General features: G+C 69.4%; 96 protein-coding genes. 56 read left to right on the forward strand and 40 right to left on the reverse strand.

Annotated elements, in window-relative coordinates; translation table 11 throughout:
- The coding region (locus tag G4D83_RS00005; RefSeq protein WP_163861048.1) for a hypothetical protein at positions 1–180 on the reverse strand (180 nt) is incomplete at its 3' end.
- Between the two features lie 177 nt (positions 181–357).
- Between G4D83_RS00005 and G4D83_RS00010 the strand changes: the two genes are divergently transcribed.
- On the forward strand, positions 358–1,728 hold the full coding sequence (locus G4D83_RS00010) for a leucine-rich repeat domain-containing protein (RefSeq protein ID WP_163861050.1): 1,371 nt from the start codon (positions 358–360) through the stop codon (positions 1,726–1,728).
- Positions 1,729–2,107: 379 nt separating this feature from the next.
- Here the strand turns inward: G4D83_RS00010 and G4D83_RS00015 are convergent, their stop codons facing one another.
- A complete protein-coding gene (locus G4D83_RS00015; protein WP_163861052.1) occupies positions 2,108–2,392 on the reverse strand; it encodes a hypothetical protein in 285 nt (94 codons plus the stop codon).
- On the opposite strand from G4D83_RS00015, the gene G4D83_RS00020 reads away from it, so the two are divergent.
- Positions 2,370–2,873, forward strand: a complete 504-nt coding sequence (locus G4D83_RS00020) for a type III secretion system effector protein (RefSeq protein WP_163861054.1) — start codon at positions 2,370–2,372, stop codon at positions 2,871–2,873. The two genes, G4D83_RS00015 and G4D83_RS00020, sit on opposite strands and share 23 nt — an antisense overlap.
- Before the next feature lie 138 nt (positions 2,874–3,011).
- Entirely contained in the window at positions 3,012–3,758 is a 747-nt protein-coding gene (locus tag G4D83_RS00025) for a class I SAM-dependent methyltransferase (RefSeq protein ID WP_163861056.1), read from the forward strand.
- Between the two features lie 471 nt (positions 3,759–4,229).
- On the opposite strand, the gene G4D83_RS00030 is transcribed toward G4D83_RS00025, so the two are convergent.
- Positions 4,230–6,053 carry a hypothetical protein gene (locus G4D83_RS00030; protein WP_163861058.1) on the reverse strand — a complete coding sequence of 608 codons (1,824 nt, stop codon included), beginning with the start codon at positions 6,051–6,053 and terminating at the stop codon, positions 4,230–4,232.
- 524 nt (positions 6,054–6,577) lie between these two features.
- Here G4D83_RS00030 and G4D83_RS00035 point away from each other — a divergent pair.
- The 3 genes from G4D83_RS00035 (at position 6,578) to G4D83_RS00045 (ending at position 9,923) form a co-directional block, all read left to right on the forward strand.
- The gene (locus tag G4D83_RS00035) at positions 6,578–7,672 is read left to right on the forward strand and encodes an oxidoreductase (RefSeq protein ID WP_163861060.1); all 1,095 of its coding nucleotides are present in this window, start codon (positions 6,578–6,580) and stop codon (positions 7,670–7,672) included.
- Positions 7,673–7,746: 74 nt separating this feature from the next.
- The gene (locus G4D83_RS00040; RefSeq protein WP_163861062.1) at positions 7,747–8,490 is read left to right on the forward strand and encodes a hypothetical protein; all 744 of its coding nucleotides are present in this window, start codon (positions 7,747–7,749) and stop codon (positions 8,488–8,490) included.
- 134 nt (positions 8,491–8,624) lie between these two features.
- The gene (locus G4D83_RS00045; RefSeq protein WP_163861064.1) at positions 8,625–9,923 is read left to right on the forward strand and encodes a YecA family protein; all 1,299 of its coding nucleotides are present in this window, start codon (positions 8,625–8,627) and stop codon (positions 9,921–9,923) included.
- 62 nt (positions 9,924–9,985) lie between these two features.
- On the opposite strand, the gene G4D83_RS00050 is transcribed toward G4D83_RS00045, so the two are convergent.
- Positions 9,986–10,600: a TetR/AcrR family transcriptional regulator gene (locus tag G4D83_RS00050; RefSeq protein WP_163861066.1), complete on the reverse strand. Its 615-nt coding sequence runs from the start codon at positions 10,598–10,600 to the stop codon at positions 9,986–9,988.
- Positions 10,601–10,772: 172 nt separating this feature from the next.
- Between G4D83_RS00050 and G4D83_RS00055 the strand changes: the two genes are divergently transcribed.
- On the forward strand, positions 10,773–12,005 hold the full coding sequence (locus G4D83_RS00055) for an acetyl-CoA C-acyltransferase (protein ID WP_163861068.1): 1,233 nt from the start codon (positions 10,773–10,775) through the stop codon (positions 12,003–12,005).
- 94 nt (positions 12,006–12,099) lie between these two features.
- Here the strand turns inward: G4D83_RS00055 and G4D83_RS00060 are convergent, their stop codons facing one another.
- Positions 12,100–12,687, reverse strand: a complete 588-nt coding sequence (locus G4D83_RS00060; RefSeq protein WP_163861070.1) for an SRPBCC family protein — start codon at positions 12,685–12,687, stop codon at positions 12,100–12,102.
- Positions 12,688–13,066: 379 nt separating this feature from the next.
- On the opposite strand from G4D83_RS00060, the gene G4D83_RS00065 reads away from it, so the two are divergent.
- Both G4D83_RS00065 and G4D83_RS00070 read left to right on the forward strand, forming a co-directional pair.
- On the forward strand, positions 13,067–13,483 hold the full coding sequence (locus G4D83_RS00065; RefSeq protein WP_163861072.1) for a YciI family protein: 417 nt from the start codon (positions 13,067–13,069) through the stop codon (positions 13,481–13,483).
- A 47-nt stretch (positions 13,484–13,530) separates the two neighbouring features.
- Positions 13,531–14,346 carry a hypothetical protein gene (locus G4D83_RS00070; RefSeq protein WP_163861074.1) on the forward strand — a complete coding sequence of 272 codons (816 nt, stop codon included), beginning with the start codon at positions 13,531–13,533 and terminating at the stop codon, positions 14,344–14,346.
- 26 nt (positions 14,347–14,372) lie between these two features.
- Here the strand turns inward: G4D83_RS00070 and G4D83_RS00075 are convergent, their stop codons facing one another.
- From G4D83_RS00075 to G4D83_RS00085, 3 genes are all read right to left on the reverse strand, one after another.
- Positions 14,373–14,531, reverse strand: a complete 159-nt coding sequence (locus tag G4D83_RS00075) for a hypothetical protein (RefSeq protein ID WP_163861076.1) — start codon at positions 14,529–14,531, stop codon at positions 14,373–14,375.
- A gap of 81 nt (positions 14,532–14,612) precedes the next feature.
- Positions 14,613–16,421, reverse strand: a complete 1,809-nt coding sequence (locus tag G4D83_RS00080) for a DUF885 domain-containing protein (protein WP_163861078.1) — start codon at positions 16,419–16,421, stop codon at positions 14,613–14,615.
- A 98-nt stretch (positions 16,422–16,519) separates the two neighbouring features.
- The gene (locus G4D83_RS00085; protein ID WP_163861080.1) at positions 16,520–17,221 is read right to left on the reverse strand and encodes a sulfite exporter TauE/SafE family protein; all 702 of its coding nucleotides are present in this window, start codon (positions 17,219–17,221) and stop codon (positions 16,520–16,522) included.
- Positions 17,222–17,269: 48 nt separating this feature from the next.
- On the opposite strand from G4D83_RS00085, the gene G4D83_RS00090 reads away from it, so the two are divergent.
- From G4D83_RS00090 to G4D83_RS00125, 8 genes are all read left to right on the forward strand, one after another.
- Entirely contained in the window at positions 17,270–19,864 is a 2,595-nt protein-coding gene (locus G4D83_RS00090) for a heavy metal translocating P-type ATPase (RefSeq protein ID WP_163861082.1), read from the forward strand.
- The gene (locus G4D83_RS00095) at positions 19,861–20,055 is read left to right on the forward strand and encodes a cytochrome oxidase (RefSeq protein WP_163861084.1); all 195 of its coding nucleotides are present in this window, start codon (positions 19,861–19,863) and stop codon (positions 20,053–20,055) included. Before G4D83_RS00090 ends, G4D83_RS00095 begins: the two co-directional genes overlap by 4 nt.
- 4 nt (positions 20,056–20,059) lie before the next feature.
- Positions 20,060–22,429 carry a cytochrome-c oxidase, cbb3-type subunit I gene (gene ccoN / locus G4D83_RS00100; protein WP_163861086.1) on the forward strand — a complete coding sequence of 790 codons (2,370 nt, stop codon included), beginning with the start codon at positions 20,060–20,062 and terminating at the stop codon, positions 22,427–22,429.
- Positions 22,429–22,608 carry a cbb3-type cytochrome oxidase subunit 3 gene (locus G4D83_RS00105; protein ID WP_141645468.1) on the forward strand — a complete coding sequence of 60 codons (180 nt, stop codon included), beginning with the start codon at positions 22,429–22,431 and terminating at the stop codon, positions 22,606–22,608. Before ccoN ends, G4D83_RS00105 begins: the two co-directional genes overlap by 1 nt.
- On the forward strand, positions 22,601–23,149 hold the full coding sequence (locus G4D83_RS00110; RefSeq protein ID WP_163861088.1) for a cbb3-type cytochrome c oxidase N-terminal domain-containing protein: 549 nt from the start codon (positions 22,601–22,603) through the stop codon (positions 23,147–23,149). The genes G4D83_RS00105 and G4D83_RS00110 overlap by 8 nt, the downstream gene beginning before the upstream one ends.
- Positions 23,150–23,173: 24 nt before the next feature.
- Positions 23,174–24,592 carry a cytochrome c oxidase accessory protein CcoG gene (gene ccoG, locus G4D83_RS00115; RefSeq protein WP_163861090.1) on the forward strand — a complete coding sequence of 473 codons (1,419 nt, stop codon included), beginning with the start codon at positions 23,174–23,176 and terminating at the stop codon, positions 24,590–24,592.
- A gap of 116 nt (positions 24,593–24,708) precedes the next feature.
- Positions 24,709–26,079, forward strand: a complete 1,371-nt coding sequence (hemN, locus tag G4D83_RS00120) for an oxygen-independent coproporphyrinogen III oxidase (RefSeq protein WP_163861091.1) — start codon at positions 24,709–24,711, stop codon at positions 26,077–26,079.
- Positions 26,080–26,189: 110 nt separating this feature from the next.
- Positions 26,190–26,732 (forward strand): hypothetical protein, encoded by a 543-nt coding sequence (locus tag G4D83_RS00125; RefSeq protein ID WP_163861093.1) that lies wholly within the window; start codon positions 26,190–26,192, stop codon positions 26,730–26,732.
- Between the two features lie 81 nt (positions 26,733–26,813).
- On the opposite strand, the gene G4D83_RS00130 is transcribed toward G4D83_RS00125, so the two are convergent.
- The 3 genes from G4D83_RS00130 to G4D83_RS00140 all read right to left on the reverse strand — a co-directional run bounded on the left by G4D83_RS00130 (position 26,814) and on the right by G4D83_RS00140 (position 29,089).
- Complete coding sequence (locus G4D83_RS00130; protein WP_163861096.1) at positions 26,814–27,521, reverse strand: proline and serine-rich protein 1 family protein; 708 nt, start codon at positions 27,519–27,521, stop codon at positions 26,814–26,816.
- A 95-nt stretch (positions 27,522–27,616) separates the two neighbouring features.
- Positions 27,617–28,225 carry a 2,3-bisphosphoglycerate-dependent phosphoglycerate mutase gene (locus tag G4D83_RS00135; protein ID WP_163861097.1) on the reverse strand — a complete coding sequence of 203 codons (609 nt, stop codon included), beginning with the start codon at positions 28,223–28,225 and terminating at the stop codon, positions 27,617–27,619.
- A 27-nt stretch (positions 28,226–28,252) separates the two neighbouring features.
- Positions 28,253–29,089 carry an AraC family transcriptional regulator gene (locus tag G4D83_RS00140; RefSeq protein WP_217911468.1) on the reverse strand — a complete coding sequence of 279 codons (837 nt, stop codon included), beginning with the start codon at positions 29,087–29,089 and terminating at the stop codon, positions 28,253–28,255.
- An 81-nt stretch (positions 29,090–29,170) separates the two neighbouring features.
- On the opposite strand from G4D83_RS00140, the gene G4D83_RS00145 reads away from it, so the two are divergent.
- Entirely contained in the window at positions 29,171–30,073 is a 903-nt protein-coding gene (locus G4D83_RS00145; protein ID WP_163861099.1) for an MBL fold metallo-hydrolase, read from the forward strand.
- An 11-nt stretch (positions 30,074–30,084) separates the two neighbouring features.
- Here the strand turns inward: G4D83_RS00145 and G4D83_RS00150 are convergent, their stop codons facing one another.
- The 3 genes from G4D83_RS00150 to G4D83_RS00160 are packed head-to-tail and all read right to left on the reverse strand — an operon-like array spanning position 30,085 to position 32,659.
- Positions 30,085–30,798 (reverse strand): iron-containing redox enzyme family protein, encoded by a 714-nt coding sequence (locus G4D83_RS00150; RefSeq protein WP_163861101.1) that lies wholly within the window; start codon positions 30,796–30,798, stop codon positions 30,085–30,087.
- A complete protein-coding gene (locus G4D83_RS00155; RefSeq protein WP_163861104.1) occupies positions 30,768–31,688 on the reverse strand; it encodes a GNAT family N-acetyltransferase in 921 nt (306 codons plus the stop codon). Before G4D83_RS00155 ends, G4D83_RS00150 begins: the two co-directional genes overlap by 31 nt.
- Positions 31,685–32,659: a DUF3419 family protein gene (locus G4D83_RS00160; RefSeq protein WP_163861106.1), complete on the reverse strand. Its 975-nt coding sequence runs from the start codon at positions 32,657–32,659 to the stop codon at positions 31,685–31,687. Before G4D83_RS00160 ends, G4D83_RS00155 begins: the two co-directional genes overlap by 4 nt.
- Positions 32,660–32,735: 76 nt before the next feature.
- On the opposite strand from G4D83_RS00160, the gene G4D83_RS00165 reads away from it, so the two are divergent.
- The 3 genes from G4D83_RS00165 (at position 32,736) to G4D83_RS00175 (ending at position 35,110) form a co-directional block, all read left to right on the forward strand.
- Entirely contained in the window at positions 32,736–33,674 is a 939-nt protein-coding gene (locus G4D83_RS00165; protein WP_163861107.1) for a fatty acid desaturase family protein, read from the forward strand.
- Positions 33,667–34,566, forward strand: a complete 900-nt coding sequence (locus G4D83_RS00170; protein WP_163861109.1) for a phosphatase PAP2 family protein — start codon at positions 33,667–33,669, stop codon at positions 34,564–34,566. The genes G4D83_RS00165 and G4D83_RS00170 overlap by 8 nt, the downstream gene beginning before the upstream one ends.
- A 154-nt stretch (positions 34,567–34,720) precedes the next feature.
- Complete coding sequence (locus G4D83_RS00175) at positions 34,721–35,110, forward strand: hypothetical protein (RefSeq protein ID WP_163861111.1); 390 nt, start codon at positions 34,721–34,723, stop codon at positions 35,108–35,110.
- A 74-nt stretch (positions 35,111–35,184) separates the two neighbouring features.
- Here the strand turns inward: G4D83_RS00175 and G4D83_RS00180 are convergent, their stop codons facing one another.
- Both G4D83_RS00180 and G4D83_RS00185 read right to left on the reverse strand, forming a co-directional pair.
- Entirely contained in the window at positions 35,185–35,925 is a 741-nt protein-coding gene (locus tag G4D83_RS00180) for a hypothetical protein (protein ID WP_163861113.1), read from the reverse strand.
- A 123-nt stretch (positions 35,926–36,048) separates the two neighbouring features.
- Positions 36,049–36,792 (reverse strand): hypothetical protein, encoded by a 744-nt coding sequence (locus tag G4D83_RS00185; RefSeq protein ID WP_163861115.1) that lies wholly within the window; start codon positions 36,790–36,792, stop codon positions 36,049–36,051.
- Positions 36,793–37,020: 228 nt separating this feature from the next.
- Between G4D83_RS00185 and G4D83_RS00190 the strand changes: the two genes are divergently transcribed.
- Positions 37,021–40,653 (forward strand): hypothetical protein, encoded by a 3,633-nt coding sequence (locus tag G4D83_RS00190; protein WP_163861117.1) that lies wholly within the window; start codon positions 37,021–37,023, stop codon positions 40,651–40,653.
- 55 nt (positions 40,654–40,708) lie between these two features.
- On the opposite strand, the gene G4D83_RS00195 is transcribed toward G4D83_RS00190, so the two are convergent.
- Positions 40,709–42,526, reverse strand: a complete 1,818-nt coding sequence (locus G4D83_RS00195; protein ID WP_163861119.1) for a Hint domain-containing protein — start codon at positions 42,524–42,526, stop codon at positions 40,709–40,711.
- Positions 42,527–42,841: 315 nt separating this feature from the next.
- Between G4D83_RS00195 and G4D83_RS00200 the strand changes: the two genes are divergently transcribed.
- Positions 42,842–43,762: an RluA family pseudouridine synthase gene (locus G4D83_RS00200; RefSeq protein ID WP_163861121.1), complete on the forward strand. Its 921-nt coding sequence runs from the start codon at positions 42,842–42,844 to the stop codon at positions 43,760–43,762.
- Positions 43,763–43,817: 55 nt separating this feature from the next.
- Here the strand turns inward: G4D83_RS00200 and G4D83_RS00205 are convergent, their stop codons facing one another.
- Positions 43,818–44,306 carry a hypothetical protein gene (locus tag G4D83_RS00205; RefSeq protein ID WP_163861123.1) on the reverse strand — a complete coding sequence of 163 codons (489 nt, stop codon included), beginning with the start codon at positions 44,304–44,306 and terminating at the stop codon, positions 43,818–43,820.
- 185 nt (positions 44,307–44,491) lie between these two features.
- Between G4D83_RS00205 and G4D83_RS00210 the strand changes: the two genes are divergently transcribed.
- Positions 44,492–45,148, forward strand: coding sequence for a cyclase family protein (locus G4D83_RS00210; RefSeq protein ID WP_163861125.1), 657 nt, complete (start codon positions 44,492–44,494; stop codon positions 45,146–45,148).
- An 18-nt stretch (positions 45,149–45,166) separates the two neighbouring features.
- Here G4D83_RS00210 and G4D83_RS00215 read toward each other — a convergent pair whose 3' ends face one another.
- From G4D83_RS00215 to G4D83_RS00230, 4 genes are all read right to left on the reverse strand, one after another.
- Entirely contained in the window at positions 45,167–47,188 is a 2,022-nt protein-coding gene (locus tag G4D83_RS00215; protein WP_163861127.1) for a hypothetical protein, read from the reverse strand.
- Positions 47,175–48,260 (reverse strand): DUF3142 domain-containing protein, encoded by a 1,086-nt coding sequence (locus tag G4D83_RS00220; protein ID WP_240356073.1) that lies wholly within the window; start codon positions 48,258–48,260, stop codon positions 47,175–47,177. Before G4D83_RS00220 ends, G4D83_RS00215 begins: the two co-directional genes overlap by 14 nt.
- A 227-nt stretch (positions 48,261–48,487) precedes the next feature.
- Positions 48,488–49,132 carry a hypothetical protein gene (locus G4D83_RS00225; RefSeq protein ID WP_163861131.1) on the reverse strand — a complete coding sequence of 215 codons (645 nt, stop codon included), beginning with the start codon at positions 49,130–49,132 and terminating at the stop codon, positions 48,488–48,490.
- Between the two features lie 62 nt (positions 49,133–49,194).
- Positions 49,195–51,201, reverse strand: coding sequence for a YgiQ family radical SAM protein (locus tag G4D83_RS00230; RefSeq protein ID WP_163861133.1), 2,007 nt, complete (start codon positions 51,199–51,201; stop codon positions 49,195–49,197).
- Between the two features lie 98 nt (positions 51,202–51,299).
- Between G4D83_RS00230 and G4D83_RS00235 the strand changes: the two genes are divergently transcribed.
- The 3 genes from G4D83_RS00235 (at position 51,300) to G4D83_RS00245 (ending at position 56,892) form a co-directional block, all read left to right on the forward strand.
- Positions 51,300–52,190, forward strand: a complete 891-nt coding sequence (locus G4D83_RS00235) for a hypothetical protein (protein WP_163861135.1) — start codon at positions 51,300–51,302, stop codon at positions 52,188–52,190.
- A gap of 64 nt (positions 52,191–52,254) precedes the next feature.
- A complete protein-coding gene (locus tag G4D83_RS00240; RefSeq protein ID WP_163861136.1) occupies positions 52,255–53,196 on the forward strand; it encodes a type VI immunity family protein in 942 nt (313 codons plus the stop codon).
- Positions 53,197–53,298: 102 nt separating this feature from the next.
- Positions 53,299–56,892 (forward strand): AAA family ATPase, encoded by a 3,594-nt coding sequence (locus G4D83_RS00245; RefSeq protein ID WP_163861138.1) that lies wholly within the window; start codon positions 53,299–53,301, stop codon positions 56,890–56,892.
- Between the two features lie 66 nt (positions 56,893–56,958).
- Here the strand turns inward: G4D83_RS00245 and G4D83_RS00250 are convergent, their stop codons facing one another.
- The 4 genes from G4D83_RS00250 to G4D83_RS00265 form a co-directional block, all read right to left on the reverse strand.
- On the reverse strand, positions 56,959–57,522 hold the full coding sequence (locus G4D83_RS00250; protein ID WP_163861140.1) for a hypothetical protein: 564 nt from the start codon (positions 57,520–57,522) through the stop codon (positions 56,959–56,961).
- Positions 57,523–57,555: 33 nt separating this feature from the next.
- A complete protein-coding gene (locus tag G4D83_RS00255) occupies positions 57,556–60,501 on the reverse strand; it encodes a CHAT domain-containing protein (protein ID WP_163861143.1) in 2,946 nt (981 codons plus the stop codon).
- Positions 60,498–61,091 carry an RNA polymerase sigma factor gene (locus G4D83_RS00260; RefSeq protein WP_420826611.1) on the reverse strand — a complete coding sequence of 198 codons (594 nt, stop codon included), beginning with the start codon at positions 61,089–61,091 and terminating at the stop codon, positions 60,498–60,500. The genes G4D83_RS00255 and G4D83_RS00260 overlap by 4 nt, the downstream gene beginning before the upstream one ends.
- 106 nt (positions 61,092–61,197) lie before the next feature.
- Complete coding sequence (locus tag G4D83_RS00265) at positions 61,198–62,394, reverse strand: alanyl-tRNA editing protein (protein WP_163861145.1); 1,197 nt, start codon at positions 62,392–62,394, stop codon at positions 61,198–61,200.
- 89 nt (positions 62,395–62,483) lie between these two features.
- Between G4D83_RS00265 and G4D83_RS00270 the strand changes: the two genes are divergently transcribed.
- Entirely contained in the window at positions 62,484–63,131 is a 648-nt protein-coding gene (locus G4D83_RS00270; protein WP_163861147.1) for a DsbA family protein, read from the forward strand.
- A 17-nt stretch (positions 63,132–63,148) separates the two neighbouring features.
- On the opposite strand, the gene G4D83_RS00275 is transcribed toward G4D83_RS00270, so the two are convergent.
- Positions 63,149–64,501, reverse strand: a complete 1,353-nt coding sequence (locus G4D83_RS00275; RefSeq protein ID WP_163861149.1) for a sensor histidine kinase — start codon at positions 64,499–64,501, stop codon at positions 63,149–63,151.
- Positions 64,498–65,190 carry a response regulator gene (locus G4D83_RS00280; protein ID WP_163861151.1) on the reverse strand — a complete coding sequence of 231 codons (693 nt, stop codon included), beginning with the start codon at positions 65,188–65,190 and terminating at the stop codon, positions 64,498–64,500. The genes G4D83_RS00275 and G4D83_RS00280 overlap by 4 nt, the downstream gene beginning before the upstream one ends.
- A gap of 109 nt (positions 65,191–65,299) precedes the next feature.
- Between G4D83_RS00280 and G4D83_RS00285 the strand changes: the two genes are divergently transcribed.
- From G4D83_RS00285 to G4D83_RS00300, 4 genes are all read left to right on the forward strand, one after another.
- Positions 65,300–66,781: an ABC transporter substrate-binding protein/permease gene (locus G4D83_RS00285; RefSeq protein WP_176436677.1), complete on the forward strand. Its 1,482-nt coding sequence runs from the start codon at positions 65,300–65,302 to the stop codon at positions 66,779–66,781.
- Positions 66,778–67,599: an amino acid ABC transporter ATP-binding protein gene (locus tag G4D83_RS00290; RefSeq protein WP_163861153.1), complete on the forward strand. Its 822-nt coding sequence runs from the start codon at positions 66,778–66,780 to the stop codon at positions 67,597–67,599. The genes G4D83_RS00285 and G4D83_RS00290 overlap by 4 nt, the downstream gene beginning before the upstream one ends.
- Before the next feature lies 1 nt (position 67,600).
- Complete coding sequence (locus tag G4D83_RS00295) at positions 67,601–68,356, forward strand: alpha/beta fold hydrolase (RefSeq protein ID WP_163861155.1); 756 nt, start codon at positions 67,601–67,603, stop codon at positions 68,354–68,356.
- An 85-nt stretch (positions 68,357–68,441) separates the two neighbouring features.
- Positions 68,442–69,260, forward strand: a complete 819-nt coding sequence (locus G4D83_RS00300; protein ID WP_163861157.1) for an SGNH/GDSL hydrolase family protein — start codon at positions 68,442–68,444, stop codon at positions 69,258–69,260.
- Positions 69,261–69,524: 264 nt separating this feature from the next.
- Here G4D83_RS00300 and G4D83_RS00305 read toward each other — a convergent pair whose 3' ends face one another.
- The 4 genes from G4D83_RS00305 to G4D83_RS00320 all read right to left on the reverse strand — a co-directional run bounded on the left by G4D83_RS00305 (position 69,525) and on the right by G4D83_RS00320 (position 73,217).
- Entirely contained in the window at positions 69,525–70,697 is a 1,173-nt protein-coding gene (locus G4D83_RS00305) for a tetratricopeptide repeat protein (protein ID WP_163861159.1), read from the reverse strand.
- Positions 70,698–70,760: 63 nt separating this feature from the next.
- Positions 70,761–71,696 (reverse strand): Circumsporozoite protein, encoded by a 936-nt coding sequence (locus G4D83_RS00310; RefSeq protein WP_163861160.1) that lies wholly within the window; start codon positions 71,694–71,696, stop codon positions 70,761–70,763.
- Between the two features lie 200 nt (positions 71,697–71,896).
- A complete protein-coding gene (locus tag G4D83_RS00315) occupies positions 71,897–72,775 on the reverse strand; it encodes a GspE/PulE/PilB domain-containing protein (protein ID WP_163861163.1) in 879 nt (292 codons plus the stop codon).
- A gap of 73 nt (positions 72,776–72,848) precedes the next feature.
- Positions 72,849–73,217 carry a Spx/MgsR family RNA polymerase-binding regulatory protein gene (locus G4D83_RS00320; RefSeq protein WP_163861165.1) on the reverse strand — a complete coding sequence of 123 codons (369 nt, stop codon included), beginning with the start codon at positions 73,215–73,217 and terminating at the stop codon, positions 72,849–72,851.
- 67 nt (positions 73,218–73,284) lie between these two features.
- Here G4D83_RS00320 and G4D83_RS00325 point away from each other — a divergent pair, with 67 nt between their 5' ends.
- A complete protein-coding gene (locus G4D83_RS00325) occupies positions 73,285–74,550 on the forward strand; it encodes a right-handed parallel beta-helix repeat-containing protein (RefSeq protein ID WP_163861166.1) in 1,266 nt (421 codons plus the stop codon).
- 253 nt (positions 74,551–74,803) lie between these two features.
- Here the strand turns inward: G4D83_RS00325 and G4D83_RS00330 are convergent, their stop codons facing one another.
- On the reverse strand, positions 74,804–75,694 hold the full coding sequence (locus G4D83_RS00330; protein ID WP_240356074.1) for a LysR family transcriptional regulator: 891 nt from the start codon (positions 75,692–75,694) through the stop codon (positions 74,804–74,806).
- 129 nt (positions 75,695–75,823) lie between these two features.
- Here G4D83_RS00330 and G4D83_RS00335 point away from each other — a divergent pair, with 129 nt between their 5' ends.
- The 5 genes from G4D83_RS00335 (at position 75,824) to G4D83_RS00355 (ending at position 82,246) form a co-directional block, all read left to right on the forward strand.
- Entirely contained in the window at positions 75,824–76,576 is a 753-nt protein-coding gene (locus G4D83_RS00335) for an outer membrane beta-barrel protein (RefSeq protein WP_163861170.1), read from the forward strand.
- Between the two features lie 166 nt (positions 76,577–76,742).
- Complete coding sequence (locus tag G4D83_RS00340) at positions 76,743–78,029, forward strand: SBBP repeat-containing protein (RefSeq protein WP_163861172.1); 1,287 nt, start codon at positions 76,743–76,745, stop codon at positions 78,027–78,029.
- Between the two features lie 122 nt (positions 78,030–78,151).
- Positions 78,152–78,865 (forward strand): ribose-5-phosphate isomerase RpiA, encoded by a 714-nt coding sequence (gene rpiA, locus G4D83_RS00345; RefSeq protein ID WP_163861174.1) that lies wholly within the window; start codon positions 78,152–78,154, stop codon positions 78,863–78,865.
- Between the two features lie 439 nt (positions 78,866–79,304).
- Positions 79,305–80,804 (forward strand): DUF1592 domain-containing protein, encoded by a 1,500-nt coding sequence (locus G4D83_RS00350; protein ID WP_240356075.1) that lies wholly within the window; start codon positions 79,305–79,307, stop codon positions 80,802–80,804.
- Positions 80,805–80,809: 5 nt separating this feature from the next.
- Complete coding sequence (locus tag G4D83_RS00355; protein ID WP_163861179.1) at positions 80,810–82,246, forward strand: DUF1552 domain-containing protein; 1,437 nt, start codon at positions 80,810–80,812, stop codon at positions 82,244–82,246.
- Between the two features lie 100 nt (positions 82,247–82,346).
- Here G4D83_RS00355 and G4D83_RS00360 read toward each other — a convergent pair whose 3' ends face one another.
- Both G4D83_RS00360 and G4D83_RS00365 read right to left on the reverse strand, forming a co-directional pair.
- A complete protein-coding gene (locus G4D83_RS00360) occupies positions 82,347–83,369 on the reverse strand; it encodes a metal-dependent hydrolase (RefSeq protein ID WP_163861182.1) in 1,023 nt (340 codons plus the stop codon).
- 112 nt (positions 83,370–83,481) lie between these two features.
- On the reverse strand, positions 83,482–84,789 hold the full coding sequence (locus G4D83_RS00365; RefSeq protein WP_163861185.1) for a pectin acetylesterase-family hydrolase: 1,308 nt from the start codon (positions 84,787–84,789) through the stop codon (positions 83,482–83,484).
- 166 nt (positions 84,790–84,955) lie between these two features.
- Here G4D83_RS00365 and G4D83_RS00370 point away from each other — a divergent pair, with 166 nt between their 5' ends.
- The 3 genes from G4D83_RS00370 (at position 84,956) to G4D83_RS00380 (ending at position 88,390) form a co-directional block, all read left to right on the forward strand.
- Positions 84,956–85,654 (forward strand): hypothetical protein, encoded by a 699-nt coding sequence (locus G4D83_RS00370; RefSeq protein WP_163861188.1) that lies wholly within the window; start codon positions 84,956–84,958, stop codon positions 85,652–85,654.
- Between the two features lie 98 nt (positions 85,655–85,752).
- Positions 85,753–86,586 (forward strand): sensor histidine kinase, encoded by an 834-nt coding sequence (locus tag G4D83_RS00375; protein ID WP_163861190.1) that lies wholly within the window; start codon positions 85,753–85,755, stop codon positions 86,584–86,586.
- Between the two features lie 100 nt (positions 86,587–86,686).
- Positions 86,687–88,390, forward strand: a complete 1,704-nt coding sequence (locus G4D83_RS00380; RefSeq protein WP_176437078.1) for a sensor histidine kinase — start codon at positions 86,687–86,689, stop codon at positions 88,388–88,390.
- Here G4D83_RS00380 and G4D83_RS00385 read toward each other — a convergent pair.
- Complete coding sequence (locus G4D83_RS00385; protein ID WP_163862729.1) at positions 88,356–90,482, reverse strand: ATP-binding domain-containing protein; 2,127 nt, start codon at positions 90,480–90,482, stop codon at positions 88,356–88,358. The genes G4D83_RS00380 and G4D83_RS00385 overlap by 35 nt on opposite strands.
- A 92-nt stretch (positions 90,483–90,574) precedes the next feature.
- Here G4D83_RS00385 and G4D83_RS00390 point away from each other — a divergent pair, with 92 nt between their 5' ends.
- From G4D83_RS00390 to G4D83_RS00415, 6 genes are all read left to right on the forward strand, one after another.
- Positions 90,575–91,492, forward strand: coding sequence for a spermidine synthase (locus G4D83_RS00390; RefSeq protein WP_163861193.1), 918 nt, complete (start codon positions 90,575–90,577; stop codon positions 91,490–91,492).
- 102 nt (positions 91,493–91,594) lie between these two features.
- Positions 91,595–92,212, forward strand: a complete 618-nt coding sequence (locus G4D83_RS00395; protein ID WP_163861196.1) for a gluconate 2-dehydrogenase subunit 3 family protein — start codon at positions 91,595–91,597, stop codon at positions 92,210–92,212.
- Positions 92,209–93,759 (forward strand): GMC family oxidoreductase, encoded by a 1,551-nt coding sequence (locus G4D83_RS00400; RefSeq protein WP_163861199.1) that lies wholly within the window; start codon positions 92,209–92,211, stop codon positions 93,757–93,759. Before G4D83_RS00395 ends, G4D83_RS00400 begins: the two co-directional genes overlap by 4 nt.
- Positions 93,760–93,881: 122 nt before the next feature.
- Positions 93,882–96,635, forward strand: coding sequence for a M16 family metallopeptidase (locus G4D83_RS46715; protein ID WP_275902346.1), 2,754 nt, complete (start codon positions 93,882–93,884; stop codon positions 96,633–96,635).
- Positions 96,636–96,757: 122 nt separating this feature from the next.
- Positions 96,758–97,645, forward strand: a complete 888-nt coding sequence (gene ypfJ, locus G4D83_RS00410) for a KPN_02809 family neutral zinc metallopeptidase (protein WP_163861205.1) — start codon at positions 96,758–96,760, stop codon at positions 97,643–97,645.
- A gap of 88 nt (positions 97,646–97,733) precedes the next feature.
- Positions 97,734–98,660, forward strand: coding sequence for a hypothetical protein (locus G4D83_RS00415; RefSeq protein ID WP_163861208.1), 927 nt, complete (start codon positions 97,734–97,736; stop codon positions 98,658–98,660).
- Positions 98,661–98,669: 9 nt separating this feature from the next.
- Here G4D83_RS00415 and G4D83_RS00420 read toward each other — a convergent pair whose 3' ends face one another.
- From G4D83_RS00420 to G4D83_RS00430, 3 genes are read right to left on the reverse strand one after another with little or no spacing between them, the layout of a single operon-like run.
- On the reverse strand, positions 98,670–99,008 hold the full coding sequence (locus G4D83_RS00420) for a hypothetical protein (RefSeq protein WP_163861210.1): 339 nt from the start codon (positions 99,006–99,008) through the stop codon (positions 98,670–98,672).
- 27 nt (positions 99,009–99,035) lie between these two features.
- Positions 99,036–102,608 carry a hypothetical protein gene (locus G4D83_RS00425; protein ID WP_163861213.1) on the reverse strand — a complete coding sequence of 1,191 codons (3,573 nt, stop codon included), beginning with the start codon at positions 102,606–102,608 and terminating at the stop codon, positions 99,036–99,038.
- A 60-nt stretch (positions 102,609–102,668) separates the two neighbouring features.
- Positions 102,669–103,052, reverse strand: coding sequence for a hypothetical protein (locus tag G4D83_RS00430; RefSeq protein WP_240356076.1), 384 nt, complete (start codon positions 103,050–103,052; stop codon positions 102,669–102,671).
- A gap of 371 nt (positions 103,053–103,423) precedes the next feature.
- Here G4D83_RS00430 and G4D83_RS00435 point away from each other — a divergent pair, with 371 nt between their 5' ends.
- The 5 genes from G4D83_RS00435 (at position 103,424) to G4D83_RS45425 (ending at position 109,555) form a co-directional block, all read left to right on the forward strand.
- Positions 103,424–104,848: a hypothetical protein gene (locus G4D83_RS00435; protein WP_163861216.1), complete on the forward strand. Its 1,425-nt coding sequence runs from the start codon at positions 103,424–103,426 to the stop codon at positions 104,846–104,848.
- Positions 104,849–105,009: 161 nt separating this feature from the next.
- Positions 105,010–105,444 carry an ATP-dependent DNA helicase gene (locus tag G4D83_RS00440; RefSeq protein ID WP_163861218.1) on the forward strand — a complete coding sequence of 145 codons (435 nt, stop codon included), beginning with the start codon at positions 105,010–105,012 and terminating at the stop codon, positions 105,442–105,444.
- 82 nt (positions 105,445–105,526) lie between these two features.
- Positions 105,527–106,849, forward strand: a complete 1,323-nt coding sequence (locus tag G4D83_RS00445; RefSeq protein ID WP_163861219.1) for a DUF418 domain-containing protein — start codon at positions 105,527–105,529, stop codon at positions 106,847–106,849.
- Between the two features lie 76 nt (positions 106,850–106,925).
- Entirely contained in the window at positions 106,926–108,491 is a 1,566-nt protein-coding gene (locus G4D83_RS00450) for a hypothetical protein (RefSeq protein ID WP_163861220.1), read from the forward strand.
- 35 nt (positions 108,492–108,526) lie between these two features.
- Positions 108,527–109,555, forward strand: a complete 1,029-nt coding sequence (locus G4D83_RS45425) for a tautomerase family protein (protein WP_205522542.1) — start codon at positions 108,527–108,529, stop codon at positions 109,553–109,555.
- Positions 109,556–109,614: 59 nt separating this feature from the next.
- Here the strand turns inward: G4D83_RS45425 and G4D83_RS00460 are convergent, their stop codons facing one another.
- Entirely contained in the window at positions 109,615–110,241 is a 627-nt protein-coding gene (locus G4D83_RS00460) for a LysE family translocator (RefSeq protein ID WP_163861222.1), read from the reverse strand.
- Positions 110,242–110,492: 251 nt separating this feature from the next.
- Here G4D83_RS00460 and G4D83_RS00465 point away from each other — a divergent pair, with 251 nt between their 5' ends.
- The 4 genes from G4D83_RS00465 to G4D83_RS00480 all read left to right on the forward strand — a co-directional run bounded on the left by G4D83_RS00465 (position 110,493) and on the right by G4D83_RS00480 (position 114,094).
- On the forward strand, positions 110,493–110,921 hold the full coding sequence (locus tag G4D83_RS00465) for a GFA family protein (protein WP_163861225.1): 429 nt from the start codon (positions 110,493–110,495) through the stop codon (positions 110,919–110,921).
- 5 nt (positions 110,922–110,926) lie between these two features.
- Positions 110,927–111,667 (forward strand): class I SAM-dependent methyltransferase, encoded by a 741-nt coding sequence (locus G4D83_RS00470; protein WP_163861226.1) that lies wholly within the window; start codon positions 110,927–110,929, stop codon positions 111,665–111,667.
- Between the two features lie 172 nt (positions 111,668–111,839).
- Positions 111,840–113,432 carry a M28 family metallopeptidase gene (locus tag G4D83_RS00475; protein ID WP_163861228.1) on the forward strand — a complete coding sequence of 531 codons (1,593 nt, stop codon included), beginning with the start codon at positions 111,840–111,842 and terminating at the stop codon, positions 113,430–113,432.
- Positions 113,433–113,533: 101 nt separating this feature from the next.
- On the forward strand, positions 113,534–114,094 hold the full coding sequence (locus tag G4D83_RS00480; RefSeq protein WP_163861230.1) for a gamma-glutamylcyclotransferase: 561 nt from the start codon (positions 113,534–113,536) through the stop codon (positions 114,092–114,094).
- The last annotated feature ends 50 nt before the right edge of the window (positions 114,095–114,144 follow it).

The following is a 114,144-nucleotide window of genomic DNA, read 5'->3' on the forward strand; positions in this document are numbered from 1 at the left end:
GCTCGACACCGACGCCGCCGCTCTGTAGGCCGCTCCCATCACCGAGCGCGCTCGCTGACGCTCGCGCTCGGTGATGCCCATCAACCAGGCGGAGCGCTCGTCCATCAACCAGCCTGCCTCGCAACACTTGCGAAAGCGCACAACGAAGTCGAAGCCCACCTTCCATTCTCGCCAGCACATGCCGTCCCACCCGTCGGTGCTGGCCTGCTCACTCGCCCATTCTTCCGGGAGGCGGAGCGGCGCCGGGACGGGGCACGGCGAACAGTTACGTTCGCTCGCCGACCGTCGCGCGACCACGCCGCGCATCACGCGAACACCACTTGCCGCCGCGCCAGACTCGGCGATACTTCTCCGACCATGCTCCAACGGCCCTGGCCCCTTGAGCTCGTCGCGCGACAGCTGATCCGTGATGACGTCGCCGTCGAGTCGCGTCTGTCCGTGGTGGGGCTCGTTCGACTCGACGAAGTCCTGGCAGGCCGCATGGCTCGCGGTATCAAGAGGGAAGTCGCCGAGTCCTGGATCGACCTCCATCGCGCCTGGATCAACGAGCGTTTCGGGTCCGAGGACCTGGTGCCCGCCTTCACCCGGTGTTCTCGGCTACGGGCCATCTCCGAGCTGCGCATCGACTGCAACTGGCTCGGTGTCACGGGGGTCGCCGAGGTGCTTGCGTCACCGCTCCTGCATCACCTGGACGAACTCGAGCTGGCCGTCGGGCTCCACACGGTCGAGGCATACGAGCCGCTGGCTCGGCGCAAGATGACCCACTTGCGCCGCTTCGGCCTCGCGATGCCCGACGCCCAGGATGGTGACATCCCCGTGGGTGATGATCTGGCCGACCTTCTCGCTGCCGCCGGTCTCGAGCGTCTGGAGAGCCTCGCGCTCCCACGTGTCGGCATCGGCCCGGCGGGGCTGAGTCGTCTGTTCGACCTGCCCGCGTTGGCCTGCTTGGACCTCGCACGTTCCGAGATTGGCGAAGAGGGTTGCCACGCCCTGGCCCGGGCCTCGAGCCTGTCTCGCCTTCGTGGGCTCGATCTCGAGGGCTGTCTCGGATTCGACGATGCCGGCGACTCGGCCTTGCCTGGCCCCGGCTTCTCGGCGCTCATCACGTCGCCGCGCCTGGCCGTCGCTCATCTCGGTCTGGGCGACGTCCCGGGAGCCGTCGCGATCATCGCCGCCTCGGCACGCATGACGACCGTCGAGCACCTCGTTCTCTCGGAGGTCGAGGATGACGAGCTCGCGGCCCTCATCGCGTCTCCCTACCTGACCGCTCTCCGCCACCTGCGCCTACGGCGCTGCAATCTTTCGAGCACGACCCTCACCGGGTTTGGACGGTCTCAGCTCCTTGCCGCACTCGAGTCTCTGACCCTGAGCAACGACCTCACGGCGTCGCAGCAAGGCCTCGTCGCTCGGCGCCTGCCGCGCCTGCGCGAGCTCCGTCTGGAGGTCAACCACACGACCGCGGACAGCCTCGGCCGCGCCGACTTGCCCAACCTCACCGAGCTACACCTCGACTTCGACGCAACGGCCATGAGTCAGGATGAGGAGGTCGAGGAAGCCGATCTGGATGCTGTCATCGCTGCGCTCGTGAGCGCGAAGGGCATGCCGCGTCTGACAGGAGTCGTCACGTCACCTGTTTCGCCCGAACACATGGCCAAACTCGTCGGCCGCTTTGGTACGGGATTCCGGACCCAGGACTACTCGCTGACTGGCTCGGTCCGGGAGCGTTGAATCGCGACCCGGAGCCGATTCGTCAGGCGTCAGGGGCCGCCGGCTCCCTCCGCGGCGAACCGTCGCTCCGCACTCGCTTCCGCGCACCGCGGCGGGCTCGAGTCGTCCGCCACGCAGCGTCGCGCCGTGACTGAGCTTGCCCGGGTTTCGCGGACATCCCGGACTTCGTCCATCACATCTCGGGTGCCCACGGAACTGGGCTGCTCCCATGTCCGGGGGCGGAGGCAGCTCCTCCCAGGTGCCGGTCGCAGGGGACGGGTGCACGAACTCGAGGGGTATCCGCTCGCCGTGCAGACGTCGGAGGTGTTGGACGGCTTGGTGCCGGCTGGTGGGGGCTTTGGTTCAGAGGCGAGCACCGGGCCAACCAACGCGGGCCCGCTCAGGGAGAATCCGACGCGTGGGTGAGGGCCTTGCCGTTCTTGGGCGCGGTGAACCGCGCCTCCTCCCGCGTGAAGCGGGACTTCCTGATGGATGAGAAGTCGCCCTTCGTCCGGGAGAAGTCGGGGTCCATGACCACCCCGCCTCCCTTCACGAAGACGAGCAGGCACTCCATTTCAGGGACGTCCCTGGCGCCGGACCCATCAATGGCGAGCCACTTCCGGACCTCTTCCGCGCCCACGTAGGGCGTGAAGAGGTGGAAGGTGTCCCAGTCGAAGTCCGTCACCTCCGTCAGGAGGAAGTCGCCGGAGGCGGGGACGATTCAGGGCATGGCCCAGGCCATGGGCAGCGCGAAGGCCAACATCGACATCATCACCGGAACGGAGCTCCCGAGGCTCCCGGACTCCGGCAGCGGCTCCATCATCGCCATCGACCCGAGAATCTCGGACGCGTCATTCGTCGCGTTCGACGGCCTGAAGAATCCCCTGGCCACGCCGCTGTTCCTGACCATCGCCCACGAGCTCATCCACGCCCTGCACAACGCCCATGGCACGTCCCGCGGCCAGTTCCCCCTGTGTGACTACAACAACCGGGAGGAGTACGAGACCATCCGCGGGACGGACCTCTCGGAGAACACCCTGCGCGCCGAGCACCGCCTGGGCGTCCGCTTCGGACACTCGGGCGAATTCGCCCAGGACCTGCTGCGCTACCTGCGGCTGCACCCGCAGGAGGTCATCGATGAGCGGCGCGCGCTGAAGTATGGCTGAGGTGAATCGGCGACGACCCGAGGACTCCGTGGCGCGGCCCGCCGCCGCGTTGGCGCGCAGGAGGCGTCCTGGGTCCGTGCTCCTCCCTGGCATCGTGGAGGTAGGGTAGCGTGGTCTCCTTCACCTGGGAGACCGCGCATGGACGACACGAACGAGGTGGACGAGTCGCTCGGCCTCGCCGCGTACTCCACCTTCGCGGAGCGCTACTCAACGTTCGCGCTGACCAAGCCACACAACGCGCTCTACGAACGGCCGGCGACGATGGCGCTGCTGGGTGAGGTCACCGGACTGCGCGTGCTCGACGCCGGCTGTGGACCGGGCTTCTGTAGCGAGAAGCTCGCGCGCGGTGGCGCGACCGTCCACGCCTTCGACGTGACGCCGGAGATGGTCCCGCTCGCCCTCGCGCGTTGCACGGGCCTCCCGGTGGAAGTCCGGACCGGAGACCTGTCGGCGCCGCTCGACTGGCTGCCCTCGGAGTCCTTTGACCGCATCATCTGCTCGCTCGCGCTCGACTACGTGCGCCACCTGGCCCCGGTGTTCGGCGAGTTCCGCCGCGTCGCGCGGCCCGGCGCGCTGCTCGTGTTCTCCATGGGACACCCGATGCGCGACTGGAACGACGTGCGCTGTCGCGGCGACGGCACCTACTTCGACACCACGCGCTTCGGGATGTACTGGTCAGGCTTCGGCGAGCCGAAGCCCTACGTACAGGGCTATCGTCGCCCGCTCGCCGACATCCTCAACGCGCTGTCCGAGACTGGCTGGATGCTCGAGCGGGTCGTCGAACCCAAGCCTCTCGACGACATGAAGGGGGTGGACCCAAGGCTGTTCGAGGAGCTGTCACAGGCCCCCGGGTTCATCTGCATCCGTGCCCGCTGCGGGGCCTGAGCCCCGGACCCGCGACACGCGAGACCGCCACCCTCACCACGGAGCGGGCTCGCGCGAGAGCGCCGACATGGTCCTGGGCCGGGCAGACGTGTGCCTGCTGGAGATAAAGGCAGGGTCTCGCGCCGCCTTTGTTCTGGCATTGGGTGAGGGCTGTTATCCCCCTGTGTCAGGGAAGATGTCGCCTCGGCTGACGTGCCGAGCTGACCACCCGAAGGGGGCGAGTGCTGATGTAGGGGAAGGGGGAGGGAGGGGTGTCGAAGCTCAAACCGTCACAGCCAGCCAAGACAGCCAGGCTCCTGCCGCGCCCCGTCTGGATAGGAGGCAGGGCAGGGGCGCGCCCGCCTTCTACCCCAATGGCGCTCCTGTCCAAGGGGTCGGCGGACAACCCGCTCTGGTGTCTGGACCCATGAGCCCATCGTGAGCCATTGTCACGAGGCATCTGTCTTGATGCTCGCCGGTGGGGCGTCCTCCTCAAGGCAGATAGTCCGCGATGAGGCCGAGGATGGGCTGGAGCATCGGTTGGGGACCCTCGCCGGGTCCCTTCGCGACCTGGCCAATGGCCTCGATGCGCTTCGCCCTGATTGGGCTGTCTTCAGCTGAGGCCGCACCTTGGTTGGCTATGACCCCTCCGTGTTGATTGAACAGTTTGATGTTCGCGGCGCGGATTTCTTCACGCAGCCTGTGGAGAAGTGGCCTCATCGCGTCCGAGTCGTTGGCGTCCTCCAGGGCGAAGAGGGTTCTGAGTTTGCTGTCCAACTCAGTCAGGAGGTTGTCGTTGTGGGCCTTCCTGAGCCAGAGGCGTTGGACGAAGCCCTGGAGATGTCGTGAAATCGAGTGTTCTTCGGCCAGTTCCTCCGTGAACTTCACGTAGTCTTTGATGAACTTCGGGTTGTTGCAGTCCTGGATGATTTTCTTCAGGAGCTCCATCTTTCGTTGGACGGGCGAGGCAACTGCTGGCGCGGCGCCCACGGCCACAGTCGCGGCACTGGATTTGGCGGCGGCGCCTGAGTAGTCCCGGCAGTTTTGCAGGAAAGCGTTGACGGCCGGGTATTTGGTGGCGCAAGCCGACAGGAGCGCATCGAACAGCGGCTGCTTATGCACGATACCATTACCGGGATGCCAGAGTTGGTAGGCCATGGGGATGCCAGCGGAGATGGCTTCGCTGAAGGACTGGTCTCCCTCGGTGATGGTGAAGGACCGGTCTGCTGCCCGCCAGAGTTGAAGCATGTCGTCGTATGGAACCGTGCATCCTTGGTTCATGTTGATGACATGAATCACCCTCTTTCCCAGCAGGAATGTCGCATGTTGGCAGGTCTTGAGTTTGGTGATGTCGTGGTTTTTCCTGAGGTCGGGGATCAACGTGTTGTGGTCGTTGGTCCTGAGGTATTTCTCGAGGTGGTCCTGAAGATGGTTGACTGGGAGTATCACGGCTGAAGTGATTGAGTCGTCGTGGAAGACCCGGTCCAGGAGGAGGTTGAAGTGGGTGTTGTTGTGCTTGCCGGCGCCGTAGCCAAAGAAGAGTCTGGGCGGTTTGTGCGACTTGGAGCACTCTTCCAGGAGTTTCTTCAGGTCAGGCTGTGTCAGGGCCAGGTCGGACAGGGGCAGGGGCGTGCGCAGTCTCGCGTTGATCATGATCCCCATTTCATGAGCAGCCAGCCCCGAGCATCGCAATTTCGGATTGAGTATCGCGGGTTTGGCCATCGAGTACTCGATGATTGTTCCATCATGCTCTGAGTCGTTTTGCATGGCGGTTGCTATATCGACCTTGAGGGCACTGACGTTGAAGGAGGGCTTGAGCTTTGTGAAGCACGCTGACATGACGTCAAAGTCTTTATGCCCACAGTGAGGAGTGGCTCTCCAGCTTTCCTCTTCGTCCACGAGAATGGTGCTCGTCTGGAGGCAGTTGATCAGATCTCCAAGGCCCCCCGCGTCGCGTGTGTGCACGGCAATGTCCAGGTACTTGAGTCTCAGCGTGCTGGCGTAGAATCTGTCGATTTCGAGTTGAGTTCGCGCTGAATCAATCGGGTTGGATAGGACGTGTTGGGGAGGTGCGTTTGCCCCGGCCCCCGCCGCGGCCATGCCCGCCGCGGCAGCCGCGGTCGGTGCCGCTGCCGCGGCGGGAGGGGGTGCCTTGTTTGCTTTGAGTTTTGGGGGACGTTTTTGCAACTCCAGGACCACGAACTTCACGATTGCGCTGGCGGGGTAGCCAGGTTGTATGCGTTTGAGCGCCGCGCCGATTGCCTCGACTGAGGTCGACTTCTTGTCCGTGGGGAGTTGCTTGAGGACCAGCGTCACGCAGTCCTTGCATGGGTCCTGGCTTCCGTTGTTGGGGATGGTCGCCAGGGGCCTCTTGCATATCGTGCAGTTCATGTGATGCCTCCGAGTCGATGGCTCAAGTCGCTACTGCGTCAGGGTGTTCACCGCGTCGTTGTCAGAGGGGGGCGCCGTGCAGGTCGTCGCTGTCCGGCGTGGGGGCAGGGGGGCCCATATCCATGCTCGGTCCGGTGCGCTGCTGAGTCAGGCGGTGCTCTCGTTGGTGCAGGGACCGTGCCGGACGTCCTGTCGACAGGGTGGTGCCCTGAGGCGTCCGAGAGCCCGCCGGTCTCTCTCCTTCAGGATGAGGGGAGTCCTCTTCGGGCGCTGGGGGCGTCCGTCTCAGACGCATGTGCGTCCGGTGCGGACGCGGTTGGGAGTGGTTGACCGGGATGTGGGATGCGTCGAACCTTGGGCCATGCATCAGTCTGGTGACCATTGCTTCAGCTCGTTTGACCTGAGACCCGCGTGATGCCAGTCAAGCCTCTGTTGAGCGAGCCCCTGCCATGAGCGAGCCCGCCCCCCTCCGCGTCGCCCTGTTGGGCTACGGCTTCGCGGGCAAGTCCTTCCACGCTCCGCTGCTGCGCACCGTGGAGGGACTGTCATTGCGCGTGGTGGCGTCCAGCAGGCCCGAGGACGTCCATGCGGACCTGCCGGAGGTGACAGTGATTCCGTCCGCGCGCGATGCGGCCACGCACCCGGACGTGGACCTCGTCGTGGTGGCGACGCCGAACGAGACGCACGTCCCGCTCGCGCGAGCCGCGCTCCGCGCTGGCAAGCACGTCGTCGTCGACAAGCCGTTCACCCTCACCCTGGCCGAAGCACGCGCACTGGCCGCGCTTGCCCAGGAGCAGGGCAGGGTGCTCTCGGTCTTCCACAACCGGCGCTGGGACAGTGACTTCCTCGCGCTGAAAGCCCTGCTCGCGGAGGGCACCCTGGGCCGCGTCACCTACGTCGAGTCGCGGTTCGACCGCTTCCGGCCGGAGGTCCGCCAGCGCTGGCGTGAGCAGCCTGTCCCCGGGGCGGGCATCTGGTTCGACCTGGGTCCCCACCTCGTCGACCAGGTCCTTCAACTGTTCGGTCTGCCTGACAGCGTGGTGGGGATGCTCGCGGCCCATCGGGACGCCGCCGCCGTGGACGACTGGTGCCAGGTGACCCTCGTCTATCCCCAGCGTCATGTCCTCCTCCAGGCCTCGATGCTCATCGCGGGAGGTATGCCGCGCTTCGCGGTGCATGGCACTCGGGGCTCCTGGCTGAAGCACGGCATGGACTCGCAGGCGGACCGGCTCATCGCCGGCGAGCTTCCGGGGGCCGCGGACTGGGGCGAGGACGCCTCGCCTGGGCGCTTCCTCGTCGGAAGCTCTGGAGAGGCCAGGACGACGGCCACGCCCAAGGGCGACTACCGCCGCTATTACGCGGGCGTTCGCGACGCGGTGCGCGGCACGGGCCACAACCCCGTGACGCCCGTGCAGGCTATCGCCGTGGCCGCCGTGCTGGAGGCCGCGCTCCAGTCATCGCGAGAGGGCCGCGCATGCCCGCTCGACCTCACCTCGGAGGAACGAAGCGCCTTCTCCGATGTTTGTGATTTGACGGGCAGTTGATGGGGCCTCGGCACGAACCTGTTAGGTGAGTTGCTCCTGCAATCCCGTGGGACATGCACCGAAGAGGTTCGTGAATGAGGAACGCGCTCGTGGTGGCTTCGACCGTGGTGGTCTCGATGGTCGCCTGTGGTGGAACGCCTGGAGACGAGGCCCGAGAGGTCGCGGCGCAGGGCTCGTGGACGGAAGTGGAGCGAGGCGTCTGGGAGCGGCCGAGGGTGGGTGGTGGCCGTGAGCGCATCGGCTTTGGCGTCGAGGGCCTCGAGTATGTGCTGCGGAAGACGCGCGCCGAGCGGGAGTCGCTGCTCAAGCAGGCACCGCACGCCTCGGCGGCTCGGCTCGAAGTCAACGCGCGGAGCCTCCAGGACCTGGAGGCCCAGCTCCGCGAGGCTTCGGCTCCAGGCGGCTCGCTGCCGCCTCCCGTATCGCAGCCCAAGGTCTCCAGCCCACCGGGCGGCGTCGCGAGCTTCGGCCTCGACTTCTGCGGGGGCGTCTTCGAGCCCGACGTCGTCTTCAACAACGCGCCCCACATGTTGCTGGGTGAGGTCACCGCCAAGGGCCGCTGGACGGAGCCCGCGCCCTATTCGCTCTTCATCAAGACGCTGAACACGCACGTGTACGCGGAGGCCTTGGACATGGGGCCGGGCTACTACTACGAGCGATACGACCAGGAAGGCCCGTTCTCCGGCTCGTGCTGTGCGTACAAGGAGACCTACGGCGGCATCGGTCCAACCCAGATGGCGTACCTGTGGGGACGGGTCACCATCTCCAGTACGAATGGGTGCTCGGACCAGCGGTTCTACGAGGCCTCGAGTTACTGAGCGGACGCACCGGGCGCGCGAGCGTCCACTGGACAGGGGAGGGGTGTTGCCTGTTCGCCCCGACCCGTCCACCTCCTGCTACGGTGCGCGCCGGATTCCAACGCTCGCCCCCGCGAGCCGAGAGGCACATCTCCTTGAGCTCGAAGAAGCCCGGTCGCAATGACCCGTGTCCCTGTGGCAGTGGCAAGAAGTACAAGGTCTGCCACGCCGCCGAAGACCGCTCGCGCGCCGCGCCTCCCTCCGCTGTTTCCAGTCCGCTCGAAGAGGACTTCCGCGCCGCGATGGAGCTGCTCAAGAATCCGGACGTCGGCGACCTGTCCGCCGCGCTGGACCGGGTGGCCCGCCTGCTCGCGGAGTGGGGCCCCGTGCCCGGCCTGCGCTTCGACACCGAGTCCTTCGACAAGCACGTGGGCGAGGCCCTCGCGCGCATCTCCGAGGACGAAGTCCTGGACGCGGCCAGCGCGCGCCGGGAGCTGCTGGTGAGCACGGTGAAGGCCCTCGCGACCAGGTCCTTCCTGGAGAAGCTGACGGCCACGCTGCACGGCCGCGCCGGAGAGCCGGGACGTTCCTCGGAGGACCGGCGGGCCCTTCGCGCGGCCAGCCTGCTCGCCGCCGCGTCGAAGCGGGTGGGCAAGACGCGCATGGAGGACAACCCCGTCCTCGACCTCGTGTTCGACGTCCAGTTCCGCGAGTGGAGCACCCACCACAAGGAGTGGATGGCGAAGTACGAGGCACTGGCCAACGGGATGGATGACGCCTCGCTGTCGGAAGAGGCGCGCAAGGCGCTCCAGCAGGCCCGTGAGGGCGACGTGGATGCGCTGGTGGACTACGTGAAGGAAGACCCGGGGCTCGCCGAGCGCATCGCTCGCGAAGCGAAGGAGCGCGCCACCCGGGTCGAGCTGAAGATGCGCGAGCCGTCCACTCCGCCCGTGTTCGCTCCCGAGGAGGAGTTGTGGCTCACCTGTGTCCTCTGGGAGCCGATGCAGGCCCTGAAGGGACTGCCCCAGGATGCCGAGCCGCCGGTGCGTCGCGAGGCGGTGACGGCGCTCCTGCGCGGCGTGAAGGGCGCGCTCGACGAGGAGTTCCTCACGGGGATGTTGGGGCGCATGCGTGAGAGGGCCCAGGATGCCTCGGTCGATGAGGCCCTGCGTGCCTGGTACGCGGACGCGGCCATCGCCTTCGAGGCCGAGCCCGCGCGCATGTCCCTGGCCGCGCTGCTCACCGCGCGGCAGGAGGCGATGGGGCGCTCGGCGGAGGAGATGGTGGCGCTCGCCGACCTCAAGGCCCTCACCACCTGGACGCCGGAGAGCTTCGAGCCCTATCGAGAGCTCCTGCTCCAGATGGGGCTGCCCTCGGCGGCCGAACGCATCCGCCGGTGTCAGGACTGGCTCCGCACCCATCCCGTGGAGCTGCGCGCCGCTCCAGTGGAGTGACACACGCATCCACCGAGCATGGTGACGGCGAGGAGGCCGTCACCATGCCTCGCCAACCCACCTCACGACGTCGACTTGCTGTCTCCCGGGGCCGGCGACGTATCCGCCGCCAGCACGGCGACACGACGAGACGCCTTGAGCAACTCGTCAGAGAGCGCCGTGCCCGCGGTCGCCTTGGCCAACGTCAGCGCGCCGACACACAGCGCGTACGTCGCCAGGGCCCGCTCCCTCGCACTGGCGCGCTCATCCGAGGGCAGGTGTTTGGTGAACGCCTCCGCCGTCAGGTTCAGCTCGTGCGCCAGCGCTTCCTTCAGGTCGGACTCCCCGCGCACCACGTCGGACAGCACGGCGGGCAGCGGGCAGACGGGAACCTCCGCGTCGCGGTGGGCCCGCGAGAGATAGCGGCGCACCAGGTGGCTCAGCCACTCCTCGCCTCGCAGGTCCTCCAGCCCCTGCGGCCAGTCCACTCGCTGACGGCTCATGATGCGCTGGAGCGCCTCGATGAGCAGCGCCTGCTTCGAACCGAAGTGCGCATAGAAGCCGCCCACCGTGAGGCCCGCGGCGCGCATCACCGTGTCCACGCTCGTCCCCAGGAAGCCCTTCTGGCGGAACAACCCTCCCGCCGCTTCCAGGATTCGCTCGTGCGTGGACTGCTTCTGTTCCGGGGGATGGGGCATCGGAATCTCACCTCGCTGTACACCATTATACACGTCATCGCGTCGTCCGCCGCCCCTTGACGGGGACCGCCCGCCTGCCCGCCGCCTTCGCATTGCGACCATATTATGTGCGTAATATGGTTGCTTCACAGGGGTCGGGCGTGGAGCCACCCCGCGAATGGAGGGCTCGTCGATGGATGCCTACATCTTGGATGCGGTCCGTACTCCCCGTGCCCGGGCCAGGCCCGGCAAGGGCGCGCTCAGCGGCCTGCACCCGCAGGAGCTGCTGGCCCAGACGCTGAAGCAGCTTCCGCTGCGCACGGGCGTGGACGTCTCGGATATCGATGACGTGGTGGTGGGCGTCGTGTCGCAAATCGAGGCGCAGGGCGCGAACATCGCGCGCAACGCGGTGCTCGCCGCGGGGTGGCCCATCAGCATCCCGGGCTTCAGCCTCAATCGCTTCTGCGGCTCGGGCCTCCAGTCCCTGTCGCTGGCGGCCATGGGCGTGGCGTCCGGAGCCCAGCAGCTCGTCGTCGCGGGCGGCGTCGAGCAGATGAGCCGCTATGGCCTCAACGCGGACGGTGGCGGAACGGATGGTGGCAACGTCGACCTGCGTCGGCGCTTCTTCCAGGTGCCGCAGGGCATCTCCGCCGACCTCATCGCGACGCTGGAGGGCTTCACGCGGCAGGAACTGGATGCCTTCGGTCTGCGCTCGCAGCAGCTCGCCGTGCAAGCCCAGGCGGAGGGGCGCTTCCAGCGCGGCCTGTTCCCCGTGAAGCACCCCCAGACGGGCGAGGTGCTGCTCGCGGTGGATGACCACCCCCGAGCGGAGACGACGGCGGAGAAGCTGGCCGCGCTCGCTCCGGCCTTCACCCAGCTCGGCGCTCGGGCTGAAGGGCCTGAAGGCGAGACGCTGGATGAGCTGGCGCTGCGGGCCTATCCCCGCGCGGGCGCCGTGCGCCATCTGCACACGGCGGGCACGGCCAGTGGTATCGCGGACGGCGCGGGCGCCATCCTCGTGGCGTCGAAGGACTACGTGCGCGCGCATGGCTTGACGCCGAGGGCGCGCGTGCGAGCCGTCTCCGCCGTGGGAAGTGACCCTGTCCTCATGCTGACGGGGCCTGCGCTCGCGGCGCGCAAGGCGCTGGACGCCGCGGGGCTCAAGGCTCGCGACATCGACCTCTGGGAGATCAACGAGGCGTTCGCGGCGGTGGTGCTACAGACGGCGCGGGCGCTGGAGATTGATTTGAATCAGGTCAATGTCAACGGCGGCGCCATCGCCCTGGGCCACCCGCTGGGAGCGACGGGGAGCATTCTCGTGGGGACGGCCCTGGATGAGCTCGAGCGACGGGGGAAATCGCTGGCGCTTGTAACGCTTTGCACCAGTGGCGGGCAGGCGGTGGCGGCGATCATCGAGCGCGGCTGAGCCGAACTGCCCGAGCAACATCATCAGCATCATCGTCAGTTTCCCCAGGGGCCCTGGGGCTCCAATAGGTGGCCGTCGAAGGAGTCCCAGGTCTTCAGTGGGCGGGCGAGGCCGTGAGCGGCTCCGCCTGCGCGGACTGCGTGGCCTTGAAGTCGGCGGCGCGCGCGGCGGTCTCCAGGTCCGTCAGGCCCTTCTCGAGCTGCTTGCCGATGAAGGACTCCATGAGGCCGAAGGCCATCATCCCCTTGCCCATGAAGGTGTTCGGACCGGACATGTTCCAGGTGACGCGCGTGCCCTTCCCGGACGCCTCGAGCACGAAGTTCGCCTGATTGACGGCGGCGAAGGGCTCGATGAACTCCAGGCGGATGTCGATGCGCTCACCCGGCTTGCTCTCCAGGATTTCCATCCGTCCCACGCCGATGTTCCGGTTCCCCTTGTACGCGTAGCGAGCGCCGACTCCCGCGGCGGGGCCCGAGTACTCGCGCTCCATGTTCGGGTCGACGTTCTCGTAGGGCGACCACTGGCGCCACAGGGCGAAGTTGTTGATGAGCGCGTAGACGGCGTCGGGTGACGCATCGAGTTGTCGCGTGCGGGTGATGAGGAAGCTGTCAGGGCGGCTGGTGATGAAGGCAAGCACGCCGGCGATGAGCACAACGACAGCGATACCAATGAGCTTGGCCATGTGAATCACTCCTGGCTGGATGTTGGGAAAAAGGGAGGCCCCGGGGTCTCCGGTGAGCCTCCTGGTGGGTTGGAATCCCGGCTTCAATGCGGCGACGAACGGGCTTCGGGAGGATCGACACGACCCCTGTTTTTGCCCTTCATGACGGCGCAACCTGTCGGAGTTGCAGGCGATTTCCTCCCCGGAGAAATGCCCGGATAAATCCACGGCCGCCAGAGGCCCCAGGGTCGGACCAGGTCGCATACCCGGCGTCCGGGTGGGGAACTCGGGAGTGTCGAACCCGTGATGTCTCGTTCGTCGCATGGGTGGAATCCCAGGCTCGATTTCGAGCGGAACGGTGTCGGGGGCTGGGTTCGGGCACCGATGAGGAGACGCGACGATGCGATTCATGCTGCTGCTGAAGGCCAGCCAGGACACCGAGACGGGAGCGCCAGCGAGCGAGGCGCTCATCAACGAGATGGACCGCTATAACGATGCGCTGGTCCGGGCAGGGGTCCTCCTGGACGCGGCGGGTCTGCATCCCAGTTCTCGGGGCGCTCGCATCGCTTTCTCACAAGGCAAGCGGACGGTGACGAGCGGGCCCTTCACGGCGACGAACGAGCTGATTGCCGGATTCTGGATGATTCAAGTGAAGACGCAGGAGGAGGCGATGGAGTGGGCGCGGCGTTGGCCTCACTCGCCAGGGAGCGCGGACGCGCAAATCGAGCTGCGTCAGGTGTTCGAGCCCGCGGACTTTCCCGAGTCGACTCAAGACGTCGTGGAGCAGGAGCCGCACGTGGCGCGCTCGCGGTCCTGAGTCGAACGTGCTCCACTGGGGCGATTCGCGAAGGCCGAGGTGGGCACATGAAGGTGGTCGCACTCGTGGAGGCGCCGTCGGACATGCAGGCGGCGGCGATGGCCCTGGCGTCCGCGACGGGCATGGCGCCCGCGGAGGCTCGGATGCGCCTGGCGCCGGAGCCGCCCGCGTTGCTGGCGCGGCTGGAGCCGGCGGCGGCGGATGCGCTGGTGACGTCGCTGCGGGGCATGGGGCTGTCGGTGCTGGCGGTGGACGAGCGGGGGCTCGGTCAGGGGCGGGTGGTGGCGCGCCGCGTGACGTTTGGCGAGGACACGGTGACCTTCACGCCGAGGGCCGGAGAGCCGCTGGAGCTGGCGTGGAGCGAAGTCGCCGCGGTCCTCCGGGCGGCGAGCTCGGTGCGCACCCAGAGCGAGCACAAGGAACAGGCGAGCAAGCTGGATGTGGCCAAGGCCTACGGGCTGGCCATCGCCACGCATGGGCTGGTGATGCCCAAGACGGGCGCGAAGACGGTGCGGCAGGAGACGGAGGAGACGTCTCAGCTCATCTACGTCTTCGCGAGAGATGGCCGGAGCGCGGTGCTGAACGAGCACGGCATGGACTACTCGTGTCTGGGTGCCGCGATGCAGCCCTCGCGCATCGCGAACATGACGATGCTCATGCGGATGCTGTGTGAACGCGCGCCGGAGGCCTTCCACGACGAGCGACTGCTTCGCCTGGGGCGGCGTGCGCTGCCCTTCGTGGTGGCGGACTCGACGCAGATGGCGACGGGGGACGTGTCGGTGCGGCGGGCGAACACGCTCCAGGGTGTGGAGGTGCTCGCCGAGGTGATGCGGGAGGCCGTCATCCAGGGGCTGCTGGGCTGACGGCGCCGCACCTCGTCGACTCTGGATTAGAGCAGGCTGGCGATGTTCAGCGTGCTGGGCCCGCTGATTTGCTGGAGGCCCTCCGGGGTGTAGCAGGCATCCAGGTCCGTGTTGAGGAACTCGGTGGCGCGGACCACTCTCGCTCCGACGAACTTGCCCGCCGTCACCGTGCCGAAATGGACCAAGGTGGGAAACCATTGTCTGTCCTGACGGGGTTCAAAGCCAGTCAAGGACATTGGACAGAGGTACAGCGCGGCCGCCAGTCCTCATTCCTGCGGGGCCGGCTTTGCGGGCTCCTCGCCGAGCAGCAATCGTCGGACGATGGGCACGGGCGGGTAGCCGTACGACACCACCTCGTCGTGGAAGCGCTGGAGGGAGAAGTCCTTGCCCCACTGCGCCTTCGCGTCCTCGCGCAGCTCCATCAGCAGCTTCTTGCCCAGCGCGTAGACCAGGTACGTGGGGTCCGACGTTCCCCGGCGAGCCTCGCGCTCCGCGTTCGTCTTCGTCATGAACGCCTCCTCCTCGAACAGCTTCACCGCCTGCTCGTACGTCATGCCGCGCGTGTGCAGGGACAGGCCCGCGACGTAGCGCGCCAGGCGCTGGAGGTAGAGCGCGAGCTGGTTGAGGCGCAGCTTGTCGGCCCCCACGCCCGAGCGTCCACCGTAGCCCTCGTCCAGCATCATCTGCTCGGTGTACAGCCCCCAGCCCTCGGAGAACGAGCCCGAGCCCAGGAGGCGCCGCACCTTGGACTCCACCCGGTTCGTCCAGAGGAACTGCACGTAGTGGCCGGGGTAGGCCTCGTGGATGGAGACGAGCGGCAGCGCATGGTGGTTGTAGAAGCTCATGTGCTGTTCGGTCTGCTCGGCGTTCCACGTCGGGTCCGGCGGCGTCACGTAGTAGTACGCCTCCGTGGCCTGCTTCTCGAACGGGCCGGGCGTGCTCATGCTCGCGAAGGACAGCGAGCGATTGAAGGATGGCGTCTCCGCCACCTGCGCGCGCACTTCGCTGGGCACGGTGATGATGCGCTCACGGATGAGGAACGCTCGAATTTCTTCCAGCGTGGCCGTGGTGCTGGACACCAGCTCCGCGGGCGTCGGGTGCTCCTTGCTCAGCTCCCGGTACACGTCCATGGGCGCCTTGCCGGGCCCCAGTCGACCGGCCACCTCCTTGAACTGGGCCTGCGTGCGCTTCATCTCCGCCTGCCCCCACGTGAGCAGCGAGTCGATGCTCTCCGTCACGCCCTCCTCGTAGAGCAGCTTCTTGCGGTAGGTCTCCTCTCCAATCGCGTAGTTCCCATTGGAGCGGGGCAGCAGGTCCTCCTTCAGGAACTGGATGTACGCGTCGATGGCCGTGAGGCAGCGCGCCTGCTCCTTCTTGAACGCCTCGTTCAGCGCGGCGTCCTTCACCGGCGCGAAGGCCTGGGGCAGCGTCTGTGCGTACAGTGAGCGGGTTCCCTGGGCCTGCTGGAGGGCAATCTCCGTCCACAGCTTCGGGGGATTCTTCAGGGACGTCCGCGCGGCGGCGAACAGGTCCGGCACCTTCGTCATGCGGCTCACGGCCGAGCGCATGCGCTGCTCCAGCGGCGCGAAGTCCCGGTTGATGAGCTGGAACACCGCGTTGGAGGCCTGGCTCAGATACGTGTTGGGGTTGCGCTCCCACGAGCGCACCTCTTCGTGGTCCAGGATGCGCGAGCGGAAGTGGTTCTCGAGGATGTCGTAGTCGGCCCGGTCCAGGGGCGGAAGCGCGCTCCGGTCCACCGCCGTCGGCAGCGCGGCGAGCCGGCCCTTGAGGTACGCGAGGTGTGACGCGCGTTCCTCGGCGGTGAAGCCGCGCAGCTCGCCGTCATACGTGTGGACGCCCGCGGAAGTGGCCGACAGCGGGAGGCGACGGAACTGCTCGTCGAAGTGGGCGTCCACGAAAGCGCGCAGCGCCACCTGGGCCGGCGTGAGCGTCGCGGCGGCCTGGATGACGGCCGCGGACGGAGCTTCGCTCTGTGACGGTGGGCGCGACGTGGTGCAGCTCGCGGACAGCAACAGCAACGCGGCGAGGGTGCTCGGGGTGCGCGGCGCGGTCATCGTTCCTCGGCGGGAGAGAGGGGGCGGCGCCGGGAGCCTCGCCGATGCCCTCGCGTGCGACAAGCGCACCCCACGCCTGGCGAAGCTGGAGCCGACCCTCAGTGGCAGTGGGGCGAGGTGTCGACCGCGCGGAAGACGAGCACCGCCGCCGCCACGAGCGGCATTGCCCGACGAAGCAGGAAATCCGAGAGCCGGGGTCGCTTGCTCCACAACCTGGCTTGAAGTTGTGCGCCGAGCAGCGCTGGAAGCCCTCCCAGTGCGAAGGCCCCCATCACCAGTGCGCCACCGCCGAACGAGCCGCTCGCGAGCGCCACGGTGAGCACGCCGTAGAGCAGTCCACACGGCAGCAAGGGCGTCACCGCACCCATTGCGCTCGCGCGACCCGCCCACGAAAACTTTGCGCTCCAGCGCGAGAGGGCGCTCGCCACTCGTGCGAGCCCAGGCAGGGGAGGCAGGCGCTTTCCCAGCTCCAGTGCGGATGCCACCAGCGCCGCCGCCATCAGCCACGGGAGATAGGGACGCGTGGACACGGCGAGCGCGCGAGTCACACCGCCACCCAGTGCGCCCAGCGCGCCGCCCACGAGCGCATACGCCCCGAGGCGAGCGCCCTGATAGGCGAGCAGCGCGCGGCGTCTCTCGGGCCCACGCATCGACGGCAGCCCCGCGCAGGCGAGCGGTCCGCACATGAGGAAGCAGTGCACGCTGCCCGTGAGCCCCACCGTGAGCGCACCGAGCGCGCCTGTGACGAGTGTCGGAGTCGGAGTCAGCGAGGCCAGCATCAGCGGAACGTCGGTGGGCATGAGCAGGTCCTTCGCAACGGGCATGCCGTTCGCAAGGTGACAGCTCGCATGCTCGACTCCGCGCAAATCCGGCCTGACGTGGCCGTCTGCCTCCACTGTGGCAGCCGCGTGCCGGAGGGCACAACCTCGCGCGAGTTCTGCTGCGCGGGGTGCGAGGTGGTGCATGGCCTGCTGGTGTCGCAGGGGCTGACTCGCTACTACCAGCTCACGGGTGGGAAGACGGCGCCCGCGGCGGAGCCCGCGCGAGGACGCGGCCTCGCGTGGCTGGAGCCGTTGGTGGCTCGCGCGGAGGCGGCGCCGGGTACGCTGTGCTCGCTGGAGCTGGACGTCCAGGGCATCCACTGCGCGGCCTGTGTCTGGCTGATGAACGAGCTGTTCCGTCGTCAGCCTGGAGGCGCGGGGCTCACGGTGGACCCCGCGCTGGGCAAGGCGCGCATGCAGTGGAAGCGCGGGGCCTTCGACGTGGGCGGCTTCCTGCGGACGGTGGAGGGCTTCGGCTATCTCTTCGGTCCCAGTCGCAAGCGGCCCGCGCCCGCGAGTCTGGATTTGCCCATCCGCCTGGGCATCTGCGTGGCGCTCTCGATGAACGTGATGTTGTTCTCGGTGAGCTTCTACGTGGGGCTCACGCCGGAGGATGCGGAGGTCTTCCAGCTCTTCACGCGGCTGAGCCTGGCGCTGTCCGCGCTCGTCGTCATGGTGGGTGGGTGGCCGTTCTTCCGTTCGGCGTGGCAGGGACTTCGTCGAGGCGTGCCGCACCTGGACCTGCCCATCGCGCTGGGCATCCTCCTGGTGTTCGGCACCTCGCTGGTGCAGGCCCGGGGTGGACGCGGTGACCTCGCGTACTTCGATACCCTCAACACCTTCGTCACGCTGATGCTGGTGGGACGCTGGCTCCAGCAGCGCGTCCTGGAGCGCAACCGCCGCTTCCTGCTGGAGGACGACGGCGCGGAGGGACTCTTCGTTCGGCGGCAAGAAGGCGAGCGGCTCTCCACCGTGCGAGTCACCCAGGTCGCTGAAGGCGACCTGCTCGTCATCGCTCCTGGGGACCTGGTGCCCGTGGATGCGGAGTTGCTCGATGCGAGCGCGCGAGTCTCCACGGACTGGATGACGGGAGAGCCGGACGAGCGCGAGGTGGCAGTGGGAGAACCGCTGCCCGCGGGCGCATTCAATGCGGGGCGCGAAGCGGTGCGTGCGACGGCACGACAGTCGTTCCAGGACTCGCCCTTGGTGGCGCTGCTGCGCCGCGCGCCGGACGGAACGGGTCGGAGCGCGGGGCACACTCGCTTCTGGGAGGCTGTGTCGCGGCGCTGGGTGGTGACGGTGTTGGCCGTGTCGGCGCTGGGACTCGCGCTGTGGTGGCCGTCGGGGCCCGACAAGGCGCTGGAGGTGGCGGTGGCGCTGCTGGTGGTGACGTGCCCGTGCGCCATCGGTATCGCCACGCCGCTGGCCTATGAACTGGTGCAGGCGCGCTTGCGTCGCGAGGGCTTCTTCATCCGGGCCACGGACCTGCTGGACCGCCTTCCGCGTGTGCGTCAGGTGCTGTTCGACAAGACGGGGACGCTGACGCTCGGGCGGATGGAGCTGGCGGACCGGACCTCGCTGGATGTGCTCTCGGATGAAGAGCGCGATGTGGCCTTCAATCTGGCCGCGCGCAGCAATCATCCCGTGAGTCGCTGTCTCTCGGACGCGCTCTCGCGAACGGGCGCGCGCTTCGTTCCGGAGGCGCGGGTGACGGAGCATCCAGGCCAGGGCCTGGAGTGGATGCGAGACGGCGTGTCGTGGCGTCTGGGCCGCGCCGACTGGCACCAGGTATGCGATAGCGTCGTTCCGAGTGCCGTGTCGCTCGAAGCAGGACTCGGAGAAACGGCCTCGCCGCGAACTGGCGTCACGTCACGGCCCGACGCGGGAAGTGAGCCTGCCCCAGCGCAAGCGGGCATCACGCTTCCTGGCACGGACAGCGGAACTCCCGTCCTTCCACGTGCGCCGATGCGTGCCGATGGGCCTCGGGGCTCCGTGCTCTCTCGCGAGGGAGTCCCTGTCGCCGCGTTCCCGGTGCGTGAGGCCCTCCGGCCGGATGCACGCAGGGAGGTCCTCGCGCTCCAGGAGGAGGGCCATGCCGTGTGGCTCATCTCGGGCGATGCCCCCGCGCGCGTGCGCGAGCTTGCGGGCTCCCTGGGCGTGCCCCCGGAACGCGCCCTGGGCGGCCTTCGTCCCGAGGACAAGGCCTGTACCGTGTCGCGTCTCGGCGCGACGGACTCGCTGTACCTGGGCGACGGCGTCAACGACAGCCTCGCCTTCGAGCGGGCACTCTGCGCCGGTACTCCCGCGATTGACCGGCCGGTGATGCCGGGCAAGAGCGACTTCTTCCTGGTGGGGGAGGGGCTCTCCTCGCTGCGTGAGGCGCTCAAGCTGTCGAAGCACCTGCGGCACGTGGCGCGGCGGTTGTTGATGCTGGCCATCGGATACAACGTCGTGGCCGTCGCCGTGTGCCTCGCGGGCTGGATGACGCCGCTGCGCGCCGCCGTGGCGATGCCCGCCACGAGCCTCGCCACGGTCCTGTTCACGCTGTGGAGCCTGTCCGCGCCCCGTGCTCCACGCAGCGGCCTGGCGCCCCTGGCGCGCCCCACGGAGGTGCACGCATGAACGTCCTGGTCCTCCAGGTCTTCGTGAGCCTGATGCTCGTGGCCAGCTCGGTGCTGCTGTTCATCTACAGCATGCGTCACCGGGACCATGAGCAGGCGGACCGGCTCGCGCTCTTCCCGCTCGAGGAGGACGGCGTGGCTCGCCCCACCGCGTCTTCCGACGGGCCGTCGTCTTCGGCTTCCCAGGAGTGACTCCTTGCAACAACAGCGAATCGTCTACGACGACACCACGGTCCGCCGCTTCATCTTCGCGGCGGTGGTCTTCGGCATCGTGGGCATGGCGGTGGGTGCGCTGGTGGCCAGTCAGCTCGCATGGTGGCAGGCCAATCTGGGCATTCCCTATCTGACGTACTCCCGGCTGCGGCCCCTGCACACCAACGCGGTCATCTTCGCGTTCGTGGGCAACATGATGTTCGCCGGCGTCTACTACTCCACGCAGCGCCTCCTGAAGGCGCGCATGGCGTCCGACCTGCTCTCGAACATCCACTTCTGGGGCTGGCAGTTCATCATCGTCGCCGCGGCCATCAGCCTGCCCCTGGGCATCACCACCTCCAAGGAGTACGCGGAGCTGGAGTGGCCCATCGACCTGGCCATCACCGTCATCTGGGTCGTCTTCGCCATCAACTTCTTCTGGACCCTGGCGAAGCGCAACGAGAAGAACCTCTACGTCGCCATCTGGTTCTACATCGCGACCATCATCACGGTGGCGGTGCTGCACATCGTCAACAGCCTGGCGCTGCCGCTGGATGGGCTGAAGAGCTACTCCGTCTTCTCCGGCGTGCAGGACGCGCTGGTGCAGTGGTGGTACGGCCACAACGCCGTCGCCTTCTTCCTGACCACGCCGATTCTCGGCATCATGTATTACTTCCTGCCCAAGGCGGCGGAGCGGCCGGTGTACTCATACCGGCTCTCCATCATCCACTTCTGGGCCCTGGTCTTCATCTACATCTGGGCCGGTCCCCACCACCTGCTCTACACCGCGCTGCCCGACTGGGCGCAGTCCCTGGGCATGGTGTTCAGCGTCATGCTGTGGGCCCCTTCATGGGGCGGCATGCTCAACGGCCTGCTCACGCTGAAGGGCGCGTGGCACAAGCTGCGCGATGACCCGGTCCTCAAGTTCTTCATCGCCGGTGTGACGTTCTACGGCATGGCGACGTTCGAGGGACCGCTCCTGTCCATCAAGACCGTGAGCGGCCTGGCGCACTACACGGACTGGATTGTCGGCCACGTGCACGGCGGCGCGCTCGGCTGGAACGGCTTCATGGCGGCCGGCATGTTCTACTGGCTGGTGCCCAGGCTGTACGGCACGAAGCTGCACTCCCCCCGGTCGGCGGACGCGCACTTCTGGCTGGGGACGGTGGGCATCCTCCTCTACATCGTGTCCATGTGGATCAGCGGCATCAACCAGGGGTTGATGTGGCGCGCCACGAACGCGGACGGGACGCTGCTGTACCCGAACTTCGTGGAGACGCTGCTCGCCATCCGGCCCATGTACATCGTCCGCTTCGTCGGCGGCTCCATGTACCTGGTGGGCTTCTGCATGATGGCGTGGAACCTCTGGAAGACGGCGCGCGCGGGCAAGGCCGTCGACGGAGAGACCACCGTCATCGTGGAAGAGGCCCAGGCTCCCGTGCCCACCGCGACGACGACGCCCGCGCCGGGCTGGGTGCAGGTCGTCACTGGCCGCCCGCTGGTGTTCGCCATCGCCATCCTCACGGTGACGATGTTCCTGGGCTGGGCGAAGCCGGTGCGCGCGCTGGTGCTGATGGGCGCCATCGTCGCGCTGGGCGAGCTGGCCTGGATTGTCACGCGCAAGGACCGCGAGGCGGGCCGTCCTTCGTGGTTCGCGCTCATCGAGGGCCGCCCGCTGGCCTTCACGGTGCTGACGCTGGTGGCCATCCTGATTGGTGGCGTGGCGGAGCTGCTGCCCACCATCCTCATCCAGCAGGCGGTGCCCGCGCATGGCGAGGCGCAGAAGCCGTACTCCCCGCTGGAGCTCCAGGGGCGAGACCTCTACGTGCGCGAGGGCTGCTACACGTGCCACTCGCAGATGATTCGCCCCTTCGTGGCGGAGACGCAGCGCTATGGCGACGTGTCTCGCGCGGAGGAGTTCATCTACGACCACCCGTTCCAGTGGGGAAGCAAGCGCACCGGACCGGACCTGCACCGCGTGGGCGGCCGGTATCCGAACCTCTGGCACTACACGCACATGATGGACCCGCGAGCCACGAGTCCCGGCTCGAACATGCCGCCCTATCCGTGGCTGGCGGAGAACCGCATCCGCGTGAAGGACGCGCCCAAGAAGCTGTCGCTGATGCGGAAGCTGGGCGTGCCGTACACCCACACGGACGTGGACTCGGCGGAGGCTCGGCAGAAGTCCCAGGGTGAGGCCATCGCCGCGGACCTCGCGACGCAGGGTGTCCAGGTGGCGTGGGACTCGGAGATGGTGGCCCTGGTCGCCTACCTCCAGCGCCTGGGTCGTGGGCCGCAGGACGTGCCCGCGACGCCGTCGGAGGTCGCGCCCACCGCGTCGGCGGCGGGAGCCCAGGAAGGAGGAGGCCGCTGATGTACAAGCAATTCTACCAGGGCATGACGTTGGAGGAGCTTCCGCTCTTCGCGCTCGTCCTGTTCATCGCCATCTTCCTGGGCGTCTGCGCCTGGGTGTTCGGAGCGCGCAGGAGCCAGGACTTCGACGCGCTCTCGCGGCTGCCGTTATCGGAGCGCGGGGAGGGCGGTCATGAGTGAGAAGTCGCTGATTCATCACATCTATGACGGCATCGAGGAGCACGACAACCACCTGCCAAAATGGTGGTTGTTCATCCTGTGGACGACGCTCGTCTTCGGCGCGGGCTACTGGTTCTGGTACCACATCGCGGAGGCGGGGCCCGGGCAACTGGGCGAGTACGCCGCGGAGTCCGCCGAGCATGCGCAGCGCATGGCCGGCAATACGCCCGCGTCGGATGACCTGCTCTTGAATCTGGTGAAGGACCCGACGTCGCTGGACGGCGGCAAGGCCGTGTTCCAGTCCAACTGCGCGGCCTGTCACGGTGCGCAGGGGCAGGGCCTCATCGGTCCCAATCTCACGGACGGCTTCTGGCTGCACGGCGGCGCTCCCATGGCCATCCACAAGGTGGTGGCCGAGGGTGCCGTGGCCAAGGGTATGCCCGCCTGGGAGCGGACGCTGGGCGCCGAGCGCGTCAAGGCCGTCACCGCCTACGTCTTGACGCTCAAGGGGACGAACGCGGCTGGCGGAAAGGCGCCTCAGGGCGAGCCCGAGCAGCCGTAGCGCTCGGGCCACGAGGACTCCGACATGGCGACACCTCCACGGCGGGAAGGCCCCCGCATCGACCAGCTCTCGTCCATCCACGCGGATGGCTCGCGGCGGGCGGTGCACCCGTCGGACGTGCGGGGCCGCTTCATCACCTGGCGCCGCGTGGCGTTCGGAGTGCTCATCGCCATCTACGTGGCCCTGCCACTGGTGAGAGTGGGTGGACACCCCGCTGTGCACCTGGACGTGGCGGCGCGACGCTTCTTCCTCTTCGGCGCCACATACAACGCGCAGGACTTCTGGCGGGTCCTCTTCCTGTGCACCGCGCTGGGCTTCGGCCTGCTGTTCGTCACGGCGTGGCTGGGCCGGGTGTGGTGCGGCTGGGCGTGTCCGCAGACGGTGTTCCTGGAGGGACTCTATCGGCCGCTGGAGCGGCTCATCGACGGGCCTCGCGAGCGGCGGCTGCGCCAGGAGGGGACGGCGTGGACGGCGGGCAGGGTGGCGCGCGCGGTGGTGAAGCATGGTGCCTACGTGGGCGTGTCCTTGCTCATCGCCCACGCCGCGCTCAGCCTCTTCGTGTCCGCCGGAGGACTGGTCTCCATGGTGGCCCAGGGCCCGGCCGCGGCTCCGGTGGCGTTCACCTGGGCCATGGCCGTCACGGGCGCGCTGTACTTCAACTTCGCGTGGTTCCGGGAGCAGCTCTGCGTGGTGGTGTGCCCCTATGGCCGGCTCCAGTCGGCGATGCAGGATGCGGACTCGCTCATCGTCGGGTACGACGCGCGACGGGGTGAGCCTCGGGGACGACTGCTGAAGGTCCTCCCCACGCGGCCCGCGCCGCCCAAGGGCGACTGCGTGGACTGCTTCAAGTGTGTCACCGCGTGCCCCACGGGCATCGACATCCGCAACGGCTCGCAGATGGAGTGTCTGGCCTGCGCGCAGTGTATCGACGCCTGTGACGAGGTGATGGACATGGTGGGGCGCCCGCGCGGGCTCATCCGCTACGACTCGCTCAACGGACTCGCGGGCGAGGCGCGCCGCACGTGGCGGTCCCGATTGGTGCTGTATGGGGCGCTGCTGCTCGCCTCCGCCGGGGGACTCGTGTGGAGCGTGGCGAGGCGCATCCCCTTCGAGGCGAACCTGCTGCGCTTCCAGGGCACGCCGTACCTGGTGGAGACAGGGACGGTGCGCAACCAGTTCGAGCTGCACCTGGTGAACAAGAACCCGGAGGCATCCACGTTCTCCATCTCAGCGCGGGCCCCGGACTCCGCGCAGGTGGTGATACCGCAGGCCCAGGTGCGACTCGCTTCGCTGGAGAGCTTCCGGGTGCCGCTGTTCATCCTCGTCCCACAGGGGAGCGTGGAGCTTCCGTTCACCTTCCTCGTCGAGGTGACGGACTCCGCTTCCGGTGAAGTGAAGCGGATGGATGCGCGCTTCCTCGGGCCGCCGTCGCCGCGTCGCTGAGGGAGCAGGCTCGCGAAAGTCCTGCGCGTGCCTCGGCGGCCCCCGCGAATTCTGCGGGGAGGTCCGAGGGACTCGGGCGACGGGGGTGGCACGCGCCTTGGAATGAGACGTGGGGCATGGAAGCGCTGCCAGGTGTCCCCCGGCCCACGCCGGAGTTGCTGAGTCGGTACGACGTCTCAGGACCTCGCTACACGAGCTATCCCACCGCGCCGGAGTGGCGTCGGGACTTCGGGCCGGAGGCCCTGGAGGAGCGGCTGTGCAGCGCGGGGGCTCGTGACTCCGCCGAGCCGCTGTCGCTCTACGTCCACCTTCCGTTCTGTCACAGCCTCTGCTGGTACTGCGGCTGCAACGTGGTCATCAGCAAGGACTCGCGCGCGGCGGACCGGTACCTCGACCACATGGTCATGGAGTTGGACCTGGTGTCGGCGCGACTCGGCGCGCGTCGCTCGCTCTCGCAAATCCACTGGGGTGGCGGCACGCCGACGTTCCTCACGGAGGCGCAGCTCGAGCGGCTGTGGACCGAGCTCACGCGGCGCTTCGTCCCGTTGCCTGACGCGGAGGTCGCCATCGAGGTGCACCCCTCCGTGACGACGGAGGGACAGCTCACGCTGCAGCGGCGACTGGGCTTCAACCGACTGTCCATGGGGTTGCAGGACTTTGATTCGCGCGTGCAGGAGGTGACGAACCGGCTCCAATCGCCTGAGCGGACGCGGGCCCTGCTGGAGCACGCGCGCGCGCTCGGCTTCACGGGCGTGAACTTCGACCTCATCTACGGTCTGCCCCACCAGAGTCCGGAGACCTGGGCGCGAACGTTGGAGACGGTGCTGGAGATGCGGCCGGACCGGCTGGCCGTCTATTCCTTCGCCTTCATGCCGGAGGTGCTCAAGCACCAGCGACGGATGCCCGCCGAGGCGCTTCCCACCGCGACGGTGAAGCTGGAGTTGTTCCGCTCGGCCTGTGCCGCGTTCGTGGGCGCGGGCTACCGGGCCATCGGCATGGACCACTTCGCGGTGCCGGAGGACGAACTGACGCACGCGTTGTCCGAGCGCCGGCTGGGCCGCAACTTCCAGGGCTATACGGTGAAGGCGGCCTCGGACGTGGTGGCGTTGGGCAGCACGGGCATCAGCGACGTCGCCGGGGCCTATGCGCAGAACGTCCGGGCGCTGCCCGCCTACTACGAGCGCGTCTCCCAAGGACGACTGGCCACCGAGCGCGGCCTGCTGCTCACCGAGGATGACAGGAGGCGCCGCGCGGTCATCACCCAGCTCATGTGCAACGCCTGGGTGGACCTGGGAGAAGACGGCGTCCGCGACTTCGCGCCCGAACTGGAGCGGCTGCGGCGCTTCGAGGAGGACGGACTCGTGGTCCGCTCGGACACGCAGTTGGAGCTGACGGCCCTGGGCCGACTCTTCGTGCGCAACGTGGCCATGGTGTTCGACGCCCACCTGGCGCGAGCCGAGAAGCCACGCTTCTCCCGCACGGTGTAGCCGTCCAAGCCACCGGGCAGGCAGGCCCTTCATGAGGCCGCTTCCCTGGCCCCCGCGCGAGGCAATGCCCACTTCATCCGCATGCCCTCGGGCGACGGAGGTGGTCATTCATGGAGACGCGACAGTCGCGGGGTGGTGTTCGACGAGGGCTGCGTGCTTCCTGCCTGCTCGCCTCCCTCCTGGTGGCCTCGCTGGCGGGCGCCGCGCCCAAGCCGGGTGAGGCGTTGCCGGAGTTGTCCTCTCAAGACCTGGAGGGCAAGCCGCACCGCAGTGAGGAGTGGCGAGGAAAGCGCACGTTGCTGGTGGTGCTCACCGACAAGGACGGCGGCGATGAGATGCGCCGCTGGTTCGACACGGCCGCCACCCAGGTGCCCGGCTCCGTGCACCGGGCCTCCGTGCTCACCTTCAAAATCCCGTTCATCGTCAGCGCGGACTCCGCGAGGGAGCGGGCGAAGAAGAAGGTGCCCGAGGAGTTCTGGTCCGACACCTGGCTCGACAAGACCGGCGGCCTGGGCAAGTCACTGGGGCTGGCCTCCAGTCGAGAGCCCTATGCCATCGCGCTCGATGAGCGGGGTCAGGTGCTGGCCGTCGTGCACGGCGACGCGGACTCGCCGGAGGCCAAGGCCCTGATGAAGAAGCTCTCGGGGCCGTGAGGCTTCACGCGTTGGAGACACGAAGGGCGCCGCGGGTGGACTCCCGCGACGCCCCGGTTCAGCGTTCCTGCTCGTTCGTGCTCAGCGGCTGGACAGGATGTCCTGGGCGCGCTTCTTGTCGGCGGAGAACGTGAAGGCGTTGTAGAGCTGGTAGTTGTTCTCCGTGTCCAGGATTCGCGACTTCACGGCGCGCAGCACGTTGATCTTGTCGTCGTTGAAGGAGAACCGCTCCATCAGCCGCATCACCTGGGAGACGAGCAGGTAGTTGCCCTGCAGGCCCGTGTTGAGGACGCGGAGCTTGTCGTCGGTGAAGTTCTCGCGGGCGATGGCGTCATGCCAGCGCTGGAAGGAGCCATCCGCCATCGGGCGAATCATCGGCTCCGGCGGCGGGGGCGGCGGACGCGGCATCACCGTGGCGAGCAGCGGGGCATCGGCGACCTGGCGTCGCACGGACTCCAGGACCTCCTGCGCCTTGCGCGCCTTGCTGCGCGTGTCCCGGTCCGCGCGGTCCTCGATCTCCTCCAGCAACCGCTCCAGGCGCTCCAGGCGCTGGGCCAGGTCCTCACGGCTGACCACCACCAGGGTGCCGGTGCTGTTCGGCGGAACGAAGGGGCCCGAGTTGTGCCGCGGCTGCTGCGACGGCTGCTGCGGCATCGGCTGGCCCGGCGGGGGCGGGCGGTACTTCTCCATCGTCGCATCGGGCGCCGGCTGCTTTTCGACCTGCGGGGAAGTCTGAGCGAAGGAGGTGGCGGAGGTCAGCAGTGCGACGGCGATTGCGAGGGCCTTCATCGGGGCGTCCTTGTTTGTGTACTCGACAGTTCTGACGGGCCGAGTCTCATGGCATTCAAAGGCACCGGACGACAAGGGGCCCCCTGTCTCATGTCTCAGGGGGAGGGGGTTCGTTTGGACAGCACAGACCCTTCGGCCGACAGCTCGTAGACGAGCGGAACGCCGGTCGCCAGCTCCAGCCCCACCACCTGCTCGCCGGTGAGTCCGTCCAGCTTCATGACGAGGGAGCGGTTCGAGTTGCCGTGGGCGACGACGAGGACGTTCTTCCCCAGGCGGAGGTCGCCGGAGATGGCGCGCTCGTAGAAGGGGAGCACGCGCCGGGCGGTCATCTCCAGCGACTCGCCGTTGGGGGGCGGCACGTCATACGAGCGACGCCACAACTTCACCTGGGCCTCGCCGAAGCTCCGGGTGGCGTCCGCCTTGTTGAGGCCCTGGAGGTCGCCGTAGTGGCGCTCGTTGAGGGCGGCGTCGCGGATGATGGGCGGACGCTGACCCAGGGCCTCCAGGATGATGGCGAGCGTCTCCTGGGCGCGGGTGAGCGCGGAGGTGTAGGCGACGTCGAAGGTGATGCCCTGGAGCGCGCGCGCGGCGAGGCGGGCCTCCTCGCGGCCCTTCTCGGTGAGGGGCACGTCCACGAAGCCGGTGAAGCGGTTCTCGTGGTTCCAGAGCGACTGACCGTGACGGACGAGGGCGAGCAGGGGCATGTCCCTCCTGCTAGCGCAAGCCGGGCCTCACGGCCAAGGGGCGGCGCGCAGGAGGGCGACGGGGGTGACACCCGTCAGGCTCCGGAAGTCGGAGATGAGGTGGGCCTGGTCGTAGTAGCCGGTGGCGGCGGCGATGGCGCCCCAGTCCGGCGTGGCCGAGCGGGTGGAGGCCCGCATGGCGCGCTGGAAGCGGACGACCCGCGCGTAGACCTTGGGGCCCAGGCCCACCACGTCATCGAAGGCGCGACGGAGCTGCCGCTCGCTGACGCCAAGGCCCCGAGCCAGCGCGCTGACGCGGGGCAGCTCCGGCGACTGGGAGATGGCGCGGACCGCGCGGCGGACGACGTGCGAGGAGGCGGGCTCGAACACGTCACCGCGACGCAGGCGCTCGGTGAGCGCCGACTCCAGCACCTTCACCTTCTCGGCCGGGGACAGGCTGTCGTGCATGCGCTCCCGGAGCCGGGCGCCCTCCGCGCCCCAGAGGGTGTCGAGGTTGACGACGCGGTCGGTGAGCTGCGCCATGGGCACGCCGAAGAAGGGGTAGGCGCCTCCGGCCTTGAAGCGCACGGCGATGGCCAGGGGCGGTACGTCCGTCCCGCCTTTCTGGAGCACGTGCAGGCGCGTGCCGATGACATACGCATCGCCCCGAGTGTCGGAGAGCCGGACGATGAGCTCGGCCTCTCCATCGGGGAGGCGGACGTAGGCGGGGCCCCGGTTCTCGTCCCGGGTGACGGCGCGAAAGCCCCGCACGAAGCCCGCGAGCGCGCCATGGGATGCGACCTGGAGCGGCCTGGAAGTCACGAAGGAAGCATGCGGCACGCGCAGCGCGGGTTCAATCGAGGGAGCGCGGGCGGGGGGCGCCATGGCCGATTTCTCCAATCGGCTCGGGGGCCCCGTTTCTACCTTGGGACGGCACGACACCCCTGCTTCCCCCGAGGAACCTTCATGCGAGTCCATCACCTCAATTGCGGCACCCTGTGCCCCGCCGGCGGCGCGCGCTTCGTCCTGGGCGAGGGCGGCTTCTTCTCGCGGGCCCGGATGGTCTGCCACTGCCTGCTCATCGAGACGGATGACGGCCTGGTCCTCGTCGACACGGGGCTGGGGCTCAAGGACATCGAGGACACGACGCGGCTGGGCTCGCGCTTCCTCCGTCGCAACGCGCCCCGGTTGGACCCGCGCGAGACGGCGGTCGCCCAGGTGGAGCGGCTGGGCTTCCGGCGTGAGGACGTGCGTCACATCATCCCCACGCACTTCGACCTGGACCACATCGGCGGGCTCGCGGATTTTCCCGGCGCGCAGGTGCATGTCTTCCGCGACGAGCACGCGGCGGCGATGGTGCCGACGCCGAAGAACGCGAAGTTCGGCTACCGGCCCGCCCAGTGGGCACACCAGCCTTCGTGGAGACAGTACGCGGTGGAGGGGGAGCGGTGGTTCGGCTTCGACGCGGTGCGCGTGATTCCGGGGCTGTCCACGGAGGTGTTGCTGGTTCCGCTCATGGGTCACACGCCGGGGCATTGTGGCGTCGCCGTGAAGACGGAGGGGCGGTGGCTGCTGCACGCGGGGGACGCCTACTTCGACCACAAGGAGCTGGACCTCCAGGCGCCTCGCAGTCCGCCGGGGCTGGCCCTCTTCCAGCGACTGCGCTCGACGGACAACGCGGCGCGCCTCGCCAACCAGGCGCGACTGCGGACGCTCGTGCGCGAGCACTCGGCCGACGTGAGTGTCTTCTCCGCGCACTGCGCCGTGGAGCTGGAGCGCTACGCGGTGGCGCGGCCCGAGGCGGCGGAGCGAAGTGTCGTCGCGGCCCCGGGCGCGAAGTCCGGAGGCTCGGGGAGTCGCGCCGCCTGAAGGCCCGTGTGTCAGGGGTGTCGGCGCCGACGGGCCCGGTACAAGTCCTCGTAGAGGCCGAGGAGGAGGTGGCCGCCCAGCAGGAGGCCCTGCTCGATGTCTCGCGCGGCCGAGGGGGACGCGTCGTACGGCGCGTCGAGCTGGCGGTAGAAGCCGTCCGCGTGCTCCTCGTCGAGCGTGGCGTGCGTGGGGTAGTGCACCACCTGGTCCGCGGCCAGCCAGCCCCGCGCGACGATGCCGCGTCCCAGCTCCAGCGAGATTCCGCTGAACAGGTCCTCGATGATGCCGAACACGGCGAGGCCGGTGTGCGGCGGCTCGAAGGCGGCGATGCCCGTCAGCGCGACGTTGAACTTGCGCACCTCCGGTCCGAAGGCTCCGTCATGGAGCTGCTCGCCGGAGGCACCGAGCCGCTCCAGCAGCAACTGGAACGTGTGCTCGTGGCCGTGGGAGCGCGCGCCGCGCCCGTGCTCATCGAAGACGTTCTCCACCAGCGGCAGGCGAAGCTCGGGGCGGGGAAGGCGGCTGGCGAGCAGGGCCATGGGCCGTGAGAAGTGCGCCACCGCCGCGAAGAACTGCCGCTGCGTCTCCAGGAAGTCGCCCCGCTCGAACGAGCCGTCCTTCAGCGCGCGCAGGTAGGGAGACGTCTCCAGGACGTTCCACTCGGCCTTCAGTCCGGCGATGTGCTGACGCAGGTTCAGATTTCGGAGGAGGGAAGGTGCACCCATGCAGGCGTTCCCTTGAGGCGGGTCAGGTCGAGAGAATAGACGGTGCACACCGTGTCGGGGGAAATGCCCGTGCCCCGCAGCCAGTCGAGCTGCGCGTTCAATCGCTCGTCGAGGGTGAAGCAGGTCAGTGTGTCAGGGCTCCGCGCGGCGAGCTCCTGCCCGCAGTCCCGCAGGTAGCGTCCCCAGCCCCGCGTCCATGCGGTGGGAGGCGCCGCCAGGTGGATGAGCGGCCAGGGGCGTTGATTCGAGCGGAGCTGGAGGTCCTTGCTCCCCGCCGTGGAGCACCAGCCCGCCCCTTCGAGCTTCCGTGCGGGCGAGGGCCCGAGCAGCAGTCCGTCACTCGGGAGCTGCGTGGGAGCCCCCGCGAGGTCCAGCGCCGCGAGCCGGGCCGGGGGAACGAAGTAGAGCGCGAGCCGGCTCTCCGGCCGGGCCACGCGCAGCGGATTCCAGCCCCGGACCGTGTGCATGACGTCGCCGCGCGAGCCGCGCATGGCGGCGCCGTACAAGAACCGGGTGCCGCGCAGCGCGGGGATGCGGAACAGGTGCGTGAGCCCCTGGAAGATGAGCCTGCGCGCCAGTCCCGTGCCGCGTGCGTGTGAGGCCACCTTGAGGTCGCAGATGTAGAACCCCTGGGCGGCGGTGTCGCCTCGCAGGACTCGCCGGGTGATTCCCGTCACGGAGCCGAGCAGCTCCTCCCCGCGCAGGGCCAGCAGGAAGTACGCGTCCCCCAGGGAGGAGAAGAAGGGGTGGTACTCGGGGCCGTGGTCGATGAAGAAGTGGTCGGCGCCGTCGGCGATGGGGTACTGGATGCCCTGCTCCAACTGGCGCAGCCGCTCCACGTAAGGCCTGAGCGTGTCCGGCCGACACACCACATAGCGCACGCCGCTCATGGGGAGGTGTTCCGCCGGAAGCCGACCTCGATGCGCTCGTAGAACAGGCTGCGGTCCCGGGCCTGGAGCTCCTTGCCGAGCGCGTCGTCGAACACGAAGGCCGGGCTGAAGAAGCGGCGGAGGTCTCGCTGGTTGTTGAGCTGTCGCAGCAACACGGCGCAGCCGGGGCGAGCCTCGCGTGACAGCAGCGTGGCCCACTCGGAGACGAGCGTGTCGTCCGACCAGTCGAAGATGTTGGACAGCGAGACGACGTCGAAGCGTCCCAGGTCGGGCACGGCGGGGAGCGAGCCCTGCACCAGCGTGACGGGGAGCGGCGCCTCCGCGCGCAGGTACGCGGGACGGTCCTCCGGACGGTAGGCGCCGAGCAGCACGTGCTGCAGGTAGGGATTGTGGTGGGCGTCCTCGCGCCGCAGCCCCCGCTCGAAGGTCGCCTGGAAGTAGCCGGGGTAGGAGCCGGGCGTCGCGTGTTGCGTCGCCGCCGGGCCGAACATGGCGTGGAGGAACGGGTCCGCGAACGCGAGCTGGAACGCCACCGGCCAGTAGGACGAGGCGAACCAGCCATCGCGCAGCGCGGCCCGCTCGGCGGCGGACGTGGTGGGCTCGAAGAAGGCGGACAGCTCGCGCGGCGGGGCCGCGAACTCTTCCAGGAAGTGGCGCAGGGTGCGGAACAGGCCCTCGAACTCGCCGCGCTGGTTCAGCCCCGTGGCGTCGGTGGCCCGCACGTTGAAGTCCTCCATGCGCGCGGTGCCGAGGCTCGCGGCCTTCTCCCGCACGTGGGCGAGCTGTCGCGGGTTGAAGTCGAAGCCGACCAGCTCGAGAGAGGGGTTGTGCCGAGCCAGCGTCAGCAGCGTGCAGCCGCCGGACGCGACGGTGAGCAGCGCACGTGCGCGGGTGCGCACGATGAGTTCCTGCTCCAACTCCGGGTCTTCACGGACGACGGCGAATTTCAGACGGTGGGGCGTGGTGCTCAAGTCGTCGTCGGGGGGCGAGGGTTGCTTCGGCGAGAGGGCGGATTGTAGGGCATGATGTCACCCACAGGAACAACCCATGCCGACGCTCTCCTCGTCTCTCACTCCCCAGCGGTTGCGTGAGCTGGAGCAGGTCGACGCCCGCCATCTGCCTCGACTCGGTGTGTTCCTCGCGCTCTACGGCGTGGCGGCGTGGGGGGCCACGGTGCTCGCGGTGGAGGCCCTGGCTTCTGCCCAGGTCTGGCTTACGCGCGGGCTGCTCTACGTCGTCGCGGCGGCCTCGCTCCACGGCATCAGCCTCTTCACCCACGAGGCGGTGCACGGTGGACTCTCCTCGCGGCCGTGGTTGAACCGGCTGGGAGGAATGGCGTGCGCGTGGCCCGTGCTCCAGGACTTCGCGGCGTACAAGGTGCTGCACCTGCGCCATCATCGAGACCTGGGCGGTGGCCTGGACCCCGACCACTACGCCAACTACACGGGACGACGCTGGCTGGAGCTGGCGATGCACGTGGGTCGGTTGCTGCTCGGATATCCCGCGTACATCACGATGATTCCCATCCTGGGCTGGAAGCACGGGACGGAGTCCGAGAAGCGGTGGATTGCTTTCGAGGTGGCCATGGTCGCCGCGGTGGCGGTGCTCGCGGGCGTCCTCGTGCCGTGGCCGGTGCTGCTGCATGCCTGGGTCATCCCCATGGTCATCATCAACACCCTGGTCAACATCCGGGGGATGAGTCAGCACACGTTCCTCACGCAGAGCAATCACCCCGTGCTCGGCTCGCGGACCATCCTCTCCAATCCGGTGACGCGGTTCTTCATGTGCAATGAGAACTACCACCTGGAGCACCACCTGTACCCGCGAGTGCCCTGGTACAACCTGCCGACGCTGCACCAGTCCCTGCGCTCCGAGCTGCTCGCGCAGGGCGCGCCCTTCATCCCGTCCTATTTCTTCTTCGTCCGGGGCGTCTTCAGTGGCGCGTTGATGCGAGAGGCCCGGCGGGTTCCGTCCGCGGATGTCTGAGCGTCCCTCCCTCCACGAAGCGCTGCTGGCGACCTTCGGGGTGACGCTGTCGTGCGCGCTCCTGTTCGTGGCGGGAGCACGGTCCGTGGGCTTCCTCCAGGTGTCTGGCGCCACGGCCCTGTTCATCCTCGGGGTGGCGGTGCTCGCGCGACTGGACGGACGGGCTCATGTCTTCCGGGTGAGGCTGTTGCTGGCCTATGTCGCGACGTTCTTCTTCTACGCGTCGGTGAAGACGACCATTCCCGCGCTGGGGCTGGAGACGCGGGATGCGTGGCTGTTGAGCCTGGACGCACGGGTGTTCGGCGGCGGCACGCCGTCCGTCTGGTTCCAGCGGTGGAGCGCGCCCTGGGTGCACGACGTGTTCAGCGCGAGCTACCTCGCGTTCCACGTGTACCTGCACCTCGCGATGGCGTGGGCGCTGGTGGGGCCTCGGGAGCGGGCGGAGCGCTTCTTCAGCCACGTCTTCTCGGCCTACGTGCCGGGTATCGCGGGCTACTACCTGGTGCCCGCAGTCGGCCCCTTGGCGGCGTATCCCGAGCTGTTCACGGTGCCCGTCGAAGGAGGTGGGCTGACGCGGCTGAACGCGGCCGTCGTCGCGAGTGGCTCGTCCACCTACGACCTCTTCCCGAGCCTGCACGTGTTCATCACCCTGGTGTTGCTGGGGCATGACGTGCGCGCGCATCCCTGGCGCTTCCGGGCGCTGCTCCCCGTGGCCGCGGCGCTCATCCTCTCCACCCTGGTGCTGCGCTACCACTACGCGGTCGACCTGCTCGCCGGTGTCGTGTGGTTCGTCGCCTTCTGTGTGGTGTTTCCCCGCCTCCAGGCACGGTGGGAGTCCTGGCGGCGGGGACTTCCCTCGGACTCCAGTCCCGCGCTCCAGCCTCGTCCCTGAGTCGCCGCTTGCGTCGCGCTGTCACGCGGCTGGCGAGGCGTTGACGAATTGTCGCGCGGACGGCGTCGGATGGCCCCGCAACCCCCCGGAATGTCGAATGGGGTGGCTTGGAACGGCACGTGAAAAGGCAGGAGGGCAACAGGAGGAAGCCCCCATGGCCCGGTGCCGTCAGTCTCGTTCCCGCTCGTCTCCCGCCACCTTCACGTTCCTGGAGCGCAGCGCCCTTGGGGTGCTTCGCCAAGAAGTCCTCGAGCTCATCCTCGACTTCGGAATCCGGACCCGCGCCGCGGGCGTGACGCACGTCACCGTATTGGAGCGCGACCTGCCCATGCAGCTTCAGGGCTCGTCGCTGGCGCGGCAGGCACGGGGCTGGATTGTCCTGGTCAGTGACGAGGAGCGGCTCCTCACCTGTTACCGGCGTGGAGACGCGAGCAGCTTCATCCGACGCAAGCCCAAGCATCGCCTCCATGGCGGGCGGCCGCACCCCAACACGAGGACCCGTCGCGCGCGTGACAGACGGTCCACGGGCGCGAGGGCTGGTTAGGGCACGCTGCCGCACCGTCGCCGGCAGCGCGGTTTTTCGCGCTGCGGGCGGGGAGGGTTTTCGCGAAGGTCAGACTACTGAGCGCAGTAGACGGCGCGCTCGAACTTGCCCGTCACCTCGACGATGGACGCGGCGCGAACCACGTATTCGCTGGCCCCGACGCTCGTGTCGGCATTGCACCAGTCATACGTGTAGCCCAGCCCCGTCCAGGGGTAGTGCGTGGTCTGCCAGAACCCGTAGCTGGAGGCGTAGTAGGCGTTGATCCAGTTCTTGTGCTCGGTGGTCGCCGTGGTGGGGAACTGAAGGGAGCACGAGCCGTCGTCGATCTCCGAGTCCGGGCAGGGCCGGAACATGTCTCCGGGCTTCACCCACAGCTCGACGATGTAGCGCGCGTCGTCGTTCGCCGACGCCGGAGGCAATCCCAGATACTGATTGACGCGGGAGACCAGCTTCTCCGAGGACACCGTCTTGCAGAATGTCTGGAGTTGCGGAGCGGGGGTGACCCAGACCTCACGCGAGAGGGTGTTCTCGCCCAGCGTGTAGCCTTGAAAGGTGGTCCAGATGGCCATGCGCACGGCCGTCTTGGCCTCATTCCAGACGAGGTTCGAGTTGGACGGGCTGATGGCCCACAGCTGCGTGGAGATGTCCGCGCTCGTGGGCTCCGCCGCATGGCGGACGGCCTCCGCATAGGTCTGTGCGTCGCACGAGAGCGGTCCGGGAACAGGGTCTTCCGTATCGTCACCACAGGCGGCGAGGGACAGAAGCGCGGCGGTCGCGGCGAAGCACCGCAGGGGGCGCGAGAAAGCGCTGAACATCAGGTCATCTCCATGAGAAGGGGAAACAACCTAAGTGTAGATGAATCGGAAAGGCGGGACATTCGCCAAAACGATGGCGCGCGACATGGGCTCAGGGCGGGTCTCCATGAGCGAACCCTTGCCTCAGGTGCCGCCTCCGAACAGGCCGAGCTGCTCGACGTTGCCCATGGGCGCGACGGGGCTGTCGTCGGCGGGCAGCTCCCGGCGCACGGGTGCGGCGGGGACAGGTGTCGCGACCACGGGCGGCTCGGGCTCTCGTGGCACCGGAGGAGGAGGTGCCGGTGGGGCCGGCGTCGCGTACACCTCGGGACGCCAGATGCCGTCGCGGGCCAGCCGCACGCGCTCGCGCAGCTCCGGCAACAGCTCCGGGTCCATGGGGGCGAGCCGATGGGACGGTGCCGCGATGAGTGGCTCGAAGACCTGCACCTCCTCCAGCCACCAGGCCACGGTGCCGCGACAGGAGCCGCCGGGAGGCCACCACCAGGCGTCACGGCCAAAGGCCCGCGAGTCGTTGCCCACGGTGGACACCTCCGCGAGCCGCGCCATGGCGACATACGCGCCAGCGGGCAGCACGTCGCGGGTGGGGGATTCCAGGCCGTGCGCCCGACGCAGCCACTCCACGGCCTCCTCGTCGTACTCACGGGTGGCGTAGAGGGCGAGCCAGCAGCCGAGCACGGCCTCCGGTGGGTGGAGCGGGTGGCGTCGCTCGGGGAGCCCGGGACGTGCGGGCTCCACGTCGTGGACGAAGACGCTCCACATGCCGTGGTGCGTGAGCGCCCACGTCCACGGCCGGCTCAGGGAGAGATGGAACACTCCCATCCCCTTGCGCGTGTAGCGATAGGGGCCGGCGAGTGGGATGGAACTCATGGAGTCCCACCCTACACGACAGACCCGACAATCCGCGCGGGCCGGACATGCGCGGCGCGTTCCCCGAGCACGCATGCGGCGTCCCGTGCGTCCTGCTTCGACGCAGCCGGGGTGAGGGTGCGTGCGCCCGTGCCGTGGCACGGATGCTGCTGTCCAGAGCACTGAACTCTCAGTGGAATCACCAGACGAGGCCCTCCCCGCGGGCCTCGCGACGAAGGCCCCTGACACATGCCGCTTCGATTCGAAGACGACCCCGAGCTGGCGGACAATCCGCTGACTCCGCCCGGGCAGTTCGACCCGTACCTCTGGGACACGCTGCGCAACCGCCTCCTGTTCAGGCTGCTGGCCCGGCACGGGACGATTGTCGCGAGCACGCTCGAGTTCACCGCCAGGGACGCCGTCACGCTGACCGTCGAGGGGGCCCCGCCCCAGAAGGTCCAGGTCCATGGCGGGTTCCGCCTCAAGGTCAACGCGCCCACGAAGCGCGAGTTCTTCGAGGCGCCCTACCTGCGCAACCCCTACCAGCGCGTTCAGGACGACGTGCACTTCTCCGGGCTCGGCTGGAACAGCGCACAGCCCCTGCTCATGGTGGGCAGCGCCGAGCAGGCCCGCGCCATGCTGCGCCTGGACCGGGAGCGAATGAGCCGAGGCCCCTTCGTCCAGGACTCGTTCGAGAAGGACTACGAACCGCTCAACTCGCCCGCCTTCCGCTACTTCATCAAGAACCCGCTCGTGCTCGCGGAGATGCTCACGAAGGTTCCTCCGAGCGAGGCGAGCGCCGGCGTGCTGAGCACGGCCACGGAGGAGCTCCTGGCGGACACCTACGTGGATGAAATGGCCATCCAGGACCTCAGCGCCGTGGATTTCACGTTCAACCTGGTGAAGCGCACCCAGCTCGGCCATCTCGTGGATTTCAACAACGCTCCGGATGCATATCCCGCCTGGCGGGACTACGGCACGTCCGAGGCGCGCAGGAACCATCACCTGCATAAGTCCCACGTCCACCTGGACAATCATTACGCCTCGCTCGACACCCGCGTCGGTGAGAGCACGAAGCACAACACCCGACCGCTCACCGAAGCGCGAGGCGAGTACCTGGCCGCGAAGGTGATGGCCATGGTGTTCGCGGGCGAGCGCTTCGAGCTGAAGATGGGGTTCGGGGACAAGAAGAAGGCGCAGGGAATCGATCAAATCTGGGCCCGCCGCCACCCCACCACCCAGGAGGTCGACGCGTACTTCATCGTCGAGGCGAAGGGCTCCAAGAGCGCCAAGCATGGCCAGAATAAAGAGGAGACCCAGATGTCGCCGGGCTGGGTCTTCAAGAAGCTGGTGGAACAGGCGTCCTCACCCAACGAGGACGAGCGGCTCCTCCTGCTCGCGCAGAAGGTCCTCCGGGCCATGTTCGACGAAGGCAGCACGGTGCCTGTCTTCGGAATGACCTTCAAGGCCATCTTCGACAAGCACCACTCGGGCGAAACGGCCTCCCTCTTCAACCTGCAGATCTCCAAGCCGCTCTGCTTCCCCGCGGAGCTGAAGGTCGCGAACGTCAGGTCGCTGGAGGTCGACTCGGAAGGCGAGCTCTTCGGCACGGATGCCTTCACCTCCGTCCCGGCGAAGAGCGTGGGCCTCCTCTCGAGCGTCCCGGACTCGAGCGTGGACCTCTCGAAGGTGTCGCCGGACCTTCGCTTCGGGAATGTGAACACCGAGACCCTCCACAAGCCGAAGAACAGCTTCGCCATCGTGAACGGGTACCACCCGGAGCACCCGCGCAACACCCAGCTCATCTCTCTCCTGGCCGCCCATTCCGCGTCCATCCTGAGCGTGCAGGACTACTTCGGGGTGGACCCCCAGAAGGTGAAGGTGGGCACGGATGGCAAGCTCCGGTTCTTCTCCGGCTTCGCCACCACCGGCTACGGCAAGGGGGGACACGAGCACCTGAAGATCGACACCCTGGTGGACCCTTCGGACCAGAACCCGCTCTATCCAGGGCCGCTCCTCATCGAGTCGGATGACCCGGAGGATGCGCAGCAAATCCTCGACTGGAAGCGCAAGAACCTGAAGGCCCCCCACTCCATCCCCGAGCCTGACTGGGTGGACAAGCTTCGGAAGGTCTCCCCCTCCTCCTCCGTGGCGGCGGTCCTCATCTTCTTCGGCATGCGCCCCCTCGCCCGGGAGGAACTCAAGCGCATCATGACGACCCTCCCTCAGCCCGGCCAGAGGGCCCATGCCCTCAAGCTGGCCTTCGCGAGCCTGGGTTCTGGCGTGTCGCTCATCGAGAAGTCGACCAACGTGGGTGGGAAGTCGAGCCCCCTGTGGAAGTTCATCCTGCGGCTCACCGCCGAGGGCGGTCAGTTCCTCCATCACGAGGCGAAGTCGCTCGGGCGGTTGGACAAGCACTATCAGTCGCTCGAAAAACTCATCGACACGAGCAACGCCTCCACCGCCTTGACCGAGGCGAGCGGGGAGTTCCTCGGCGCGCGCGCCATGTCGGTCATCTTCGGGCAGGACAAGCTTCAACTGAAGATGGGGCATGGGGAGAAGAAGGGGACTCACGGCCTCGACCAGATCTGGGCCAAACGCGACGAGTCGAGCGGGGTGGTGGAGGCGTACTTCCTCGTCGAGTGCAAGGGCAGCAAGCACGCGGAGCTGGGACAGAACGTCCGGGAGACCCAGATGTCCCCCGCCTGGGTCTTCAAGAAGCTGCTGGAGCTGGCTCAGGACGACAGCACGCGCTTGAAGTCGCTGGCGAGGAAGGTGCTGAACGCCATGTTCGACGCCCAGAGCACCGTGAAGGTCCATGGCGTCATCATCCAGAGCCTCTTCGACCCGGGCCACTTCGATGAGAAGAAGCCCCGAGGACGATTCAACATCCGCATCACCTCGCAGCTGTATTTCCCGGACCTGCTGGAGTTCGCGAACGGAGCGCGGAAGGCCAAGCAAGGTGGCCAGACATGGAAGCAGCACTCGACCATTCTTCATGACCGGATGCCGCTGGCCCTCTACCTCCCGGAGTTCGGAGGCGTCCAGGCCATCCAGAAGGGCACGTCACCCATGCAAGGGACGCGGCCCAAGTCGCAGCAGACGAACGGCGTCTATCACGAGACGGTGGAGGGGTACCTCCTGTCCCGGGAGCACCAGGGCCGGCTCAAGCAGTTGAACCTCAAGCTCAAGCGGGTCACCGCGGATGGGGAATGCGCCTACAACACCGCGCGGGTCTGGCTGCAGGCCCACTCCGCCTTGTGGAAGCGCCTGGGGCTGACAGGGGTGCCTTCCGTGGCCGAGCTGAAGGACGAGGTCGTGAAGGAGATCACCCAGTCACCGGTGTTCGCGACGCAGTTCCTGGAGCCGGGGCAGTCCCTGGACGACCTCAAGAAGAAGGTGGCCGCGCGACACCTGTTCTTCGGCTCACACGGAGACATCGTCCTGCCAGCCCTCGCGAAGCGGCTGCGGCTGAGGATCCGCATCATCTACCCCAACGGCGCCGTCGAGGACCTCAACCAGTCGTTCCATCTCGGGTTGTCTGAAGACGCCCAGAACGGAGATCCCATCGTGTACGCGGTGCTGACCTCCTACATGGGCATTCCGGAGAACGTGGCGCACTACTACGGGGCGATCCGGCTCGCACCCCCACAACAACAACCCGTCGGCACGACGGCGCCGCAGCTCAAGCGCAAGGCCAACTCGGTGGACCCCACCGCCACGGGCAAGGGCGACCCGAAGAAGTCCCGGAAGGGACCCGTTCAGATGGACGAAGAGGAAGAGGAAGCCTCGCCGCCTCCCTCGTCCTCCAGCGGAACTCACAAGAAGCCGCCGCCCAAAGGAGGCTCGGGGGGCGGTTTCTCGAAGAAGACGGGGTTCTGAGCCTCGCGTGAAGGCCTCCGCTGGCCACTTCTCCAGCGGAGGTCCCTGCGTCAACTCACGGCGTGACGGCGGCGCGACGAGGCGAGTCCAGCTCGCGCTGCATGGTGTCGTCGCCCACGAGCAGGCCGTCGGCGAACATGGTCCGCTCGTTGGGGCTCAGCGACTCCAGCTCCGCGGGCGTGCCCAGCTTGAGGTTGTAGACCTTGCCGTCGTACGGCACGCGCTCGGTGGCGGTGATGGTCGCCGTGCCCGTCTGCGTGCGCACCGTGTCCTTCACCTGGACCTTCTCCGCGGCAATCACCAGGCCCGAGGACAGCAGCACCGGGTGCTTCTCCGTCAGCCGCACGTCATGGCCCTGGTCATCGCGCAGCCGGACCAGCGGCTTGGGCTCACGGCCGAAGATGAAGTCCTGCACCGTCAGCACCCGGCCGGCCGCATTCGCGCGGACCTTGTCGCCCACGCGCAGCGTCTCGATGGGCTTCTGCGCCCCGTCCGCCATGGTGATTCGCGTGCCTTCCGCCATGCAGCTGTTGAGCACGTTGAGGTTGAAGGGGTTGGTGGGCAGCGCCGTGCTGGTGAAGGTCACGGTCCTCGGAATCGCCGCGCCGGTGCCGCAAATCGCCTGCGCGTAGAGCGTCATGGACAGCACCACGGCCTCGTTGACGATCTTCTCCATCGTGCAGCCCGTGCCGCCGGACGCGGTGGTGTTCTGCGAGACGTTGACCAGCCGCTGAATCGTCGTGGTGCGCGCGCCCACGGGGAAGGCGTCGGAGACGTCCGCCAGGGTGGTGCACGTGCCGCCCGTGTCCGTCTTGATGAGGCGCAGCCGCGTCGTCATCGGGGCCTTCTGCATCGCCTGGATGACGCAATCCGCGGTCGCCGTCGCCCCGGCGTCGAACGTGCCCTGCGTGGGGATGTAGATGTTGGTGTTGTCGAAGGTGGTGCCCGCCTGGAAGGGGAAGTAGGCGGCCGGGTCGCCCGTCCAGGGCGAGCCCGTCTTGCGAAGGGCCAGGCCCGTGGACTGCGTCGGGAAGGGCGCCAGGGTGCCGCTGGCGTTGGCCACCATCGCGTAGTCGCAATCCGCCCCGCCGCGAAGCTGGCAGGTGGTCAGGTTGATGTTGGACCGGGGCTCATTGCTCGCGAAGCGGGGGTGGTCCAGGGTGAAGCTCGCGGGCGCGGCCACCAACGAGGTCTCCAGGCTGGAGAAGGAGACGTGCTCCTCACCCGTCTTGTCGTTGTGCGCCACCATCATCGACTCGACGACGACCTTGCGGTTGGGCTCCATCGACGGAGTCACCTTCACGGTGGTGTCGTCGAACGTCTTGCCGTCGTTGTGCTCCTCGTTCGCGCTCTTCGCCAGCACCCTCAGCTTCTTGCCGGCCAGGTCGCTCTCATACACGGTGACATCCGTGAAGACGTGGGTCGACCCGCCCGCGCACGTGGCGTAGGGGCTGATGATCAACGCGGGCGGCGCTTCCTGGGGCGGCTGCTGCTGCACGCCCTTGTTGGCCTGCGCGCCCCTGCCACCGTCGACCGTGCGCGAGTCGTTCACGTGGATGAAGTGGTCGCAGTTCCAGTCGGTGGGCTTGGGCTGCGGGTCTCCGCTCACCGCCTCCGCATGGGCGACTTCCAACGTCTGCAGCGCGCGCGCGAAGTCCTTGTTGGGCGTCTGCCCATCTCCCTGGGCCCCGGCGACGGCCTCCTGGAGGCGGTGCTTGGCGTATTCGTAGTGGTCCTGGTTCGCCAGGTTGAGGTGGACGAAGTCCTCATGCGGCGTGCGCTGATTGAAGTGCTCGACGACGGCGTCGTGCTGCTCGTCGACGGTCTTGGGCTTGGGCTGCGGTTTGATAACCCAGGGGCACCCAGGGAGCAAAGACAGGCATGTAGCGAGAATGGCGAGACGTCGCGTACGACGACCGTGAGTAAAGTTCATGACTCCCCCTCTGAGCAGGCCCTCAGTGAGCCCGGACAAGCACTGTCATACGCCCCGTGTTGAAAAGTCAACGATTGACATATGGCGTTGAGCGCCGGTCTTGCTCGACCCGGCCTGTGACATCGTGCTGTCTGTGTCCCATGTGAAGGATTGTGTCTCCGAGCGGTGCGGCCCGGGCGTCCGGTGTCTCGCGGCCCGGCGACACGTGTCATGCGCACATTGACTCCGTGCGCCGCATGAGGGACGGGTGCGGACATGGCGCAGCGGAAAGTCCCAGTTCCCCACGAGGTCGCCGGAGAGCGGCTGGACAGGTTCGTCTCCAAGCACGTCCCCGGCTTCTCGCTGGAGCGCGCCCGGGCACTCATCGAGGCGGGCGGGGTGCGCATCCGGGGAAAGAAGTGTCAGCCCACGCGGAAGTTGTGGGGCGGCGAGGAGCTCGAAATCGAGCGGCCGGAGCCGCGCGCCTCGCCGCGTCCCGCCGCCGTGGAGGGGCCCGCGCTGACGGTGCTTCATGACGACGCGGCGCTGGTCATCGTGGACAAGCCGCCGGGTCTCGTCGTGGAGCCGGAGGGCCGCGCGGCCTCCGTCGTCGACCTGCTCGCGGCGCAGTGCCCTCCGTTCGACGTGGAGGGGCAGGCGCTGCCGGGCGTGGTGCACCGGTTGGACCGGGAGACGAGCGGCTGTCTGGCCTTCGCGCGCACCGACACCGCCGCCGCGGCGCTCCTGCGCGCCTTCCAGGAGAAGCAGGTGGACAAGCGCTACTGGACGCTCGTCCTGGGCCATCCTCCCGAGCAGGGCCGGCTGGAGGGTCCCTACGCGCGCAATCCGAATGACTCGCGTCGCTTCACCACGAAGGTGCCCTCCGCGCGCCGGGCGGCGCTGTCGTTCGAGGTGCGCGAGCGGCTGGACGGGGCGGCGCTGCTGGAGGTGGACCTGGACACGGGGCGCACGCACCAGATTCGCGTGCAGCTCTCCGAGGCGGGCTTCCCGGTGCTGGGGGATTCGCTCTACGGGACGGAGGCGGCGCGCGAGCACCCCGCGGCGAAGGCCCTGGGACGTCAGGCGCTCCATGCCTTCCGCCTGGAGCTGCCGAGTCTCCTGACGGGGCAGCCCGTGCGAGTCCAGGCGGAGCTGCCCGAGGACTTCCAGCGCGCGCTGGCCCTGCTGCGCCGCTGAGCGCTGGCGCGGGGCCGGACTCCACTTCGAGGCGGTGGAGTCCGGCGGGGACGGACTACTTCGGGTCGACGACGAGGACCATCCAGCGGTCCGTGGAGTGGTCGATGCGCACGTTGGCGGCACCGGCCTCCTGGAGCTGCTGCACGATGCTCTCCAGGAAGGACAGGTGCTCCTTGGGCGCGTCCACGAAGACGTTCTTCGAGCCGGTGCCCTTGGCCTTGGGCTTCTTCGCGGGCTGGGCGCCGTTGAGCGCCTCCGTCGTCGCGGTGGCCGCGGCCTTGAGCTGCGTGGCGGCGTCCTCCACCGTGGTCTCCGGCGCGCTCTCGACCTCAACCTCCGGCTCCTCGGCGGCGGGAGCGGCGGCGGCCACTTCCTCCTCGGCCTCCGCGCGGAGCTGGTTGAAGGTCTTCAGGTTGATGGTCGACCCGAACTTCGCCTTGAAGGACTCCAGCGCATCCTTGCTGCTGATGTCCGGTTGCTGGCGGAAGAGGGTGAGCAGGAACGAGTGGCGCTCCTGGGTCTGCTCCTGGGAAGTCCTCGGCATCGTCAAAACTCCTTCAGCCCTGGGAATGAAAGGCGGCGCAACCTAACCGACGCGGTTCCGGGAGGAAAGGTGGGGGGTGGGCAAGAGGGGCGGTGACTCTCCTGGTCCCTCGGCGAGCGAGACGGCCCGTGTGCCTGCCCGCTCCTGGGCGCCAGCGGGACGCATCGTGCCCATCCTGGAGCGTCATGGAGACCGCTGCCGAGACGAACGGGGCGCCGGCGTGGGTGGACATCTCCGTGCCGCTGCGCGACGGGATGGTGCACTGGCCGGACAACCCCGAGGTGCGCATCACCCGGGTGCAGGACCTGGAGCGCGGTGATGACGCCACCGTCTCCAGCCTGTCCCTGGGCGCGCACACGGGGACCCACGTCGACGCGCCCGTGCACTTCGTGAAGGGCGCCACGGGCGTGGACGCGCTGGCCTTCGACAGCCTCCTCGGCGTGGCGCGCGTGCTGGAGATTCGCGACGCGCGCGCCATCCGCGTCGAGGAGCTGAAGGGACACGCGATTCAGCCCGGAGAGCGCATCCTTTTCAAGACGGCCAACTCCTCGCGAGGCTGGGCCTCGAAGGCGTTCCTGCCGGACTTCGTGTACCTGTCCGTGGAGGGCGCGCGCTACCTGGCGGAGCTGCGGGTGCGCACGGTGGGCATCGACTACCTCTCCATCGGAAGCCCGGAGGAGGGCGTGCCCATCCACCAGGCCCTGCTGGGGGTGGACGTCTGCATCATCGAGGGGCTCGACTTGTCCTCGGTGGAGGCGGGCACCTACGACCTCGTCTGCCTGCCGCTGCGAATCGCGGGCGGAGACGGAGCCCCGGCGCGCGCCATCCTCCGGCGGCGTTGAGGCTCGGCGCTTCGCCTCTCAGGACTCCGCCACCTTGCGCCTGTGTCGCACGTAGAAGGCCGCGCCCAGCATCAGGGGAATGAACAGCGCGCCTCCCAGCAGCATCAGGCGTCGGCGCTTGCCCAGGTTGCTCTGCTCCTGCTGGGCGCGGACCTTCTCGAAGTCCGGCTCCAGACAAGACTGTCCGAAGGACCACCAGGGCGCGTCGATGCGCGCGCCCGTCTTCACGTACGTCTGCCACAGCCGCTGCACGCGCTCCGGCTCCGTGCGGGAGACGAACCGCGCCGCGTGGCAGAGCATCATCGCGTGGGCCTGACTGCGCGGGGGCAGGAGCGCCGCGCCGCGCTGGGCGAGGTCCGCCGCCGTGGAGCGGTAGTGGAAGCGCCACGGGTGTGGTGGTGCATGGGACTCCGCGCGCTTTTGTTCCAATGCGCCGAGGAGGGACAGGCGGCTCATGAACTCCCTGAACGGCTCCGTCCGGGGCGAGAAGTCCTCGTGGCTGTCGTAGTCGCTCAGGTCGTAGTTGCCGTCCACCCAGCCCCAGTCCGGAGCCACCTCCGTCCCCATCAACTCCAGGCCGAGTCCGCGCGCGAGCAGCGCCGCCGCGTACAGCGCCTCCGCTTGGGTCACCGCGTCCTGGGCCTGGGCGCCCTGCTGGAGCGCCTCCGTGTATTTGCGCGCGTGCCCCTCCCAGGGTGTGCCCCGGAAGTGTTCCAGCGCTTCGGTGTCGCGTCCGGTGCGCAGCAGGCGCCGCGCGAGCAGCAGGCGCAACCTCTGCGACAGGTCCGCCCCCTCGCCGACATCATCGTCGTACCAGAGCTGCCCTATCTCCGGCCTGCAGCGCTCGTCTCCCGAAGGCGGGTGGGCCGCGACGAAGCCCTGGAGTTCGTCCACGGACAGGACCCGCTCCGCGACGTAGGCGAGGTCCGGCCAGGAGCAGCTCGCCAGCATCCGCTCGGCGGCCTGGGAAAAGTCATTGCGCGCGAGCGCGAGCACTCCGCGCTCACCTTCCACGCGGCAGAGGGGACGGCGCGGCACCATTCCCTCGCCCACCCAGTCCTCCGAGTCAGGAAGCCCCCGCGCGGCCTCGGCGAGGTAGAGCTCCGCTGAGCCGGGGTCTCCCCGACGCAGCGCCAGCTTGCCCTGCACCCACGCCGCCAGCGGTGTCTGCTCCCGCTCCGCGAAGCGCTCGGCCAGGTCGAAGCGGCCCGCGCGCCATGCACCCGCCGCCAGCCGGTCCGCGCCCGCCACGTCCTGCACCGACGCGAGCGCCTCCAGCACGGCGGTGACTCCGCCCGCCGACACGTCCTCGGACCAGTACGCCTCCTGGCCGCGCGTCCACACGAAGGCGGCCATCAGCCGCTGCGCCACCGGGTCCTTCAGCGCGGCCTCGAGTCGGACGGCATCGCGAGAGACGGCCCGGGCCACCAGCAGCAGCGACGTCACCGCGTCGCCACTGCCATGCGCCGCCTGCTCCGCGTACAGGCGGATGGCACCCGCGTCGTCTCCCGCGCGGAGCAGCCCTCTCGCCTGTTCTCCGAAGCTGGCGACGGCGAGCCCCAGCGGGTCGTCGAAGCCCTCGCGCGCGAGCTGCCGCGTGAGCTCGAAGCCCTGCTTCGCATCCTGCTCGAAGCCCGCGCCCGCGTTTCGTCCCAACATGAAGGCGGCGAAGGTGGAGTAGTGGCGACGCTCGGAGGCCGGCAGCGCGAGCACCTCGAGGAACCGGGCGCGGGCGGCCACCGCGTCTCCGCTGGTGAAGGCGCGGGCCCCTGCCTCGTACAGGTTCGTCTCCCGCGCCCCTCCGCCCGTTCGCGCGTCGACGGGCTCGTCCTGGTCCTCCAGCACCCGGAAGGACTCCACGGGCTTGGGGACCAGCCTCGTGGCCTCGAGCGAGAAGGCGCCATCCGGCAGCTCGCCCAGCGTGCCAGCGCGGTCGACGAGGAGTCGGTGGGGGAAGTCCGGACCGCACGCGTCGGCGTCGCGCACCGGCGAAAGCAGCATGAGCACGAGCAGGGAGGCCAGCAGACTACGGAGCCACAAGTGACACCTCGGTTCCCCGCACGAAGCCGATGACACGTCTCTCGCCAGCGCGCAGGCGGGGGGGCGTGCGCGCCACGAGGGAAGTCCCATGCGGGGCGTAGCCACCCACGCCGTCGAGGACCTCCAGATTTCCAGAAAGGGTGAGGCGCGCGGGCGCCTGGGTGTCCACGTGGCCCGTGTTCTCGAGGACGATGTCGAGCGTGCCGCGCCCCGCGTCCACCAGTCGGTGCTCCAGTCGCGGCGTCAGCGGCTCGCCGCGCACCACCGTGGACAGCGTGGACAGGCTCCACGACTCCGCGTCGCCCGCGTGCCCGAGCCGGAACCAGACGAAGCCTTTCACGCCCTTCACCGGCTGCTCCCGCAGGGACGCGAGGAGGCGGGAGACCTCATGGGGCTCGGAGGTGAGGAGCGTGCCGTCCTTCAGCCGCGCGCGGTACGTGGGCAGCGCGACTCGGAAGGGATGGGGCGTGGCCTTCGCCCACGCGTCGATGAAGCCGCGAGCCTCCTCGGGGGTGAAGAGGGTGGGGGCGCGCACCGCGTGCACCTGGACCACGACGTCGTCGGGGATGGACGTCAGCCGCTCCAGCACGGGCGAGGTGGCCCACGTGGGCAGCGCGGTGATGGACAGCTCCAGGTCTCCGAGCCCGCTCCGCTCGCGCGCGAGCCAGTCCGCGTAGGCGGGCAGGGATGCCGTGGCGCAATCATGGTCCACCTCCACGCCCCGGACCGTCACGCCGCGCGACCTCCAGTCACGGGCGAGGGTGGCGACCTCCTGGAGCGACACGCCGTCCAGCGGCGCTGTTCCGTCCACGCGAAGCACGGCCACCACCTCGCGCCCCGTCTTCGCGAGGGCCGGCACGTCCACCGCGATAGTGACGGGCGCCCGAGTGGTGCCGGAGCGCTCCCTCGCCAGGACGCGCAAGGCGCTCAGCTCCGAGGGCAGTCGGGTGAGCGCGTGGCCAAGCTCCGGGCTCCAGTCGCGCTGCCACACGTAGACCTCGTGCCCCAGGGGCGGCGTGGGGGCGCGGGTGCAGCCGAAAAGCAGACATAGCCCCACGCTCGCGAGGCTCACGAGGACTCTTGTCCAGGACGGAGGCGGGGTGCTCATGCGGAGACGCTGGCGGGGCTCGCGCGGGTTGACAGTTGCGTGAGCCCGCGCGGCGACATGGTGCCACAACGGCGCGACATGGGCTGCTCAGCCGCGTGACACGTGGATGCTAGGCTTCCCAACTTTCGAGCTTCGGGAGGAGCCCCGCCTGAAGAGGCGTCTGGGTCTGCTGGTCGTGGAGTGAGCGGCCTTCAGCGCGCGCGGGCCCGAGCGGGCTCGGGAGGCCCGCCGTGGACGCAGTGCAACAGCGAGGGCGGGTCGAAGCAGGTGAATTGCTGGTCGACCAGCTTGCACACGCCCCGAGGCGTGCTGGCGCAGCGCGCCTCCGTGCGGGTGGACTTGCAGTCGAAGCCGCAGGCGACGTCTTCCGACGCATTGACACACCAGGGCCTGGGAGTCGCCTCGGCGTACTCGTGGATGACGCTCTCCGGCGGGTCCCAGCAGACGAGCTTCCCGAAGTGGGTGGTGCAGACACCGTAGGGGGTGTTGTTGCAGGCCACCTCTCCGTTGGACAGGCGGCAGTTGAAGCCGCAGGCCACCTTGCCTCGGACGGACTTGCACTCGGGACTCACCGGGGTGCGGGGCGGGTGGAAGATGACAACCCGTGGCGGGTCCCAACAGTAGACGCCTCCGTTGGTGACCTCGCACGTCCCGTAGGGCGTCTGGGCACAGTCGAGGTCCGACGCGCTCGTCTTGCACTGGAAACCGCACACCGTGCGCCCCCGGGAGGAGATGCACTCAGGGGAGGGCGGAGGGGGTGGGGTGGGGAGCTCCTCGACGACGCGAGGCTTGGTAGGCGCGGAGGCCAGCAGCAGCAGGGCGAGCATGGGGAGCATGTCGCCCCCGACGAAGCGCCGCGCGGTTTATTCAAGGCACCGCGCGGTGCTGGTGATGAAGCTCAGCGCGGGCGCGAGCCCTGTCGCCCCGCACCTCGGGGTCCACTGGCGCGGGGCTGGGCGGAGGGGCGCGGCTCACGCGGTGCGTCGTCCGCGTCGCGTTCCTCGGTGCGCTGACGTCGAGCGGCCTCGGCGGGAGTCTCCGGCGGCACGAGCGCCTGCGGTCCCCGGCCGATGAGGTCCGCGCGGCCGGCCTGCTTCAGCGCCTCGCGCGCCAGGGGCCAGTGCTCGGGGTTCCAGTAGAGCAGGAGCGCCTTCTGGAGCCGCTTCTCGCGCAGGCCCTGGGCCGTGTAGACGGGCTCCATCTTCAGCGGGTCGATTCCGGTGAAGTACATGGCGGTGGCCATGGCCATCGGGGTGGGGATGAAGTCCTGCACCTGACGAGGCCGCTTCCCGTTCTTCTTCAGCCACAGCGCCAGTTCCACCATGTCTTCCAGCGTGGAGCCGGGGTGGCCGCTGATGAAGTAGGGGATGTCGTACTGCTCCTTGCCGGCCTCCTCGCTGGCACAGGCGAACATCGCCTGGAAGCGCTCGAAGCTCTCGATGCCGGGCTTCTTCATCTTCTCCAGCACGCGCGGGGACACGTGCTCGGGCGCCACGGAGAGCTGCCCGCCGACGTGGTGCGCCGCCAGCTCCTTCACGTACTCGGGCGAGCGCTCGGCCAAATCGTAGCGGACGCCGCTGGCGATGAAGACGTGCTTGACGCCTTCCTCCTGGCGCACGTCCTTCATCAGGCTGATGAGCGGGCCGTGGTCCGTCTGGAGGTTTTCACAGACGCCCGGGTGCACGCAGGACAGCTTGCGGCAGCGCTTCTCGATGTCCTCGCTCTTGCACTTGAGCTTGTACATGTTGGCGGTGGGGCCGCCGAGGTCGGTGACGGTTCCGCGGAAGTCGCCCATGCGCCGCAGCGCGCGGACCTCGCGCAGCACGCTCTCCGCCGAGCGACTCTGGATGACGCGGCCTTCGTGCTCGGTGATGGAGCAGAAGGTGCAGCCGCCGAAGCAGCCGCGCATGAGGACGATGGAGTGCTTCACCGTCTCGTAGGCGGGGATGCCCTCGTCCTTGTAGATGGGGTGGGGGACGCGGTTGAAGGGCAAGTCGTACAGCTCGTCCATGGCCACGGTCTTCTCACCGGTGGCGGGGTTGCCCACGCCGTCCTCCAGCGGGAGCGCGGGCGCGTTCATGAAGATGGCGCGGTTGCCGTGGCGCTGCGCGAGGGGACGCGCGTTGCCCGGGTTGGTCTCCATCTGGAAGTCGCGGCTCATGACCGCGAAGGCCCGCTTGTCGGCGACGACGGACTCGTAGGGCGGCAGGACGACCGTCTTGCGGTCCGCGGCGCGTCTGGCCGGGTCGGCCTCGTGGACGCGCATCTGTTCGTCGTTGATGAGGTACGCGGTGCCGCGCACGTCGCGGATGTCCTCGATGCGCTCGCCGTTCCGCATGCGGTCGGCGACTTCCATGATGGGGCGCTCGCCCATGCCGAAGACGAGCAGGTCCGCCTTGGCGTCGAAGAGGATGGAGCGGCGGACCTTCTCGCTCCAGTAGTCGAAGTGGGCGATGCGGCGGAGGCTGGCTTCGATGCCGCCGAGGATGATGGGGACGTCGGGGTAGGCCTCGCGGCAGCGCTGGGCGTAGACGATGGTGGCGCGGTCCGGGCGGCAGTTGGTGCGCCCACCGGGGCTGTACTGGTCCTCGGAGCGGTTCTTCTTCTGCGCCGTGAGCCGGTTGAGCATGGAGTCGAGGTTGCCGGCGGCGACCCCGAAGAACATGCGCGGAGGCCCCAGGGCCTTGAAGGGCTCGGCCGAGTGCCAGTCAGGCTGGGGGATGATGCCCACCTTGAAGCCTCGGCCCTCCAGGAAGCGGGCGATGAGCACCGGGCCGAAGGCCGCGTGGTCCACGTACGCGTCTCCCGTCACGATGATGATGTCGCACTGCTCCCAGCCACGCGCCTGCATGTCGGCGCGGGTGATGGGCAGGAAGGGATGGGCGTAGCGGGTCGGAAGGGCCATGGCGGTGGGGCGGCTGCTTCGGGGGCATCTCTCCTAAACACCCCCCGCGCCACGAAGCAAACAGGGCGGGAGCGGGGGTGTACACCCAAGAGGGCCTCGTGCCCACCTCGCCTTCCTGGCCCGTGGGCGACTGGCCGGCCGGAGTGGGGGCTGGAGGCGGTATCCTGAAATTCATGGATATGCTGTTAAAGCGGAAGGGCTCCTGGGTGGTGAAGTGGTGGTTCCTGGGGTTTCTGCTGCCGGTGGCGTGTGCGACGACGCCGGGGCCCTGGCCCGGCCCGGGTGAGTCGAGTCCGGGGACTCCCGCTCGTTACGAGCAGGGCCTGGATACGGTCTCGAACTCTTGTGGGAAGAACCCCGCCTGCTACACGCAACGCGGGAGTGAGGCCATCATGCTCGCGCTCCCGCGTGCGGTGGGGGTGGCTCGGGGCGTCAGCGCCGTGTTTCGAGTGCTGGAGTCCGCCGAGCTGGCGCGCGTGGAACAGCTCCTGGTCCAGTGTGCGAAGGAGGCGGACCGGGAGGTCAATGAACGCGAGTACGGGCTTGGGAAGAGGCCCGATGATGCGGAGTGTGAACGCGTGGTCGGATACGATGGAAAGGGCAATAAGGTCAGGCGCCGCATGGAGTTGGGAATACTGAAGCACGAGGTGGCTTTTGCGTGCGTGAAGCGAGAGCTGGTGCGGCTCTTCCCCGATAACGTCTCTATAGAGCCGCGCTACGGGCCCGACCCGAGGACGGGACGGTATGTCCTCACCCGGGTTTGGGAGGATTCGCTCAAGCCAGACATCGTGGTCCACTTCTCGCGAGACCCCAACCGGGTCCAGTGCGTCTACGACTTCAAGTTCCCGTGCTCGGTTGCCGGCAAGAGCAACCCCCTTGCGAACGACGGCACACTGGAGCAATTGAGCCGGTACAAGAAGCTAGGTCGGCCTTGCACTCCGTCCATCGTCACACCTCAACTTGGGGTCAGCCATGTCAGCCCAGAGTGAGCGCTTCCCTCGCATCCGCCGTTTCTCCCAACGTCCCGATGGCGAGCGACTGGTGGTTCGGGACGTGCTGCGCATCGCGTATTACATGCCACATGACCATCAGGAGCTCGCTGCTGGTATCGAACATGCTCTCGGAGTCTATCGGCGAGCCGTGGGGGAGGGCGCCGAAGGACTGACCCAGTCATGGGAGGATGGTGAATCCATTCGCCTCAATTCCGAGGAATGGGAAATCGTTCGGGCCTCGCTACGTCCGAGCCCTTCGAGGTGGTTTTTCGAAGACGTCCCCGAGAGCGATCCGTTCTTCCGACAGATGAGCAAGACACTGACGGACCGTTCCGTGCTCCTGACTGGCGGAGGCCAGTCTGACGACAACGGGTATCTGTTCTGGTATCAGGCGCGCCTCCCCTCTCGCGCGCCTTCCAGGACAGGCGTCAGTCTCCTGCAGGCCACGTTTCCCACCGAATACGTCGAGGCCCATGGCCCCGGGCACGTGAGAGAACTGGCGATGGAGATGGCCTCTGGCCTGCCGCTCTCCTCCGGTCATGCGGGGCTTGCGCTGGCTCTCCATACGGCCCGCTGGCATGCCCTTCCCCGACTGAAGGAGGAACTCGCCCGCTACCCCGGAGTGGATGTGCCCGGAGTTGCCAAGCACCATTCCTTGGGAGAGAGGGTCGATGGCGTCCACTGGCTGAACTTCCTGGGCCCCTCGCTGCTCGAGTCCCTGGGGGGCCAGGCGAGCTTGCGAGCCCGACTCCATTCACCGGGGACCACCGTTCAAGACGTGGGCACTTCGGGTAATGCCGTGGTGACGCTCGGTGCGTGGCCCGAAGCCGGAGACCTCTCTGTCGGCGACAACCTCCCCGCCTATCGTGAGCTGGCGCGAGTCCTGGAGCCCTGGCTGGAGGAGTTCCTTCCGGGGCATGCAACGGTCTGGATCGGGTATGACTCCGAACCGGCGTATTCCGAGGAGGAAGTCCGTCGCTGGTGGCGGCGCTTCCTCGACTGACGCCAGGGATGTGGGGGCGTGGGCGCGTTGACGCGGATCCATGCCTCCCCTACCTTCGCGCGCCCGTACCCGGCTCGGCCCGAGGGGCCCGGGCCCGCCGCCATGACGCACCGGACGCACAACGAAGTCTCCGAAGGGCGCCCCGCGCCGCAAGAGGGAGACTCCGTCCGAGAGCTTCACGTCGAGTACGACGATGCTCCCGTCCCGCCTCAGTCTTCGCGCTCCAACGCCTCCACGCGCCCGCCCGCCCACGCGGACTCGGCGGACGACGCACCCGCGACTCCCTCCGCTCCGGACCCGACGGAGGACATCCCCCGGTCGCCCAATCCGCTGCTGGCCCTCTCCCGCTCGAAAGGCCGGAGCCCTAAGCCCTCCTCGCCCCGCGCCGAGTCCGCTGCGCCCGATGAGCCGACCGCCCGCGATGTGGCCGCGCCCTCCGACGTCACCACGTCCGAGCGCGAGGTCATGCAGGCCGCCGTGGCGACCGGCAAACGCCGCGAAGCCTGGCGCCCACCCGCCTATCTCCCCGATGACCTGAGCGACGCGCTCCTGTCCGAGCGCAGCCAGTACCGGGCGAAGCTGCTCCAGGACGTCCGTCAGGTCAGCCTCCAGGGCCCCGGTGTCATCTCCCTGGTTCCCATTCCCGCAGCGGACCCGGACTGGTCCGGTGGCGCGCTGCTCGGCTTCCTCGGTGAGGAGTGCGTCTTCGGCGGCGACGTCGTCCACCTCGACTTCGAATCCGGCCGCGTCTTCGCCGCCCCCGAGCACGGTGACGACGTGGACCGCCGCGCCCTCTCCGCCGAGCGCTGGTGCTACCGGCCCTATGACTTCGCGGAGGCGCTCTGCACGGCCGCCTCGGCCTATGAGGAGCGGCAGCCCGCGCTCGCCCAGGCCCTGCTTCGCGCCAGCGGCGAGGAGTCCGCGGCCGAGGCTCGCCCCCAGCACGCGGAGCTCATGCCCGCGGACCGCCTGTGGGCCCAGCCCTGGGGCTGCATCTGGGGCCCTCCCGGTACCGGCAAGACGACGGCCATCGCGGACCTCATCGCCCGCGCCCTGCGCTCCTTCCCCGGTGAGCGCATCCTCGCCGTCGCACCCACCAACCGCGCCGCGGACGAACTGGTGTTGCGTGTCAGCGCGCTCCTGGAACGCGAGCCCATCCCCCTGCGCCCCCTGGCTCGTAGCATCTTCCGGGGCGGTACCGGCGCCAGTGACGCTCTCGCGAAGCTGCCCACCGTCACACTCGAGGACACCAAGGGCGGCAAGCTGCGCGCGAGCATCGAGGAGCGCGAGCGCGAGCTGTACCTCCAGCGCGTGCGAGGCGGCCCCGCGCAAGAACTGGCCAAGCTCCAGGCGGAGCTTCGCGGCCTGCGCGGGAAGATGAAGGACCCCACGCTCAAGGAAGCAGAGAAGGGCGACTGCCCCCTCATGGTCCTCACCGTGCACCGCGCCCTGCGCCTGGTGTCGGAGCTGGAGGGGAAGAGCACCTTCGCGCGACTCGTCGTCGACGAGGCCGGCATGGTGACTCGCGCCGCCACGGCGTTGATGGCGCCGCTGGCCGAGCGGGTGACGCTCGCCGGAGACCCGAAGCAGATTGGCCCCGTGTCGCGAGCGGCCGAGGGCGCTGGACGTGGCACCCAGAAGTGGCTGCGTGCCAGTGGCCTGTCCCATCTGGAAGACGCGGTGAAGGACGCCGCGCGCCCGGACGTCCTGCTGCTGCGCACCCAGCACCGCATGCACCCGGACATCGCCCGCGTGGTGAGCCACTTCTGCTACGGCGGCGCGCTGGAGGACGGCGACATCGTCAAGGCCCGCGCACAGAAGGCCCCGCCCGTGCCCGCCTTCGCGGAGACGCGCGCCGGCTGGGTGGTTCTCGATGGCCTCAGTCGCGACGCGAAGCGCCTCACCCACGGAAGAGGTGAGACGGGCTCCGGCTACCAGCGAGAGCTGTCCGCCGAGCTGGCCGTGTCGCTCGCCCGCGAGGCCGTGCGCGCGGGCCTCAGCGTCCTGTGCGTCACGCCCTACCGCGCCCAGGCCGCCCTCATTCGCAGGCTGGGCACGTCCGCAGGGTTTCGCGGTGATGCCTTCAGCGCGTCCACCATCCACCGCCAGCAGGGCACCCAGTACGACGTCGTGCTCGTGGACACCGTGGCCGGAGGCCGGCCCTTTCCACCGCACACGCTGGTGCCCATGCTCAACGTGGCCGCCAGTCGCGCGCGCGACTACCTGCTGGTGCTCGCCTCCCGAGACGAGGCCCGGGGCGCGACGATTCCACAGCGCTTCCTGTCGCTGCTGCCGCGCCTGAAGGTCCTCCCCGGCACGCCGCTTCGTCTGGAGCCGCTGCCCATGCCGCAGCAACCCGCGCAGCCTCCGCCCCCACCGCCTCCGAGCGCCCCTGCCACCCTGGGCGGCGAAATCGAGGGCGCGCGTCCCACGCGGCCCCTCTTCACTCAAGAGCAGGTGTCCCTCTTCGAGCGCCGCTTCGACGACGGCCATCACCTGGTGCGAGGCGTGGCCGGCAGCGGCAAGACGTTTGTCCTGGCCCACTGGGTGGCGCGCTACCTGCTGGAGCACGAGGACACGCGGGTGCTCGTGTCCTTCTTCAACCGCGCGCTCGCGCCGCTGGTGGACAAGCTGCTGGTGGAGGCGATTGTCCAGCGCGCCGGCCGTCAGCGTGCGCGCGAGCTGCGAGCCCGGGTGACGGTGAAGCACGTGGGCGCGCTGCGCCGCGTGGAGCCCGAGTCCTTCGACGGCGTCTTCGTGGACGAGGCACAGGACATGGACGCTCGCGCGCTGGCGATGCTCCACGCGCTGGTGCGTCCGCACGTGCTCACCGACGGACGCGAGGTGCGCTGCCTCCAGTTGTTCATGGACGACTCGCAGAACGTCTACGGCCAGGTGCCCATCGACTCCCTCAAGGAGCAGCTCCCGGAGGGGCTGTCCTTCCGGGGCCGCACCCGCGTCCTCAAGGAGACCTTCCGCGCCACCCGCGACATCCTCGACGTGGCCTTCAACGTGGTGCTGGACCCGCTGCGCCAGCACGCCACCAGCGACCCCGGCATGCGCGAGTACATGAAGGCGGGAGAGCTGGCCCGTGAGGGGCTCCTGTGGCTGCCCGAGGAGACGCTGGAGGGTCTGTACCGCGTGCAGTCCACCGAGCGCGGCGGCGTGCTGCCCCAGGTGCGCGGCTTCGCCTCCGGCGCCAGCGAGGCCCGGCAGGTGGCGAAGGAAGTGGCCCGCCTCATTCGCGACGAGAGCGTCCATCCCGGCGACATCCTCATCGTCGCGCCCGTGATGCCGTCGCAGTACACGGACGCGCTCAACCGCGCGGGGGTGCCCGCGCATGCCTACGGTGGCAAGGGAGGCCGCGACGTGACGGACTTCCGGGTGAGCGGCGTGGACCATGTGCGCGCCACCACCGTGTTCTCCTGCAAGGGCCACGAGTGCCCCATCGTCTTCTTCGCGGGCCTGGACGCACTGGACACCGTGGAGCACTGGATGGCCGGCGCCAAGGAGCGCAACGCCCGGGAGAACGAGCGCATCCGCCGCGCCATGTTCTACGTGGGTGCCACGCGCGCGATGAAGCGCCAGTACCTCACCGGCGTCCGAGGCGCGCGCTTCCTGCGCGTGGCCACCTCCTACGTGGAGACGCTCGCCGGGCTGTCGCCCACCGGGGACACGGGCGGCAAGCCGGCCTGAAACGACGAAGGCCCCGACACCGCCTCTTCGCGGTGCCAGGGCCTCCTGGAGCTCAAGGGCTCGGGGCTAGCGCTGGACGGGCCCGTCGACGGGCGGCGCCTGCAGCGTCTTGTTGTAGGTGGGGATGCCCACCTCGAGCGAGGACCAGTAGATCAACGCCGCCAGCCGCAGGATGCGACCTTGGAGGCTCTGGTGGCCGGTGGGGTCTCCGCCGCCGCCCGACGAACCGCGCGGGTCTCCATCATTGAGGTCCGCCACGTTGCGGCAGCCCTCCTTTTCATCCTTCGGTTTGCAGTCGGTGAGGAACTCGGCGGTGGCCGAAATCCTGGGCGTGGGCGCCGGGTTCTGCTGCTGCATCGCCGACGTCGTCCCTTCCTCGGAAGACGAGGTCTCCTGCGCACCGCGCGTCGCGGAGGGCGCCCGGTCCTGGGTGTCGACGATTTCGTTGCGACTCACGTCCACCGTATAGGTGGTGACGCGCTGGGGATTGACGCGGTCCCTCAGGACGACGCGGACGAGCGCGCCCTTGGGCGCCTTGCTCTGAATCTGCTGCGTCGTCGGAATCGTGTCGACACGGCGACAGGCCACGACACCCAGCAGCAGGGAAACCAGCAGGAGACTTTTCTTCATGGTGGTGGGGAACTCGGGTCTGGGTGAGACGGACTACTCGAAGAGGAGCACCTGGCGGACCCAGGCGCTCCCGCGACTGCGAAGCCAATCCTGACGCGCGTCGCGCAGCACGAGCGCGGCGGGAATGCCCTCGCGAATGCGCGCCAGCACGGGCTCGAAGAAGGCCGACGCCTCGCTGTCGGGAATCTCCTGCGTGGCGGCGAGCACGGCCCGCGCGCCGGCTTCGATGAACGCCACGGGCAGGCCAAACGTTTCATGGAAGTACGCCGTGCTGTGCGCGGCGTGGCAGGCGGCGAGCAACACGACGGGCCTTCCCAGGAGCTTCTCGCCCTGGATGTCCGTGGCCGTCAGCGCGTAGCGGCCGCTCTTCTCCTCCGGTGACAGCACCAGCAGGGAGCCATCCGCCACGCTCGGGTCGACGATGCCGTGCGCGTGAATCTGCACCTCGGTGGCCTCCTGCATCGCCTGCAGCACATGCGCCGGGGTGGCCGAAGCGCCGCGCAAGGTGGAGAGGCTCTCGTCCTCCACCGCCGGCGGGCTCCACGCGCGAAGCGAGGGCAGGTGCAGCTCGCTCGGGGCATTCACGTCCGCCACCACCAGTCGCGATGGAGGCCGGGAGGGCTGCTCCGGGGGCGGCGGTGCCACCCGGTAGGCCCACGCCAGTTCGGGCGGCAGCAGGCCCGGCTTGCCGAGCAAGGGAGGCCGCGCCAGCACGTCCACGCTGACGCAGGGCCGCAGGGACTCCACGAACTTCTCCGGCACCAGGCCCTCCACGCCCTCCAGCCGCTGGCGGCGGTCCGCGTCGTAGTGGCTCAAGAGGCGACCCGTCGAGTCGCGCGCCACCAGGGCCGTGCGCTCGTCGTCCACGGTGACGCCCAGCGTGCAGCGCTCCGGAAGCGTCAGCGCGCGCTCTTCCGCGAACAGCGCGAGCGCCTTCTCCTGCTCGCCGTAGCGCACGGCATCCAGGATGAGCGACGTGAAGCTGTAGGTGCGCGCCTTGCGGGCGTTGACGTCAGTGCCCAGCTTCGGTGTCGCCTCGTCGATGGCCTGACGCAGGAGCGCCTGCCCCCGACGCCGGTCCTGCTCGATGACGAAGCGTCCTTCGATGTGGCGCAGCAGCGAGCCATCCCCGGTCGCCTCGCGCGAGGGAGACGCGCGCAGGGCCTCCAGGCCTCGCATCAACAGGGCGCCATCGTCGTCGCGGCGCGCGTGCGTGTGGGCCAGGTCGGCGATGACGAAGGCGCGCACCAGCGACGGCGGCTGGCCGCACTTCGCCGCGCGGTCCAACTGCTCGCGGGCTCCGGCGAAGTCGAGCGTGCGGTAGTACGCGAGCGCGAGGTTCGTATAGGAGAGCTCGTGGTCCTGGCAGCGCTCGGGGATGCGCAGGATGGCCTCCTCCATGTACGCGCGGGCCAGCGACAAATCTCCATGGAAGCGGGCCACCTGGCCCAGCTCCTGGATGAGCCGCAGCTCCTTGGTCCACTCCCGGCCGGAGCGGGCGTTTTCAATCGCCGCCAGGGCCTGCGTGCGCGCCTCCACGGGACGATGCTGGTCCGTCTCCACCAGGGCGAGGGTGCGCTGCAGCTCCAGGCAGCGATAGTTGATTCTCCGCGTCGAACCGCCACAGGACGCGCCCAGCGCCTGCGTCAGCCGGATGCGGGCACGAGCCGCCTGGCCTTGTTGAAGATCCCCCCGAGCCTGCCGCTCCTCGGCAAGCAGTGCGAACCAGGGGTCCTTCGTGGCCAGCGCGAGCGCGCGGTACTCGGCTTCGTGTCGACGCGAGTCCTTCAAGAAGAGCATCGCGCCCAGCAGGAGGTCCTCCTGCCGCGCCTCGCGAAGCTTCTCAATCAGGGTGTCCAGCGCGGGAGGCGCCAGCTCGCCGCGCGTCAGGAGGACGTACTGCTTCGCCAGCGGCCCGCGCACGCCGAAGTCCCCCCGGGCGGCGCGGCGCAGGGAGTCCTCCAGATGCGTGCCCCCGTCCAGCCGGTCCAACTGGAGCGCGAGCGGGCGCAGCGCCTCCACGCGCTCGGCGGAGGAGGCGCTGCGCACGGCGTCGTAGAAGCACAGCCGGGACAGGCCCGGGTAGCGCTCCACCTCGGAGGGGGAGAGCACGTCGCCTCCGGCCACCATGTCATCGCAGTGCTGCTTCGCGCCCTTCCAGCCCTTGCGCTGCTCGCCTTCCAGGTTCCGCAGCTCCGCGGCGCGCTGTGAGGCCTCCTCGCTCCAGCCCGGCTCCTTCAGCGCGGCCACCTGGTCGAAGGCCTCCGCGGCCTGCAGCGACAGGCCCAGGGCCTTGAGCGCCAGCCCCCGGTTCCACAGGGCCTGCGCGTGCTGGGGCCGCTGCTTCAGCGCGCGGTCCGCCAGCGTCAGGGCCTCTTCCGGGGCGCCCCGCTGGAGCGCGAGGGCGGCGCGGTCCGAGTCCAGGTCCGGCGACGTCTCCAGCTTGTCCAGGAAGGCACCGGCCTGGGCCGGGTCTCCACGCAAGAGATACGCGGACGCGATGCCCCGCTCGTCTCCGGCCTCCTCCAGCTTCGCCAGCTCCCTCAGCGACAGCGCGCGGGGCTTGTCGCCACCGCTGCGCATCACCTCGTAGGGACGGTGCCTGTCCGCGCTCGGATGGGTCAACCGGGCCTCCAGCGTGCGCCCGGGCGTCTGACCCAACCACAGCTCGGAAGAGTCCGCCGACGAAGCCGACCGCGTCACGAGCACCCACGCCGCCAGGCCCGCGGCCAGCGCCAGCGGCAACACCATCATCCAGGTCCTTCGCCGCTTGAGCAGGGGCGGAGGCGGAACGAAGGCGAGGGTGTCACCGGACGCGTCGTGCAGCGCGTCGTCCGCGAGCAGCTCCAGGGCGAGCAGTTCCTTCATCCGTGCCTCGCACGGGTGGCAGCGGGTCAGGTGGTGGCGGAAGTTCTCCGCGTCCACCGGCGCCAGCTCGCCGTCGATGAAGGTCTCCAATCTGTCGCACAACTCATTCATGGTCTGGCCCTGCCCTCACTCGAGGCGGCGCCGGGAGCCAGCAGCCCCCGCAGAGCCTGCCGCGCCTCGCTGAGCCACCGCCCCACCGTTCCCTCGGGTGCATCCAACTGCTTCGCGATGGCCCGATATCGAAGTCCGGCCACATGCAGCCGGTACGCCTCCCGCAGATGCGGCGGCCGGAGCTGCTCGATGGCGCGTTGGAAGTCGGCCCGCGTGACTTGCTCCCATTGCTCCAGCGGCACCGGCTCCCCGGACACCTCCTGGTCCTGCACCACGCGCAACGACGGCGCCCCCAACACCTCCGTGCGTCTGCGCCGACAATGGTCCAGGAAGCGATTGCTCAGCGTCGTGCTCAGCCACACGCTCACCGCGCCCGGGTTCTCCGCCACCAACCGGTCGAAGTTCCGGTAGGCGCGCTCGAGCGTCTCCTGCACCAGGTCTTCAGGGTCGATTCCACCCCCGGAGCACAGGCGCCGGGCAAGACGCAGCAGTCCCGGCCGTCGCGAGCGAGCGAACGCATCGAACTGTCGGTGCTGCCCGTCGTCCATCGTGGCGCGAACCCCTACACCCATCTTCTCATGTCGTTCCACCGGTGGAGCGCCCCCTCCGCTCGATTGAACGTGGGCGGGGATTTCCCTTCGGTGGTGCGCTGGAGACGCTACGCGTTGCGGGTGGGTATGGGTAGTCCCACCTGGGTCAGTTTCGACAGGATGCGACGATTGCGGGCCAGTCGGTGGTGGCGGGGAGGCGGCCCTCGGCGTGCTCGGGACGTCCTCCGCCCCGGCCCCCGGCGGCCTCGGCGGCACGCTTCAGGAAGGCACCGCAGCCGAACGAGGAGGAGGCACCCCGGGAGATGAGGACCGCGAGGCCGTCTGCGGTGCGGCCAGCGAGGAACACCACCGCGTCGGGGCGGGAGGTGAGGCGGGTGGCCACGGCGCGCAGTTGCTCGGGGCCGGCGCCGTCCAGCACGGCGACGAGGTGTTTGTCAGTCGACGCATCGAGCTGGGCGGCGAGCTCCACGGCGGTGTGCTCGGCCAGGCGCGCGCGGGCGGCGCCCAGGGCCTCGCGGGCCTCGGTCAGCTCGCGGCGCAGCTTCTCCACCACGGTGGGCACCTCCGCGGGGCCGCACGTGAAGGCCCGTCCCATGGCGCGCAGCGTGCCCGCTTCTTCCCACAGCTCGCGCCTCGCGCGCGGGCCCGCGGAGAAGAGGACGCGGCCCTTGCCCTTGTAGCGCTCCACGCCCAGCACCCGCACCATGCCCACCTGTCCGGTGCGCGTGCAGTGGGTGCCACCGCAGGGGGACACGTCGAAGTCACCCATCTGGATGACGCGGATGTTGTCCGTCACCTTGGGCGCGCGGCGCAGGGGCAGCGCGGCCAGCTCCTCGGGCGTGGGGAAGAAGGCGCGGATGGGGAGGTCGGCGTCGATGATGGCGTTGACGTGCGCCTCGGCCTGGGCCACGCGCTCTTCGTCCAGCGTGTCCTGGTCCGTGTCGATGGTGCACGTGGCGCCCAGTCGCGAGGACACGGTGGCCGCGCCCGCGATGTCCAAGAGCGCGCGCGACAGCATGTGCTGGCCGGTGTGCAGCGACATGTGAGCGCGGCGTCGCTCCGCGTCCACCAGGCCCTCGAGCGCCTCGCCGGGAGCGGGCAGGGGCTTCGTGTCCGCGACGTCCAGCAGGTGGTGCACGGTGCCCGCGTCGTCCACCTGCACGTCGCGCACGGCCCGGCCTCCGAGCACGCCGTAATCGGCCATCTGCCCGCCGGCCTCCGGATAGAAGGCGGTGCGGTCCAGCACCACGGAGGGCGCTCCGTTCCACGTGCCGTGGGCCACGACACGCGCGGTGAAGCGGTGGAGGAACGGGTCATCGAAATAGAGGCGCTCGGTGGACATGGTGCGCGGCAAATAACACGCCGCTGAAACTCGCGCGGCCCGGCCGTCACTATCCGTCGTAACCCATCCACATCCAACGAGGTCCTCCCATGAAGTCCCGGGTCTCCGCGTTCATCGCGGCCGCTGTCGTGTTGTCTTCGTTCCAGCCCGCCCTCGCCGGTGACGAGCCCAAGCCCGACTGCGACAAGCAGCTCCAGGCCTCCCGAGGCACCCAGAAGCTCATCGCCGCCACGCCGCGCGCGGAGGCTCCGGCGCTGGGGCCCCAGAAGGCGGCGGTGACGGTGGAGGTGTGGTCCGACTTCGAGTGCCCCTTCTGTGAGCGGGGCGCGTCGGTCGTCGAGGGCCTGCGCGAGCGGTATGGCGACAAGATTCGCATCGTCTTCCGGCACATGCCGCTGCCCTCCCACGCGGACGCGAAGAAGGCGGCCATCGCGGCGATGGCGGCGCACGAGCAGGGCAAGTTCTGGGAGATGCACGACGTGCTCTTCGACAACCAGCGCGCGTTGGACCGGGCCTCGCTGGAGAAGTACGCGAAGGGGCTGGGGCTCGACCTGGAGCGCTTCCGCAAGTCGCTCGACACCAAGGCCTGGGACAACTACGTGGAGGCCGACCTCGTGGAGGCGCAGCGCCGAGGCATCGCCGGCACGCCCACGTTCTTCATCAACGGCACCGGGGTGACGGGGGCCCAGTCGCTGGACGTCTTCACCGGGCACATCGACGCCGCGCTGAAGCGCTGAAGTCCGGCCCCGGCGCTTCAGGCCGCGTCCGAGCGGGACTTCGTCGTCGAGGTGGAGGGCAACGGCCCCCCGGGGAGTTCCAGGTCCAGCGGGGGGATTCGCGGCAGGCGGACGGTGAAGCAGGTGCCGCCCTCGGGGGAGCTCTCCACGTCGATGCGGCCCTGGTGCGAGGTGATGATGCCGTGCACCACGGCCAGCCCCATGCCCGTGCCTTCGCCCGCGGGTTTGGTGGTGAAGAAGGGCTGGAAGAGCCGGGCCTGCACGTCGGGCGTCATTCCGGCGCCCGAGTCGCGCACGCACAGCACCGCGTCGTCGGCCTCCATGCGCGTGGACAGGTGGATGCGGCCTCCACCGGGCATGGCCTGCGCCGCGTTCATGAGCAGGTTCACCACCACCTGCGCGAGCTGACCGGGGCGCCCCAGGAGGCGCGGCAGGTCCGCCAGCGTCACCTCCACCTCGCAGTGGGCCTGCACCTGGGTGCGGGTGATGCGCAGCGCGACGGCGATCTCCTCGTTGAGGTCGTACTCCTCCAGCGCCCCCGGGTCCCCACGCGCGAAGCGCCGCAGGTCCGCGACGATGGCGACGACGCGGCGGATGCCATCCGCGGTGGCGGGCAGCACGTCGTCCACGTATTCGGTCAGCTCCGGCGGCAGTTGCTTCAGGGCGCGCAGGTCCATGAGCAACGCGTTCACATTGCTCTTCACGTAGCTCATGGGGTTGTTGATTTCGTGCGCCACGCCCGCCGCCAGCATGCCCAGGCTGGACAGCCGCTCCTGCTCACGCGCGCGGCGGTGGGCCAGCTCCAGCTGCGCGTGCGCCTGCGCCAGTTCCTCGTGCTGGCGCGCCAGTCCCCGCAGGGCATGGTGCGTGAGGAACACCCGTCCCTCGGAGATGAAGTACGTGAGCAGCGACAGCAGCACGAAGCAGGCGGGGAGGAACGGCGGACACCCGTCCACCAGCGCCGCGCCCGAAACGAGCACCAGCAGCAGCATCAGCCGCGGTCGCGCGCTCGAGTCCGCGAAGTAGTCCACCCACAGCGCGTTGAGCGGCAGGTACAGCCAGACGGGCAGGGCCCAGTCGCTCGCCATGCCGTAGAAGACGGTGGCCAGCATGTTCATCGTGAAGCGCACGGCCTCCACGAGGCGGGTGTGGCGCGAGAAGAAATCCCGCGCGAACACCAGGTTGGCCGACGTCACCACCACGAAGCCCACCGTCACCAGGACGATGTGGGTCCACTGTCCCCAGAGGCTGGCGACGAGCAGGCCGTGGATGAGGAGGCACGCCAGCAGGGTGAACCGCTTGAGGCGGCTGTTCACCCAGTCCGCGTCGATGTCCGTCTCCGGGGCTTCCGTGGACGGAGGCGGAGTCATGCCTCGCCCACCCCCTGTCGGATGGCGGGATTCGGCTCCGCGCGCACCGGCAGCTCCAACCGCAGCCGCTGCGGCCCGCCCACCTCCGCGACGAAGGACAGCCGCCCGCCGAAGCGCTCCAGCAGGCCCCCGACGACCTTCAGGCTGTCATCCGCCAGCAGGCCCGCGAAGCGCTCGATGATTTTGACGGCCTGGTCCGCGGGGAACGCGGGGTCGGCCACCTGCACCTTCAGCACGAGCGCCGCGTCCGTGGGGCTCACCTCCGCGCTGACACCCTGGTGCGCGGCGCGGAACGGCGCGTAGAGCTGGGCGAGCGTCTCGCGGTGGCGCAACAGGCCGGACAGGTACGTCACCAGCTCCGCGTCGTCCCACGGCTTGCTGATGAAGCGACAGATTTCGCCTTCGTTCACCGAGGCGACCACCGACTTGAAGTCGGCGTAGCCGGAGATGATGAGCCGCAGCGCGAGCGGGTGGCTGCGTTTGATTCGCTGCAACAGCTCGCTGCCCGTCATCCCCGGCATCCGGAAGTCCGTCAGGACGATGTCCGGGCTGAAGGTCTTGAGCCGCTCGAGCGCTTCTTCTCCGTTGAACGCGAGCTGGACGTCGAAACCCTCGCGCCGCAGCAGCCGCCTCAAGGCGTGCGCCACCTGCGGCTCGTCGTCCACCACCAGCACCTTGTATGCTTCCATGACGCCTTGGCTCCTCTGCCGCAGCACTCTAGTACGCAGTCCCGGAGAAAGTGTCAGGACCTGAATACTGGGTCAGGCCTGCACCTGCTACAGAGTGGGAGTCCTCGCAATGAATGTGAGTGGGGTGTGGCGCGGTGCCGGTGCCTTGCTGGCGCTCTCGGTGCTGATGACCTCCTGTGTCCAGCGGCGGGAGGTGGGACTGGAGCGGGTGCGGAAGGCAGGCGAGCTGCGGTGGGGCGCGGATGCGCAAGGGGGCGAGCCGTACGCCATGGAGGACCCGGACGTACCGGGACGCATGCGTGGGTTCGAGGTGGAGCTGGCGGACGCGCTGGCGCGGGAGCTGGGGGTGCGCGCCCGCTTCGTGCAGAACGACTGGTCCAGCCTGATTCCCTCATTGGAGCGCGGCTCGTTCGATGTGGCGCTCAACGGCATCGAAATCACGCCCGCGCGCAGCGGTCGCATCCTCTTCACGCGGCCGTACTTCATCTTCCAGCTCCGGCTGATGGCCCGGCGCGACGACGACACCGTCACGGGCCTGGCGTCGCTGCGGGGCCGGCGCGTGGGGACGCTCGCCAACTCCCAGGCGTGGGATTTGCTCCAGCGCGAGGGCATCCACGCGGTGCCGTACGAGGGCGTGGAGGAGCCCTACATCGACCTGGAGCAGGGGCGGGTGGACGCGGTGCTGATGGATGACCTCATCGCCCAGCGCTACGGCCAGCCGCGCGCGGTGCTGCGCGTGGTGGGTGACGTGGGCGAGGGCTACTACGCGATTGCCGTGCGGCCCGGGGACGAGGACCTGCGCGCGGCGCTGGACGTGGCGCTGGGGCACATCGCCCGCTCGGGTGAGCTGCGGCAGATCTTCGCGCGGTGGAACATCGACAGCGCGGCCCAGCAGCGGATGGTGGAGTGGTCCGACGCGCAGACGCGCGAGGTGCTCGCGCAGACGCAGACGCCGCATCTGGGCTGGGCGCAGTGGGTGATGTTCCTCCAGGCGGCGCTGGTGACGCTGGTGGTCTCCGTGCTGGCCATGGCGCTCGCGGTGCCGCTGGGCGTGGGCCTGGCGCTCGCGCGACTGTTCGGCCCGCGCTGGCTGGGCCGGCTGGCCTCGGTGTACGTGGAGCTGTTTCGCGGCACGCCGGTGTTGCTCCAGCTCTATGTCCTCTACTACGGCCTCGCGGGCGTGCTGCGGTTGGACGCGCTCAGCGCCGCGGTGCTGGGGCTGGGGTTGAACTACGCGGCCTACGAGGCGGAGGTGTACCGGGCGGGAGTGCTGGCGGTGCCGCGCGGGCAGATGGAGGCGGCGCTCGCGCTGGGCATGTCCACGCCGCTGGCGCTGCGGCGGGTCGTCTTTCCCCAGGCCTTCCGCGTGGCCCTGCCCAGCGCCACCAACGACTTCATCGCGCTCTTGAAGGACAGCTCCCTGGTGTCGGTCATCTCCGTTGTCGAACTCACCAAACGGATGACGATTACCGCGGTGGATGTTCGCGGTTGGTTGTTGCCCGGTGCGCTGTGCGCGGCGCTCTACCTGGCGATGAGCTACCCTCTGGCGCTCCTGGCGAGGCGGTTGGAAGCGAGGTTGGAACGCGGATGATTGAAGTGAAGGACCTGTGCAAGCGCTACGACGGGCGCGCGGTGTTGGACGGCATCAACGCGTCCTTCGCCCCCGGTGAGGTGGTGGCGCTGGTGGGGCCCTCGGGAGGGGGCAAGAGCACGCTGCTGCGCTGCCTGAATGGACTGGAGCCCTTCGATTCAGGCTCCATCCGGGTGGGGGACGATGTCCTGGAGCCCGGGGCGCTGCGCGCGCGGGGGACGCAGGTGTCCAACATCCGTCGTCGCGTGGGCTTCGTCTTCCAGCAGTGGCACCTGTTCGCGCACCGCACCGCGCTGGGCAACATCACCGAGGCCCCCCGGTACGTGAGGGGCCTGGACGCGAAGGCGGCCATGGCGCTGGGGCGTGCTCTTCTGGAGAAGGTGGGTCTGTCCCACCGCGAGGGGGCCTACCCGTCGGAGCTGTCCGGTGGCGAGCAACAGCGGGTGGCGATTGCCCGGGCGCTGGCGATGGAGCCCGAGGCCTTGCTGCTGGACGAGCCCACCAGCGCGCTGGACCCCGAGCGGGTGGGCGAGCTGGTGGAGCTGCTGTCACGACTGCGAGACGACGGACTCGCCCTGGTGACGGTGACGCACGAGATGCGCTTCGCGCGGGAGCTGTGCTCGCGAATGCTGGTGCTGCATGGGGGGCGCATCCTGGAGGAGGGCACTCCCGCGCAGGTGTTGGAGCGGCCCCGACATGAGCGCACCCGCGCCTTCCTCGGGCTGGAGCGTGTCGTCCGGCAGGAGGCCCCGGGAGGACTGGAGCCGGGCACAACCGCCGTCGCCACGGTGTTCCCCGCGGCGACGGCGAGGGAGTGACATGCGCGCGGAGGTACAACTCACGGAGATGGGGCAGGGCAAGGGGCCAAGGGTGCTCCTGCTGCCTGGCCTGGGAGCCCGGGGCTCGGGCTTCCGTGCGCTCGCGGAGGCGCTGTCCCCGGTGGCCCGCCCGGTGCTCGTCGAGTACCCGGAAGGGGCGCATGCGGCCCTGGGCGCGGGCGCCCTGGCGCGGCAGGTGTCGCGGGCCGCGGGAGAGATGGACGCGGTGGTGGCCAGCTCGTTCGGCGGCATGGTGGCCGCGCACCTCGCGGCGGCGGGGGTGGTGCGGGGCGTGGCCTTTCTGGGGGCCTTCACGCGCACGGCGCACCTGGGCGCGAGGGGACTGCTCATCGGGATGATGGGGCCCATTGCCTTGTGGGGCCGGCCCGGCGTCGTCGCGGCGGGGCTCGCGGCATGGCGGCCCGTGCCCTTCGCGCGGGTTCAGGAGGTGGTGCCCACCACCGCGCTGGAGCGCAGCACCACGTGGCATCGCGCGCTGGCCATTCGCGGCGAAGCGCCTCCGCCGGAGCTGCGTCGGCTGGAGGTCTCCTGTGTCTGCATCCAGGGGGACAGGGACGTGCTGGTGCCGCCGTCCACGTTGGAGAAGCTGGTGGAGTCGCTTCCGCCGGGGACGCCTCGACACCTCTTGAAGGGCGCGGGACACGTGCCGTACTTCACCCACCCGGAGGCGTGCGCGGAGTTGTTGGGGCCGTGGCTCGCGGGGCTGTCATTCGCCCGGAGTGCGTCAGCGGCCTGACGCGGCGCGAGGCTCCTGTCCAGGGGTGGACGGAGTCAAAGGGGGATGTACCTGACGGCGGCCTGCCGCTACCGTGCGCCCCCGAATGCAGAACCGTTTCACGCGTTGGCTCGTCGTCCTCGTCGTCTTCTCCACCGGGTTCGCGTGGGCTCATCCGTCCGGACAGGACGCGGGCTCCGTGGCCGACGCCGTGCGCGCGGCGCCCGTGCTCCCGACGCCTCCCGGGGCCGTGACTCCGGAGCCGCCCGCCGCGGAGCGTCCGCGCTCCGTGTTGCTGCTGGGGGACAGCCTCATCGCCACGGGGTTTGGTGACTACCTGCTGGCCCGGCTGGAGGCGCACCCGGAGATACGCGCGTCGCGTCGCGCGCGGTCCTCTACGGGGCTGGCTCGCCCGGACTTCTTCGACTGGATGGAGGTGGGCGAAGAGGAGGTGAAGCGCCACCAGCCCGACGTGGTGGTGGTGATTCTGGGGGGCAATGATGGACAGTCCCTGCAGGAGCGCAGCGGCGGCAAGCCCGTCCACTGGGGCAAGCCGGAGTGGGAGGACGCGTACCGCCGACGCGTCGACTCCTTCGCGAGTGTCATCGCCGCGCCGGGCCGGAAGATTGTCTGGTTGGAGCTGCCCGCGACGGGGCGCAAGCGCTTCGAGCAGAAGCTGGGCCTCATCCGGGGACTTCAGCGCGAGGTCATCAGCTCCCGCGCGGACGCGCGCTATGTCGACACACGCGAGTACTTCACCGATGCCCAGGGCAAGGCGCTGCTCCAGGCGCGAGTCGAGGGCTTCCGCAAGCCGATGAAGCTGCGCATGAGCGACGGCGTGCACTTCACCATCGCGGGTGGACGCTACTTCGCCAGCAAGGTGTACCCCGAGGTGCTCGGCGCCCTGGGCCTGCTCCAGGGATAGGTCGAGGTGCTCGGTGCGCTGGGGCTGCTCCAGGGCAGGCTCGAGGTACCCGGTGCGCGGGGGTTGCACCAGGGACAGGTGCTCGGCGCGCTGGGCCTCACCAGGGCCAGGTGACGCAAGCAACGAGGCTCGCGCCGGTTGTATGGGGCGGAGTGCTTCCTGGCGCCACGAAGCGACCGCGCGACGTGTCGCGCATCGGTTGCTCCCGCGCCCTGGAGCGACCCCAGGCGCCGCGATGTCCCGCGGCGCGCAGGGCGCGTCGTTTCAGTGAGGCGCGAGCGCCGTGACGAGCCGATCCGCCTGCTCGCGGATGTTCTTGTCCTGGCTGGCCTGCGCGCGCCGGGCGTGGGTGAGCGCCGTCGCCGCGTCGCTGTCCGCCAGCGCGAGCGCCAGGTTGAGGTGCAGGCCCGGGTCGTCCGGGTGGGCCTTCAATGCCTCGGAGAGCACCTTCCGGGCGGCGTGGCCGCCACCGGGCTTGGACAGGTGCAGCACGGAGAGGTCCGTGGCGGCGCCCACGTCGCCCGGGGCGAACGTCAGCGTCTCCTCCAGCAGCTTCTTCGCCTCCGCGTCATCGCCGAGCCTGCGCCGGACCTTCGCCAGCGCCACGCGCACCTGGGCGTTGCCCGGGGCCTTCTCCAGCGCCTCGCGAAGGATGCGGTCCGCGTCCTCGTCCTTGCCCGCGACGAAGGCGGACAGGCCGTGCAGGTAGATGGCGTCCGCGCTCTCCGGCAGCTTCAGCCGCAGCTCGATGGCCGCGCGCATCGCCGCGTCGGGCGCGCCCGCGAAGAGGCACAGCGACGCGAACTCGCGGAACAGCGACGGCTCCGTGGGCTTGCGGAGGATGGCCTGTCGCAGCGTCACCAGCGCCGGGCCAATCTGGCCCTGGAGCACCTGGACACGCGAGGCCAGCAGGAAGGGCAGGTGCTCGGTGCGAGTCGCCTCGGCGGCTTCCTGGTAGGCCTTCAGCGCCGCGTCCAGGTTGCCCGTCCCCTGCTGCGCCTTGCCCAGGTACGTGAGCGTCTGCGCGTTGCCCGGCTGCATCGCCAGCGCATGCTCCAGCGGGCTGATGGCCTGCGCGTACTTCTCGTGCGCTAGCAGGCCTCGTGCGTAGTTGAGGACCTCGAAGAAGCCCGCGGTCGGCTGCGCGGCGAGCGTCGCGAGCAACTCCAGCGCGCTCGCATCGCCCTTCTCGGCGTTCAGCCGCGCCAGGTGGCTGAGCGCCTCGGGGTGCGTGGGATGTAGAGCGAGCAGTGAGTCCAGGAAGCCACGCGCGCCCTCATCGTCGTGCTGCGCGAGGCGCAGGCGCGCGAGGCCGAGCAGCGCGCTCGCGTCCTGGGGGTCCTGTTCGAGAGCGCGCTGGAACTCGCGGGCCGCCTCCTTGAGGAGGCCCTGCTTCATCAAACGCGCGGCGGAGGTAGCCAGCTTGGAGACGGCCATGGGGTCGCCGACTCTAGCCCAGCCCCGGGGGGCCAGGCATCGCCGGAATGCTCCGATTCCGCATTACAGGCCGAAGAAGTCGCCGACGCCTTCGATGATGTCCTTGCCCTTGTTCACCGCGCCGGAGAAGACGTCGCCGGCCGCGTCCACCACCGCGCCACCCGCGTTGATGGCGCCCTCGGCCACGTTCTCCAGGACCTCGCCACCCGCGGCGACCGCCGTCTCACCCACGGCCTTCAGCACGTTGCCCGCGTTGACCGAACCCTCGATGTCCACACCCAGGCCCAGGCCCGCGGTGGCCTCGACGCCCACGTCGAACTCCAGGTTGCCGTTGTTCAGGCCGATGTCGGCGTGCGCGTCGCCGCTCACACCCGCGCTGGCGCTGGCGGTGACGCTGGCGGAGGCCAGGGTGTCACCCTCGTGCTTCAGCTCGATGGAGCCGGTGAGGCTCGCCTGGGCGCCCGCGAAACCCGACGCGGAGGCGTTGATGGACAGGTTGCCGTCCGTGCCCACGTGCAGGTCCAGGTTGATGTGGCCGTCGGCGCCAATCTTGCCCATGGCCTCCAAGTCCAACTCCACCGAGTACTTCTCGCCGGCGATCTCGAAGTCCACCGTCTTGGAGGCCCCGGCGCCCGCTTCCACCGCCGTGGCGTCGATGTCCACCGCGAGGTTCACGTCGATGCCGGACAGGCCCACGTCCGCGTCCACCTTGGCATCCGCAGTGAAGGACGGGCCCTGCGCGTAGGCGCGGGTGTCGATGCCACCAGGACCCTTGCCGTTCACCTCGGCCCGAGCGCCACCCGCCTCGAAGCTGGACTGGCCACTCACCAGGTTGCCGCGCGGCTGCTCCACGTTGCCCTGCGCCTGCGTGTCCACGCGCGGGTTGCGCGACTGCGCCCCGTTGCGCGGGGCCTGCTCGTCGCGCACGGGCGGGGGCGGCTCACGACGCGGAGGGGGCGGCGGCGGAGGCGGGCGGTAGGCAATGCGCGGGGGGGACATGAAGGGCTCCGGCTGGATTTCCGCGACGCCCGAAGTGGCGCCATGTGCCTTCATTCTCCGAACCCGCAGTCACGAGTTTCCTCGCGGCCATCATTTTTTGAGAATCATGGGGAGGCGCGGCCTGGAGGTATGGCCTCCTGGCACGGACAGTAGGGTTCCAGGCCCGGAGCTGGGGCGCGAAATACCCAGGTGGGCTCGCGTCAGTGGGAGTGGTGGGGGGAGCCGGGGTCGCCGGCCAGGGGCGAGGGGCCGCCGGGACGCAGGCGGCGCACGGCGCGCAAGAGGAGTTGTTCGTCGCGGGGGTTGGCGAGGAAGCCCCGGGCGCCGAGCTGACGCGCCCGCTCGAAGCCCTCGTCGTCCGAGGTGCCGTGGACGATGAGGGAGCCTTCGATGTGGACCTCGCCGGCCAGGAGACCCTCCATGGCCTGGATGGGGGCGAGCACCACGTCTCCGGGGCCGGTGTGGAGGACGTCCAGGGGCGTGGCGACGCGGGCCTGGTGGCCGTGGCGCGCGAGCTGCCGGGAGATGAGGACGGCCGTCACCGGGGGCCAGCCATAGAGCAGCAGGGGGCCACCGGGGGAGGGCGCGGGGGTGGCGGCGGGCTCGGCGGGCTCCTCGATGCCGTACAGCTCCGAGAGGGCGCGGGTGATGGCGCTGTCGGAGGCGACGTGGGCCTCCACGCGCGGCTTGCCGGTGATGGCGCGCACGGCGTCCACTGCCTCCAAGGAGACGGGGGCGGGCAGGGCGATGTGGAGGACTTCGCGCTCGCCCTGTTCCAGGGGCACCATCTCCACGCGCAGGGGCACGGCGCGGTGCTGTCGAGCGATTCGGGAGGGGAGCAGGTCCGCCATGCCTCGCTCGGGAGGCGTCCGGTCCAGGTCCACGGCCTCCACGCCGAGCTGCGCCGCGAGGCCTCGCAACACGTCTGCTTCCGAGCACACGCCTTCACGCACCAGGGCGCGCCCCAAGGGGACGTGCGTCTCATGGTGGTGGACCAGACCGACCCGGAGCTGGGCGCGGTTGAGCACCCCCATCTCCAGGAGAATCTCCCCGAGCGGACGCCTGGCACTGGATTCCATACAAAGGAATCTTCACGTGACCGCGCGCTTCGCGAGGCTCGGGCGTGTGTGCGCTCCCCCGCCCGCCCGGCCTTCAACCTCCCGAGGGGAACACGCGCGCCCAGCTCTCCGGCTGGAAGCCCACGAGGACGGCGGTGGGCGTGACGAGCACGGGCCGTTTGACGAGCTTGCCGTCGGCGGCGAGCCACGTGTGCAGCTCCGCGTCACTGGCCGCGTCGACCTTGGGTTTGCCGAGCGCGCGGTAGCTCTGCCCGCTGGTGTTGAGCCACTTGCGCACGGACACCCCGCTCCGGGGTATCCACTGCGCCAGCTCCGCGACAGTGGGTGGGCTGTCGACGATGGGGCGCACGCGGTGGGGCACCCCCTGGGCCTCCAGCCACTTCAGCGCCTTCTTGCAGGTGGAACAGCCCGAGTAGGAGAGGACGAGGACCTCGTTCGACATGGCGCGCGCTTCTACCAGCCCGGACGCGGTTTGCGAGCGGCCACGACAGCGTGCTAGCGCGACGGGTATGGACACGTCCGCCTCCGAGTGCGCGAAGCGCTTCTTCATGACGGCGTTGACGCTGGGGGTGCTCGTCACCGCCTGCTCGTCGACGCCGGACAAGCCCGGAGTCGTCCCCGAGGGTGACGGAGGCATTCCGGACACGGGAGACGCGGGGCCCATCATCGAGGTGCCCGAGGACGGAGGCACCGTCATCACCGGCACGCTGTCCGGGACGCTGACGGAGGCGGGCTCACCGTACCGGGTGCTCGGCGACGCGCAGGGCGTCGTCACCATCCCCAAGGGGCAGGTGCTCACGGTGCAGCCCGGCGTCATCCTCGACTTCAAGGGGCGCCCGGAGGTGACGGAGGCCGACGTGGAGGCGGGCGCGGCCGACAGCGTGATGAACCACCATGACGGGCGCGTGGAGGTGCGCGTCTACGGCGGCATCCAGGTGCGCGGCACCGCGGAGAAGCCCGTGCTGCTCACGTCCACCAATCGCTACGGCTGGTGGGGGATGAACTTCTTCGGGGAGAACTCCGTGGGCGATGGAGACCCTGTCTTCGAGCACATGGTCTTCGAGAAGGTCCGCAAGAATGACTACAACGGCAACCGCGACAAGACGCGCGGCGCGCTGTGGGCCTACTACCCGGGGCCGGTGACGATTCGCCACGCGGTGTTCCGCGACAACCAGGCCTCGGCCAAGTGTGGCGCGCTGGACTTGATGTTCACCGTGGGCTCGCGCGTGGAGGACTCGCTGTTCGAGGGCAACCGCACGTCGGACATCGACCGCTTCGCGCAGGCGGGCACGTCGTCCATGGCGGGAGGCGGGGCCATGTGCGTGACGCACGGGCGAGACTCCGTGGTGCGGGGCAACACCTTCCGGAACAACGGCCTGGAGGCGTTCCGGGGAGCTGTCACCAGCGCGCTCGAGCCGCGCCCGCTCCTCGCGTGGCCCAACGCGCAGAATATCTATGATTTGGGCGGCGGTGGCGTGTTGCACTACTTCCAGCCGAACAACGACCTGGTCGAGAACAACACCTTCGAGGACAACTTCGTGACGCAGGGCCCGGCCGCGGCCATCTACCTGGAGGACATGGGCACGCGCGCCCTCACGCTGCGCGGCAACCGCTTCCTGCGCAACCGCGCGGGCGCGGGCGGCGTGGTGGTGTGCAACCGGGGCGGCGGCGCGGTGGAGCTGGTGGTGGCCACCGACAACGTCTTCACCGACAACACGGTGAACGGGCGAGCGGCGCCGAATGTGTCAGGAGATTGCACCACCGCCGCGCAGTAGCCATGAGGGGCGGTCTGGCCTCAAACCCGCGCGGACGTCACTGAAGAGACTGCGCCGCGGTGAGCGTCTTCACCACGCGGCGTGGCCCGGCCTCAAACTCGCGCGGACATCACTGCGGAGCCTCCATCTCCGCGAGCAACTTCACCATGCGGTGCGGCCCGGCCTCACGTCTGCGCGGACATCACTGCGGAGGATTTGTCTCAGTGAGCACCTCCACCACGCGGCGTGGCGACCCCCCACATCCGCGCCGACGTCACTGAGGAGGCTCGGTCCCGGTGAGCGTCTTCACCACGCGGCGCGCGGCGCGGCCCAGCCTCACGCCCGCGCGGTGGTGGAGCTTGGGGAGGAAGGCATGGGTGGAGCCGCTCGCCGGCTTCAGGAGCTTCAGCTCGCCCCGGCGCAGCTCGCGTGAGGCCAGATGCTCCGGCAGCCACCCGTAGCCCAGGCCCTCCAGGATGGCCGCCTTCTTCGCCGCGAAGTCGTTGAGGTGCACCGTGGAGCGCATCTCCAGCGAGACGGTGCTGAGCTGGAGTCGGGGGTCCGAGCCCCGCACCGTGAGCAGCAGGTGCTCCGCCAGCTCCTCTTCCTTGAGCGTCCCTCTCCGCCGCCGCGCCAGCGGATGGGAGCGATGCGCGACGAGCAGCGCCTTCAGCTCCGGCAGCGCATAACCCCTGAGGCCCGGCAGCGAGGGCGGCAGCACGGACACCATCAGGTCCGCCTCGTCCCGCACGAAGGCCGCTTCCACGCCCGCCAGGAACTCCGACGACACATGGAAACGCGTGCCCGCACCCTCCGCCCTGAGTGCCTTCACCACGCGTAACAGTGGCTCGGCGGGGAAGACGCCGTCGAAGACGATGCGCAGCGTGGGCTCCCAGCCGGCGCGAATCTCCGCGCACGTCGCCTCCAGCTCCCGCTCCGCCGCCAACAGCTTGCGACAGTGCTCCAGCACCCGCTCTCCAGCGGGCGTCAGCCGCGTGCGGTAGCCGCGCCTGTCGAGCAGCTCCAGCTCCGTCTGTCCCTCCAGCGTGCGCAGGGTGTAGAGCACCGCCGTGTGCCCTTTTCCCAGCGCCTGGGCCGCGGCGGCGAAGGTGCCGTGGCGGGCGAGCGCATCCAGGGCGCGGGCCTGCTCCAAGGTGACGTTCATCGCCCGCATTGTGCACGGTGCTGACAGTCAGTGCTGACCCACCGTCACAATCGCAATCGTGACGCGGCGCGGCTTACTTGTATGAAGGCTGCTGTTCTAGAGTCAACGCTCCACTCTATGGAGGGGTTTATGACGGGAAGGCTGAGTTGGGCCCTGGCAGCGGCGGTCGCATTGGGTTCCGCGGGCGCGAGCGCTCAGGAAGTCGCGACGTACAGCGCGCCGACGGGACTGGAAGTCACGGTCGGCCTCGGGTTTCAGGCGGGAGCGGGATACGTCTACAAGAACGGTCAGCGGCTGGACCGCACCGTGGGTGATGTGAAGCTCAGTGACGCGGCCAACGGCGCGGTGCCTTTCCTGGTGGAGCTGGGCTACCGCGTGACGCCGAACTGGTTCGTCGGCGCCTACGGCAGCTACTCGTACATCCTCTCCAAGGAGAACCCGTACTCCTGCTTCGAGGGTTGGGAGTGCTCGGCCTCGCAGATTCGTTTCGGCCCGCAGGTGCAGTACCACTTCTCTCCCACTGCCTCGTTCGACCCCTTCGTCGGTGTCGGCTTCGGCATGGTGATTCTCGACAACAAGAACTCGGGTCCCACGCAGGTCCAAGGGCCCAACGGTCCCCTCACCGCGAACCTGGAGCTGAAGAGCCAGACGCGTGGCCCGGAGTTCGTGAACGTCACCGTCGGTGGCAAGTGGCGTCTGGGCCACTCGCTGTCCTTCGGCCCGTACCTCACCGGCACCTACGCGCGTTACACCACGCGCTCGGGTGACACCACGCTGGCGCTGCCCGCGCCGCTGCCCACCACGACGACGCCGCTGGGCTTCGCCGAGGACGGCCCGTATGGCCTCATCATGCTGGGCATCCGAGGTAGCTGGAACATCTGAGCTGTTGAACCGGGGGCCTGCTTCGGGCTGGCCCCTGGTGTGACGCGGAGTGCCCAACGCTCCGCGTCGCCCCTTTCCGAGCAGAGGGGCGGTCCTTCCGAGATGCTTCACGCCTGGCACACGCGTCAGAGTGTTGCCGGAGACTTTCATCTCGATAGGAGTGCCCATGATTCGGAAGTGGTGGAGTGGAGCGTGTGGTGTCGCGAGCGCGGTGGCCATCCTGGGAACACTGCCCGCGAGTGCCCAAGCCCTGACACCGCCTGACTGGCAACGACAACTCGGAAGCACCGCGGACGAACTGGCGCTGTCCGTCTCCTCCGTGGGCGACGCTGTCTATGTGGCTGGCCATACCGGTGGACAGCTCGGCTCCGCGCCGTCGTCGGGGGGGCAGGACGTCTTCGTCGCGAAGTACGGCGTGGACGGCGCGCTGGCCTGGGTCCGGCAGGTGGGCACGGCGATGAATGACCGGGCGCTGTCGGTGACGGCGGACCTGGCGGGCAACGTCTACGTCACGGGCTACACGTGGGGCAGCTTCCTGCCGTTCGTCAACGCGGGTGGCACCGACTTCTTCGTGCTGAAGCTCGACGCGACGGGCGCGCTGGACTGGGTGCAGCAGTTCGGCACGGAGACGGACGACTTCGCCACGGGCATCGCCGTCACGCGCCGCGCGGGCCAGGATGGCCTCTTCGTCTCCGGCTACTCGCTGGGCCGCATCGACGGGACGCCCACGCCGGGCAACTACGACGTGGTGGTGGCCAAGTTCGACACCGGTGGCAACCCGTACTGGATGAGGCAGTTCGGCTCCGGCCGGAGCGATGTGGCCCTGGGCGTGGCGGTGGGCCCGAGCGAGGATGTCTACGTCGCCGGCTACACGATGGGCAGCCTGGACGGAGTCACGCTTCCGGGGACCACGGTGGACCTCTTCCTGGCGAAGTACGACGTGCTCGGCGCGGCGCAGTGGGTCCGCCAGTTGGGCTCCGCGAGTGACGAGTACGGCACGGGCGTGGCGGTGGACGAGGACGGCGCGGCCTATGTGTCCGGCTACACCTTCGGCGCGCTCGACGGGAATGTCCGCGTGGGCACGTACGACGCGGTGCTGGTGAAGTACGACGCGGCGGGCGGCCGGAAGTGGACGCGGCAGCTGGGCACGACGACGACGGACTACGCGCAGGGCGTGGCGGTGGATGCGAATGGCGTCGTCCACCTGGTGGGCCACACCTCGGGCGCGCTGGACGGCAACGTGTCGCTGGGCGGCGGCGACGTGTTCCTGTCCACGTACGACACCGCGGGCAATCGGCTCGGCACGCGGCAGGTGGGCTCCAGCGCGGCGGACCGGGGGCAGGCCGTGGCCGTGGGCGCGGACGGCGCCGCGTACGCGGTGGGCTACAGCTGGGGCAGCCTGCCTGGGAGCACCAGCGCGGGTGGCTACGACGCCATCCTCTTCCGCTTCTGAAGCGGAGCCGGGCCTTCGAGCTCTCGCTGGGGACGCGTGTCGGGCGGCGAGCGGCGGCCCCCGTTCCCCGCGAGGCGATGTACCTTTCCCTCACGCGACAGGATGGACGAAGGAGCGGGGTGATGGAGTTCGACTCGAGCGCGCGGACGGGCCGCTACAAGCGGGCGGCGGCCGAGGCTGCGGTGGACCGGTTCTTCCTGCCGGGGATGCGCGTGGGCCTGGGCACCGGCAGCACCGCGGCCTTCGCCGTGAGGCGGCTGGCGGCGCTGCGCGCGCAGGGACACCTGCTCGACGTCGTGGGCGTTCCCACGTCGCATGCCACCGAGGCGCTGGCGCTGGAGTTGAGCATTCCCCTCACCACGCTGGAGGAGCACCCGGAGCTGGACGTCACCATCGACGGCGCCGACGAGGTGGCACCGGACCTGTCCGTCATCAAGGGCGGCGGTGGCGCGCTCCTGCGCGAGAAGATTGTCGCCCAGGCCAGCCGCCGCGTCGTCATCGTCGCGGACGTGGCGAAGCTGTCACCGAAGCTCGGCACCCACTGGCCCGTGCCGGTGGAGGTGCTGACGTTCGGCTGGCGCTCGCAGCAGCTCTTCCTCGAGTCGCTCGGCGCGCGCGTGACGCCGCGCCGGGGCGACGGCGGCGCGCCCTTCCTCACGGACCAGGGCAACCTCGTGCTCGACTGCGCCTTCGGCCCCATCGACGCGCCGTCGGAGCTGGCCGCGCGGCTGGGCGCGCGCGCGGGAATCGTGGGCCACGGCCTGTTCCTCGGCGTGGCCACGGACCTGATGGTCGCGGGCCCCGGTGGTGTCGAGCACCGCGTGCGCCCCACGTGAGTGCTGGCGGGTCGCTGTGCGCGCGTGAGTGCTCGTCTGCTCGGATGAAGGGCTGGCGGTCGCGGGTGGGCGAGTGTCGCGTGGGTCACTGACACTCCACTGCCATGGGCGTGCGCACGTGGGGCGCGCGACGTGGACGTAGGCGACTGTCGGGCGCGTGCGCTGACGTTTCTCGCGGGCTTGGAAGAGCGTGGAGCGCGGCCCTCACATGGTGCGTCAAAAAGTGCGGAGGCCGCGACGGGGCGCGCGGTTACACTCGGCTGCGTTCCGGCGCTTCAGAGGGGGTTTCTGGGGGCGGCTGGGTCAGTCAGAGGGTGCCTTTCGCATGAGAATCGTTCGTTACTGCCTTCCCGCGGCACTGCTGTTGGTGACCGCATCCTGTTCAGGCGACACATCCGGCGGAGACCCTCCGGAGGTCACGGAGGCAGCCCCCGCACGCGTGCGTCGCATCACCCGGGCCGAATACGACAACAGCGTCTACAGCATCGTGAAGAACCCCACGCTGGTGCCCATGGCGCAGCTCTTCGCGCCCGAGGACGCCATCCTCGGCTTCACCACGCATGACCGGCTCCAGGTGACGCCGTTGCTCGCCGACCAGCTCGACTCCGCGGCGGAGCGCAACTGGGGCCCTGTCGCCGTCAACAACCTGGCCAGCGAGTACGCCTGCGCCGCGGGGAAGAACGAGGACGACTGCGCGAAGTCCTTCATCCAAGCGCTGGGCGCTCGCGCCTTCCGCCGGCCGGTGACGGCCGAGGACGAGGCGGACCTGCTCGCGCTCTGGCAGGCGGTGCGCAAGGACGCGGACCCGAAGAAGGCGGCTGAGTCCGTCATCCAGGCCGTGCTGACGTCGGCGTCGTTCCTGTACCGCACGGAGTTGGGTGAGTCCGGCGGCGGGGCGAACAAGGTGGTGTGGCTGACGCAGCAGGAGATCGCTACGGCGCTGTCGTTCGCCGTAACGGGCGCGCCGCCCGACGCGGAGTTGTCCGCCGCCGCTGCGGCGGGGCAGCTCAAGACTGCCGACGCGCGCGAGGCCCAGGCGCGACGTCTGCTGAAGACGGAGGCCTCCCAGCGATACCTCCAGCGCTTCGTCGTGGAGTGGCTCGGTTTGTCGGGCATGGACAGCCTCAACAAGAACAACCAAGTGTTTCCCGACTTCAGCCAGGTCTTCAAGCTCTCCGCGCGCACGGAGACACTGACCTTCATCAACCACGTCCTCGTCAACGAGGCAGGTTCGGTGAAGGAACTCCTGAGCGCGAACTACACGTTCGCGGATGGTTTGATGTCGCTGTTCTACGGCACGTCGTTGACGCCGGATGGCACCATCGGTCGGGTTCCCCTGCCGGCCAACCGGGTGGGCATCCTCACGCACGCGAGCGTGCTGACGACGTACGCGCTGTTCGACTCCAGCTCGCCCATCCGGCGCGGCAAGTTCGTCCTCACGCGCCTCTTGTGCCGTGAAGTGCCGCCGCCCCCGCCGTCCGTCATCATCATCCCCCCCGCCGTCAATCCGGACAGCACCACCCGCGCGCGCTTCGCCGCCCACACCGACAACCCCACCTGCGCGGGCTGCCACCGGCAGTTGGACCCCATCGGTTTCGGCATGGAGGACTACGACGGCGTGGGCAAGTACCGCACGAAGGAGAACGGCCTGGACGTGGACGCCAGCGGCTCCGTCGAGCACGCCGAGGGCAAGTTCACCTTCACGGGCGGCGCCGAGCTGGCGCGCTGGCTCGCCAGCAGCGAGGACGTGGCCGACTGCGTGCCGCTGCAGCTCTTCCGCTACGTCATGGGGCGGGATGAGGACACCGTCGATGGGCCGATGCTCACCGACATGCGCTCGCGCTTCCGCGCGGACCCGAAGCTGAAGCTGGGCGATGCCCTCGTTGGCCTCGTCCGCTCACCGTATTTCGTCCACCGGCGCACCCCTTCCCCCGAGTAGCCACCATGCTCCGCGAACTCTCACGACGCTCCCTGATAAAGACCCTGGCGGGCTCGGCGGCGGCGCTGCCCCTGGCCAACCTGCTCGGCACCACGGACGCGTATGCCCAGGGCACCACGCCCCCCATGCGCTTCATCGCCATCTTCACCTCCCACGGGTGCCTGCCGGAGTACTGGAACCCGCAGGGCGGCGAGACGGACTTCAACCTCGACTTCCCCAACTCCATGCTGTCGCCGCTCCAGGCCCACCGCTCCAAGCTGCTGGTGCTGGATGGCCTGGACTACCAGGTGCTCTACGAGCATGGCCTGACGGGACACGAGGGCGGCCCCCTCACGTTCCTCACCGGCAGCAAGGTCAACACCGCCAGCGGTGACGACCTGCCGGAGAACGCCTCGCTGGACCAGGTCCTCGCGGCGCAGATTGGCGGCGCCACGCGCTTCCGCTCCCTGCAGCTCAACGCGTGGGAGCAGTTCGGCGGCCAGCACGTCTACAACAGCATCAGCTTCACGCCGAACGGCGGGCGCGTGCCCTTCGAGAGAGATCCGGCGGGCGTCTACCAGCGGCTGTTCGGCAACGCGCCGTCGCCCACGTCGGACCCGGGGGAGAACGCGCTCGCGCTCGCGCGTCGCAGGAGCCTGCTGGACTACCTGGTGAAGGACGCCACCCGGCTGCGCAACCGCCTGGCGGGCCCGGAGCGACAGAAGCTGGAGACGCACCTGGAGTCGCTGCGTGACATCGAGCGCCGGCTGGGCTCGCTGGGCACGTCCCCCACGCCCTCGCAGGAGCCGGTGCCGGCGGAGGCCGCGTGCAGCGGCGGCACGGCGCCTCCGGGGTATGACCTGGGCCAGCTCGGCAACCTGGACAACATGCCGACGCTGACCAAGCTCCACATGGACCTCATCGTCCGGGCCTTCGCGTGTGACTTGACGCGCGTGGTGACGATGACGATTCCGGGCCCGTCGATGCCGTGGCTCGGCATCCACGAGGACACGCACAACGACCTGGCGCACCGCCTGGACGTGACGGCGGAGCCCTTGCGCTCGGAGATTCGCGGGAAGATGGTGAAGGTGCAGCGCTGGTATGCCGAGCAAGTGGCGTACCTCATGAACGGCCTGGCCTCCGTTCAGGAGGGCAGCGGCACCGCGCTGGACAACACCCTCATCCTCTGGGGCAACGAGCTGGGAGATGCGTCCGGCCACATGAACGTGCGCGTGCCCACGGTGCTCGCGGGCGGCGCGGCCGGGAAGTTCCGCATGGGCCGCTTCCTGCGGCTGCGTCCCGCCGGCTCCAACCCGCTGAACAACTGGGGAGGCCCTGGTACGCCGCTGACGGGCGCGGTGGCCCACAACAAGCTGCTGGTGTCCATCGCCCAGGCCTTCGGGGTGAACGTGAACACCTTCGGTCACCCGGACTTCAAGGGCCCGCTGTCGGGCCTCACCTGAGCTGAGTCTGGCGTCTCGCGGCGGGGCGCTCTCGTCCCGCCGCGAGGTCCCCTTTGGGCCCGGGCACGTGACTCGAAGGGCCGCCCCCGCGCCGCCCGCGTCAGGGCGCAGCGGGCTTCGGCTCGGCGTCTCCACCGCGCCATCGGCGCAGCAGCTCGGAGGCGCTGCCGCCGCGCTCCAACCGCGCGTCCGTCACCGTCCCTGCCGCGTCCACTCGCACCACGAAAGTGAGCGTGGGCTCGCCATTCAGGTGGTAGCGCAGGTCGGCGACGCGCACCTCGCGTCCCCCCTCCACTGGTGTCACCGTCACCACCGGGAAGCGCGCCCAGGCCAGGGCCTCGCGCACGGTGGGCACCTCGCGCAGCTCCACGGGCAGCGCGTCCAGGGGCGCCTCCACCCTGCGGGCCTCCCGGGGCGCGCCGAGCAGCGTCACGTCCCCCGCGGCCAGGACCTCGCCGGGAAGGCGCGCCACGTATCGCCACGTGTTGAAGGAGAGGGGCGCGGGGAAGACGCGCACGGCCTGGGCGCCGGGGTAGGCACCGTCCACCCGCCGCGTCAGCACGCTCCAGGACACGACGCGCGCGCCCACATAGGCCATGGCACAGGCGAGCCCCACCAGCAGCGCTCGCCGCCACACCGCGCGCCGTCGCCACGCCACCACCGTCCCCACCACCAAGGGCAGCGTCACCCACGGGTCCACCACCACCGTCCAGTCCAGGCTCAGCCGCGCATCGGAGAAGGGCAGCAGCACCCGCGTGCCCCAGCCGGTCCACAAGTCGGGCAGCAGGTGCGCGAAGAGCACGGACCCAACGCTTGAAAGGAACACGGGGAGCGGCCGGGTGCCCTGGCGGAATACGGCCCAGGCCACGAGCGTGGCGACCATGGCCACGACGGGCGCGAAGACGAGCGAGTGCGACAGGCCCCGGTGCGCATGCAGCGCCACCGTCACCGCGTCACCGCGCGCCAGCAGGGTGTCCAGGTCCGGCAGTTCGGCGGCCAGCACGCTCGCGAGGAGCACCGCGCGGTCCGTGGACGATGCTCGCTCCGGCGAACCGGGGCGTACGTCGGGCCGGCGCAGCGCGCCGACAGCCAGTCCCAAGAGCCCGTGCGTGAGGTTGTCCATGGCGCGGTGTGGCTCTAGCGCCTTCTTCGCACGGGGGCCAGCGGCGGGACGCAAGACAACCGCTTGCGCCCCGTCGCCAGTCAGACGACTGCTTCAGCCGATGAGACGGTGACTACCCGCCCAGCGCGCCGTTGATGAGCGGCGCGACAATCATCATGCCCGGGTCCTCGGCGTTGTAGCCGTTGGCGGGCTCGTAGATGCGCACGCGCTGGTTGTTGTTCACGAAGCGCGTGAGGAACGTGTCCATGCCCACGAACTCGCTGCGGCACTTCCACGACTGCCACGGCTCGCTGACGTACTCGTACCACTTCTTCTTCTCCATCTGCTGGCAGGCGTGCGAGCCGATGAAGGTGATGATGGTGCTGCAGTGGCTGGAGTTGATGGCGCGCTCGTGCGGGATGAAGTAGCTGAAGTTGTTGTACTTGTTCAGTTCCGTCACCATCGCGGCCTCGTCCGCCTTCCAGTACGCGTGCACGGACTCCTTGTCGTTCGGCGTGTGGAAGCGCTCGTAGGAGAAGCGCGAGTAGTTGTAGTCACGCGTGTAGCCCGTGTACGCGAGCTGGTCGTTCGGGAACTCCGTGGCCACCATGCGGTTGATGGTGCCGAAGTCGCCCTGGCTGAAAGACGCGGGCAGCAGGCCGAACACGGAGTTCAGGTTCCACGACTCGCGAATCTTGTCGTGCAGGGCGCGCGACTTGAAGTTGGCGTTGGGCGCCAGGAAGATGGGGCCGGAGTCGTTGAGCAGGTAGCCCCGCGCCGGGTTGATGATGCGACGCGCGAAGTAGTAGCCCGCCGACGTCGCCGTGCCGCCCGCGCTGTAGCCCGTCATCAGGAACTTCTGCACGTTGGGGAACTGCGTCTTCGCGTAGTTCGCCACCGCCAGCGTGTTGGTGTAGCCGCTGTGGTGCCACGTGAGCGGCGGGTTCACGCCCGTCTGGTCCACGTACGTCTTCGAGTTGTTGCCGATGTGCACGTCACCGGTGCAGTACGGCACGTAGACGATGTTCCAGCCGGCCGTCACCAGGTTCGTCTTGCTGCGGCCCGGCAGGCCCGGGTCGGCGCCGTTGACGAGCGGAGAGACGTACTTCGCGGTGAACTGGGTGATGTAGTCGTCGGCGATGCCGTTGGGGTTCGCCGCGCCCAGGAGGCCCGCTCGACCGCTACAGGTGTCGTAGTCCCAGCACGCGCCGCCGCCCTCGAGCAGCATCAGCAGGTTGGGCGAGTTCGTCTTGTGGACGAAGAACTTGAACTGGGAGCCATTGCCACACTTCGTCCCAGGCAGCTCCACCTTCTGCCAGTTGTAGTTGTTGCCGCCATCCACCAGCACGCTGACGATGGATGAGACGATGACTTCCGAGCGGGCGGCGCTGGGGACCATCAGCGCAGCGACAGCGAGGCACGCCACGAGTACGCGCTTCATGCAGGCTCCTCCGGGTTTGGGGGGAAACCGGTTCTAGCTCACGTTGACCCGGGAGTCAGTCCTGAATGTGTTGTTTCATGTTTCGAGCATCAAGGTGGATTGTGATGCATTGCGGCATGACAAGGGTTGGTTGCCAGGTGCGCGAGGCACGCGGTATTCGGACGTCATGTCCGACAATGCTGGGTCGAAGCGTCTGGGCTGGCTGGCGGGGCTCGCGGGTGTGGCGCTGGTGGCCGCGCTCGTATTCGCCCTGAGCGGAGGAGAGGCGCCGCCCCCGGTGCCCGAGCCAGAGACGGCCGCCGCGCCCACCCCGCCGCCCCCCGCCGCGCCCGTGCCCTCGCGGCCCGCCGCGCCCACCCCTCCGCCACGAATGACAAGCAGCGTCATTCCGGAGGCCTACCGGGCGCCGGAGCCCGAGCCTGGCGTGGATGGCGAGGCCGCGGCCTATCCCGTGGATTTGGAGGCGCTGCGCGCGAAGCTGCCGGACAACATGTACTGGGAGCTGGGCGCGCCGACGAAGGACCCGGAGCTGCTGCGCAAGCGCGAGGAGGAGACGCGCAAGTGGAATGAAGTCTTTGGCCGGGTGCAGGCGGGTGACGCCACCGAGGCGGAGATTCACGGGTACTACGACCGACGACGCAGGGTGTCAGAAGACATGTTGCAGTTCGCGACCACGGTGCTCGCGGAGCAGGGCGACAAGCTGCCCGAGCGTGACAAGGGTTTGTACGAGCTGAGCATCAACATGCACCGCACGCGGCTGTCGGAGTACCCCCGCCAGGAGGAGGAGTCGCTGGCGCGCCGCCGCGCCGCGGAGCAGAGCCGTGAGCAGTGGCGCCAGGGGCAGCAGGGCCAGCAGCAGCCGTGAGCGCGGTGTCCGCCCGTGTTGGATAGTGGAAGCTTGCGGGAGGCCGCGGCCGGGCGCCGGATGGGTGTGGGCCGCCTGCTCCGCTAGAGACGCGGGGCATGGCGGTGGAGACGAGTCGGAAGGGTTCGCCCGTCGAGGGCGAGCACGCGGCGGGCTCTCCGGATGAGTCGCGCCGGCCCGCGGGGGAGCTGGAGCAACGGGTGCTGGAGCGGACGGCCGCCCTGGAGGCCGCGCTGCGGGTGCGCGACGAGTTCCTGTCCGTGGCCTCCCACGAGCTGCGCACGCCCTTGACGTCGCTGCGGCTCTACGTGGACGGTCTGGTGCACTCCGCTCAACTTGGCGCGCTGGAGGCCTCGGACGTCCCAAGGCGGCTGGCCCGGGTCCAGGACCAATGCCGACGGTTGGACCGGCTCATCGCCACGCTCCTGGACGTGTCGCTCCTGTCCACCCAGCGCCCGGTGCTGGACTTGGAGGAGGTGGACCTGGGGCAGCTCGTCCGCCACACCGTGGAGCGGATGGAGGAGGACGTGCGGCGCGCGGGGTGTGATTTGTGCCTGCGCGCCCCGCTCGGAATCGTGGGCGCGTGGGACCGCACGCGCGTGGAGCAGGTCTTCACCAACCTGCTCACCAATGCCCTGCGCCACGCTGCGGGGACGGCGATTGAAGTGGCGCTCCGCGAGGAGGACCAGGCCGTGCTGTTGTGGGTGAAGGACGGGGGCGCGGGCATCTCCCCGGAGGACCAGGAGCGGCTGTTCCAGCGCTTCTCGCGCCTGGACCCGACGCGCCCCGGCTTCGGGCTGGGGCTTTGGATTTCCCGGCAGCTCGTCGAGCTCCACGGGGGCAGCCTGTCCGTGGCGAGCACCCCGGGCCAGGGAGCCTGTTTCACCGTGCGCTTGCCGCTGCCTGCTCCCGCTCCGCCCCCGGGCACCTGAAGACTTGCCCCACGAGGCCGTCGAGTGTTGTCTGACGAGCAGACGTGTGGGAGGTAGCGGTGGGCTGGATGAGGGAAGTGGTAAGCCGGGGGCGGGGGCCTTGACCCGTATCCGCACCGTGCGCGTGGACCATCACTTGACCGGACAGGGGCTTGCCAGTGCCGACGCGTCCCCCGCGGCCGTGGAGGGACTGGACACCGTTCTGTGGGACCAGTTCCCGGAGAGCGTCTCCATCTGCGCGACGGATGGGGCGTGTCTCTACGCGAACCCGGCGATGGAGCGCGCCTTCGGAAGTCTTCGGGAGGAGATGCTCGGCCGCCTCCTGTGGGAGCTGTACCCGGAGGCCTTGAGGGCGCAGCTCCAGCAGCGCTTCGTGCGCGTGGCGGCGGCGGGCGCGCCAGAGGACTTCGAGTGGCACTTCGCCTCCCAGGAGCGCTGGTTCATGCTGCGCCTGTTCCGGGGCCACGGGCGCGTCTACGTCTTCTCGCGGGAGAACACGTCGGAGAAGAAGCAGGAGGCCATCCTCCGGGGCCTCTACGACGAGACGCGCCGCGCGCAGCGCCACGCGGCCTTCCTGGCGCAGGCCAGCGAGGTGATGACGTCGTCGCTGGAGCATGACGAAATCCTCACGCGCCTCACCGTCCTCGCGGTGCCACCCCTGGCGGATGGGTGCAGCGTGGACGTGCCGCTGCCGGACGGACGCGTGCGGCGGGTGGCCATGGCGCACGTGCGGCCGGAGCTGGTGGAGCGCGCGCGGGCGTTCCACGAGCGCTACCCCATCCTGATGGACCAGACCTACGGCGTGGGCAAGGTGCTGCGCACCGGCGCCACGGAGTTCGTGCCGGAGATTCGCCCGGAGCTGCTCGCGCGGACCATTCCAGACGAGGCGCGGCGCCAGGCGACGCAGGAGCTGGGCATGACGGCGTACATCGTCGTGCCCCTGATGAGCCGGGGCCGTGTGCTCGGGGCGCTGTCGCTCATCAACACCGAGGGCGGTCGGCGCTACACGCAGGCGGATGTGCGGCTCGCCGAGGACCTGGCGCGGCGCGCGGCCACGTCATTGGATAACGGGCGGCTGTACACGGAGGCGCAGGAGGCGGTGCGCGCGAGGGACTCGTTCCTCTCCGTCGCCTCGCACGAGCTGAACACGCCGCTCACCTCGCTGACGCTCAACGTCCAGGCGCTGCGCAGGCAGCTGGAGGCTCCCGCCGGAAGCCCCGGGGACATCGCGTCCGAGTCCGTCTCCAACAAGGTGATGGCCGTGCAGCGGCAGCTCTCCCGGCTGTCCGGCCTGGTGCGCGAGCTCCTGGACGTGTCGCGCATCACCGCGGGCAAGCTGCGGCTGGAGCGCGAGCCGTTGGACCTGGCCGCGCTCACGCGGGAGCTGGTGCCGCGCTACGCGGAGGAGCTGTCTCGGGCGGGGTGTGCGCTGCGACTGGAGGCACCAGGGCCCGCGACGGGGGTGTGGGACCGGCTGCGGATTGAGCAGGTGCTCCAGAACCTCCTGTCCAACGCCATCAAGTACGGGCGGGGGCACCCCATCGAGGTGCACGTGGGCGCGGACGCGCAGCGGGTCTGGCTGTCCGTGCGCGACGAGGGCGTGGGCATCGCCGAGGAGGCGCAGCCGCGCCTGTTCCATCGCTTCGAGCGGCTCGCCAGCGAGCGGCACTACGGTGGACTGGGACTGGGACTGTGGATTGTCCGGCAGATTGTCGATGCCATGGACGGGCGCATCCTCGTGCGCAGCGCGCCCGGCCAGGGCTCCACGTTCACCGTGGAGCTGCCGCGACAGCCTCCGGAATGAGGCGCGAGCGCGCGCCCGAGGACACCACCCAGAGCTGATGGGAGGTGCGGGTGATTGCCACGTGCAGGCGGCGGCGGGACTCGTCATCCACGGGCCAGGCTCGCGCGGTGACGTCCGGGAGGATGACGTAGTCGAACTCCAGGCCCTTCACGCTGCCCACGTCCGTCACGTCCACGCCGGGCTCGAAGGAGAACTCTCCGTCCTTCACCCGGCGCGCCCAGGCCTGGTCCGCCACGACGCGATAGACGGCGTCGGCCGACTCGGGGCTGCTGGCGATGACCCCCACGGAGGCATGGGGCTCGCGCGCGACGAGGTCTCTCAAGGCCTCGCCGACGAAGAGCTGGGCCTGCGCGTCCACCGGGAAGTGGTGGAAGCCCACCGGCGCGCCCGCGCGGGGCGGCTGCGCTGACGACTCCGCGGGAGCCTGGGTGCCCAGCACCTGCCGGGCCAGCTCCACCACTGGCGCGGGGCAGCGATAGGAGACCTGAAGCCGGCAGGTGGACGCGTCGCGGATGCCCAGCTCGTCGAGCGCCTGGGGCCAGCCGGCGAAGCCCGACTCGGTCTGCTGCATCTCGTCGCCCGCGAGCGTGCAGCTGCGGCCCTTGCCCAACAGCTTGCGCACGACGAACAGCTCGAAGAGGGAGAAGTCCTCCGCTTCGTCCAGGACGATGTGGGCCAGTCGCTCCAGCCCGAGCGGGCCGTGCTGGGCCTTGAGGAACATGAGGATGGGCAGGTCCTCCAGGTCCACCGTGCCGGCGAGCGCGTAGGGCGTGTCCTCCTCGATGGCCTTGCCGTCCACGGTGACGAGCCGCTCCGGCTCGGTGATGTCCTTGAGCTCCTTGTCCAGCGGGGTGGAGCGTTGCAGCCGCGTGTGCTCCAGCACCTCGTCGATGGCGGTGCGCGGCAGCTCTCCCTTCGCCTGGCTCACCACGTCGTCGAGGAAGTGGCGGTCCAGGTACGCGTCCGCGAGCCGCCGGTGGAGCCGCTCCAGCGCGGGGCCCGCTTGAGTCTTCGGCGCCTTGATTCGGCCGAGGAGCAGGCGCCGCAGCGCGGGGTGCCGCTTGAAGCGCGACACGAGCGGCGGCGTCTCCGGGCTCAGCTTGATGCCCGGCAGGTCGAACGCGGAGCGCGCCGTCGCGAGCAGCCAGTGGTCCAGCGTATCCACCGAGACGCGGCCCAGGCCCAGGGGCGCCAGCAGCCGGCGCGACAGCCGGGCCAGGCCCTCCTCGGGGACGATGAGCTTCATGCGCGACTGCGGGTACGTGTTCGGGTCGTCGAAGGCGATTTTCGCCAGCCGGTGCAGGGCCACCGTCGTCTTCCCGCTGCCCGCGCTGCCCAGCACCAGCAGGGGATGGGAGGCCTCCACGCTGACGGCGTCGTACTGCTCGGCGTCCAGCATGGCCGTGACGCCGAAGGCATCCTCGACGCGCCGGGTGCCCTTGCCGGTGCCCATGGCCCCGGGCCGCGCCGCCGAGCCCGCGCCTCCCTCTCGCAGGGCGCTGACATCGCGGCCCACGCCGTGCCACGTGCCATCCTGTGCGCGCTCCAGGACGAGGGCGCCGGAGATGATGCGGGTCAGCACGCCGCGCTCGATGACCACCAGGCGACGCACCTCCACGGTGCCCTCGGCCAGCCGCTCGCCGAACTGCTCCTCGTACGCGTCGCCCTCCTCGTACGAGTAGAAGACGCGGGCGATGGGGGCGAAGCGCCAGTCGATGACGCGCACCCCGGCGCTCACGTCCGCGAAAGTCGTGCGGCCCAGCAGGTAGTCGCGCTGTCCCGCGTCGCCATCCAGGCGCAGGTGCGCGAAGTAGGGCGCTTGCGAGTCCGGGAGCTGGGCGCTCTCCTGTCGGTCCAACAGGGCCCGCGTCTGGTCCATCTGGAAGAAGAGGTGGGGCAGGTCGGCCTCGGCCGCGCTCGTCGCCTCGTCGCGAAGGGCCTGGAGCTGGTCGACGAGCGCCTGGTTCTCCAGCGCCCGTCCTGCCTTGCGGCGCGCGAGCTCCAGTGTCGCCTGGACGCGCGAGAGCAGCGCTTCCTCCTCGGCGATGATGGCCCGGGCGTCTTCGGAGAGGTGTCCCTGCGCTTGCGTCATGCGCGCCAAGTTGAACTTCGGGACGGTGCTCGTCAACCCGTTGGTTTTCCTGGCGGAAGTGCTACTTTGAATGGCGGTCGGAAGGAGCGGGCATGCGGCGCTTCACCCCTCGGTTGGCGCTGCTGGTGCTGGCCTTCCTCTCGTGTGCCGCCTCGGGGCAGCGCACCGTCCTCCACCAGAAGCAGTCGCCCTACACGCTCATCGCGGTGACGGAGGACGCGGAGGGCCGGCGCTACCTCCAGTTCGACGAGTCCGGCGCGCTCCAGAGCGTGGTGTGGCCGGGGCAGCCGTTGAAGCTGGAGCTGGCCTACACGCGCGTGGCGATGGTGGGGCTGGCCTTCGTCCCCAAGCCCCAGCGCATCCTCGTCGTGGGCCTGGGCGGCGGGGCCATGCCCATGTTCCTGCGCGCGGTGGTGCCCCAGGCGCGCATCGACGTGGTGGACATCGACCCGGATGTGGTGGACGTGGCGCGCGAGTACTTCGGCTTCCGCGAGGATGAACGCCTGAAGGCGCACGTGGCGGACGGAAGGGCCTTCATCGAGGCGAAGCGGCCCGCGTATGACCTCATCTTCCTGGACGCGTACGGCCCGGAGAGCATCCCCGAGCACCTGGGCACGGTGGAGTTCCTCGCGGTGGTGCGCGCGAGGCTGACGGCGAAGGGCGCGGTGGTGGGCAACGTCTGGGAGGACCCGCCCAACCCGCTCTTCTCCTCCATGGTGCGCACGTGGCAGGCGGGCTTCCGCCAGCTCTACACCTTCGAGGTGGAGGCCAACGCCAACCGCATCTTCGTGGGCGTGCCCTTCCCAGACAAACAGTCGCGCGAAGCCCTCGCCGCCCGAGCCCAGTCGCTGGAGAAGCAGCGGGGCGTACCGTTCGATTTGAGCGAGATGGTGATGCGAGGATTTGCCGACGTCACTGGACGCGAGGAGTCGTCGGGCCAGGTGTTGAAGGACAAGCCCGTCACGCCCGTGGCCCCCGTGGAATCCAGGCCCACGGCTCCGGCGCCCTGACGCTCCAGGCGAGGGGCGTCGATTGTCATTCGATGGCGGGCAGGGGCTAGACTCCGGCGGCCTCAGGCAGCGTTGTGGACCCGTTTCGTTTCGGAGGCCGCGATGTCCCCGTCTCACGTCGGGCCACCCTCGCTGTCGCGTCGAGGACTGCTCAAGCGCGGAGTCTTCGGTGGCGCGCTGCTCGCGCTGGGAGGCGGTGGCGCGCTGTTCCTGCGCGAAGGGCTGTCATTGCCCCTGCCAGTCGAAGGACTCCAGGTCTTCGGGCCTCGCGAGTACGCCACGTTCCAGGCCATCGCCCGCCGGGCCTTCCCGCCTCGCGAGGGCTGGCCGGACGCGGACACCGCGCGCGTGGCCTTCCTGGCGGACCAGGTGCTCGCGCGCGGAGACCCCCTGGTCGCGAAGGAGGTCCGGGACGTGCTGGGAATCTTCGACAACGCGCTGGCGGGCCTGTTGTTCTCGGGCCGCGTCACGCCCTTCTCGCGGCTGTCCCCCGAGGCGCAGGACGCCGTGCTGGAGGACTGGCGGACGTCGCGGCTGGTGTTCCGTCGCGGCGCCTTTCACGCGCTGCGCTCGCTGACCCATGCCGCGTACTACTCGCACCCGGCGGCCATCGCGGCCACGGGCTACGTGGCGCCGCGGGGCTTCCACGTCGCGGACGCGCCCGTCTGGAAAGGGCCGTCGGATGGTTCCTTCGCGGGCACCGGAGGGTCCACGCCATGAGCGGCCGCATCCGGACGGGAGATGAGCTGACCGAGGACCAGACGCTCACGTGCGACGTCTGCGTGGTGGGCAGCGGCGCGGGCGGCGGAGTGCTCGGGCTGGAGTTGGCGAAGCGAGGGCTGGACGTGGTGATGCTGGAAGAGGGCGGCTACCACACCCGTCGCGACTTCGACCTGAACGAGTCGAAGGCCTACTCCACTTTCTATCAGGAGGCCGGCAACCGGGCGACGGATGACCTGTCCATCGGCATCTTCCAGGGCCGCACGGTGGGCGGTGGCACCGCCATCAACTGGTGTGCCTGCTTCCGCACGCCGCCGGAAATCCTGGAGCGCTGGCGCGACACGCATGGCGTGAAGGGGCTGGACGCCACCACGCTCGCGCCGCACTGGGATTGGCTGGAGGAGCGGCTGAACATCCGCGAGTGGCCGCTCGAGCAGTCCAATCGCAACAACCGGATTCTGTGGGAGGGATTGGGCGCGCTGGGCTACAGCCGGGGCACGGTGAAGCGCAACGTGCGCTCATGCGCGGCGCTGGGCACATGCGGTCTGGGCTGCCCCACCAACGCCAAGCAGTCCCTGCTGGTGACGCTGATTCCCGAAGCGGTGGAGAAGGGGATGCGGCTGTTCGCCAACGTCAGCGCGCGGAAGCTGGAGACCCAGGGCGGGCGCGTGGTGGCGGTCCACGCGGACGTGTTGAACCCGAGCACGAACCGGCCCACCGGAAAGCGGCTCACGGTGAAGGCGAAGGTGACGGCGGTGTGCGGCGGAGCCATCAACTCGCCGGGGCTGCTCTTGCGCAGCGGGCTCACCGGACGGGGCCGGGTGGGAAAGCGCCTCTTCCTCCACCCCGTGGTCGTCTCCAACGCCGACTTCCGGGAGCCGGTGGAGGCCTATCGCGGCGCGCCCATCAGCGTGTACTCGCGGCAGTTCATCAACCGGGGAGAAGGCAAGCTGGGGTGGCTCCTGGAGGTGCCTCCGCTGCTGCCCATCCTCAACTCCTTGGCGCTGACGGGCCTGGGCGCGGCGCACCAGGACCGGATGGCGCGGCTGCCGTATGCCAATGCCCTCATCTCCATCTGCCTGGATGGCGTGCACCCCGGGGACGAAGGGGGCACGGTGGCCCTGCGCGGCGAGGGCGAATACTCGCGCTTCAAGGTCGACTACCCGCTCAACGACTTTCACTGGGAGGCTTTCCGCGAGGCCCTCAAGGTGTCCGCGCGCATCCAGTTCGCCGCCGGCGCGGAGCAGGTGTCGAGCCCGCACTCGCGTCCCGTGGTCATGCGAAGCGAGAAGGACATCGCCCTCCTGGACGATGCGCCCTATGGCCCGCTCCAACTCTCCGTCCTCAGCGCGCACCAGATGGGCGGGTGCGCCATGGGTGGCGGTCCGGAGACGAGCGTGGTGGACAGCACGCTGCGCTACTGGGACGCGGACAACCTCTTCGTCGTGGACGGCTCCGTTTTTCCCACCGCCCTGGGCGTCAATCCCATGGAGTCCATCCTCGGCATCGCCCACTGGGGGAGCCAGCACGTCGCAGCCGCTGTGTGACATTCCATGACGGAACGATGATGGTGTTTTCGCCATCAGATGTTCTATGCAGTCCACCCCGTCTCCACGGGCGCGCATGGCAGTCCTTGCCGTGCACGAAGTCCCCCATGAGTCCATTCCGTATGAGCTCCCTGTTCCTGTCTCGGCCTTCTCCGCGTGCGCGGAGGATGACGGCGGCCGTCGTCGTCCTCTCCGCCGTGTTGGGTGCGTGTTCGACCTTGCCCCAGCGCGGCCAGGTGGTGATGCGCGACGTGTCCTTCCCCTTGCGAGACTTCCGCATGCCCTCGGGGCTGCGGGTGGTGGTGGAGCAGGACGCGCGCGCACCGGTGGTGGCGGTGGTGGCCCTGGTGGGAACGGGCGGCTCCAGCGACCCCGCGGGCAAGGAAGGCCTGGCGCACGTCGTGGAGCACCTGGCGTTCCGCTCGCGTCACGCGGGCAGCCCCTCGGTGTGGACGCGGCTGGAGGACCTGGGGGCGGGCCGCTTCAATGCCTTCACCAGCCTGGACCACACGCTGTACCAGACGATGGCGCCCAAGGAGTCGCTGGCCGCGCTGTTGAAGATGGAGGGACAGCGGATGTCCGCTCCGCTCGCCGGTGTCACGCCGGAGGTCTTCGCGGTGGAGCGCGAGGTGGTGCGCAACGAGCTGCGCCAGCGCAACGAAACGGGCTACGTGGGCCAGGTCTTCAGCTGGATGCACGCGGCGGCCTATCCGCCGGAGCACCCGTACTCGCGGCCCATCATCGGCACGCACGATTCCCTCACGGCGCTCGCCCTGGCGGATGCCCAGCGCTTCGCGCGCAACCACTACCGTCCGGACAACGTCACCCTGGTCATCGCCGGGGACGTGGACCTGGCCGCCGTGGAGGCGGTGTTGATGCAGAGCCTGCCCCCCGCGTGGGTGGGCACTGGCGCGCCGCTCGCCGTGGACACGCGCCTGCCGCAGGTGACGGAGCCGCCCTTGAAGGCCGCCGCGCCGTCCATTCCGGAGTACAAGGCGTCCGTCGGCTCGCCGGAGCTGTACATCTCCTGGGTGCTGCCGCGCTCCTTCGACGAGGCCAGCGCCATCCATGACTTCGTCCGGGTGAACCTGAGCCGGAGCCTGTCGGGGGCGCAGCTCACCGACGGAGACATCGCGGGAGTCGGCACGCAGGTGATTCCCGGCACGCGCGCCTCGCTGCTGGTGGTCCGCGTGCCGCTCACCACGGGCGCCAACCCGCGCAGGTCCGCGGACAAGGTGTTGGACCGGGTCTACGAGACGTGGACGCAGAGCATCAGCGCGGGGGCGGTGCTCGGCCGTGAGTTCGACTTCCAGTCCATGCGCCGCAACGTCATCACCGGCATGGTGCTGGAGTCCGAAGATTTGATGTCGCGCACCGTGCGCCGCGCGGAGCTGACGCACTTCATGCTCGACGTGCGTGGCTACACGCGCGCGCAGATGGCGCTGATGACCATCGACGGCGGCAAGGTGACGGACTTCGCCTACAAGTGGCTCCAGCGGGAGCGGGCCCGCATCATCCTGGTGCGGCCGGGAGAGAGCGGTGGCGCCAGCGTCGCCGCGCCCGCGACCCTGCCGGAGGAGACCTCCCCGGTGACGGCGGAGCAGCGCATCACCCCGTCCATGCTGACGGCCCTGTCCGCACCCGTGCAGACGCTGAAGCTCGACAACGGCATGGAGGTGCTGCTCGCGCCCCGGCCCGGGCTGCCCGTGGTGCGGGTGGGCGCGGTGCTGGGCGGCGGCTCCACGTACGGCGCGAAGCCGGGCGCGGCGGCCATGGCCAGCTACGGCGCCTTCCGCGAGTCGTGGTTCGAGGGCCATGCCAGCCACTGGGGGCTGCATGTGTACGGAGACATGCACAAGGACCACGAGCGCATCGAGGTCGCCGGCACCGCCGGCAACATCGGCAACATGCTGGCGCTGCTGTCCGAACAGCTGGCCACCACGCGGACCTCGCTGGAGGCGGTGAAGTACCTCCAGGAGCAGGTGGTGCCGTGGCGGCGCGCGGTGGACGCGCACCCGGAGGTCCGGGCGGAACGCGAGCTGATGAAGGCCCTCTACGGGACGCATGCGTACTCGCGAGACGCCACCGGCGAGGAGATGGCGCAGGTGTCCTGGGAGGACGTCCAGACCTGGATTGGGGATGTGTACCGTCCTGCCAACACCGTGGTGGTCATCGCCGGCGAGTTCGACGTGAAGACGGTGGAGCCCCTGGTGCGCGAGTACCTGGGCGGCTGGAAGCACGGACCCGCCACGGCGGTGAGCGTGCCCGGCGCGCCGGCGTTGCCCGAGCCCTCCGCGAAGGCCCGTACGCTCGTCACTCCCCGCCCGGGTGCGACCCAGGGTCATCTGCAACTGGCCTGCCGGCTTCCCACGGCCACTCCCGAGGCCGCGGCGCGCTACTCGATGATGGCGGAGCTGGTGTCCGGGCGTGCGTTCCACGAGGTGCGCTCGCAGCGCGGGGCCTCCTACGGCTTCAGCGCGAGCACCTGGGTGGCGCGCGGCGGTGCCTCCCACCTGGTGGTGGAGGGCGTGGTGGATGCGCAGCGAATGACGGAGGGCGCGAAGTACGTGCAGGATTTGCTCTCCACCTTCGCCACGAACCTGGACGAGGGCGAGGTGGCGCGCTCCCGTTCGCGGCTGCTCGCGACGCAGGCGGTGTCGTTCATCTCCTCGGAGTCGTGGGTGCAGGCGCTCCTGGATGCCCGGGTGCGGGGCTTCTCGCCGGAGTCTCTGGCCCAGCGTCCCGCCCACCTCCAGGCCGTGACGGCCGCCGCGCTGAAGCAGGAGTTCGACGGCTGCCTCAAGCGGCTCGTGGTGGGGGTGGTCGCCGACGAGGCCCAGGCCCGCACCGCCCTCCAGGCGCTGTCCGTGCCGTAGCCGCTCGTGTGCTCCCTCGCCTGGCGCGCTGTCGACCAGGCGAGGGGCGCGTGGCGGGCGTCCCTTCGCTCCGACGCTGACTACCTTGCCCCGACGGAGAATCCGTCCAGGAGGGGGCAGGCATGCGGTGGCAGGGTGGTCGTCGCAGCTCCAATGTGGAAGACCGGCGAGGCAGTGGCATCGGGCGTCCCCTGGCGGTGGGCGGGGGGGTCGGCTCCATCGTCGTGGCGCTGCTGGTGATGCTGCTGGGCGGAGACCCGTCCGTCATCACCACCAACTCTGGAGGCGGACTGGGCCAACAGGGCGGCTCCGGCACGGGCGGCTCGGGTGTGCCCGATGATCCGCGCCATGCGGAGCTGAAGGACTTCGTGTCCGTCATCCTCGCGGACACGGAGGACACGTGGCCGGGCCTGCTGGAGCCGCATGGGGTGAACTACGTGGACCCCCGGCTGGTGCTCTTCACGGGAGCGGTGCAATCCGCGTGCGGGCTCCAGGAGAGCGCGGTGGGGCCCTTCTACTGCCCGCCGGACCAGCGCGTGTATCTGGACCTGGACTTCTTCGACGAGCTGGACCGCCGCTTCGGCGCGCCGGGTGACTTCGCCCAGGCGTACGTGGTGGCGCACGAGGTGGGGCACCACGTGCAGAATCTGATGGGCATCTCCGAGCAGGTGCAGGCCGCGCGGAGCCGCGCCTCGCCGGAGCAGGCCAACGTGCTGTCGGTGCTCCAGGAGCTGCAGGCGGACTGCTTCGCCGGCATCTGGGCCCACCATGCGCAGCGGGAGCGCCAGGTGCTGGAGGAGGGCGACGTGGAGGAGGGCCTGGGTGCCGCGTCCGCCATTGGTGACGACACGCTCCAGCGTCGCACCCGGGGCTACGTCGTCCCCGAGTCCTTCACCCATGGCTCCTCGGAGCAACGCGTCGCGTGGTTCAAGAAGGGCCTGTCACAGGGCACCCTGGAGGCGTGCGACACGTTCTCCGACGCGTCCACGCCGTCGCGCCGTCGCCGCTGACCCACGGGACGATTGGCGTCCAGACCCCCTCCCGCGTTTGAATGGCCTCACGTGGAACGAATCCACGGCCATCGACGTCGGAGGGGGCGTGCCTTCATTTCAAGCCAGATGGTGCGCGGGGCTGCTCGTCGGCCTGTTGCTGGCCGCGCCCGCGGAGGCCCGCTTCGGCAAGCGCTCCAAGCCGAGCGAGTCGAAGTCGGACGCCCACGAGGCCACCGCCATCGGTCAGGACGACGATGATGATGATGACGACGACAAGGACTCCGACTCCGACAAGGGCTCCTCCGACTCGGGGAGCGACGACTGCTGCTCGGACTCGCTGGATGACCTGGGCAACGAGCTGGTCGGGAGCCTGTTCGGGTGGATGCTCGAGGGCATGGTCCATGCGATTGCCAATACGGGCACCCACCTGCCCCGGAGGGCCAACGCAAGCCTCCAGCCGGGCATGGCCCCGGAGGTCACCGCGGAGGTGAGCACGGAGCGTCGGCACGCGGTGCCGGTGTCCTTCCGCATGGGCGCGCAGAACCTGCTCCTTCGAGACGACGCGAAGGGCGCCGACATGTTCGTGGGGTTGGAGTTCCGCCGCTTCGGCGTGGAGGGCCACGTGCTGCGGCTGTCCCTGCCCACCGATGACGGCACGGACGGACGAGACAGGCTCACGCTGTCGGAGGTGCACCTGACGCATGCGTTCCTCGTGCGCGAGCAGCTGCGGCTGCGCGCGGAGGCGGGCGTGAGCACGGCGTATGCGCCGGACGTCATGCTCGTGGGGCCCAGCGTGGGCGTGTCCTTCGAGGCCTGCATCCTGGGCCCCCTGGACCTGGAGGCTCGCACGCAAGTCACCCCGTGGCCGTACCTCCAGCTCGACGGCACGGTGGGGCTGGCCCTGCACCTGGGCAGCCTCATGATTCGAGGCGGCTGGCGGGGCCTGGTCCTGGACGACCAGGGCACGGTGGACGGCGTGGCCCACCAGGACCGGCTCCATGGCCCGTACCTGGGCGGGGGCTTCACCTTCTAGCGTCGCGGGCTAGCGACGCCCCTTCACCTTCCACCAGAGCATGCCGAGGAAGCCCTCCGGCGGAGGCTCGGGAGGAAGCATCGACTCGTCGTCATCCGAGCGTCTCGCGGGCGGAGGTGGCATGGCCCTTCGCGGTGAGGGCGAGGACAGGGGCTCCGTGCTGTGAAGCCCTCGCGAGGCCCGGTCCAGGGCCTCGGAGAAGGAGCGCCTCGTGACGTCGCGGCCCTCGATGCGCTCGGGGCGGGAGACGCGCTCCAGCGCGCTGACCCGGACGACACCGTCGGCGCCTTCGACACGGCGCAGGCCACCGACGCGTCCGATGGGACCCCTGGGTTTTCGTCCGTGCATGACGTGTCTCTCGCGGAGGCGAATCGTTCAGGGCCTGGTTTCGGCGGACAGGGCCGTCTTGAGCGGGATGAACTCCTCGCGCCGCAGCAGCAGCCTCGCGTCGTTCTTGGGGAGGATGCGGAGCTGGAAGCGACGCTCATAGGAGTCCGCGGACGCGAAGACGCCCTTGTCGCTCACCAGCAGCAGCGCCGTGGGGACGGAGAGCTTGGGCGAGCGGTGCCCGTAGAAGTGCACCACGACGTGGTAGGGGCCGGGGGCGACCTTGCGCGCGTGATACAGCTCCGGGCCCAGGCCATCGGTGATGTCCCAGTAGAGCTGTCCACCCAGCCGCGTCTGCTTGTGCTGGTAGTAGCAGCGCTCACCGTTGGGCTCGATGACCCACAGGTCGATGTCCGTCGAGTCCGAGTTCCAGTGGGTGGTGAGCTGGTAGTCGATGGGCGTGGAGGACACGCCGCCGTACCAGGCCGTGCTGGCCTCCTGGATTTCGCCGAGGCGCGCCTTCAGCACGGACGCGAAGGACTCCGCGCGGGGATGGCGTGCCAGCGCGGAGAGCAGGCGCCCGTAGTGGTACGCCGCGACCAGGCGCAGCTCCGTGACGTGTCGCCACTGCGCGCCCGCGAGGACGATTTCGTAGTTGCGCGCGGCCTCGGCATGGCGCCCGGAGGCATCCAGCGCGAGGGCTTCCTCCAGATACGCCTGACCCTCGAAGGGGCGGTTGAGTCGGACGTGCTCGAACAGCTCCGAGGCGGCGGGGAACTGCCCCATGGCGAGCAGGCCGTAGCCGACCAGGCGCAGGGCCTCCGCGTCCTTGGGCCGCAGCTCCACGGGGGAGGACAGGGCCCGCAGCGCGCCCCCGGTGTCTCCGGCGAAGGCGCGCTGACGGGCGATGCCCTCGTACAGCGTCACGTCGTCGCGATTCTCCCGACGCGCCTTGCGGTAGGTCAGCTCCGCGGTGAGTCGAGGCTCGCCGCCCGCATAGGGCTCGTCGCGCAGCGGCTGACGCTTCATCAGGGGCGCCAGGGCCGAGCGGTTCTCCGTCAGGGTCCGCACCACGGCGAGCCCGGACTTGGGCACCTGGTCCAGGTCGAGCCCCTGGAGCTTGTCCTTGCGCTGGTCCTGCTCTCGCTTGCGCAGCGTCTCCAGGTCATCCAGCTCCACGCGCTCGTCGCGGATGGCGAAGCGCTGGTAGTCCGACTCGGACTCGAGCACGAGCATGGACGCGCGCGCGTTGGCCAGCCGGTAGTGCTGACTGAGCGCCACCACCATCCGGTCCAGGCGCACGTCATCCAGGGCCACCATCCGCGTGACGAAGAGGTCCGCCCAGGCGCGCGGCGCGAAGGTGCTGTCGTCCTCCGAGGACAGCGGCACGCTGAGCGTCTGCTCCACGTCGCCGGCGCGCGTCGACACCACCAGCTCCGCGGTGCCCTTCTCCGGCAACCGTCCCGCCACCAGCAGCTCCTGGCCCGGGAAGACGAGGTGCGGTCGGCCCGCGATGACGAGGTCCTTCACGGCGGCGCCCTTCACCTCCACGCGGGAGAGCACCACGGACATGGCCCGGTGGGCCCTCGCCGCGGCCTCTACCTGGCCACCGGAGAGCACCGTCACGCTCCGGCCTCCGCTGGCCCGTGAGAGCGCGTCGAACAGGTCCGTGTTCACCGCTGCCTCGCCAAAGCGATACGTCACCCAGCGCAGGGCTTCGGCGCTGCCGTGGCGGGAGATGAGCGACTCGACGGTGCTCTGGCCCCAGGTGACGTTGCCGTCGGAGAGAAGGAAGGCCGTCACGCGCTCGCCGGGCTTGACGGGCTTGAGCCATTCACCCGCGGCCCGGTCCAGCTCCGCCAGCATGCCATCCACGTGGGAGGCGCCCTCCAGGTACACGCGCTCCAGCTCGGAGAACGTCTCCTGGCGCCGCGCGGCGTCGTTCACGCGCCAGCCCGAGCCATGCAGCCAGCGGGGCCGCACGTCGAAGAGCAGCACCGCGTACTCCTTCAGCGTGGAGTCCTTCTCCAAGAGCGCGCGCAGGGTCGCGGCCTGGAGCGCCCAGGCGTTGCCGTCCTCCGTGGCCAGCGACGTGTCCACCACGAGCACGGCGCGACCGGTGGGCGGACCCTCCGCCTCCGACGTCAGCCGCGCGGGCAGGCGCACGCGCGCATGAAACGCCTGGCCCGGAAGGCCCGCGTCATCGCGTCCCACCAGGACGTCCGCTTCCTTGTTCTTCGGCGTGAGGGCCACCGACAGCGCGCCGTCTCCCGTGAGGGAGGGCAAGTCATAGGTCCGCCACGTGCCCAGCTCGCGGGGCTTCCCCTTCACCTCGGGAGCCACCAGCACCGCTTGCGTGTGGCGCGGGTCCACGTGCACACGCGCGGACACCTGGAGGTCCTTGCCCGCGCCGACGGGCAGGGGCCACGTGTAGCGCAGGCGCTCGCCGTCATGGAGCAGCGTCTGCTCGTAGGCGATGACCACGCGCTTGAGGGAGCGGGGCGGCAGCGGGAAGACGCGGGCGCTGAAGGTGGAAGCGCCGGCCCACTCCAGCAGCGCCGGGTCGACGTTGTTGCGGACGATGTCCTCATACACCTCGCGCGCGCGCTTCTGCTCGACGACGCGGGCCTCCTGGGGAGCGCCCCAGGAGCGCTTCGCGCCCGGAGGGCTGGGGGGCGCGGCGGCCGTGAGTTGCTCCACGTCCGAGGTGCCATCGCCGAGGGGAGGCAGCAGGTCCGAGGACTGGAAGAGGGACGGGGAATTCACCGACACGGAGCCCGAGTAGAGCGCGAAGCCCGCCACGGACGCGCCACCGGGCAGCGGGTAGTAGAAGGTGCCCTCCAGGTTGTGGGGCGTGTCGTTCTCGAAGAGGTGGTCCACCACCGTGCGCGCGCGGGCGCCCTGGATGTACGTCACCACGCGAATCGCTCGCGTCTTCAGGGGCTGGTAACGACCGGACTCGTCGCGCACCAGCACCTTCGCGGCGCGGGGCGCGGTCTCCACCTTGGGCAGCACGGGGGTGGGCGGCGCGTCGTCATGCGCCTGGCCGTTCTTCATCGCCAGCTTGGCCGGTTCCCGCTCGGCGGCTTCCCCTCCGCCTCCGCCTCCCCGGATGATCTGGATGATTTCGCGACGCTTGGCCTCCAGGACCCGCCCACCCGACGACGCGGCGGGCGCCTCTCGGGCCGCGTCCATCGGCCGCATCGCGGCGGCGGGTGCGGGCGCGGCGGGAGGGGGCGGCGGTGGAGGCGGGACGGCTCCGAGCGCCACATCCCGCGCGACGCGCTCTTCCTCCGGCTCCGGACCTCCTTCCTCGTGAAGCAGCTCCCCGGTGGGAGTGGAGGGCCCCTGACGGGCACTCTGGAGCAATTTCTCGAGGTCCTGCTCACTGAGGATCCTCGGGTCCGCCAGGCCATCGCGCAGGTCCGCGACGTTCACCTCGCCGGGGTCGATGACGCCGGGGGCGGTGACGGGCGCGGCGAGGCCGGCCTTGAGGAAGCTCTCCGGAGGCGCTTGCGGCTTCGGCGCGGGGGCCACGGGCGGTGGCGTCGAGCCCCGCTCACAACCCGCCATGACGAGGCACAGCAGCAGCACGGCGGTGGAAAGGCGCGTGAGGTGCATGTGCGGGGACGTTAGCCCAAGACGGTGTCGTCCGTGCATGCCCCCCGGGACGCGAGGGCCTCAGTCCAGATAACCCCAGCGGTCTTCCTCGAAGACATAGAAGGGGCGTCCGAAGGGAATCCGTTCCGTCCAGCCGAGCACGTGTCGCCCGGGGCCCACGTCATAGGTGAAGCCGAAGTGGGGGCCGGAGTACTTCGCGGGTGGCAGCTCGGGGAGGAACGCGGGGACCAGCTCCGTGAGCGCCTGGGGCAACTGGCCATGTCGCGTCTGGAAGGCCCGGCACGCGGTGATGAGGCGTTCGGCGTTGCGCCGCGCCCGCTCGCTTCCCGCGCGGTAGGGGCGCAGGACGACGAGGGCGGTCATCGCCAGGGCCGCCGTGTTCTGGGCGAGCCGGGTGGCGCCGTCTCGCAACTGGCGAAGGGTGCTCCCGAGCAACGTGGCCATGCAGCCTCCCGAGGTCCTCGCATCATCGCCCAGGCGCCATCCTCCCGGGCCATCACTGCCTATCTTTTTCGAGGACAGGAGGCCGTGATGCCAGACATCGACACGCGACAGCGAGCAGGTGAACCCTTGGAGGATGGGAGGGCCCGCGAGCAGGGTTATGAGGACGAGGTTCCCGGCCATACGCCAGGAGTGGCCGAGGGAGACGACGAAGCGGTACCCCAGCGTGCCCACGCTTTTCCGGACCCGGACAAGACGCCCGGTTGTGCGGAGGGTTGACTGGTCGACGCTTCATCCAGGCATGAGATGCTTGGATTTACCGACCTGGCCTGACAGTCTCCCCGCGTCATCGTTCACAGTGAGGGCGCGTCGCCATGGGGATGGAAGGCCGGTCGGTGCCGGAGGTGGACCAGGCTGCGCTCGCTCCGACGGGACCGCCCGTCCAGGTCGACACGGTCGCCGTCGACAAACCGTCTGTCGGGGGGCGTCTGCTCGCGACGCTGGGGAGCCGGCACGTCCGGCTGTTCCTGGCGCTCATCTGGGGCGTGCTGCTGTTCGTGGCCTTCCAGCCCGGACTGATGTCGGCGGACTCGCTCAGCATGCTGTGGCAGGGCCGGACCGGGGAGTACACGGACTGGCATTCGCCCTTCTACGCCTTCTTGTTGGGCAAGGCCTTCCTGCTGACGGGCTCGACGTGGCCGGTGATGGCCTTCCAGCTCCTGGGGCTGGCGCTGGGGCCGGTGGTGTTGCTCGGAGGTGTCTCGGGGCGTCGCGGGCTGGCCGCGCTCGCGTTGCTGGGCGTGTACTGGGTCCTTCCCAGCACCTGGGCGGTGGGGGTGACGCTCTGGAAGGACGTGTTCAACGCGGTGGCCCTGCTCTGGACGGTGGTGTTGCTCACGCGGGGACGACCGGGATGGGCCTTCGCGTGCCTCGTCGCCGCGACGCTGACGCGGCACAACGCCATCACCGCCAGCATGTTGCTGGTGCCCATGGTGGTGGCGCGCGTGCCCGTGCTGATGAAGGACCGGAGCCGTCCCGTCATCGCGGGTGTGTTGCTCCTCGCGGTGCTGGCGATAGCACCGGGCTTCATCGAGCGCGCCGCCAGCGTGAGCAAGACATGGATTGGCGGCGCGCTGCTGGTGTTCGACGTGGCGGGCGTCTATGCGCGCGAGCCGGCGGCGATGGAGGGCTCGCCGCTCGTGGCGCGGTGGAAGTGGGACGCGGCCAAGCTGGGCTACCTCTATGACCCGCGCGCGGTGTCGCCGATTCTGTGGGGAGACCCGGCGCGGGGCGCCATCTCTACCGAAGAGCTCCTCGCGGCGAAGGAGCCCCTGACGCGGGAGTGGCTCCGCGTCGTGCGCGCCTACCCGGGGGCCTATCTGCGGCATCGGTGGGCGTCGTATGTCGCGAACCTGGGCCTGGAGGGCTTGTCCGACTCCTACTATCAGGACAACGGGAGCTACCACCGGCAGATCGACCCGAACGAGCTGGGCCTGAAGCTGCGAAAGCACACCGCGGTCCACCGGGGCTTCGTGGCCATGCGAGAGGCCTGGTCCAATGCCATCGCCCGTGGAGGGCCGTGGCTGGTGCTCGCGGTCGTGCTGGCCGGCGTGGGCTGGAGACGTCGCGCGCGGGATGGCGGACTGATGTTCTGCGTGGCCGCTTCCGGAGTCACCTACGCGCTGGCGTACCTCCCCGTGAGCGTGAGCGCCGAGTACCGCTTCTATTACTGGACCGCCATCTCCGTGTTCGCCGCCGCGGCGCTGTGGCTGGCTCGGCCCCCGTCGCGCACGGCGTAGCGTTGTGTACGCCGTGTGTGGCGCATCGGGTCAGCCCTCCGAGGAGGCGTGTGACTCGGGGTGTGGCTCCGTGCGGGCAGGGGTGGCCCGGGTGAATAGACGGGAGGGGGCCCCGTCAGACTGTACAGAACGCGGCGCAACCCGCTGCGAAGGAGGTCGTCATGTACAGCAAGCTGAAGCGAGTCTTGGTGGTGTGCTCCCTCACGGTGGCTTCTCCTGTCCTCGCGCAGTCGGTGCATGGTGCCTCCCCCGTCACGACCTCGGGCGTCACCGAGTGGGTTCGCGACCAGCGCATCGAATCGCGCTCCAGCGCGGAGCGGGCGCGGCTGGAGCGTGAGCGGGCCGAGCGCGAGCGGCAGGCCCGGCTGGAGCGCGAGCGGCAGGCGCGGTTGGAACGGGAGCGGCAGGCCCGGCTGGAGCGCGAGCGGCAGGCGCGGGTGGAGCGTGAGCGCATCGAGCGTGAGCGTCTGGCGCGGATGGAGCGTGAGCGGGCGGAGCGCGAGCGGCAGGCTCGGGTGGAGCGGGAGCGTCGTGAGCGGGCGGAGTGCGCGCGCTACGGGCATGCGCGCTGCGACACGTACTCCCGGCATGGTTAGGCGGCACCGCGTCATGAAGACCGGGGGCTGAAGTCGACAGCCCTCGGTTGACGCACGCAGGCCGTGGGCGTCTGCTGGATGGATGTCAGATTCTGCTTCTTCCGCGCCCGCGCACGTCGCCGATGCCCGCCCGGTGGATGCCACCGAGCGGGTGACGCTGCTGGATGCGCTGCGTGGTTTCGCGCTGTGCGGCGTCTTCGTTTCCAACAGCGTGTCCTGGTTCAGCGGCAGGGTGATGATGCCGCGAGAGCAGGCCCAGGCCCTCGCGGCACCCCTCTTCGAGACGGTGGTCTCGGGCCTGTACCAGTTCTTCGTGAACCAGAAGTTCGTGACGTTGTTCTCGTTCCTCTTCGGGCTGGGCTTCAGCATCCAGCTCGCCCGTGCGGAGGCGCGAGGCTCCTCGATTGTCCGGCTCTACGCGCGGCGCCTGCTGGTGCTGCTGGCGATAGGGCTGACCCACCAGTACGCCATCTGGTCCGGAGACATCCTCCACACCTACGCGATGGTGGGCTTCGCGCTGCTGTTGTTCCGGAGCCGCTCGAACACGACGGTGCTCATCTGGGCGGTGGCGATGATGGCGGTGGTTCCGCTGGTGATTCCGGCGCTGGAGCGCTTCATCCCCGTCTGGCTGCACGGCGCGGAGGCCGCGGGGGAGGCGGCGAAGGCGACCCGGGCCCTGGAGACGGCGTCTCGCGCGCGGCTGTTCGAGGCGCTCTCCAGCGACTCGTTCTGGACGGCGCTCACGGGGATGGCTCGCTTCAACACCGAGTCGTTCCTGCGCATCAACCGGCTCGTCTGGATGAGCCTCGTCCTGGGGCGGTTCCTGTTCGGCTTGCTGGCGGGCCGCCTCCTGTTGCTCCAGGACATCGAAGGCAACCGTCGCCTGCACCAGCGGCTGCTGTTCTGGGGGCTGTTCCTGGGGGTGATTGGCAACGGGCTGGGGTTGGTCGTGTGGCGGTTGCGCGCGATGGGGATGGGGGACCTCATCGACCGTGACTGGATGATGGTGCTGACCGTGGTGCAGGAGCTGGGCTGCCTGGCGCTGGGCGGGGCCTACGTCGCCCTGTTCGCGCTGCTGTCCCGGCGAGGCTGGGTGCAGCGCGTCTTCAACGTGCTGATGCCCGTGGGGCGGATGGCGCTCTCGAACTACCTGCTGCAGTCCGTGGTGAGTGTCTGGCTCTACAACGGATGGGGGCTGGGGCTCATCGGGAAGGTGCCTCCGTCGACGAGCATCTTCCTGGCCCTGGGCATCTTCGCCGTGCAGATAGTCCTCAGCCACTTGTGGATGGCCCGCTTCCGCTTCGGTCCCGCCGAGTGGCTGTGGCGCTCGCTCACCTATGGCAAGGCCCAGCCCATGCGACTGCCGACGAGCCCCGGTGAGGTCGGAGCCGCGCCCTCCTCGTGAGAAGGGCGGGGTGACGCGAGATACTTTCCTGGCGTGTCCGGGAGCTTCCGGTGCGCCCTGACGTGGAGGTCGTGTCATGACGCTGCGAACGCGAGGCGTGGTGCTGCTGCTGTCCGCCGTGGGGCTGGGCGCATGTGGAGGCTCGACGGAGGAGCCCTCCTCGCTCCCCCCCGAGTCGTCTGGAGTCATTGCGTCCGCCGTGGTGCCACCCTGCACGGGCACCAATGCGTGGGCCACGATGGGACACGATGGACGCCGCTCCTTCACCTCGGATGGCTGCGCGTGGCATCCGCTGACCAAGCTCTGGGAGTTCGCGCCCACCGCGGGAGCCGGGCGTTCCGTGCAAGGCGTGGAGCGGGCGGTGGCGGACACCGACGGCGTCTATCTGGCGTGGAACTCCAATCCCAACTACGTCGGCTCGGGTGGAAGCCCCGCCCTGGAGAAGATCGCCCCGGCCACGGGCGCCAGCGTGTGGAGCGTCGACCGGCAGCTCAATGACAACCGGGGACATTGGCCCTCCTTCTTCGCATACGAGAAGCTCGTGGGCGGCGGTGTCTACGAGGCGCGTGACGGAGTCGTCCGCAACGACGACGGCATCCGGACCTGGAGCAAGCAGTTCGGCGCCAACTACTACTCGGGCGGCACCACTCCCTATGCGGAGTACGAGCAGGCGAACAACGACAGCTGGGGCCAGTCGCTGTCGGACGGCACGCGCCTGTGGGTCTACAACCAGCTTCACTACCATGGCCCCAAGCTGGGCCTGCGCTCGTTCGACAAGCGCGGCAACCTCCTGCTGGAGCTGAACACCTACGGGTACTACGGCGGCACGCGAGTCTTCCCCCAGCACCAGTGGGACACCGCGGAAGACCGCCTGGGCTCCATCGCCACGGACAACGGCTTCATCTACCTGGCGGCCATCTACAACTTCCAGTGCTCGACGAACTGCTCGGCGACCGAGCCGCGTCCCTTCGCGTCGGGTCTGTTCGGTTGGGACCTCGCCACCGGGACACCTCGTTGGCCTCGTGTCGCGCTGGAGCCCGCGAGCAACATCAGCGTGGCCGGCAATCGCATCTACCTGCTGGAGCGGGACCTGGCCACCGGCACGGTGACGTTCAACATCCGCAATGCCGGTTACAACGGCGCCAGTCTCTTCCGCTCCCCGCCGTTTCCCAGCTCGCAAATCACCGGGTATCAGGCACCCGTGCTGGTGGGCGGCCGAGCCATCATCGCGGTGCAGGAGAGCTCCGGTCCCAACGCGGGCACCGTGCTCTATTCCTTCGACGCCCTCTCGGGTGGCACGCCGCTGACGGCGGCGCTTCCGGGGGTCTACGATGTCATCGTCCCGTACTACGGAAGAGACCTCCTGGATTTTTCCACCACGCCCTTCGCGGGCAAGCGCAGCACGTCCATCGCCGCCGCGTCGGGGACGAAGGACGCATCGGGAGCGAGCGTCCCCACGCTGGTCATCACCTCGCGCACGGGGCTGCACGTCGTCGCCGTCTCGACACTCGCGACGCTGTGGATCGCGACCAAGCTGGCGTTGGTGGGGACCGCGGACGGGGGTTCACTCAGGGACCCTGTCATCGTGAAGGACCGGGTCTATGTGGTGGACCGGAACAAGGTATACGCCCTGGGGCTGTAGCCGAGGCGCTGTCGCCCGGCTGGATGAGAGGAAGCATGATGCGACGGTGGGTGTTGCTGGCGTTCTGTGTCTCCACGCGCGTGTGGGCGCAGGACTATCGCGCTTGCAAGGAGCTGTTCGTGTCCCCGCTGGCGGTGAAGGTGGGGACGACGAACCCCGGTGGCTCGTCCTGGGACGAAGGTTCCGCGGCGGACCCGGAGCTGTCCGCGATGGCCGTCGACGTCGAAGGTGCCTCACCCGTCGTCATCGGCCCGAAGCAGGAGGACACCGGCAGCCTGCGGTGGAACAGCCTCTTCCTCGAAGAGACGCGCTCGGGAGCCTGGCTCCCGGTGGGAGTGGGAGGCTCGCTGAGCCTGCTGCTCACCGACGCGGACGAAGGCATGTCGGACTTCATCGGCGCCTTCGCCGTCACGGTTCCGGAGTCGCTCGCGAGCACGGGCACGGCGTTCCTCTCCGTTCCTTCCAGCGGCGCGCCGCAGGTGCCGCTCGCGCTGCGCATCTCCGCGTCGGATGGCAAGCGACCGTGCGCGGGGCTGGAGAAGGTGGGCCCGGCCCGCTACGAGCTCCCCGCTCCCTCCTTCACCGCGCGGGTGGATTCAGCCCTGCTGGAGAAGCTCCGCGCGGCCCAGCGCTGCAAGGCGGGGAGCACCCAGGCCGAGTGCAAGGCGGAGGGCTATGAGGTGCTCTACACGCAGGAGCTGCTCAAGGACACCTGGGTGACGGTGGTGTCCACCGGGCCGTTCGAGGGTGGCGCGGGCAAGGTCTTCGCGGTGGCGCTCGGCATCGAGCCCGCGCGTCGCCAGGTGGCACACGTGGGGCGTTGCGACGCGTTGAAGAAGGCGCCCTCCCTGGGAGAAGCGCTGCTCTGTCGGCAGGGCACCAAGGGGACGCTCATCATCGTGGAGAAGGGCAAGGCCCGGACGCGGCCCGCCACGGCTCGTGAGCTGGAGGCGTTGAAGGACGCCGAGCCCGCGCCTGTCGAGCCCGCGCCCGCCGAGCCCGCGCCCGCCGAGCCCGCGCCCGCCGAGCCCGCGCCCGCCGAGCCCGCGGCTCCCGCTCCTTGAGGTTGTCCTGGCCAGACGAGGCAACCGGAGCGCAAGGCTCCGGTCGTCGACGCCGGGAGTCAGGCTTGCGGTCTCATCGTCGCGAGCACCGCGCCGATGCCGATGAGCGCGAGGCCTGACAGTCGTTCACGCCAGACCAGGGCACGGGGTGAGCTGGAGACGCGACCTCCAGCCACGCCCAACCCCGCGTAGACGGCGAGCACCGGCACCTCCACGACGATGCAGGAGATTCCGTAGACGGTGAACTGCAAGCCCGCGTGGGGGCCCGGGTGGATGAACTGCGGGAGCAGTGAGCCGAAGAACAGGATGGACTTGGGGTTGGCGAGCTGCTTCGCGAAGCCCTGCACGAAGGCCCCGCGCCACAGGGGCGGCTTCGGACGCTGCTCCAGCGACAAGGTGTGCTTCGCGGAGAGCAGCGTCCTCACGCCCAGGTAGACGAGGTAGGCCGCGCCCGCATAGCGGATGCCGTAGAACGCGAAGGGCGACGCGGCCAGCGCCGCGCCAAGGCCCGCGACGGAGATGAGGAAGTACACGGCGTTGCCGGCCTGGATGCCCAACGCGGCGCTCATCCCGGTGCGAAACCCCCGCGACATCGCTTGGGAGACCACCAGCAACACGGCGGGGCCCGGGGTGATGGCGAAGAGGGTGATGGTCAGGGTGAACGTTGCCCAGAGGGTAAGGTCCATGGCGTGGCGGCGTGGCCGGAAAGGGCTCCGGACCGGACGCGGCACCCTAGGGACGCGGAGCGCTCACTTCAAATGACGCGTGCGCGACGTCTGCCCCCGGGGGCCACCTCGCCGCTGGAATGGCGACGTTTCGAGGACTGTCACCCGCGGAGGCCGTGGAGCTCCCTGGCGCAAACCAGGCGTTGCATCAGGCCTCGCTCGTGGTCTGCTCGGCCTCAGGATGGGGCCGGGGCTGATGAGGAGCGTCACACGTGAAGAAGACGTACGTTGGAAGCTGTCACTGCGGGGCGGTCCGCTACGAAGCGGACGTCGACCTGAGCCAGGGCACCTACAAGTGCAACTGCTCCATCTGCACCAAGGCGCGGCTGTGGCACGCCGTCATCGGTCCCGAGGACTTCCGCCTCCTGTCCGGTGAGGCCGAACTCACCGAGTACCAGTTCCACACCAAGCAGCTCCATCACCTGTTCTGCAAGCACTGTGGCGTGCACTCCTTTGGCTGGGGTGACGACACGGACCTGGGGAAGTTCTACACCATCAAGGTCAACTGCCTCGACGACGTGGACCTCGACGAGCTGGCGCGCGCACCCCTCACCTACGTCAACGGACGGGAAGGGCGACGGCTTCAAGAAACAGCCGGCCGAAGTCCCGCACCGCTGAACCCGTCGACACGAACAGGATGATGCCCATGAAGCTCTACGACGAACTGGCCGAGTGGTGGCCCCTGGTCTCTTCCCCGAGCGACTACGCGGAGGAGGCATCCGAGTATCGCCGCCTGCTGCTCGCGGGCGCGACGGGCCCGCTGGTGACGCTGCTGGAGCTGGGCAGCGGGGGTGGCAACAACGCCAGCTTCCTCAAGCGGGACTTCCAGCTCACGCTGGTGGAGCCCTCGGAGGGCATGCGCAAGCACAGCCGCGAGCTGAATCCCGAGTGCGAGCACCTGCCCGGTGACATGCGCACCGTGCGTCTGGGCCGCGAGTTCGACGCCGTGTTCATCCATGACGCCGTCGAGTACATGACCACGGAGGAGGACCTGCGCGCGGCGCTGGAGACGGCGGCCATTCACCTGCGCCCGGGTGGCGTCGTCCTGGTGGCTCCGGACGCGACGCAAGAGAGCTTCGAGCCGGGGTCGATGACGGAAGGGGGCGACGAGCCCGAGGTGCCTGGGCAGGGCTCGCGCTCGCTGCGCTACCTCATGTGGACGTTGCCGACGAAGCCGGGGAGCGCGACCTCGGAGACCCACTTCGCGATGCTGCTGAAGGAGCGTGACGGCAGCATCCGCTCCGTCCACGACGTGCACCTGCATGGCCTCTTCTCGAGGGCGACGTGGCTGCGCCTCTTCGACGAACTGGGCCTCGATGCCCGCCTGGAGACGCGCACCCTGGAGGGGACGCCGTACGACACCTTCGTCGCCGTCAAGCGTCGCTAGCCGATCCACACCCGGGGGACGTCCCTGAAGCCGGCGGATCCACCGCGGGTGATAAATGGCTGAGACAAGGCACTGAAATCACGGGGAAGTGAAACCTTCTCGCAACCTTGAACTCCCCGGTGGCGATAATCCCGAAGCGCGTTGTCCGCGCTCTCCATCGGGATCCCCCACCATGGCCTCCAAGATCAGCGATACGCCTCGTCCTCTACCGACCGCGACGACGCGAGCCCCGGCCACGAAGGCTCCCTCGGAGACGCCGAACAAGGTCTCCACGCCCGACCTGAAGTGGAACAAGGACTGCTTCGAGCCGGGCAAGGCCCAGCCGCTGCCGCTCCCCAAGCCCCCGGTGTCGCTGCCCCCGTCGCTGCCCAAGCCTCCGACGCAGCCTCAGGTGCCCACGAACCCGCTGCCCCTGCCGCTGCCCAAGCCTCCGACGGACCCTCAGGTCCCGACGAACCCGCTGCCCCTGCCGCTGCCCAAGCCTCCGACGGACCCTCAGGTCCCGACGAACCCGCTGCCCCTGCCGCTCCCCACGGACCCCCAGGTCCCGACGGAGCCGCTGCCGGAGCCCGGCCCCGTGGAGCCCACTCCCGAGCCGAAGCCCGAGCCGTCCATCACCGACTCGGACCCGATGACGCACATCGCGTACCTCGCCTCGGATGAGCTCCAGGGCCGCGACAGCCCTTCGGCGGGACTCGATGCGGCCTCCGCGTACGTGCAGGCGCACGTCGAGAAGTACGGCCTCGTGGGCCCCAACAGCAACAACCCGGAGAACCCCTTCCAGCAGAAGTTCGACGTGTTCTCCTTCGCCAGCAAGCCGGAGGCGGCGGCGGCGGGTGACGCCCGGGCGAATGGCCACGCGGAGCACAAGCAGTTCGGCCACCAGCTCTTCCAGGAGGGGTTCTACCTGGAGGAGGGGATGCCCCGCGAGACGCTGGAGATGCTCAACAAGAAGTACGAGAGCACGATGAAGGCCGAGGGGCAGCCCCTCACGCCTGCTCGCGGCGGCGGGCTGCGCAGCGTGGAGGAGCTGCGTGCGCTGGCCACGGAGTCCGGCCAGGCGGTGAACACGATGGCGATGCTGCCCGGCACCGGGCCGCACAAGGACGAGGTCATCGTGGTGATGGCCCACCTGGACCACGTGGGCACGGACCGTCGCGGCAACATCCACAACGGCGCGGACGACAACGCGTCCGGCAGCGCGGTGCTGATGGCGGCGGTGCCGGAGCTGGCCGAGGCGCAGAAGCGCGGCGAGCTGGACCGCTCCATCCTCTTCATCTGGACGGGCGCCGAGGAGAAGGGCCTGGTCGGCTCGCAGTACTTCGTCGACCACCCGATTCCGGGGCTGAGCACGGAGCAGATCTCCGGCGTCGTCAACGTGGACATGGTGGGCCGCTGGGACGACCAGCGCCTGTCCGTCGTGGACACCGACCGCAGGGGCCAGGCGAACTACTTCCGCGACGTCGTGGACCAGGCCAACGCGCAGCTCGCGGACCCGTTCGACCGCATCAACCGCGACATCAACGTGTACCGGGACCGCCAGGATGGCGCCGTCTTCGGCCGCAAGGGCGAGGACGTCCTCTTCCTCTTCGAGGGCCTGTCCAATCCCAAGGGCGGCGGCGACCTCATCCCCGAGTACCACGAGCCCGGAGACGACATCGACCTCATCCTCCGCGACAACGGCGGCGAGAAGCCGCGCCGGGTCAAGGACCTGATGGTCAACGTCATCGAGCTGGCCGCCAACCGGACCACTGCCAAGGAGTGACGTCCGCCCGGACGTGAAGCCGCCGGCCCCCGTATCCCCGGCGGCCGGCGCGCACCGCCAGGGGCTTGTCCCCAGGTCATCGCCCGTCGAGACTCGATGCCATGTCCGCAGGTACTCCAGCGCCGCGTCCGTGGTTCGCCTTCTCCGTCGACCTGTCCCCCGCGACGGCGCGTGAGCGCCTGCCGGGCCTGCCCTCCGCGCCCACGTTGCCGGAGGGGGAGCTGGCCGAGGCGCTCGACGTGGACGTCGTCTATGACGTGCCCTCGCACGCCTGGGGCGGCAAGGTGGCCCGGTTGGTGGACGCCCCGGGCAAATCCCTTCCCGGGCTGCTGCGGCGCGTGTCAGCGGAGACGTGGGACGCCGTGAGCCGGCTGGAGTCGGTGCTCGCCGAGGCCACCACGTCCCGGCCCGTCAAGGTGCGCACGGCCACCGGCGCCGTCCTCTCCGCCCACGCCTTCACCGCTCCAGCCCGCGGTGGCCCTCCCGCGCAGGGCCCCGTCAGCGAGGCCTTCCTCGTCACCGTGGCCCTCGCCGCCGAGCGCTCCGGTCTCCCGGCGGACTACGTGGAGCGCCTCCAGGCCGAGGCCCGAATCGTGGGAACGCTCCAACAGGCGAAGGCGGACGCACGCTCCGTCCCAGGCTCTCCCGCGAAGAAGCCGTGATCTCACTTTTGTAGAAAAAAGGTGGGGCGATGACGCAACCCGGTATCGCT

The sequence above is a fragment of the Myxococcus eversor genome, from assembly GCF_010894455.1.
In the GTDB taxonomy this organism is placed as follows: domain Bacteria; phylum Myxococcota; class Myxococcia; order Myxococcales; family Myxococcaceae; genus Myxococcus; species Myxococcus eversor.

Coding starts and splice junctions, on each gene's coding strand:
- G4D83_RS00035 (WP_163861060.1), top strand. CDS start 6,578: ATGAGCGAGCCCGCCCCCCTCCGCGTCGCCCTGTTGGGCTACGGCTTC.
- G4D83_RS00340 (WP_163861172.1), top strand. CDS start 76,743: ATGATTCGGAAGTGGTGGAGTGGAGCGTGTGGTGTCGCGAGCGCGGTG.
- G4D83_RS00210 (WP_163861125.1), top strand. CDS start 44,492: ATGGAGACCGCTGCCGAGACGAACGGGGCGCCGGCGTGGGTGGACATC.
- G4D83_RS00420 (WP_163861210.1), bottom strand. CDS start 99,008: ATGCACGGACGAAAACCCAGGGGTCCCATCGGACGCGTCGGTGGCCTG.
- G4D83_RS00085 (WP_163861080.1), bottom strand. CDS start 17,221: ATGCCCACCGACGTTCCGCTGATGCTGGCCTCGCTGACTCCGACTCCG.
- G4D83_RS00150 (WP_163861101.1), bottom strand. CDS start 30,798: ATGGGTGCACCTTCCCTCCTCCGAAATCTGAACCTGCGTCAGCACATC.
- G4D83_RS00190 (WP_163861117.1), top strand. CDS start 37,021: ATGCCGCTTCGATTCGAAGACGACCCCGAGCTGGCGGACAATCCGCTG.
- G4D83_RS00170 (WP_163861109.1), top strand. CDS start 33,667: ATGTCTGAGCGTCCCTCCCTCCACGAAGCGCTGCTGGCGACCTTCGGG.
- G4D83_RS00330 (WP_240356074.1), bottom strand. CDS start 75,694: ATGAACGTCACCTTGGAGCAGGCCCGCGCCCTGGATGCGCTCGCCCGC.
- G4D83_RS00200 (WP_163861121.1), top strand. CDS start 42,842: ATGGCGCAGCGGAAAGTCCCAGTTCCCCACGAGGTCGCCGGAGAGCGG.
- G4D83_RS00130 (WP_163861096.1), bottom strand. CDS start 27,521: ATGAAGGCCCTCGCAATCGCCGTCGCACTGCTGACCTCCGCCACCTCC.
- G4D83_RS46715 (WP_275902346.1), top strand. CDS start 93,882: ATGAGCTCCCTGTTCCTGTCTCGGCCTTCTCCGCGTGCGCGGAGGATG.
- G4D83_RS00275 (WP_163861149.1), bottom strand. CDS start 64,501: ATGACTCCGCCTCCGTCCACGGAAGCCCCGGAGACGGACATCGACGCG.
- G4D83_RS00025 (WP_163861056.1), top strand. CDS start 3,012: ATGGACGACACGAACGAGGTGGACGAGTCGCTCGGCCTCGCCGCGTAC.
- G4D83_RS00365 (WP_163861185.1), bottom strand. CDS start 84,789: ATGAAGCGCGTACTCGTGGCGTGCCTCGCTGTCGCTGCGCTGATGGTC.
- G4D83_RS00165 (WP_163861107.1), top strand. CDS start 32,736: ATGCCGACGCTCTCCTCGTCTCTCACTCCCCAGCGGTTGCGTGAGCTG.
- G4D83_RS00370 (WP_163861188.1), top strand. CDS start 84,956: ATGTCCGACAATGCTGGGTCGAAGCGTCTGGGCTGGCTGGCGGGGCTC.
- G4D83_RS45425 (WP_205522542.1), top strand. CDS start 108,527: ATGATGCGACGGTGGGTGTTGCTGGCGTTCTGTGTCTCCACGCGCGTG.
- G4D83_RS00185 (WP_163861115.1), bottom strand. CDS start 36,792: ATGAGTTCCATCCCACTCGCCGGCCCCTATCGCTACACGCGCAAGGGG.
- G4D83_RS00265 (WP_163861145.1), bottom strand. CDS start 62,394: ATGTCCACCGAGCGCCTCTATTTCGATGACCCGTTCCTCCACCGCTTC.
- ypfJ (WP_163861205.1), top strand. CDS start 96,758: ATGCGGTGGCAGGGTGGTCGTCGCAGCTCCAATGTGGAAGACCGGCGA.
- G4D83_RS00435 (WP_163861216.1), top strand. CDS start 103,424: ATGGGGATGGAAGGCCGGTCGGTGCCGGAGGTGGACCAGGCTGCGCTC.
- G4D83_RS00480 (WP_163861230.1), top strand. CDS start 113,534: ATGTCCGCAGGTACTCCAGCGCCGCGTCCGTGGTTCGCCTTCTCCGTC.
- G4D83_RS00440 (WP_163861218.1), top strand. CDS start 105,010: ATGTACAGCAAGCTGAAGCGAGTCTTGGTGGTGTGCTCCCTCACGGTG.
- G4D83_RS00225 (WP_163861131.1), bottom strand. CDS start 49,132: ATGCTCCCCATGCTCGCCCTGCTGCTGCTGGCCTCCGCGCCTACCAAG.
- G4D83_RS00400 (WP_163861199.1), top strand. CDS start 92,209: ATGAGCGGCCGCATCCGGACGGGAGATGAGCTGACCGAGGACCAGACG.
- G4D83_RS00175 (WP_163861111.1), top strand. CDS start 34,721: ATGGCCCGGTGCCGTCAGTCTCGTTCCCGCTCGTCTCCCGCCACCTTC.
- G4D83_RS00280 (WP_163861151.1), bottom strand. CDS start 65,190: ATGGAAGCATACAAGGTGCTGGTGGTGGACGACGAGCCGCAGGTGGCG.
- G4D83_RS00310 (WP_163861160.1), bottom strand. CDS start 71,696: ATGTCCCCCCCGCGCATTGCCTACCGCCCGCCTCCGCCGCCGCCCCCT.
- G4D83_RS00450 (WP_163861220.1), top strand. CDS start 106,926: ATGACGCTGCGAACGCGAGGCGTGGTGCTGCTGCTGTCCGCCGTGGGG.
- G4D83_RS00355 (WP_163861179.1), top strand. CDS start 80,810: ATGCTCCGCGAACTCTCACGACGCTCCCTGATAAAGACCCTGGCGGGC.
- G4D83_RS00095 (WP_163861084.1), top strand. CDS start 19,861: ATGAACGTCCTGGTCCTCCAGGTCTTCGTGAGCCTGATGCTCGTGGCC.
- G4D83_RS00010 (WP_163861050.1), top strand. CDS start 358: ATGCTCCAACGGCCCTGGCCCCTTGAGCTCGTCGCGCGACAGCTGATC.
- G4D83_RS00335 (WP_163861170.1), top strand. CDS start 75,824: ATGACGGGAAGGCTGAGTTGGGCCCTGGCAGCGGCGGTCGCATTGGGT.
- G4D83_RS00090 (WP_163861082.1), top strand. CDS start 17,270: ATGCTCGACTCCGCGCAAATCCGGCCTGACGTGGCCGTCTGCCTCCAC.
- G4D83_RS00430 (WP_240356076.1), bottom strand. CDS start 103,052: ATGGCCACGTTGCTCGGGAGCACCCTTCGCCAGTTGCGAGACGGCGCC.
- G4D83_RS00255 (WP_163861143.1), bottom strand. CDS start 60,501: ATGAATGAGTTGTGCGACAGATTGGAGACCTTCATCGACGGCGAGCTG.
- G4D83_RS00205 (WP_163861123.1), bottom strand. CDS start 44,306: ATGCCGAGGACTTCCCAGGAGCAGACCCAGGAGCGCCACTCGTTCCTG.
- G4D83_RS00060 (WP_163861070.1), bottom strand. CDS start 12,687: ATGGCCAAGCTCATTGGTATCGCTGTCGTTGTGCTCATCGCCGGCGTG.
- G4D83_RS00305 (WP_163861159.1), bottom strand. CDS start 70,697: ATGGCCGTCTCCAAGCTGGCTACCTCCGCCGCGCGTTTGATGAAGCAG.
- G4D83_RS00040 (WP_163861062.1), top strand. CDS start 7,747: ATGAGGAACGCGCTCGTGGTGGCTTCGACCGTGGTGGTCTCGATGGTC.
- G4D83_RS00055 (WP_163861068.1), top strand. CDS start 10,773: ATGGATGCCTACATCTTGGATGCGGTCCGTACTCCCCGTGCCCGGGCC.
- rpiA (WP_163861174.1), top strand. CDS start 78,152: ATGGAGTTCGACTCGAGCGCGCGGACGGGCCGCTACAAGCGGGCGGCG.
- G4D83_RS00470 (WP_163861226.1), top strand. CDS start 110,927: ATGAAGCTCTACGACGAACTGGCCGAGTGGTGGCCCCTGGTCTCTTCC.
- G4D83_RS00110 (WP_163861088.1), top strand. CDS start 22,601: ATGAGTGAGAAGTCGCTGATTCATCACATCTATGACGGCATCGAGGAG.
- G4D83_RS00140 (WP_217911468.1), bottom strand. CDS start 29,089: ATGGCGCCCCCCGCCCGCGCTCCCTCGATTGAACCCGCGCTGCGCGTG.
- G4D83_RS00460 (WP_163861222.1), bottom strand. CDS start 110,241: ATGGACCTTACCCTCTGGGCAACGTTCACCCTGACCATCACCCTCTTC.
- G4D83_RS00290 (WP_163861153.1), top strand. CDS start 66,778: ATGATTGAAGTGAAGGACCTGTGCAAGCGCTACGACGGGCGCGCGGTG.
- G4D83_RS00475 (WP_163861228.1), top strand. CDS start 111,840: ATGGCCTCCAAGATCAGCGATACGCCTCGTCCTCTACCGACCGCGACG.
- G4D83_RS00135 (WP_163861097.1), bottom strand. CDS start 28,225: ATGCCCCTGCTCGCCCTCGTCCGTCACGGTCAGTCGCTCTGGAACCAC.
- G4D83_RS00080 (WP_163861078.1), bottom strand. CDS start 16,421: ATGACCGCGCCGCGCACCCCGAGCACCCTCGCCGCGTTGCTGTTGCTG.
- G4D83_RS00295 (WP_163861155.1), top strand. CDS start 67,601: ATGCGCGCGGAGGTACAACTCACGGAGATGGGGCAGGGCAAGGGGCCA.
- G4D83_RS00360 (WP_163861182.1), bottom strand. CDS start 83,369: ATGGACAACCTCACGCACGGGCTCTTGGGACTGGCTGTCGGCGCGCTG.
- G4D83_RS00125 (WP_163861093.1), top strand. CDS start 26,190: ATGGAGACGCGACAGTCGCGGGGTGGTGTTCGACGAGGGCTGCGTGCT.
- G4D83_RS00390 (WP_163861193.1), top strand. CDS start 90,575: ATGCGGCGCTTCACCCCTCGGTTGGCGCTGCTGGTGCTGGCCTTCCTC.
- G4D83_RS00445 (WP_163861219.1), top strand. CDS start 105,527: ATGTCAGATTCTGCTTCTTCCGCGCCCGCGCACGTCGCCGATGCCCGC.
- G4D83_RS00180 (WP_163861113.1), bottom strand. CDS start 35,925: ATGTTCAGCGCTTTCTCGCGCCCCCTGCGGTGCTTCGCCGCGACCGCC.
- G4D83_RS00245 (WP_163861138.1), top strand. CDS start 53,299: ATGACGCACCGGACGCACAACGAAGTCTCCGAAGGGCGCCCCGCGCCG.
- hemN (WP_163861091.1), top strand. CDS start 24,709: ATGGAAGCGCTGCCAGGTGTCCCCCGGCCCACGCCGGAGTTGCTGAGT.
- G4D83_RS00155 (WP_163861104.1), bottom strand. CDS start 31,688: ATGAGCGGCGTGCGCTATGTGGTGTGTCGGCCGGACACGCTCAGGCCT.
- G4D83_RS00325 (WP_163861166.1), top strand. CDS start 73,285: ATGGACACGTCCGCCTCCGAGTGCGCGAAGCGCTTCTTCATGACGGCG.
- G4D83_RS00285 (WP_176436677.1), top strand. CDS start 65,300: ATGAATGTGAGTGGGGTGTGGCGCGGTGCCGGTGCCTTGCTGGCGCTC.
- G4D83_RS00050 (WP_163861066.1), bottom strand. CDS start 10,600: ATGCCCCATCCCCCGGAACAGAAGCAGTCCACGCACGAGCGAATCCTG.
- G4D83_RS00425 (WP_163861213.1), bottom strand. CDS start 102,608: ATGCACCTCACGCGCCTTTCCACCGCCGTGCTGCTGCTGTGCCTCGTC.
- G4D83_RS00375 (WP_163861190.1), top strand. CDS start 85,753: ATGGCGGTGGAGACGAGTCGGAAGGGTTCGCCCGTCGAGGGCGAGCAC.
- G4D83_RS00270 (WP_163861147.1), top strand. CDS start 62,484: ATGAAGTCCCGGGTCTCCGCGTTCATCGCGGCCGCTGTCGTGTTGTCT.
- G4D83_RS00105 (WP_141645468.1), top strand. CDS start 22,429: ATGTACAAGCAATTCTACCAGGGCATGACGTTGGAGGAGCTTCCGCTC.
- G4D83_RS00145 (WP_163861099.1), top strand. CDS start 29,171: ATGCGAGTCCATCACCTCAATTGCGGCACCCTGTGCCCCGCCGGCGGC.
- G4D83_RS00300 (WP_163861157.1), top strand. CDS start 68,442: ATGCAGAACCGTTTCACGCGTTGGCTCGTCGTCCTCGTCGTCTTCTCC.
- G4D83_RS00385 (WP_163862729.1), bottom strand. CDS start 90,482: ATGACGCAAGCGCAGGGACACCTCTCCGAAGACGCCCGGGCCATCATC.
- ccoG (WP_163861090.1), top strand. CDS start 23,174: ATGGCGACACCTCCACGGCGGGAAGGCCCCCGCATCGACCAGCTCTCG.
- G4D83_RS00065 (WP_163861072.1), top strand. CDS start 13,067: ATGCGATTCATGCTGCTGCTGAAGGCCAGCCAGGACACCGAGACGGGA.
- G4D83_RS00395 (WP_163861196.1), top strand. CDS start 91,595: ATGTCCCCGTCTCACGTCGGGCCACCCTCGCTGTCGCGTCGAGGACTG.
- G4D83_RS00320 (WP_163861165.1), bottom strand. CDS start 73,217: ATGTCGAACGAGGTCCTCGTCCTCTCCTACTCGGGCTGTTCCACCTGC.
- G4D83_RS00315 (WP_163861163.1), bottom strand. CDS start 72,775: ATGGAATCCAGTGCCAGGCGTCCGCTCGGGGAGATTCTCCTGGAGATG.
- G4D83_RS00250 (WP_163861140.1), bottom strand. CDS start 57,522: ATGAAGAAAAGTCTCCTGCTGGTTTCCCTGCTGCTGGGTGTCGTGGCC.
- G4D83_RS00230 (WP_163861133.1), bottom strand. CDS start 51,201: ATGGCCCTTCCGACCCGCTACGCCCATCCCTTCCTGCCCATCACCCGC.
- G4D83_RS00070 (WP_163861074.1), top strand. CDS start 13,531: ATGAAGGTGGTCGCACTCGTGGAGGCGCCGTCGGACATGCAGGCGGCG.